Raw genomic sequence first — 89,886 nt, 5'->3', positions numbered from 1 at the left:
GTAAAGGATGTCGGGATTGCCTCTGTCTGTATTAACGGGAAAGACAAGGGAATTGTCTGGACAAAGCCTTTCCGTGTGGATATAACAGACGGTTTGAAGGAAGGAGAAAACGATGTGGTTGTGGAAGTGACCAATTCCTGGTTTAACCGGGTGGCGGGTGATGAGATGGCGGTGTCCCCGACTAAATATACGCAAACGAATATCGTTTTGGGAAATGACTTTAGGGGAAATGCCGTATCCGAGATTGCGTTGGAGCCTTCCGGTCTGTTGGGACCCGTAACGATACAGGTGGCGGTGGAACAGATGTAGGAGGAATGGATATCAGTAATGTAATAGATTCAAAAATAAAGCAGGATATGAATATAAAAAGACTGATTATGCTTCTTTTCCTGTTTGCCTGTTGTGGTGCGGGAATGGCTGGAAGTAACAAGATAGACCGGAAAGCGCTTGTCATGCGTCATAATGTGACGCAGACGCAGATTGACAAATTTTCCCCTCTTTCCGTCGGGAACGGGCGTTTCTGCTATACAGCCGACATAACGGGGATGCAAACCTTTCCGGAATTGTACCGGGAAGGGATCCCTTTGTCGACAATGTCGGAATGGGGCTGGCATCGTTTTCCGAATACGGAAAACTATCAGTTGCCTGATGTCTTCAAATATCTGGATGCTTATGGCAAGAAAGTCCCTTATCCGATCGGCTCTTCTCCCGGTCGTGAATATCTTCGTGCCAATCCCCATCAAACGGGATTGGCTTTGATCGGTTTGCAGAAGGCGGAAGGAAAGACGCTTTCGGAGGAGGAACTGAGCGAACCTTGTCAACAGTTGAATGTCTGGGAAGGAACGTTGGAAAGCCGTTTTAAGCTGTCCGGCTCTCCTGTAGAAGTCACGACACTTTGTCATCCCGATAAGGATGAGTTGGCCTATCGTTTGAAATCACCTCTCTTTTCCGAAAAGAAGTTAGGTGTACGGATCTGTTTCCCTTTTCCCAGTGTTGCATTTGGCAAGGAACCGGCTGTCTGGGATATGGAAGACGGCCATCGGTCTTGGATTGTCCGAAGTGGTGACAACGATTGGCTCATTAAACATCAGACGGATGATTTTGTCTATTATTGCCGTATACGGACATCCGTGAAGGCTGCATTGAGAGAAACGTCCCGTCATAATTATTTTCTGGAAGTACTATCCGGTAAAGATGAATTTACGCTGTTGGTCGATTTTTCGACAGATGAGAATGCGTTGAATACTTCTGATGATTATGCCTCTGCTGTCCGGGCAAACCGACAGGCATGGGAAACTTTCTGGATGAGCGGTTGGAACGCCGGATCGTTCTGTCGCAGTATTTGACCGCTATCCAGTCCCGGCAACAGTATCCGCCTCAGGAGACGGGTTTGACCTGCAATAGCTGGTATGGCAAATTCCATCTGGAGATGCATTGGTGGCATTCTGTTCATTTTGCTTTGTGGGGACGGTCCGCCTACTTGTCGAATACCTTAGGCTGGTACGATGAGATTTTTGAAGTGGCAAAATCCTATGCTGCCACGCAAGGATATAAGGGAGTCCGTTGGCCGAAGATGATCGGTCCGGACGGTATGGAGGCCCCTTCCGGTGTCGGTCCCTTATTGGTCTGGCAGCAACCGCATCCGATTTTTTATGCGGAATTGCTTTATCGGGAAAATCCGACACAAGAGACATTGAACCGGTTTGGTGACCTGATAAATGCGACGGCTGAATTTATGTTCGATTATGCTCATTGGGATGCCTCCCGGAAATGCTATGTTCTGGGACCTCCGATCATCTCCGCCCGTGAAGGAAACAGTGGAACTTTCCGTGAAAATATCAATCCTGCTTTCGAATTGGCATATTGGAGCTGGGGGTTGAAAAAGGCGAATGATTGGAGAGAGAGGATGGGACGGGAACGGAATGCCGATTGGGATCGGATGGCAGATCAGATGGCTCCCTGGCCTGTTGTCAATGGCGTTTATGTCGAGGCTGAATCTGTATTAGAGAAAGACGGAGGACATCCGACTCAATTGGCCGCTTACGGTTTCCTTCCGGCATCGGCTTATTTGGATAAGGAAGTTATGCGTAAAACGTTGCGCCATGTTCTGGACAATTGGGACTGGGCTGATACTTGGGGATGGGATTTCCCTTTGATAGCTATGACTGCCATCCGCTTGAATGAACCGGAGTGGGCGTTGGAAGCCTTGTTGAAGAGTGTACAGAAAAATACTTATCTGCCTAATGGACACAATTTCCAGAATGAAGGACTTCCGCTTTACCTGCCGGGAAATGGCGGCTTGCTTACCGTTGTCGCGATGATGTGTGCCGGTTGGGACGGTTGTACGGAAGGAAATCCCGGATTCCCTAAAAACGGACTGTGGAATGTGAAATGGGAGGGCTTGAAACCGGCCTTTTAAGGGTATAGATAAAAAATAGGCATCAGTAAATAATCCGATGCCCGTCGTTTTTTCATCCGATGGGCATCGGATTATTTTTTACTTTGCTTTCAGTTCTTCTTCTTTTAACTCTTCTTCCTCGACTTCTTTAACCTTGCGGAACAAGTCTGAAGCGAAGATAAAATCGTTCAATGCTTTGTTCTTGGAAGTAATAACCTCTTTGCTGTTCCCCTGCCATTCTTTTACGCCTTCTTTGATGAAGATAATGTTTTCACCGATATTCATGACGGAGTTCATGTCATGTGTGTTGATGATAGTCGTCATTTTGTATTCGGCGGTGATATCGTGGATCAGGTCGTCGATAATCAGCGAAGTCTTGGGGTCCAGGCCGGAGTTCGGTTCGTCACAGAACAGATATTTAGGGTTCAGGGCGATGGCGCGGGCAATAGCGGCACGTTTCATCATACCGCCACTGATCTCAGAAGGATAGAGGTGGCCGGCTTCCGACAGGTTCACACGGTCCAGACAGAACTGGGCACGTTTCAGGCGGTCTTTGTAAGTGTCGTTTGAGAACATATCCAGCGGGAACATGACATTTTCCAACACCGTCATGCTGTCGAATAAGGCCGATCCTTGGAACAGCATACCCATTTCACGGCGCAACATGTTCAATTCGTGCTTATCCATCGATGTCAAGTCACGGCCGTCATATAAAATCTCTCCCGAATCCGGACGCATCAGCCCGATAATATTTTTGATAAGAACCGTTTTCCCGGAGCCGCTTCGCCCGATAATCAGGTTTGTTTTTCCCGTTTCGAAGACGGCGCTGATGTCATTCAAGACAACGCGTCCTTCAAAGGACTTGGTGATATGTTTTACTTCTACCATTTTTTATGTCAGCATTAAGTTGGTTAAGATCACGTCGGCCAGCAGAATCATGATACTGCTCATAACGACTGCGTTCGTACTGGCTTTGCCTACTTCCAGTGCACCGCCTTTCACATTATAACCGAAATAGGCGGCTATGGATGAAATAATAAACGCATACACGACGGATTTAATGATGGAGTACCAGATGTAGAACTCATTGAAATAGAACTGCAAACCATATTCGAAAGAGGCGGGAGTCATACCTGTGCCCGTGGAATGGCTGGCTGCGATACCTCCCAAAATACCGGTGAACATACTGAAGATAACTAATACCGGAATGAAAGTCATCATACCGACCATCTTTGGCAGGATCAGGAAGTTGGCGGAGTTAACTCCCATGATTTCCATTGCGTCGATCTGCTCCGTCACACGCATGGTCCCGATCTCGGAGGCTATGTTACTACCGACTTTGCCTGCCAGGATCAGTGACATGATGGAAGAAGAAAATTCCAACAGGATAATTTCACGCGTTGTATATCCTATCGTAAATTTAGGAATGAGCGGCGAACTGATATTCAGTGAAATCTGGATGGCAATAACCGTACCGATAAAAATGGAAATGATGACAACGATCCAAAGGGAATCGACTCCTAATTTATATATTTCCTTTATCAACTGCTTAAAGAACATGCTCCACCGGTTGGGTACGGAGATGCATTTCCCCATCAACATGACATATTCACCTACTTGATGTAATGCTTTATTCATTATTTTATGTTTCTATTCAATTACAGTCTGCAAATATAACGCAATTCTGGGAACAACTGTTCATTTCAGGCTTGATACTTCTGGTTTGTATTTAATCTAAACTGGGCTGTAAGTCAATAAAAGCGTAGTGAACGATTTGTATAGAAGGAATTAATTCCGTTTCTTTGTAGCAAAGATTTTGGATATGGCAGACGAACAACAAATGGTGCTCCGTACGGAGGATCTCGTTAAAAAATATAAGACACGTACCGTTGTAAATCATGTTTCGATCAATGTGAAGCAGGGAGAGATCGTGGGATTGCTTGGCCCTAATGGGGCTGGGAAAACGACTACTTTCTATATGACGGTAGGGTTGGTGACTCCCAATGAAGGAAAGATATTCTTGAACGATATGGAGATCACGAAGTTTCCGGTGTATAAACGCGCTCGTAATGGTATTGGCTACTTAGCTCAGGAGGCGTCTATTTTCCGTAAAATGACGGTGGAGGATAACATTCGTTCCGTATTGGAAATGACAGAGACAACATCCGAATACCAGAAAGAAAAATTGGAGAGTCTGATTGCCGAATTTGGTCTGAATAAAGTGCGGAAGAATTTGGGCGACCAGTTGTCCGGAGGTGAACGCCGGCGTGCGGAGATCGCTCGCTGTCTGGCTATCGATCCGAAATTTATCATGCTTGACGAACCGTTTGCCGGGGTAGACCCGATTGCCGTACAAGATATCCAGAGTATTGTCGCAAAGCTGAAACATAAGAATATCGGGATTCTGATCACAGATCATAACGTATACGAGACTTTGAGTATCTGTGACCGTGCCTATCTGCTGTTCGAAGGGAAAGTGCTTTTTCAGGGAACTGCCGAGCAGTTGGCCGAAAATGAAATTGTGCGTGAAAAATATCTGGGTAAGGATTTTGTTCTCCGCAAAAAAGACTTTTAAGAATTAAGATTAGACGATCTGATAATTTTCAATTTCCGACAGCAACGGACAAAGAAAAATAACGCAACGATCGCCACGATTGTGTAGGGCAACAAATTCTGTGTGGAAATATCTCCGGTAATGAATTCGTTGTCTTTTAATTTGGCATCCGACATGCTGATGACAGCAATTGCATTATTAACGAAGTGGGCAAATACCGGTATCCAGATGTTCCGGGTCCAATAAAGTAAATATCCGAAATAAGCTCCTAACAGCATACGTGGAAGGAAGCCGAAAAACTGCATGTGGAAGGTACTGAAAATGATGGCTGCACTCCAGATGATGATATGATGATTGTACGTCCATTTCCCGATTATCCGTTGCAAAGCGCCCCTGAAAAGGAATTCTTCCGTAATGCCGGCAGCTACCGCGATAACGATCAGGTTAAAAAACAAAGTTATGATCCCTCTTCCGGCCAGCAATTTCAGAGTCAGTTGTTCGGCCGTTTCCTCTTGCAACCGCATCCAGTTTTCTATGGGTTCCATAAAAGATGGCAGTTCCATCTGCTTATTCAGTATTCCGGTCAGGCTGATGGAAGGAGTGATCAAAAATATGCTGAGAAATGTGAGAAGCAATATGTGTCCTTTAGGCATTTTCCCGATCGACAGATATTCTTTCGGATTGTAGCTGCACAGCCACGCAAGTGCCAATGCAGGAAAGAGGAATGTGCCGAGGGCTGAAATAAGTTGCAACAGGCGCATCATGTCCGAATACTGCGTAATATCGGCGTGCAGACCATAGATCATATAGAAGAATCCCATTGCAATCAGCGATGAGAAAACTGCGCCTGCCAGAATCAGGAGAAGCAGGACGGTCAATTGGAAGATGGCCGGTTTTCCGGCATATATACCTTTTAAGAACATATTTTTGAGCATAAAAAAACTTCTGCTCAAAGTTAAGCAGAAGTTTCTTATTTTTTCCCGGAAAAGTAATTATTTAGGACGAGCCTCTTTTATTACTATCTGGCGGCCTTCATATTCTGCTTCGTTCAACTCGGCGATTGCTTTTTTCGCAGCTTCATCGTCCGGCATTTCAACGAAACCAAAACCTTTTGATTTGCCTGTTTCACGGTCTTTGATGATCTTTACGGATTCAACCGTACCGTATTCTTCCATTACTTGTTTCAAATCATCTTCCCGAACACGATAGTTCAGGTTTCCAACATAGATGTTCATAAAAATAGAAATTAAAAAATAAAATTGTTACTTCAATGAAAGTAGTAAACCGGAATTTCGTAACAGTGAGAGATATTCGACAAGTAACGAGTAAATGAAGAAATAAAAAACAATGTTAGGTCCGTTCAAGGTTAATGCCCTTTCACATCGCAAAGGAATACATTTATTTTAGATAAACAACAATTTATCCTGAAAAAAATAATATTGCTCCTAAATTCATCTCGGTTATAACAATTTAAGCAAACAATTTGCGAGATTAAAAGATTAAGTCTAATTTTGCACCCTAAAATTCGAACAAGACTATTAATTAAATAAATCATTCAGAATGAACGTTTCGCTTAAAAACATTGATGCTACAAAAGGCATTGTGAAATTGGAAATAGTGAAAGCTGACTATGCAGACAAGGTTGAAAAGAGCCTTCGCAGCTTCCGTCAGAAAGCAGAGATGCCGGGTTTCCGTAAAGGGATGGTCCCAATGGGTATGGTAAAGAAAATGTATGGCAAGCATGTGTTGGTTGAAGAAATCAACAAATTGGTTTCTGAAAACTTGTACAACTATATCCGTGAAAACAAACTGAACATTTTGGGCGAACCGCTGCCTAACGAAACTGAACAGAAAGAAATCAACTTCGATACTCAGGAAGACTTCGAATTTTGTTTTGATGTAGCGCTGGCTCCGGAAATCAAGATCGAATTGTCCAAAAATGACAAGGTTCCTTATTACCAGGTGAATATCGACGACGAAATGATCGGCAAACAAGTCGAGGCTTACCAGGCTAATTTCGGAACGTACGACCAGGTTGAGGATGTAGAAGAAAAAGACTTGGTGAAAGGTACGGTAGCCGAACTGGAAAACGGTTCTCCGAAAGAAGGCGGTATCGTTGTTGAAGAGGCTGTTTTGATGCCGATGTACATAAAGGATGAAGCTGAAAAAGCTAAATTCATCGGTGCAAAGAAGAACTCTGTGATCGTATTCAATCCGAATAAGGCCTACGAAGGTGCAGAAGCAGAAATCGCTTCTTTCTTGAAAGTGAATAAGGAAGCCGTCAGTGGTATCACAGGCGATTTTAGCTTTGAAATCACGGAGGTGACTCGTCATAAGAATGCAGAGCTGAACCAGGAATTGTTCGACAAAGTCTTCGGTGAAGGCGTTGTTACCAGCGAAGAAGAATTCAAGAACAAGATCCGCGAAGCTTTGGCTGAGCAGTTCACTCCGCAGAGCGACTTCAAGTTCTTGGTCGATGCCCGTGACCTGCTGGTTCAGAAGGCCGGTGAACTTTCGTTTGCCGAAGACCTGTTAAAGCGTTGGTTGCTGGTTGCCAATGAAAAGAATACGAAAGAAAAGATCGACGAAGAATATCCTCGGATCATAGAAGACTTGAAATATCAGCTGATCAAAGAAAATCTGGTGAAGGAAAACGGATTGAAAGTTGAAGATGCTGATATCGAAGGCTTCGCTAAACGTGTAGCTAAAGCCCAGTTCGCCCAGTATGGAATGCTTTCCGTACCGGAAGACGTATTGGCTAACTATGCTAAAGACATTTTGAAAAACAAGCAGACGCTGCAGAATATCATTGACCGTGCAGTTGAAGAAAAACTGGCAGGCTGGTTGAAAGAACAAGTCGAACTGGATACCAAGGAGGTGACAGCCGACGAATTCAACAAACTTTTTGAAGAATAAGACTACCTGAAAAAGCGGCAGCAGCAGCTTTTTTATCTAAAAAGGGCTTTCTCTCGAAAAAATATCTTACCGGACAGCAAATAAGTTGTTTCTTTCAGAAATTTATTTATAACTTTGTTATTCCGATAAGTAAGAGAGGAATCCCTTTTTTTATGACTTTTCGGTAACACAATAAGACTATAGATTATGGAAGATTTCAGAAAGTATGCAACGAAGCATTTAGGGATGAACAGTAATGCGCTGGACAGTTATATGAATATAACCAGCAGTTACATATCTCCGACGATTATCGAAGAGCGTCAATTGAACGTTGCTCAGATGGACGTTTTTTCACGGTTGATGATGGACCGTATCATTTTTTTAGGTACACAGGTTGACGATTATACGGCAAATGTAATCCAGGCACAGTTGTTGTATCTGGATTCAAGCGATCCGGGCAAGGATATTTCAATTTATATCAATTCTCCGGGTGGCTCTGTTTATGCAGGATATGGTATTTATGACACGATGCAGTTTATCAGTAGTGACGTGTCGACTATCTGTACGGGTATGGCAGCTTCTTTTGCTGCGGTATTGCTGGTCGCCGGAACGAAAGGCAAGCGTATGGCCTTGCCTCATTCCCGCGTGATGATTCACCAGCCGTTAGGCGGTGCGCAGGGACAGGCTTCGGATATTGAGATCACGGCTCGTGAAATCCTGAAAGTAAAGAAGGAACTCTACACAATCATATCAACTCATTCAGGTCAACCTTATGAAAAGGTTGAACACGATAGTGACCGTGACTATTGGATGACGGCAGAGGAAGCTTTGGCTTACGGTATGATCGACAAGGTTCTGGTTCGTAATAAATAATATTAATGTAAGGGGCTGCGTTAAAAGTCCCTTGTCCCTTGTATCGAATGCGGGAACAGGAGCTTTTAACGTACTCTCTTTAAAAAACAAATACGGAATGGCCAAAACAGGCGATAGCTGTACGTTTTGCGGACGCGGTAGCCGGGACGTTAATATGTTGATTAACGGGATTTCCGGTGCTATTTGCGATGAATGTGCACAGCAAGCGTACGAAATAGTAAAAGAACAAATGCCTGGCAAGGGGAGTTCTTTTGGATTAAACCAGAAAGATCTGCCTAAGCCTGAGGATATTAAGACTTTTCTGGACCAATATGTGATAGGTCAGGACGACGCTAAACGTTATCTGTCGGTTGCTGTGTATAACCATTACAAACGTTTGATCCAGAAAGTAACATCGGATGATGTTGAGATCGAGAAATCGAATATTATTATGGTGGGTGCTACGGGGACAGGTAAAACGCTACTTGCCCGTACGATCGCCAAATTGCTCCATGTCCCGTTTGCCATTGTAGATGCGACGGTCTTGACAGAAGCCGGTTATGTAGGGGAGGATATAGAAAGCATTTTGACCCGTCTGTTGCAGGCTGCCGATTATGATGTCGAAGCGGCACAGCGTGGTATCGTATTTATCGATGAAATAGATAAGATCGCCCGTAAGAGCGATAATCCTTCCATTACCCGTGATGTAAGCGGTGAAGGTGTGCAGCAGGGCTTGCTGAAGCTCTTGGAAGGTTCCATCGTGAACGTACCCCCGCAGGGTGGGCGCAAGCATCCGGAGCAGAAAATGATTGCCGTGGATACGAAAAATATCCTGTTTGTATGTGGTGGCGCTTTCGACGGAATAGAGAAGAAAATCGCCCAGCGTTTGAATACACGTGTAGTAGGATACGCCGCAAACGAAAACACGGCGCAGGTGGATCGCAACAATCTGCTGAAATACATTACACCAACCGACTTGAAATCGTTTGGCCTGATTCCGGAAATCATCGGACGTCTGCCTATCTTGACCTATTTGAACCCGTTGGATAGGAGTACGCTTCGTAATATCTTGACGGAACCGAAGAACTCGATCATCAAGCAATATATCAAATTGTTTGCGATGGATGATATTGAACTGACATTTGACGAAGACGTGTTCGAATTTATAGTCGATAAGGCACTTGAGTTTAAGTTGGGAGCACGTGGCTTACGTTCCATTGTGGAGGCTGTGATGATGGATGCCATGTACAGTATGCCGTCTGCAAATGAAAAGACACTCCATGTCACGTTGGAGTATGCGAAGGAAAAGTTTGAAAAATCGGACGTAAACCGTCTGCAGATGACCTGACGGCGGTTTTTAAAATATGAATAGTATGGCGAAGAAGGATAATTTGACAGAAGAGCTCAAAAAACATTTTGGTTTTGATACCTTTAAAGGAAATCAGAGAGCAATCATCGAAAATGTACTGGCAGGAAATGATACATTTGTGTTGATGCCGACCGGAGGAGGAAAATCTTTGTGTTATCAACTGCCTTCTCTTATGATGCAGGGGACGGCCATAGTGATTTCTCCTTTGATAGCCCTGATGAAGAACCAAGTGGATGCCATGCGTAATTTCAGCGAAGAGGACGGGGTTGCCCATTTCATAAACTCTTCCTTGAATAAATCGGCTATCGACCAGGTAAAAGACGATATCCGTAATGGCCGGACGAAATTGCTCTACGTGGCTCCTGAGTCATTGACCAAAGATGAAAATGTGGAGTTTCTGCGCCAAGTCAATATTTCGTTTTATGCAGTGGACGAAGCACATTGTATTTCTGAATGGGGGCATGATTTCCGTCCGGAATATCGTCGTATCCGTCCGATCATAAACGAAATCGGCAAGCGTCCGTTGATTGCTTTGACGGCGACAGCCACTCCGAAAGTGCAGCACGATATTCAGAAAAACTTGGGAATGATTGACGCTTCTGTCTTTAAATCCTCCTTCAACCGTTCTAATTTGTATTATGAGATTCGTCCGAAAACGGCGAATATCGACCGCGAGATCATCAAATATATTAAGTCCAACGAGGGAAAATCCGGTATTATCTATTGTTTGAGCCGTAAGAAGGTGGAAGAATTTGCCGATATTCTGAAAGCAAACGGTATCAAGGCGCTCCCTTATCATGCCGGTATGGATTCGCAGCAGCGTTCGAGCAATCAGGATGCGTTCCTAATGGAAAAAGCAGACGTGATCGTTGCGACCATTGCTTTCGGTATGGGGATCGACAAACCCGACGTACGGTATGTCATCCATTATGATATTCCCAAAAGCCTCGAAGGATATTACCAGGAAACCGGACGAGCCGGCCGTGATGGCGGTGAAGGCCAGTGCATCGCTTTTTATGCCTATAAAGACTTGCAGAAATTGGAAAAATTCATGCAGGGAAAACCGGTGGCGGAACAGGAGATCGGTAAGCAGTTGCTTCTGGAGACTGCTGCTTATGCCGAAACTTCCGTATGTCGACGGAAAGTCTTGTTGCACTATTTCGGTGAAGAATACCTGGAAGAAAATTGTGGAAATTGTGATAATTGTTTGAACCCAAAAAAGAAAGTGGAAGCAAAGGAATTATTAAGCGCCGTACTCGAAGTGGTTGGTACGTTAAAGGAAAAATTCAAGGCAGAATATATTGTCAACATGTTGGTCGGCAACGAGACCTCCGAAATACAATCTTACAAGCACAATGAACTGGAGATTTTCGGTTCCGGTTCGGATGAGGAAGAGAAGACATGGAATGCCGTTATCCGTCAAGCATTGATTGCCGGATATTTGGCCAAGGACATCGAGAACTACGGTCTGTTGAAGATTACAGAAAAAGGAAAAGAGTTTATAAAGAAACCTGTCTCTTTCAAGATTACAGAAGACAACGAATTCGATGAAGAGGAAGAAGAAGTTCCCGTACGCGGTGGAGCCGCTTGTGCGGTCGATCCTGCCCTTTTCTCGATGATGAAGGATTTACGCAAGAAGTTGTCCAAGCGTCTGGAAGTGCCTCCTTTCGTTATTTTCCAGGATCCGTCTCTGGAAGCGATGGCCACTACTTATCCGGTAACGTTGGAAGAATTGCAGAATATTCCGGGTGTCGGAGCCGGTAAGGCAAAAAGATACGGTAAGGAGTTCATTGAGCTGATTAAGCGTCACGTGGAAGAAAACGAGATCGAACGTCCCGAAGATCTTCGGGTTCGTACGGTTGCCAATAAATCCAAATTGAAGGTTTCGATCATCCAGCGTATCGACCGTAAGGTGGCGTTAGACGAAATAGCCATGACGAACGGATTGGAATTTAACGAACTACTCGACGAAATAGAAGCGATCGTTTATTCTGGAACCCGTATCAATATCGACTACTTCTTGAACGATGTGATGGACGAAGATCATATCGATGATATTTATGAATACTTCAAGGATTCGGAAACAGACGATCTGGAAGATGCAATCGAAGAATTAGGTGGTGATTATACGGAAGAAGAGATTCGCCTCGTCCGCATTAAGTTCCTGTCGGAAATGGCAAATTAAATAATTGACAATTGACAATTGACAATGGGCGACAAAAATGTCCATTGTTAATTGTCAATTGTTTTGTAAGTTTGTGTGCAATAATTTTTAAGGCATAAGTTCTATGTCATTTATTGCAGACAGAGTGGTCATGGACGGATTGACGTTTGATGACGTATTATTGATTCCTGCCACTTTCAGGGCAACCGCATCAAAATTTTCCAAGGTTGTGATTTGCATACGAAGTTTTCTGCAAATCCTCTATCACTCTATCACTGCGAAGGTTGTAGCTATTAATATTCAAGCGTCAGAGGCAGTGATACAGGGTGTTTTTCTCTATCACTCCTCTATCACTTCTGAAACAGGGTGCTTTTATCATGTAATTGAAAACCAGTGTATTGCCTTCTTTTGCTTTTGAAAAAGCATATAAAATAATCGAATAAACAAATGTAAAAACGAATATAACAGGTATTAAATTAGCGAAATACGGTTCTTCATTCCACAAAAGCCCTCTCTTTTTTTAGCAGAAGCAAGCAGATAATTCCGTAAACACCCCCATGTTACCATCCTTAACATCCGGGTGTAGAGAGCCGGTACATCCGGGTGTAAGAGGGAGCAACATGGGGGTGTCCGGCAACTAAAGTACCGTGCCGGACAATGAAAACCTCCCGGTTTTACCTATTTTGTAGCCGTTTTTTGCAGAAAATAATCGAGTGATTTGCAGAGGTGGGAATAGCTGTTTCATGAAAAGGCGCCTGTCTTTTGAAAGTGAATGTCGGTTTTTATATTTATAAAAAACACTAATTTAATGGGGTAATGTACTTTTTAAGCTGCATCTCCGTTAGATTAGTGTTATTTTTGTAAACGATATCGTGATATGGTAAAAGAAGGATTAATGAAGAAGTTGCTTGTATTATCTTTGGTATTCGCTTGTATGACAGGAAATGCACAAGTTTCGGCCGATTCGGTAGTGATGACGGTAGCCGGAAAGCAGATCCCGTTGGATGAATTTATTTTTATTGCACAAAAGAATAGCGAAGTTAATTTGTCTGACCGTAAATCCGTGAATGCATACGTGGAGTTGTTTAAGAACTTCAAGCTGAAAGTGGCGGAAGCGGAAGATTTGGGACTGGACAAGACGAAAGCGTTCAAAGATGAATTGGATAGCTATCGGGCTCAATTGACTTCAAGTTATCTGTCGGATAAGGATGGAGAGGAAGCTGCTGTACGTGCCGTATATGACCGGTATGGAGAAGTGCTGGAATTGAGTCATATTCTGTTCCGCTTGCCGCAACGTACATTATCGAAAGATACGGTTCCGGTATATCAGAAAGCGATCGAGGCCTATGAGCGTATTCAAGCGGGAGAGGATTTTGCCGCTGTCGGCAAAGAACTGAAAGATGCCGATAAGGAAAATGTCGGCTATGAATATGTACACTGTTTGCTGCCGATGCAGACGGTTAAAGCCTTTGAGAATGTCGCTTATTCGTTGCCCGTCGGTTCCGTCTCTCTGCCGGTTCGGACGACTATGGGCTTCCATATCATAAAAATACACAGTCGCAGGCGAAATCCGGGGCTGGTACGTGTAGCGCATGTCCTGATCCCGTTTGAGAAAGATTCGGTGAAGTTTGGAGAGGCTGAAACATTGGCTCGTGCGGAAGAAGTTTATCGGAAAGCGAAGGATGGAGCTGACTTTGCCATGTTGGCAAAAGAATACTCGTCTGATGCCGGTTCTGCCAAGCGGGGAGGAGAGTTGCCAGCTTTTGGTGTCGGCGAGATGGTGGAGCCGTTCGAAGTGGCTGCTTTCGCTTTGAACACTCCGGGGGAATTGTCCCGACCGGTGAAAACACGTTTCGGTTATCACATTATAAAGTTGATCGAGAAGAAAGGTATTCCTTCTTTCGATGATAAGAAGAAGGCCTGGTCTCGCCAGATGGCGCAGGGAGAACGGAATTTCGAATATTACGGTGCGTTTGATGAACGAATGAAAAAAGAGTACGGATATTGCTTCTATCCCGAGGCTTATGCCGAACTACAAGCTTTGTGCAACGACTATTTTCCGTCCGATCCTGCTTTCTACGAGAAGGCGAAAGACATGAACAAGACTTTGTTTCATCTGAATGGCACGGATTTTCCCCAGAGTGAGTTCGCTTATTATATCCAGCGCTGTCCGTTCTCTACGAAATCGTATGCGGGAGATTTCATGCAGGAGGTTTACGATCTTTTTATCCGAGATATCGTAACTACTGCCGAACGTAAGAATCTGACTACAAAACATCCTGAGTTCGATCTTCTTATGAAAGAGTATCGGGATGGCATCTTGCTGTTCGACATCAGCAATAAGGAAGTTTGGAACAAGCCGATGGACCAGCAAGCCAAGGCGGAAGCCGAATGGATCGAACAGCTGAACCGGAAATACCCGGTGACGATAAACTGGAAGCTGGTGAAGAAAGTGAGTAAAATGACAAAGAAATAATAAAGAGAAAGTTATATGAGATATTGCTTCATTTTTATAGCATTCGTATCTTTGCTGTGTTCTTGTAAGGGAACGCAGCCTGTGGATGATGCGGATGTGTTGGTAAAAGTGAAGGACCGGACTTTGAGACGTTCGGAGATAAAACAGCAGATCCCGCGCGGATTGTCCTCGGCTGACAGTATGTTGCTTGCCGAAAGTTTGGAAAGGAAGTGGGTGAAAGATGCGTTGGTCTACGATGTGGCCTTGCGCAACTTGGAGGGAGAAGATAAGGCGGAAGTGGATAAGCTGGTGGAGGAATATCGTCATTCGCTGATCCGCTATCGGTATCAGGAACAGTTGATAAAAGAAAGGCTTTCTTCCGAGTTTCAGGAAAGCGACATGCTGAGTTATTACGAAGAAAACCAGAAAAAATTTGTCTTGGACAAGGCTTTGGTGAAAGGTCTCTTCCTGAAGATCCCGGTGGATGCCCCCGGCCTCGTTGATGTAAAGGGATGGTATAGATCGACTTCTGAGGCTTCTTTAGAAAAAATTGAGAAGTATAGTGTACAGAATGCCAGTATTTATGACTACTTTTACGACAAATGGGTGGACTTTGACCAGGTGATGGACAATATTCCGGTGCATGTGTCGAATGCGAACGACTTCTTGAGGGCAAACAAGTTTGTCGAAGTTTCGGATAGTACATATTGCTATCTGTTGAATATTAAGGAATATCTGCCTGCGGGAAGTGTGGCGCCATACGACTATGCCAGTGCGCAGATCGTGGAGATGCTGACAAATCGGCGTAAGGTGGAATTTTTGAAGAAATTTGAAGAAGAATTATATAATGATGCAGTCAGGAGCGGTGACGTCAAGTTTTATACGGAACCGTGATTGGTAGCTTATAGAGAAGTACATGATGAAAAAGATTTTGACAGTATTCATTCTTGCCTGTTTATCTTGTGTGGTGTATGCCCAGGATAATGTGATCGATGAAATCGTGTGGGTGGTGGGAGATGATGCAATTTTGCGTTCGGACATCGAAAGCCAGCGTTTATATCTGCAAAACGAGGGACAGCGTTTTGACGGTGACCCTTATTGCGTGCTCCCCGAACAGATGGCAATACAGAAGCTGTTTCTGAACCAAGCGAAGATCGATAGTGTGGAAGTGAGTGAAAACCAGGTGATCCAGGAGACGGATCGTTGGATCAATTTCGCAATCAACCAGATGGGATCTAAGGAAAAGCTGGAGGAATATTTCGGTAAAAAGATTTCCCAACTGAAGGACGAACGTAAGGAAATGATCATGGAGCAACAGACTGTGGAACAGATGAAGCGCCAACTGATCGGTGAAATCAAGTTGACACCCTCCGAAGTCCGTAAGTATTACAGCCAGTTGTCCAAAGACAGTCTGCCTAATATCCCGACAACTGTCGAGGTGCAGATTATTACGATGGAACCGAAGATCCCGTTTGAAGAGACAGATGCCATCAAGGCTCGTCTTCGCCAGTTTACCGATGATATCAACAGCGGGAAATATGAATTTTCGACATTGGCCCGTCTGTATTCGGAAGATCCGGAATCAGCCAAAAGGGGCGGTGAACTGGGTTTTTTGGGTAAGACAAGTTTGTTGCCCGAATTCGCTAACGTCGCTTTCAACTTGAAGGATCCGAAGAAGATTTCTCAGATCGTGCAGACTGAATATGGCTATCATATTATCCAATTGATCGAAAAGCGTGGCGACCGTATCAACTGCCGCCATATCTTGTTGAAGCCGAAAGTTTCGGACAAGGAGTTGAACGAGTGTATGACACGTATGGATTCGTTGTATAACGACTTAACGGCAAAGAAATTTACATTTGAAGAAGCGGCAACTTTTATCTCTGCTGACAAGGATACAAGAAATAACAAAGGTTTGATGGTGAACCAGAACTTTGAAAGTGACAACCACAGCACTCCGAAATTCGAGATGGCCGAACTGCCACAGGAAATCGGTAAGATGGTTTATACGATGCAGGTGGGAGATATCTCCAAACCTTTCACTATGATCAACGATAAGCAGAAAGAAGTTGTTGCTATTGTAAAACTGAAAGCCAGAGTGGACCAGCATAAGGCAAATATATCGGATGACTATCAGGCTTTGAAGTCGATTGTCGAATCTCGGAAACGCGAAGAGCTGCTGCATGACTGGATCATTAAGAAGCAGAAAAGCACATATGTGCGTATCAGCGACGGCTGGCGTAATTGTGATTTCCAGTATCCCGGCTGGATTAAAGAATGAGGACTGTAAATAAATTTATTTTCACAGGTCTGTTTTTTGTGTTGGCGGTCTGTGCCTTTGCACAGGCCCAAGATAGTATTGTGCATGCAGATACGACTGTTATTACCGCACAAGATGTGACAGTCGCCCCGCCGGACAGCTTGAAGGCAGCCGATAGTTTGCAGGTTATGACGGATACTGTCCCGCCCAAAAAGACGAAGGTATACCTGATCCATTCCAATACGCTATCTTTCGATAAGGCTGTAAAGCCGGATGCGCAGATATTGAACGGCGATGTATGTTTCCGGCATGACAGTTCATATATGTATTGCGACAGCGCTTACTTTTTCGAACAGACCAATTCGCTCGAAGCTTTCAGTAATGTCCGGATGGAGCAGGGAGACACCTTGTTCGTCTACGGAGATTATCTTTTTTATGACGGAAACACGCAGGTGGCTTATCTGCGCGAGAATGTCCGGATGGAGAACGGGCAGGTGACGCTCTTTACGGATAGCCTCAATTATGAACGTATTCCGAATATCGGATACTATTTTGAAGGTGGGCTAATTGTAGATTCTCTGAATCAACTATCTTCTTTTTACGGACAATATTCTCCGGAGACGAAGCTGGCGGTGTTCAATGACAGCGTGCAGGTTGAGAACCCTGACTTCACATTGTATTCCGATACTTTGCATTATGACACAGAATCCAAGGTAGCTACCATCCTGGGGCCGTCTGTCATTGTTTCGGACAGTGGCACGATCCATACTTCAAGAGGATGGTATGATACGGTGAACAACACATCCCTTTTGCTTGATCAGTCCCAGGTTGAATCGGGTGAGAAGATCTTGATCGGTGACTCTATCTTCTATAATCGGGATACGGGTATGGGAGAGGTCTATGGGAATATGAGCCTGATTGATACGGCCCAGCATGTGACGCTGCAAGGCGAATATGGTTATTATAATGAACAGACCGGATATGCTTTTGCAACCGACAGTGCCCGCTTCCTTGAATATTCGCAAGGTGACACCTTGTTTTTGCATGCCGATACGTTGCAGATGGTGACGGTCGACTCCGTCTACCGGGAGATCAAGGCCTATTACGGCGTACGTTTCTATCGGATCGATATGCAAGGCGTATGTGACTCCATGCAGTTCAATACGCGCGATTCTGTATTATATATGTATACGGAACCGGTTCTCTGGAATGAACAATATCAACTGTATGGCGATACGATCGCGATTTATATGAATGATAGTACGATCGAATATGCCCATGTGATCCAGTTTGCTTTTGCGGCACAGCATGTCGACTCGAGTTACTATAACCAGTTGAAGGGGAACGACCTGAAAGCCTATTTTGAGGGACAAGCCGTTCATCAGATCGATGTGGCGGGAAATGCCGAGTCTATTTTTTATCCATTGGAAAAGGATGGGGCGAAGGTCGGGATGAATGAGACCAAGAGTGGGTTCTTGACGATCTGGGTGAAAGACAATAAACTGGATAAATTGAAAATCTGGCCGAGTCCGGTCGGCAGCATGACTCCTATTCCGGATCTGAAACCCGATCAAAAGATGTTGAAAGATTTTTATTGGTTCGACTATCTGCGTCCGAAGAATAGGGATGACATTTACGAGGTGGTGAAAAGAAAAGCGACGGAATCACCCAAGAGAAGCAATAAATTTGTACATTAGCAAAGAATTTTTCAAATAATAAAAGACTATGGCATTATTCTCATTTTATAATGTGCGGAAGCCTCGGCAGTTCGATCATAAGCCAATCTATTGGGATCCTCATAAGGAGGCGATGGAAGATCGCATCCGCAAAGTGAAGCGTGAGATTGGCATGGAAGAAGAATTGTCGATTGATGATTATAAAGCCGAAATCAAAGGTAGCTTTGTCGAAGGCACTTCTCATCTGAAAAAGAGCCGTGATAACGGGCATGATTCCCGGAGTCGGACATATAAGAACATGAAGTTGTTATTGGCCGCTGCTATTTTGGGTGGTATATTTTGGTACTTGTTTATGTAATGAGTGATATAATTCATTTACTTCCTGACAGTATTGCCAATCAGATAGCGGCGGGCGAGGTTATCCAGCGTCCTGCCTCTGTCGTAAAGGAGTTGGTAGAAAATGCGGTGGATGCCGGTGCCGGACACATTCAGGTGAATATAAAGGACGCCGGTCGTACATTGGTCCAAGTGATCGATGATGGAAAAGGTATGTCTGAGACTGACGCCCGCATGGCTTTTGAACGGCATGCAACTTCGAAAATTTCTACTGCAGACGATCTTTTTTCTCTTCATACGATGGGATTTCGTGGCGAGGCGCTTGCTTCGATAGTGGCGGTTTCACAAGTAGAGCTTCGTACCCGCCTGAAAGGAGCCGAACTGGGGACGCATCTTGTATTTTCGGGTTCAGAATTAGAGAGTGTCGAACCGGATGCCTGTACCGAGGGAAGTATTTTTTCAGTGAAGAACCTCTTCTTTAATGTTCCGGCACGTCGAAAGTTTCTGAAATCGAATGAGACGGAGTTCCGGAATATCATCAATGAGTTCGAACGGATTGCCTTGGTCAATTCGCAGGTCGCTTTGTCTCTTTACCATAACGATACGGAGATATTCAACCTGCCTGAGTCCGGTTTGAGGCAACGTATTGTTAATGTATATGGAAAAACGCTGAACCAGAAGCTCCTTTCTGTGGATGCGCAAAGTTCGCTAGTGACGATCTCCGGCTTTGTGGGACGGCCTGATTCGGCAAAGAAGAGGGGGGCTTTGCAGTATTTCTTTGTAAACGGACGTTTTATGAAGCATCCGTATTTTCACAAAGCGGTCATGCAGGCTTACGAACAACTGATCCCGGCAGGTGAGCAGCCGAACTACTTTATCTACTTTACGCTTGATCCGGCAACGATAGATGTCAATATTCATCCGACCAAGACGGAGATCAAGTTTGAAAACGAACAGCCGATCTGGCAAATCCTGATGGCCGCGACTCGTGAAGCGCTGGCCAAGTCCAGTGCGATCCCGACTATTGATTTCGATGTGGAAGACGCTATCGATATTCCTGTGTATAATCCCGTGAAGGAAGCGGCACCTTATAAAGCTCCCCGTGTGCAGGTGAATTCCGGGTATAATCCTTTTGAAACCTCTTCCTATAAGAAACCGGAATTCGACTGGTCCAAGCTTTATAATGATTTCGAGGGTGACCGGAACGCTATACGACAGGGGGCGGAATTAACCGGATCTTTCTTGGCTTCGGATCTTTCCGAGCCAACTATTGAGGCTGACGAAGTGGTTGTTCAGGACACTTCGGGCAGTTTGTTCAACGATGTGTCCAACCCTTGTTATCAGTATAAAGGAAAATATATCATAACTTCTTTGAAGTCAGGTTTGGCTTTGATCGATCAACACCGTGCCCATGTCCGTATCCTGTTCGACCAGTACATTACAAACATCAGGCAGCAGCGAGGTGCTTCTCAGCAAGTCCTTTTCCCTGAGATTGTTGAGTTTACCGCTGGCGAGGCTACGGTCTTGCCGACCTTGCTCGAAGATATGCGTTTTATCGGTTTTGATCTGACGAACCTGGGAAATAACAGCTACGCTATCAATGGACTTCCTGCCGGTGTGGAGAATCTTGATCCGGTATCTTTGATTCGGAATATGGTGGATCGTGTGATCGATACCGGTTGCGAAGTACATGAGGAGATCTGTGACTCGTTGGCACTTTCTCTGGCAAAAGCGGCTGCTATCCGTCCGGGAAAGATCCTGTCTGGTGAAGAGATGGACAACTTGCTCGCTTCTCTTTTCTCCTGCCAGGAGTCGAATCTTACTCCTGATGGAAAAACCATTATTTCGAAGTTGACGGACGAGGAATTGGAGAAACGTTTCAAATAATCGACTGAAGGGGGATCGAAACTCTTCTAACAGTCGTTCATTTTTGATCCGATAAGCATCAAATGTGAATCCAGTGGGCATCGATTCTTTATCCGATACCTACTGGATTTCGTATAAAAGAGGTCGGTTGTTCTGGGTTAACGGAGTTTGTAAGAGAAATAATAGTTAATTATTTATAAATGAATAAAAGCGGCCTCTTGTGAAACGGGAACAAATGCGTACCTTTGCAGCGTTTTAGCGCGAAGTGTGCGAAAAAGAAGGCGCAACTTATTGATAGTCCGAAAAGAATGTGTACCTTTGCAGCTCAAAATTGAAGAAATAGATAATTATAATAATAACACATTCAAAGTTTAAAAAAGAAAAGAAATGCCTACAATTCAGCAATTAGTTAGAAAAGGAAGGGAAACTTTGGTGGAAAAGGGTAAATCACCCGCATTGGATTCATGTCCGCAGAGACGTGGCGTTTGCGTTCGTGTTTATACTACAACTCCGAAGAAGCCTAACTCTGCAATGCGTAAAGTAGCGAGAGTTCGTTTGACAAATGGAAAAGAAGTAAACTCTTACATCCCGGGAGAAGGACACAATCTGCAGGAACACTCAATCGTGTTGGTTCGTGGTGGTCGTGTTAAGGACCTTCCTGGTGTACGTTATCACATTGTACGTGGAACCTTGGATACTGCAGGCGTAAACGGACGTACTCAGAGACGTTCCAAATACGGCGCTAAACGTCCGAAACCGGGGCAGGCAGCAGCTGCAGCTAAAGGAAAGAAGAAGTAATTAGTTACATCCCTTCAAACTGAGAATTTAAATTTAAGTATTAAAGCTGGTTTGAGTTATTTGGATAGGCTATAGGTTGAGTAAATGGTTCAGCGGAACCGTTGAAGACGTATTAAAGGCAACCAAGAAACAAGAACGAAATTTTTGAAAACAAAATGAGAAAAGCAAAACCAAAGAAAAGACAGATCCTCCCGGATCCTGTTTTCGGTGATGTTAAGGTTACGAGATTCGTTAACCATTTGATGTATGATGGCAAGAAGAATACTGCCTTCGAAATTTTCTATTCCGCTTTGGAAACAGTTAAGGCCAAAATGCCTAACGAAGAAAAGTCCGCTCTCGAAATTTGGAAAGCTGCACTCGACAACATTACTCCTCAAGTCGAAGTGAAATCTCGCCGTGTTGGTGGTGCTACTTTCCAAGTACCTACTGAAATTCGCCCCGATCGTAAAGAATCGATTTCAATGAAGAACCTCATCATCTTCGCACGTAAACGTGGTGGTAAGACTATGGCTGATAAGCTGTCTGCAGAGATTGTAGATGCTTTCAATAACCAGGGCGGAGCATTCAAGAGAAAAGAAGATATGCACCGTATGGCCGAAGCTAACCGTGCATTCGCTCACTTCAGATTTTAATTATAAAGGCTAAGAAAGAATATGGCAAACGATAAACAATTAATGTTTACAAGAAACATCGGTATCATGGCTCACATCGATGCTGGTAAAACAACTACTTCTGAACGTATCTTGTTTTACACCGGTCTGACCCATAAGATCGGTGAAACGCATGATGGTACTGCTACGATGGACTGGATGGCCCAGGAGCAGGAACGCGGTATTACAATCACATCTGCTGCAACGACTACTTTCTGGAACTATTTGGGTAACAAATATAAGATCAACTTGATTGATACTCCGGGACACGTGGACTTTACAGTAGAAGTTGAGCGTTCTCTTCGTGTACTGGATGGTGCTGTTGCTACTTTCTGTGCTGTAGGTGGTGTGGAGCCGCAGTCTGAAACTGTATGGCGTCAGGCTGATAAATATAATGTACCTCGTATCGGTTATGTAAACAAGATGGACCGTTCAGGTGCAAACTACTATGAAGTAGTTCGCCAGGTTAAGGAAGTATTGGGCGCTCATCCGTGTCCTATCCAGATTCCTATCGGTGCTGAAGAAACATTCAAAGGTATCGTCGACCTGATCAAGATGAAGGCCATCTATTGGCATGACGAATCGATGGGAGCCGACTATAGCATAGAAGAAATCCCGGCAGATCTTCAGGCTGAAGCTGAAGAATGGCGTGACAAGATGCTTGAAGCTTTGGCAGAATGTGACGACGCGATCATGGAAAAATACTTCGATGATCCTTCGACTATCACAGAAGAAGAAATTCACACGGCTATCCGTAAGGGAACATTGGCTATGCAGATCAACCCGATGACTTGCGGATCTTCATTCAAGAACAAAGGTGTTCAGACGTTATTGGATGCAGTTTGTGCTTATTTGCCGTCTCCTGAAGATACGGAAGCTATTGAAGGTACGGATCCGAGTGATCCTGAAAAAGTCGTTGTCCGCAAGCCGTTGTTTGAGGAACCGATGGCTGCTTTGGCATTCAAGATCGCTACCGACCCATATGTAGGCCGCCTTTGTTTCTTCCGTGTTTATTCAGGTTCGATCAACGCCGGTTCTTATGTCTTAAATACGCGTTCTGGCAAAAAAGAACGTATCTCTCGTTTGTTCCAGATGCACTCTAACAAGCAAAATCCGATGGAAACGATCGGTTGCGGTGATATTGGTGCAGGTGTAGGTTTCAAGGATATCCGTACTGGGGATACGCTGTGTGACGAAAACGCTCCGATCACATTGGAATCTATGGACTTCCCTGATCCGGTTATCGGTATCGCTGTGGAACCGAAGACACAGAAGGATTTGGATAAATTGGGCATGGGCTTGGCTAAGTTGGCCGAAGAAGACCCGACGTTTACGGTTCAGACTAACGAAGAAACAGGACAGACTGTCATCAGCGGTATGGGTGAGCTTCACTTGGATATTATTATTGACCGTCTGAGACGCGAATTCAAAGTCGAATGTAATCAGGGTAAGCCTCAGGTAACTTACAAAGAAGCTATCACCAAATCTGTCGAACTTCGTGAAGTTTACAAGAAGCAGTCTGGTGGTCGTGGTAAGTTTGCCGATATCATTGTCCGTATCGAACCGGCAGATGAAGGCTTTGAAGGAAGTTTGCAGTTCATCGATGAAGTGAAGGGTGGTAACGTTCCCAAGGAATTTATCCCGTCAGTTCAGAAAGGTTTCGAGAAGGCTATGAAGAACGGTGTATTGGCAGGTTATCCGTTGGATCAACTGAAAGTTACTTTGATCGATGGTTCTTTCCACCCGGTTGACTCTGACCAGTTGTCTTTCGAAATCGCAGCTATCCAGGCATTCAAGAACGCTTCTGAAAAGGCAGGCCCTGCTTTGATGGAACCGATCATGCAGATGGAAGTGGTTACTCCGGAAGAAAGTATGGGTGATGTAATCGGCGACTTGAACAAACGTCGTGGACAAGTTGAAGGTATGGAAACAAGTCGTACAGGTGCTCGTATTGTAAAAGCAAAAGTTCCTTTGGCTGAAACATTCGGCTATGTAACAGCTTTGCGTACTATCACTTCAGGTCGTGCAACTTCTTCAATGCAGTTCTCGCACTATGCTCAAGTATCTTCTTCTATTGCTAAGCAGGTATTGACAGAAGTACAGGGTCGTGCTGATTTGATCAAATAATTTAGAAACATATATATAGATATGAGCCAAAAGATCAGAATTAAATTAAAGTCTTACGATTATTCTCTGGTAGACAAGTCTGCCGAGAAGATCGTGAAGACGGTTAAGGCTACCGGTGCAGTTGTTAGCGGCCCGATACCTCTGCCTACGCACAAGCGTATCTTTACTGTGAACCGCTCGACTTTCGTTAACAAAAAGTCTCGTGAGCAGTTCGAACTCTCTTCTTACAAGAGACTAATCGACATCTACAGCTCAACTGCAAAAACGGTTGATGCATTGATGAAACTGGAATTGCCCAGTGGTGTTGAAGTAGAAATGCCAGGATTATTAGGAAAAAAAATCGGAATGACATCCGTTTTCAGTGCCGAGGGAAAAAATCTTCCATGCACTGTTATCGAAGTGGGTCCTTGTGTAGTTACACAGATTAAGACTTTGGAAAAAGATGGCTATGAAGCTGTACAGTTAGGTTTCGAAGAGAAAAAAGAGAAACACACAACACAGCCAGAAATGGGCCACTTCAAAAAGGCAGGTGTAACTCCCAAGAGATACTTGGCCGAGTTCAAAAATTTTGAAACCGAATATAAGCTCGGTGATGTAATCACCGTAGATTATTTGGAAGATGCAGGTTTCGTTGATGTAGTAGGTACATCAAAAGGTAAAGGTTTCCAGGGTGTAGTAAAACGTCATGGTTTCGGTGGTGTAGGTCAGACTACTCACGGTCAGCATAACCGTTTGCGCGCTCCCGGTGGTATCGGTGCCTGTTCTTATCCTGCAAAGGTATTCAAAGGTATGCGTATGGCCGGCCAAATGGGTAATGAACGTGTAACTGTTCAGAACCTGCAAGTGATCAAGGTGATGCCGGAACACAATCTTTTATTAGTAAAAGGATCTGTTCCAGGAGCAAAAGGTTCAATCTTATTAATTGAAAAGTAATGGAACTGAGCGTATTAAATATTAAAGGTGAAGATACCGGAAGAAAGGTAACATTGAACGATGCTATCTTTGGCATTGAACCCAATGATCATGCTATTTACTTGGATGTAAAACAGTATTTGGCTAATCAGCGTCAGGGAACTCATAAATCAAAGGAAAGAAGTGAAGTTTCTGGTAGTACTCGTAAATTGATCCGCCAGAAAGGTGGTGGTGGTGCTCGTCGTGGCGACATCAACTCTCCGGTATTGGTAGGTGGTGGCCGTGTATTCGGTCCGAAACCGAGAGATTATGAGTTTAAATTGAACAAGAAAGTTAAAGGTTTGGCCCGTAAGTCTGCCTTGACTTATAAGGCAAAGAATAACGCAATTGTAGTAGTAGAAGATTTCACTTTGGAAGCTCCTAAGACTAAAGAATTCGTAACAATTGCTAAGAATCTGAAAGTGGCTGATGGAAAGTTACTTTTGGTTTTATCTGAGAAAAATAATTTCGTATATTTGTCGGCCAGAAATTTAGAGAAGGCAAATGTTATAACGGCTTCAGAGTTAAATACATATAGCGTGTTAAATGCTGTTAATTTGGTGTTGACAGAAAGTTCTGTAGCTGTTATTGAAAAACTGTTTAACGCATAAGGAGTAGAAAAATGGGAATTATTATTAAACCTATAGTAACTGAGAAGCAAACAGCGATTACAGAAAAAATGGATAATCGCTATGGTTTTCGTGTTTCTCCTGATGCCAACAAGTTAGAGATTAAAAAAGCCATTGAAGACATGTATAATGTTACAGTAGTTGATGTTAACACCATCAACTACTCAGGCAAGAAGAAAAGCCGCTATACCAAATCAGGTATTATCAATGGCAAACAATCAGCTTTTAAGAAGGCTATCGTAACGTTGAAAGAAGGAGAAACAATTGATTTCTTTAGTAATATCTAAAAAAAGAAATGGGAATACGTAAATTAAAGCCCACAACACCGGGGCAGAGACACAAAGTTATTGGTGCATTTGATAAAATCACTGCAAGTACACCAGAAAAGTCTCTTGTAGTAGGTAAGAAGAGTACAGGTGGTCGTAATAACACTGGTAAGATGACAATGCGTTATCTTGGTGGCGGTCACAAACAGAAGTACAGATTTATCGATTTCAAGAGAAACAAAGATGGCATTCCTGCAACAGTCAAGTCTATCGAGTATGATCCTAACCGTACATCTCGTATCGCACTGTTGTATTACGCAGACGGGGCAAAGAGCTATATCATCGCTCCGAACGGATTGGAAGTTGGCCAAACAGTGGTTTCAGGTAGCGAAGCCGCTCCTGAGGTTGGTAATACTTTGCCGATGGCAAATATTCCCGTTGGTACTATTATTCACAACATTGAGCTTCGTCCGGGACAGGGTGCTAAGTTAGTACGTTCTGCCGGTGCTTTTGCTCAGTTGACTTCGAAAGAAGGCGATTATGCAATTATTAAGATGCCTTCTGGCGAAACCAGAAAGATTCTTGCTGCTTGTAAGGCTACAGTTGGTAGTGTAGGTAATTCAGACCATGGTCTTGAAAAATCAGGTAAAGCCGGTCGTTCTAGATGGTTAGGTCGTCGTCCTCACAACCGTGGTGTTGTAATGAACCCGGTTGATCACCCGATGGGTGGTGGTGAAGGTCGTGCTTCCGGAGGTCATCCTAGATCTCGTAATGGCTTATATGCTAAGGGCTTGAAGACAAGAGCTCCGAAGAAGCATTCTTCAAAATATATTATTGAAAGAAGAAAGAAATAATCTGATTAATTAAGTAAACTATGAGTCGTTCGCTAAAAAAAGGCCCGTATATTAATGTAAAGCTTGAAAAGAAAGTCTTGGCAATGAATGAGTCAGGAAAGAAGGCGGTCGTTAAGACATGGGCAAGAGCTTCAATGATTTCGCCTGACTTTGTAGGTCATACTATTGCAGTTCACAATGGAAATAAATTTATTCCTGTTTTTGTAACCGAGAACATGGTAGGTCATAAACTGGGAGAGTTTTCTCCTACTCGTACGTTCCGTGGTCACGCCGGTAACAAGAAAAAATAATCGGTAGTAACAGGGATTCAGGAATCTGAAAATAAAAAGAATCAATAAAATGGGTGCTAGAAAAAGAATATCAGCTGAAGCAAGAAAAGAAGCTCAGAAGACCATGTACTTCGCAAAGTTGCGGAATGTGCCGACTTCTCCCCGCAAGATGCGTCTCGTTGTAGACATGATCCGTGGAATGGAAGTATTCCGTGCACTTGGTGTTTTGAAGTTTTCTAACAAGGAAGCTGCAGCAAGAGTAGAAAAATTGCTTCGTTCAGCTATTGCCAATTGGGAACAGAAAAATGAACGTAAAGCAGAAGCTGGAGAGTTGTGCGTATCTTCAATCAGCGTAGATTGCGCTACTACATTGAAGAGAATGCGTCCGGCTCCTCAGGGAAGAGGATACAGAATTCGTAAACGTTCGAACCATGTAACTCTGTTTGTTGATACACTTAGTAAAAACGATAGTCAAAATTAATTTGTAGATGGGACAAAAAGTTAATCCGGTTAGTAATCGTTTGGGAATCATCCGCGGTTGGGATTCCAATTGGTATGGCGGCAAAAAATACGGAGACACTTTGCTGGAAGATAGCAAAATCCGTAAATATCTGAATGCTCGTCTTGCTAAGGCTAGTGTATCTCGCGTCGTTATTGAACGTACGCTGAAGTTGATTACAATCACAGTTTGCACATCACGTCCGGGTATCATCATCGGTAAAGGTGGTCAGGAAGTTGATAAGTTGAAAGAAGAGTTGAAGAAAATTACCGACAAAGAAGTTCAGATCAACATCTTTGAGGTAAAAAGACCCGAATTGGACGCTGTTATCGTTGCAAACAATATTGCTCGTCAGCTTGAAGGAAAAATTGCTTACCGTCGTGCTATCAAGATGGCTATCGCTTCTACCATGAGAATGGGGGCCGAAGGTATTAAAGTGCAAGTCTCTGGTCGTTTGAACGGTGCTGAAATGGCTCGTTCAGAAATGTATAAAGAAGGAAGAACTCCGTTACACACATTCAGAGCAGATATTGATTATGCTTTGGCTGAAGCGTTGACGAAGGTTGGTTTGATCGGTGTTAAGGTTTGGATCTGCCGTGGTGAAGTTTATGGTAAGAGAGATCTTGCTCCTTCATTCGCTGCATCAAAAGATTCAGGTCGCAGAAATGAAAATGCCGGCGGCAGCAGAGATAAGAACTTCAAGAGAAAGAAAGCTAATCGTTAAACGTTAGAATTTAAGAAGAGATGTTACAACCAAAGAAAACCAAGTTCAGAAGACAGCAGAAAGGTCGCATGAAGGGCGAAGCTCAGCGTGGCAACCAGCTGGCATTCGGTTCGTTTGGTATAAAAGCGTTAGAAAATAAATGGATTACCGGTCGTCAGATCGAAGCTGCTCGTATCGCGGTAACTCGTTATATGCAACGTCAAGGTCAGGTGTGGGTTCGTATTTTCCCGGACAAACCAATCACAAAGAAGCCTGCTGAAGTACGTATGGGTAAAGGTAAAGGTAATCCTGAAGGATTTGTTGCGCCTGTTACTCCAGGTCGTTTGATTTTCGAAATCGAAGGGGTTCCTTTTGATATTGCTAAGGAAGCTTTGCGCTTGGCTGCACAAAAGCTTCCGGTAACAACAAAGTTTGTTGTGAGACGTGATTATGATATGGCTAATCAAAATGCGTAATTTGTTATGAAGATTGCAGAAATTAGAGAATTGAGCACGAAGGAGTTAGTAGAAAGAATTGATGCTGAAGTGGCTGCTTACGATCAGAAAGTGATCAACCACAGCATTTCTCCGAGTGAAAACCCTGCTCAGATTAAACAACAACGCAGGATGATTGCGCGCATGAAAACAGAATTGCGCCAGAGAGAACTTAACAACAAAAATTGAGCCTGATGGAAACTAGAAATTTAAGAAAAGAAAGAACGGGCGTGGTTACCAGCAACAAGATGGATAAGAGCATCACGGTTGCTATTAAATGGAAGGAAAAGCACCCCATTTATGGAAAGTTCGTTAATAAGACGAAGAAATATCATGCTCATGACGAAAAGAATGAATGCGGTATCGGTGATACTGTAAAAATTATGGAAACTCGTCCTTTGAGCAAAACAAAAAGATGGAGATTAGTTCAAATAATCGAAAGGGCTAAGTAACATGATACAACAAGAATCAAGACTAGTAGTAGCAGATAACAGTGGTGCAAAAGAAGCGTTGTGTATTCGTGTTTTGGGCGGTACAAGAAAACGTTACGCCACTGTCGGGGATGTAATTGTAGTAGCAATCAAGAGTGTAATCCCGTCGAGTGATGTGAAGAAGGGTGCTGTTTCTAAGGCTATCATTGTTCGCACTAAAAAAGAGATTCGCCGCCCGGATGGTTCATACATCCGTTTTGATGATAACGCTTGCGTATTGTTGAATGCCGGTGGTGATATTCGTGGAAGCCGTATCTTTGGTCCGGTTGCCAGAGAACTTCGTGCAACAAACATGAAAATTGTTTCACTTGCACCAGAAGTGCTTTAATTTTGTAAAACTTAAAGTAATGAGCAAATTACATATCAAAAAAGGCGATATAGTTTTTGTTAATGCCGGCGAAGACAAAGGTAAGACAGGTCGTGTTTTAGAAGTTCTTGTAAAAGACAACCGTGCCATTGTAGAAGGTATTAATATGGTATCAAAGCATACCAAGCCTAATGCAAAGAATCCTCAAGGAGGTATTGAAAAGAAGGAAGCTCCTATTCATATTTCTAACCTGAACGTTGTTGATCCGAAATCCGGTAAGCCGACACGTATCGGTCGTAAATTAGACGAAAAAGGTGCTTTAGTGCGTTATTCTAAAAAATCAGGGGAGGAAATTAAGTAATGAGCAATACTGCCAGTCTTAAGAAAGAATATCAGGACAGAATTGTTCCTGCTTTGACGAAAGAGTTCGGTTATAAAACCGTAATGCAGGTTCCCGTACTGAAGAAGATTGTTATCAATCAAGGTTTGGGTATGGCTGCTGCAGATAAGAAGATTATCGATATTGCCATCAGCGAATTGTCTGCAATTACAGGTCAGAAGGCTGTTGCGACGGTTTCAAAGAAGGATATCTCTAACTTCAAGTTGCGTAAGAAAATGCCAATTGGTGTAATGGTAACATTACGTCGTGAACAGATGTATGAATTTCTGGAAAGACTCGTTCGCGTAGCTCTTCCTCGTATTCGTGACTTTAAGGGGATCGAAAGTAAGTTGGACGGAAGAGGTAATTATACCCTCGGAATTCAGGAACAAATCATTTTCCCTGAAATAAATATCGATAATATTACCAAAATATTGGGAATGAATATTACCTTTGTGACCTCTGCGAAAACAGACGAAGAAGGGTATGCTCTCTTGAGAGAATTTGGATTGCCTTTTAAAAATGCAAAAAAAGACTAAGTAGTTATGGCAAAGGAATCAATGAAAGCCCGTGAGGTGAAAAGAGCAAAGCTCGTAGCAAAATATGCTGCTAAAAGAGCAGAATTAAAAGCAGCAGGTGACTACGAAGCTTTACAGGCTTTACCTAAAAATGCTTCTCCTGTACGTTTGCACAATCGTTGCAAAATTACAGGTCGTCCGAAAGGCTATGTACGCCAGTTCGGTATTTCTCGTATTCAACTGCGTGAAATGGCATCTCATGGTTTAATCCCGGGTGTAAAGAAAGCAAGTTGGTAAGAGTTTTTTTAATTTAAATATTGTCCGGGTGGCCGGATCAATTTAATTCATTTATATATGACAGATCCTATTGCAGATTATTTGACAAGATTGCGTAATGCGATCAAAGCGAAGCACAGAGTTGTTGAAGTGCCGGCGTCAAATTTAAAGAAAGAGATCACTAAGATCCTTTTCGACAAGGGCTACATTCTTAATTTTAAGTTTGTAGAAGATGGTCCTCAGGGTACAATTAAGATTGCCTTGAAGTATGACCTGGTAAACAAAGTAAATGCGATCAAGAAACTTGAGAGAGTTTCTACCCCTGGTTTGCGTAAGTACACTGGTTACAAGGAAATGCCAAGAGTATTGAATGGTTTAGGTATTGCCGTTCTTTCTACTTCTAAAGGTGTGATGACAGACAAAGAAGCCCGTGATCTGAAGATCGGTGGTGAAGTATTATGTTATGTTTATTAATTAGGAGGAAAGAAGAATGTCAAGAATAGGAAAATTACCAATTCATGTACCGGCCGGTGTTACGGTTACCATTAAGGATAATGTAGTGACTGTAAAAGGTCCCAAAGGTGAGATGACTCAGGCTGTGAATCCTGATATTAATGTGACTTTGGAAGATGGAATCATTCATCTGACACGTCCGACAGACGAAAAGAACCATCGTGCGCTGCACGGTTTGTATCGTTCGCTGATTAACAATATGGTGGTTGGTTGTTCAGAAGGATACAAAAAGGAATTGGAACTTGTCGGTGTCGGTTACCGTGTGACAAATACAGGTCAGCTGTTAGATCTTTCTTTAGGTTATACTCACAACATCTACATGCAGTTGCCTAAGGAAGTGAAAGTTGAAACAAAGGCAGAGAGAAATAAAAATCCTCTTATTATCCTTGAATCGGCTGATAAACAATTACTGGGACAGATTTGTGCTAAGATTCGTTCATTCAGAATGCCGGAGCCGTATAAAGGTAAAGGTATTAAGTTCGTGGGTGAAGAAATTCGCAGAAAGTCTGGTAAATCAGCAGGTAAGTAATCTACGTAAACTGAAATTATCATGACAACGAAGGAAGAAAGAAGATTAAAGATAAAAGCAGGTGTACGCGGTAAAATTTCAGGGACTCCTGAACGTCCGCGCCTGACTGTGTTTAGAAGCAATAAGCAGATCTATGCACAGGTTATAGATGATACTACAGGTAAGACTTTGGCTGCGGCATCTTCTTTGAAGATGGATGTTAAAGCTCCGAAAAAAGAGATTGCTGCCAAGGTTGGAGAACAGATTGCCAAAGTTGCCCAGGAAGCTGGTGTACAGGCTGTTGTTTTCGACCGTAACGGTTACTTGTATCACGGGAGAATTAAAGAATTAGCAGATGCTGCACGTAACGGCGGCCTTAAATTTTAATGAAGATGGCAGGAGTTAATAATAGAGTTAAGTCGACCAACGACATAGAGTTGAAGGACCGTTTGGTTGCAATCAACCGCGTAACTAAAGTAACCAAGGGTGGACGTACATTCAGTTTTGCTGCTATTGTCGTAGTAGGAAACGAAGACGGTATCGTTGGTTGGGGCTTAGGTAAAGCCGGTGAAGTAACGACAGCGATCGCAAAAGGTGTTGAAGCTGCAAAGAAAAATCTGATTAAAGTTCCTGTTCACAAAGGTACTATTCCTCATGAACAGTTGGCTAAGTTCGGTGGCGCTCAGGTACTGATCAAACCGGCTTCTCATGGTACTGGTGTTAAAGCAGGTGGTGCTATGCGTGCTGTATTGGAAAGTGTGGGTATCACAGACGTTTTGGCTAAGTCAAAGGGTTCTTCTAATCCTCACAACTTGGTGAAGGCAACTATCGCTGCACTGAGTGAGTTAAGAAGCCCGTTGATGGTTGCCCAGAACAGAAATGTTGCAGTTGAAAAAGTATTCAAAGGTTAATTAGGGAGGATAATAAGTTATGGCAACTATTAAAGTTAAGCAGACAAAAAGTAGAATTAAATGCCCGAAAGACCAAAAGAGAACTCTTGACGCGCTGGGTCTGAAGAAAATGAACCAGGTAGTAGAACATGAAGCTACTCCGGCTATTCTGGGTATGGTTGAGAAAGTGAAACATTTGGTTTCAGTAGTAAAGTAATAACGGTTGAAAAATAAATTATACGATATGAATTTATCAAATTTAAAACCTGCTGAAGGATCTACCAAGACCAGAAAAAGAATCGGCCGTGGTCCGGGTTCAGGATTAGGAGGAACTTCAACAAGAGGTCATAAAGGTGCGAAATCAAGATCCGGTTACAAGCAGAAAATTGGTTTCGAAGGTGGTCAGATGCCTATACAGAGACGTTTACCTAAATTTGGTTTCAAGAATATTAACCGCGTTGAATACAAAGCTATCAATCTTTCTACATTACAGGGCATGGCTGAAGCTCAGCAGCTCTCTAAGATTGGCATCAACGAACTGATTGAAGCAGGTTTCATTTCCTCTTCCCAGTTGGTTAAGATTCTTGCTAAAGGCAACTTGACAGCTAAACTTGAAGTGGAAGCTCACGCTTTCTCCAAGAGTGCTGAAGCTGCTATCCAGGCAGTAGGTGGAACTGTTGTTAAACTCTAAGTTATGAGAGCAGTTGAAACAATAAAAAATATCTGGAAGATTGAGGATCTGAGAAATCGGATCCTCACCACTCTTTTATTGGTGGCTATATACCGTTTTGGTACGTACGTCGTTCTTCCGGGTATTGATCCTAAAGCGTTGACCGCTTTGCAGGAACAGACAAGAGGCGGATTGCTGGCGTTGTTGGACATGTTCTCTGGTGGTGCTTTCTCTAATGCTTCTATTTTTGCATTAGGGATTATGCCGTATATCTCCGCTTCCATTGTAATGCAGTTGATGGCAATTGCAGTTCCTTCTTTCCAGAAATTGCAGAGAGAGGGAGAGAGTGGTCGTCGTAAGATCAACCAGTGGACTCGTTATCTGACAGTGGCTATCCTTCTGTTCCAGGGTCCTACTTATCTTGTTAACTTAAGTGTACAACTGAAAGCCGCCGGAGCAGCTCTGCCTGCAGGTATATGGTTTACAATTTCTTCTACAGTTATTTTAGCTGCTGGAAGTATGTTTATCTTATGGCTTGGTGAAAGAATTACAGATAAAGGTGTTGGAAATGGTATTTCATTTATCATTTTAGTTGGTATTATAGCCCGTCTGCCGCATTCGTTGTTTCAGGAATTTGTTTCCCGGACGAGTGAGAAAACCGGTGGTCTGGTTATGTTCTTGTTTGAAATGTTGTTCCTTTTGCTGGTTATCGCAGGTGCGATCCTGTTAGTACAAGGTACTCGTAAAGTGCCCGTACAGTATGCAAAACGGATCATCGGAAATAAACAATATGGTGGTGCGCGCCAGTACATTCCTCTTAAGGTGAATGCTGCAAACGTGATGCCTATCATCTTTGCTCAGGCAATCATGTTTATTCCTATTTCAATCGTCGGTTTCTCAAGCACAGGCGAACAGTCTGGTTTCGTAGCTGCATTTATGGACAATACCGGATTTTGGTACAACTTCGTATTTGCTGTACTGATTATCTTGTTTACATATTTCTATACAGCTATCACGATCAATCCGACTCAGATGTCGGATGATTTGAAGAGAAACAACGGGTTCATTCCGGGTGTTAAGCCTGGAAAGAGTACCAAAGATTATTTGGATACCATCATGGACCGTATTACTTTGCCGGGAGCATTTTTCCTTGCAGTAGTGGCTATCATGCCTGCTTTTGCCCGGATTGCCGGTGTAAGTATGGAGTTCTCGCAGTTCTTTGGCGGAACATCTTTGTTGATCCTGGTTGGTGTGGTGTTGGACACACTGCAGCAAGTAGAAAGTCATTTGCTGATGCGTCATTATGACGGTTTGTTGAAGTCAGGAAGAATTAAAGGTCGCTCAGGCGCAGTTGGTGCTTATTAATTAGAATGATCTATTTAAAAACAGATGAAGAAATTGAGTTGATGCGTGCGGCGAATCAACTGGTGGGTAAGACGCTTGGCGAATTGGCCAAACATATCGCTCCCGGTGTCAATACGCTTCAGCTTGATAAGATTGCCGAGGAATTCATTAGAGATAATGGTGCGGTTCCGGCATTTTTAGGATACGGAGGTTTCCCAAATTCCATATGTGCTTCCGTGAATGAACAGGTTGTACACGGTATTCCTTCTTCGAAGACAATACTGAAAGAAGGGGATGTTATATCTGTCGACTGCGGTACGGTTTTGAATGGTTTTGTCGGTGACTCAGCCTATACGTTTTGTGTGGGCGAAGTCGATCCCAAAGTGAAAGCCTTGTTGAAGACAACAAAGGAATCACTTTACTTGGGAATTCAGCATGCCATTGAAGGCAAACGCCTCGGAGATATCAGCCATGCCGTACAGTTTTATTGTGAATCGAAAGGTTACTCTGTTGTCAGGGAACTAGTCGGTCACGGTATCGGACGAAAGATGCACGAAGAACCTGAAGTCCCCAATTACGGGCGTCCTGGTTGCGGCCCCTTGTTGCGTAGCGGTATGTGCATCTGCATTGAGCCGATGATTAATATGGGAAGTAAGAATGTCGCTTTTGAGAAAGATGGTTGGACGGTCCGTACGAAAGATAGAAAGTGTTCGGCTCATTTCGAGCATTGTATCGCAATCCGTCCCGAAGGTCCCCAGATCTTGTCTTCATTCGAGTTTTTAGAAGAAGTTTTAGGTAATAATGCAATTTAATTTGATTTAATTTTATATGGCTAAACAGTCAGCAATTGAACAAGATGGAGTTATTGTAGAAGCATTGTCGAACGCAATGTTTCGTGTAGAATTAGAGAACGGACATGAAATCACTGCTCATATCTCAGGGAAGATGCGCATGCACTACATAAAGATCCTTCCCGGTGATAAAGTAAGAGTTGAGATGTCTCCGTATGATCTATCGAAAGGTAGAATTGCTTTTAGATATAAATAAAAAAAACAACAAGATATGAAAGTAAGAGCATCTTTAAAGAAGCGTACTCCCGAATGCAAAATCGTTAGAAGAAAGGGACGCTTATACGTAATTAACAAGAAAAATCCTAAGTATAAACAACGTCAAGGATAATTTATTATTTTTGCAAAATAATTTAAGTAAGTAATATGGCTATAAGAATAGTTGGTGTAGACTTGCCACAAAATAAAAGAGGAGAAATTGCCTTGACCTATATTTATGGTATTGGTCGTAGCGCTTCAAAATCCATTTTAGACAAAGCAGGGATCGATCGTGATATCAAAGTAAAAGACTGGACAGACGATCAAGCTGCAAAAGTACGTGAAGTCATTGGCGCTGAATATAAGGTGGAAGGTGACCTTCGTTCAGAAGTTCAGCTGAACATCAAGCGTCTGATGGATATCGGATGTTACAGGGGTGTTCGTCACCGTATTGGTTTGCCTTTGAGAGGCCAGAGCACAAAGAACAATGCTCGTACTCGTAAGGGTAAGAAGAAAACTGTTGCAAATAAGAAAAAAGCTACTAAATAATAAGAATTGATATGGCAAAGAAAACAGTCGCAGCAAAGAAGAGAAACGTAAAAGTTGACGCTTACGGTCAAGCTCATATTCATTCTTCTTTTAACAACATTATTGTATCTCTTGCTAATAGCGAAGGTCAGGTAATCAGTTGGTCTTCTGCTGGTAAGATGGGATTCAGAAGTTCTAAAAAGAACACTCCGTATGCAGCCCAGATGGCAGCTCAGGATTGTGCAAAAGTAGCTTACGATCTTGGTTTGAGAAAAGTAAAAGTATTCGTAAAGGGACCGGGTAACGGACGTGAGTCTGCTATCAGAACTATCCACGGTGCAGGTATTGAAGTAACGGAAATCGTAGACGTTACTCCGCTTCCTCACAATGGTTGTCGTCCTCCGAAAAAGAGAAGAGTATAATTAACTATAGTTTCTTGAACATTGAATCCGGAATTGTGAATAGATTACACAAAGACCTTATCCTCTCTGTAGTCGCGGCTGCACGGTTCCAGATTCAGAACAGAACATTAAAACAATAAAAAAATGGCAAGATATACTGGACCTAAAACAAGAATTGCCCGTAAGTTTGGTGAGGCAATATTCGGACCGGATAAAGTTCTTTCAAAAAAGAACTATCCTCCCGGACAGCACGGAAATGCCCGCAAGAGAAAAACTTCCGAGTACGGAATCCAGCTTCGTGAGAAGCAAAAAGCTAAATACACTTACGGTGTATTGGAAAAACAGTTTAGAAACCTGTTTGAAAAGGCATCACGTTCAAAAGGTATTACCGGTGAAGTGCTGTTGCAGTTACTGGAAAGCCGTTTGGATAACGTAGTATTCCGTTTGGGTATTGCCCCGACGCGTGCTGCTGCCCGTCAGTTGGTTTCTCATCGTCACATTACAGTAGACGGTAAGGTTGTAAACATTCCTTCTTACTCTGTAAAAGCCGGTCAGGTTATTGGTGTTAGAGAAAAATCCAAATCTCTTGAAGTGATTGCCGACGCACTGTCAGGATTCAACCACAGCAAGTATCCTTGGATCGAATGGGATCAGTCTTCTTTAAGCGGAAAATTACTGCATCTGCCGGAAAGAGCTGACATTCCTGAAAACATTAAAGAGCATTAGCATTTCAAAAACCCGATAAAGTATTAATGTTGGAAGCGGACAATTTCTTCGGAAAGTTTGAATTTCGTCCGTTGGAACCCGGCTATGGTATTACTATAGGTAATGCTCTGCGCCGTATTCTCCTGTCGTCACTTGAAGGTTTTGCTATTACATCCATTAAAATCGAAGGGGTTGACCATGAATTTGGTACAATCCCCGGTGTTATCGAGGATGTGACAAACATTATCTTGAATCTGAAACAAGTACGGTTCAAGCATATTGTAGACGACATAGAGAATGAAAAAGTAAGTATTACTGTTTCGGGTTCGGAAGTGTTCAAAGCCGGTGATATTGGTAAACAGCTGACCGGATTCGAGGTATTGAATCCTGAGTTGGTTATTTGTCGTTTGGATCCGAACGCAGGTTTCCAGATCGAGCTGACGATTAACAAAGGTCGCGGATATGTTCCCGCTGATGAAAACAGAGATCCGAATGCAGACATGCACGTGATTGCAATCGACTCTATTTACACACCTATTCGCAACGTTAAGTATTCGATCGAGAACTTCCGTGTTGAGCAAAAGACGGACTACGAAAAGTTGGTTCTTGAAATAGCCACTGATGGTTCTATTCATCCGAAGGAAGCGTTAAAAGAAGCAGCTAAGATTCTGATTCACCATTTCATGTTGTTCTCAGATGAAAAGATTGCTATCGAGACAGTTGACACTGACGGTAATGAGGAATTCGATGAAGAAGTGCTTCACATGCGTCAGTTGCTGAAGAGCAAGCTCTCGGATATGGATCTTTCCGTTCGCGCATTGAATTGCTTGAAGGCCGCAGATGTTGAAACATTAGGTGAACTGGTTAAATTCAACAAGAATGACTTGTTGAAATTCCGTAACTTCGGTAAGAAGTCACTTACAGAACTTGATGAACTGCTTGAGAGTCTGAACCTTTCATTCGGTATGGATATCACTAAATATAAATTAGATAAAGAGTAAGTATAGCGATGAGACACAATAAGAAAATAAATCATTTAGGTCGTACGAACACTCACCGTAACGCAATGCTTTCAAACATGGCATGTTCTCTTATCAAGCATAAGAGAATCTTTACGACTGTTGCTAAAGCTAAAGCGCTCCGTAAGTTCGTAGAACCGCTTATCACTAAGTCTAAAGAGGATACAACTCACTCAAGACGTGTGGTATTCAGCAATTTGCAAGACAAATATGCTGTAACAGAATTGTTCAAGGAAGTATCTCAGAAGATCGGTGACCGTCCGGGTGGTTACACTCGTATCCTGAAGACTGGTAACCGTCTGGGTGATAACGCAGCCATGTGCTTCATTGAACTGGTTGATTACAACGAAAACATGTTGAAGACAGCTACAGCTAAGAAAGCGACTAAGACAAGACGTTCTCGTAAAAAGTCTACAGCTGCTGCTGAAACAGAAGCTCCTGTTGCAGAAGCACCGGTTGCAGAAGAAAAAGCTGCTGAATAAATTCCGGCTTATTCAACAAACAAATAAAAAAAGCCTGTCTGCCTTTCGCAGACGGGCTTTTTGCGTTTTACCAGAGCCTGACCCTAACAGACAGTCTCAAATAGAGGTTCATTCCTCTTCTCAAGATCTTGATAATCAGGTAGAGGAAAACTTTCAGGGCTGATGGGAGGTATTTCATCCGGTACAGGTTTAAAGTGGAACAAAAAATTCAACAAAGCCAAGATAAATTCAAGAACCTTTCTGATCTTCTTCATGATGGATAGTCGTTTAGAGTTTATAATACATTGCACTTGATGCGGGGTCGCAAAAAGACAGACCTTATCAATCAGATTTTTGTAGCGTCGGTTTTGATGCGATCCCGCGTCAAGCGCGGGAACAGGATCGTTTTGACCCCTCCCTACGGGGTGGTTGTTTGGTATGGCATACAGTTGAACCGTTATTCTCCGATTAACGCCATCACCGCCTGTATCGTTTGTGTGATCTGGATGATACTGTGCCGATACGTTTCCCGATTATCGCCGTTCAGTTCGCTGATGTAAGGACTGTAGGCGATCTCCTTTGCATAGGCCTGCGGGTCGTTGCTTACCTGCCAAGCGGAGCGATAATTGTTCCGTATCAAGCGGGCGAAATCGAGGAAGGAATTCTCTCGTGTGTCGTAGCGTCGGAAATTCAATGGATAGGAGGATGCCTTTACGGTAGTTTTCCCGCCATGCCAATAAGCGTTGCTGCATCCATAGGCGGTCAGTCCGAAATAGTTTCGGCACTCCTTTGCCAGATTGCTCGTTCCCCAGCCGCTTTCAAACGCCGCCTGTGCCAGAATGACCAGCGGATTCAGGTTGAAGGCGGCTCCTGCCGACACAGCTGCCGGTAGGCATTCTTTTACGAAGTTGATTTGCGCTGGTTTCATAATTCTCCGGGTCTGTCATCTTCACCACCTGCATTGGACTTATCTGTCTCTTGTCCAATACGTTCAATACTCACTTTGGCGATCATTTCGCGCAGCTTAACTCCCGGAGAATAGATTATTCGCGGCTTCCTGATCAATGATGCGTGAAAATCATCCGCATTTACCACTCCAGAGCTTCCGAGTGAGAGCCGGAAGTTGCCCAATGCACCCAATTGGACCACTTCGCCACGCAACAACGCTTCCTGCATGCAACGGATCAGTCCCAACAAGACGAGAGCCACGTCACCGTCGCTGGCTGTTGAACGGTCTGCCACCACATCGCAGATCGTGTCGAAATCCATCATACCAGTGACATTGGCCGAGGCATAATACCGCTTGGCATCGGTTGCCGCACCTTTGGTCAAGTCTTTTTTTAAAACAAGTTTGTACTTTACTGACATACGATTAATAGATTAAGGGTTAGTGATTTACTACATTACAAAGATACGGTGTCCTGAGGTCTGGCGGGAAAGGTATATACGGTTAGCTGAGGTTTTGGCGGTATTTCTTGTTTTTTTTGTAAAATAATTGTCGGATTCCTTGCATGGTACCAAAAAATGTCGTACATTTATAATGTATTAGAATGTTTAAATCAAAATTATTATGAATGATAAAAAAATAGAGCTTATATCGGCAAAAGGAGCCATGGGTGTTACCGAATTCGCGCTCCTTTATTTCCCGGAATCTCCCCCTGAGACTGCCTATAAAAGGATGTGGGTATGGATACGGACTTCGCGTGGTCTGAAAGAAAAACTTTTGGCTGCGGGATGGGTGAAATTCCAGAAACTTTATACGCCGAAGCAGGTCGCCTGCCTGGTTGAGCACTTGGGGGAACCTTAGAAAGAATAAACAACCGAAAGAGCCGCACGAAGCGTTCCTGCGGGAACTGTAGCCTTTCATTTAATACACAATAGTATGGTAATACAAAAAGAAGTCGAAGGTACTTACTTCGACTCTGCGTTCCAGACAGGGAGCGCCAGTTTGATGACCTTGAATCAGTACATCGGTAAGGTGAAGAGTGGTGAGTATGCGAGACCGATCGCCTATCTGCGTGGGCTTATCAAAGCCGGCAAGAAGGATGAAGCTGATGCTTACAAGAAAAAACTGCCCCTCTATGTCGCCGGCGGCGTGATGGAAGGAGGTCGTAAGTTGGAACACATGGCGCGCTATAGTGCTTGCATAGTGATCGATATAGACGATTCGCCTATACCCGTCCTTGAATTGCTCCGCCGGGCGGCTGAGCTCCCGTATGTGAAAGCCGGTCATGTCAGCCCTTCCGGGACCGGCGTCAAGCTCTTCATAATGGTCGACAGTGATTTGAAAAATCATAACTTGGCCTTTGGAGTCGTCAAACACCGTGTCGAAGTGGATCTTCCAGGCGTGAAGGTGGACGTCAGTGGAAAAGATCCGAACCGTGGCTGTTTCGCCGGCCATGATCCGAACGCTTTTTATAAGGAAGAATCTGAAGCGATCGAAATCCCCGTTGCTGATCCGGAGCCTCAGGCTGCTTCCGGACATTCCTCCGGAAGCGTGTGCTCCGGCACGCGGCTTTCGAACTACATTGACAAGTATGAACAAAGCAATACTTTTGTTGCCGGTAACCGTCATTCCTATCTTGTGAAGCTGTCCTCTGTCTTGAACAATGCCGGCTTTTCTCTCTACGACGCTGTCAGTGAGTGTGTCCGCCGCTACGGTTCGGCCGACTTTCCGGCTGCCGAGGTCGAGACAACAGTAAACGACATCTACCGACGCTACAGTGCCTCGCATGGGAGCTGTGCGTTCCGTCCGGACGGGACCAGTTCCGTCTCGAAGTCTGCCAAATCTGCCAAGTCTGCCACCCCCTTTCCCAAAATGGCACAAAAGGATGCAGAATACGGTGAATGTGATGATATAGAGCTGGATAACACCCTTCTTCCTTGCTTTGACGAGAATATCTACGATCACTTGCCACCTCTTCTCACGGACATATTGAAATGTGCGTACAGTCGTACGGATCGCGACATTTTGCTGATTTCTTCGCTGACGCTTCTGAGCAGCGTGTCTCCTGGTGTCAAAGGTTCGTTGGGCGAACACGATTACACACCTGCCTTTTATTCGATCATAACCGGCGGTTCTGGAAGTGGGAAAGGGCGTATCGCTGCCCTGCAACGGATGCTCGAACCCTGGCAACAGTATATTTATGACAATTCTCGTCACCAGGTTGAAGAATATGAAGAGTTGCAGGAAGCATACGATAACTACAAGATGCATAAACGTCAGAAACAGACCTCCAAACAGCCGCTCGGTCCGGCTCCGTCAAAGCCGAAGGTGGTGAAACAGAGAAACCTTGCGCTGACGGGTAACGTCACGCAGGCCCGGCTCGTGGAACTGCTCGAAGCCAACTATCCTTACACATCCTGCATGGTCGATACAGAGATGGAGACGGTCTTGAGCATGTTCTCGCAGGATTTTGGCAAGTATAACGATGTGCTGAACAAGTCGTATCATCATGAACCTGTAGGCAGCTCGACAAAAAGCAGCGGATCGTTCATGGTCAAACGGCCCAACTTGGCACTACTGCTGAGCGGTACTCCTGCCATGCTTCCCCGCCTGATCCCTTCGACCGAAAACGGTCTCTTCAGCCGTATTCTGATGTACCGCATACCGGGAAGCGGGACCTATCGTCCGTTGACTTCGGCCGACGATAGCCCGGCAGCATCCGAATATTTTGAAAGTTGGGGGCAGCGTGTGCTCGATATCGGAGTTTTTCTCGACAACTCTCCGACCTGGGTCAAATTTAGTGATGCCCAACGTAAACGCCTCGATCGTTTTTTCGAGCGCGAGTACTACAATGTCCGTTCTTTCGGTAACGAAGACATGGAATCGACGGTCCTGCGCTATCGTCTGGCTATTTTTCGCATAGGAATGCAACTGACCGCGTTGCGCAAGGGCGAGAGTGGTTGCTCGGAGCGTGTCTGGACGATCAGCGACGATGATTTCGCCACCGCCTTCCATCTCGGCAAGGTTTGTCTGCAACATGCCTATGTCGTGGCTACATCGTTGCAGAGTGCTTCGTCGGAAGTGCACTTCCGGTTTCCACACCATTTGCGCAACTTGTTTGTCTCCCTTCTTGATTCTTTCAAACGCATTGACGTGGTCAAGGAAGCGAATGTCCGTGAAATTTCAGAATCGACTGTCGATAAATTCCTTCGGAAACTGCAAAAAAATGACTTAATCATCTCAGAAGGAAATGGTTATTACCGGAAGACGGAACGGGGAAAGCAGGTCGTCGAAATTTAAAAAGGCCCCGGCAGACTTGGCGGACTTTGGCAGGTTTTTCACTGAAAATCCGAAAAACTTCAAAAAACAGACCGGTAAGCATCGGGTCAATGACGGACAAGCACCCTTTCGAAACACAGTAGGCATCGGGGTTTTCTCTAAAAAGCACCGATTTTTGAACGAAAGTGGTATTAATGAATTTTTAGAATGCTGTTTTTGTAGATAAATCTCTGTGGATGAGCTATTTGGTGGATGTAAAAATGACGAAAAAAAACGATCGTTTCTTTTCGTCATTTTTACACCACAAAAATACATATACTTTTTAAAACCACAACCCTTTTCCTGAAAAAAAATCTTATCTCTATATCCTTTCTTATCAATCAGATAGCAATTTAAGGACAAAAAAACACCTTTTCAACACGAACTCCAAAAAGAGGCGAAAAAAATGACGAAAAAAACGATCGTTTTTGCTATCAAAATACGAAAGTTAACACGTGTACATTATTAACGCGTGTACATATATATAGGACGAACATTTCAATTATTGTATTATTAATATTAAAGTTTAGATTATGAACAAGAAGATTTCTACTCTTTTGACAGCGGGCTTACTGATGGTAGGTGCGTTGTTTGGTTCTGCAAACGCTGCTCCTACAGCGGAAGCCGCAAAAGGTGATCTGCAGAATGGTGCAAAGTTCTACTTAGGTAACACAAATGGTTTCATCAAAGTAGATCAAACTTACAAAGTAAATGGAACGGCTGTTTCCACTTATAATGCTACAGGTGATCTTGCTATCGAAAATGCTACTTTGTTTGAAATTGCTGATTATGCTTACAATGCAATTGGTGACTTTTCTACGTTTACATTGAAAGCTGATGGAAAACCGTTTTATGTGACGAAAGCAAATGGTAATGCGTTAAGTGGTAATGTGACAGATGTTGCAACTGTTACAAACATCTTTACTGTAGAAGGTAAAGGATTGGATTTTACAAAACTTTCAGTTTTGAATTTGGCTGGTCAATTTGAAGTTAATTCAACTGCCGTTACGACATATGATGTAAGTGCTGCGGGAACAGCAGCTACAGCATGGGTTGCTAAAACAGACCTCACTGTCGATGATTTGAACGCCAACCTTTCCGGTCAAGGCTTCAAGTTTGCATTCCCAAATGCAGTTTCTGATCCGGATGTCAATCCGTTTGCAGATCAGATGATTGCTGTAGATGCATCTACTGTAGATGCTGCATTGACTGTAAGTGTAATTTCTACTCCTGCAACATCTGGTATGTATTTTGTTAAAGCTGACGCTGCCGGTAAGAAACTGTTGGTAACAGGCTTTACAAAAGCACAGGTTGAAGCTGCCACATTTATCGTATTGAATCCGGAAAAGAACTTTGGTATCACAGGCTTGGATGCTGCAACTGGTGAAGGCTACGACTTTACAACTGTAAAAGGTAACAAGTTGGCCGATAACAACGTTAAGAAAGATGGTAAAGTTGCAAGCGTGAACGGTGTTTTTGCTGTTTCAGAAGACGATCCTCAGAATGCAGAAGGTGAATATACGATTACATTGGCTTCTGCTAAAGTTGAAGGTAATGACAACACGGCTGCTTCAAACTTGTTTGTAGGTGCTTACTCTTTGACTACAGGTGGTATCAAGACTTATATCACGACTGTTGGTTTCGGTAACGCCGACAAACTGTCTTTGGCTATGACAACAAGCAACACTTGGGCTGCTGCTGCTGACGTATTGAAAGCAGACGATGCTGCTATCTACAACATCTCTTTCTTGGGAACTAAGCCGGCTAACACTACTGCTGCTGCTGCTTCTTTGTATGGCAAATATTTGATCCCGACTTATGGTGCTGCTGCATTCGGCGCAGCCGTAGCAGCTCCGGAAGATGTAGATGTAAATGCTCCGTTGGCTCAGTGGGTTGTTTCTGCTGTTAGTGGACGTAACTTCGAATTCAAAAACCGTGAAACAAACGTGACTTTCACTGTCAGCATGTATAAGACTGACAAGGCTGGCGAATATGCAATCAGTACTGCTGCATTGAGCACAGGTACTGCTGTTACAGGTATTGTTGCAGGTTCTGTGAACTTGACCGATATTAGTAACTGGAAATATCAGATTGTCAAACTGACTCCGACAACTGAAAGCGAAGGTTTCTTAGCATTGACAGATGCACAGTTGAGCCAGCAGACTGAATTGGTATTCAACGGTACTGGTTCGGTAACGGTTGAAAAGCTGTACATGGCTTACAAAGGTACTAGTCCTTACTTTGTTCCTATCAACAATCCGGCTTATAGCGTTCAGTGGATGTTTGAAAAGGCTGAAAGCGTAAAAAATAAGATGAAATATGCTTATCTGGACGGAACAGATGTAAAACAGAAAGACTCTGTTGTAAACGTTGCGACTTCTTATTTGCTGTACAATTTGAAGAACGATAATTCTAAGCAGTATTTTGGTGGTGTTACTAGTGATTATAAAGCTGCAACTGCTAAAGACGATGCCAAACGTGTATTCTTCAAGAAAAATGTAGATGGAACGTATGCTATGATTGAGTTGGGCAAAACTGATATTACAGCTGGAAATGATGAAGTAAATTACAGTGGTCTGATTAAGTATGATGCTAACAAATGGTCTGTAAATACAACAACTGCTGTTTTTGACGCTGCTTCTGCAACTTTGGATGAACTGAATGCTCCTTATTCAGCTGTAACGGTTGACTTTAACGCTCTTTCTGAATCATTGGAAGCTGTAGCACGTCACGCTACATTCAATAGCGAAGAAGGTGCTGTTGCTGTGAAACAGAACAAGAACGGTATCTTGGAAGGTATTATCGGCGAAGGTATGACATTCTGGTTGGATACAGCTGATATCGACAAGGATTTCCATTCTTTCTATATCTCTAAAGGTAATGGTGAAGAAGAAGCAAGAGACTTCTTGTATTTCGCAACGGATTCTATGCTTCATTGGGATGCTAACAAGGCTGATTATGTATATAATGTAAACTATGCTTTGGAAGGTTCTTATACAGAAGTAGATGGAAGTGATGGCGATTTGAAAGCTATTTTCCGTCCGGCAACATTGGCTGGTCTTGACACAATCTCTACGACTGTAAACGGCGAGACTGTTTTGGTTGCAGAAGAGGAAGAAGAAGATGTATGCTTGGGTGGTGTTGATAACTTCAAGTTCTACATTATGAAAGCTTCTGAAAGCAGCTATGTAATCAGACCGATTTCTGCTCCGAATTATTATTTGTACAACCTGAACGGTAAGTTAGGCTTTACAAATCAGGTGGAAAAAGCTCTGGTTGTTACATTGGGCGAAGGCGATGCAACAGCTAACGAGGACGTGGAAGTTGCAACAGTTAAAGTTGTATCTGGCGAAGGCAACGTAACAATTGCCGGTGCTGCCGGCAAGAAAGTTGTCATCAGCAACATCTTGGGCCAGGTAGTGGCTAACACGGTTGTTTCTTCTGACAACGCTACAATCGCTGCTCCGCAGGGTATCGTAGTTGTAGCTGTTGAAGGTGAAGAAGCTGTAAAGGCTATCGTTAAATAACGGTTGATACTAAAAAACAATACTGTCTATCGTAAGGGCGGTTCACGTACCGCCTTTACAGACATATGACATTTTATAATCAAATAATTCTAAATATCACCGTGCGGTATTTCCCGGACAGCCGGCCTTGCAGCCGTTACTTGGGAGCGACCAATTACCCCGCGAGGGGGAACAAGCGGTGAATATTAATACTAAAGTTAATGAAATTATAAGAAGTTCTTCTGCCCTTCCTTCTGTGAAGACCGGAGGCAGACAAAAAACAAGCCCCTGCAATCGTTTGGTTGCAAGGGCTTCGTTATATGATTACGTTGCAGTTCTTCTTGATCCTTCAAGGCTGTAATTCATTTCAATAGCGCCTCTACCTCTTTTTCCGGCAGTCCCGCAGTTTTGGCGATGGTGGCAAGATCCATGCCTGCTTGCTTCATGTTCAAGATGATTTTGCGCATTCCTTCGGTGATGCCTTTAGCTATTCCTTTTTCCTCCCCCTCCTCAAAACTTGTAGCCATGCAGGCAGCCAGGTCGCGTTCGGCTGCAATGCTTAGTTCGTATGCTAAGCGTTCTTTAGCGCTCATGCGTTGTAGTTCGATAGCGCTTTTGAGTTTTCGCAGGAGTTTGTCGTTTTGTATTGTTTCTTTTGATAACTGTCCCATAATGTCTATGTTGTTCATCGTGTATAAAAATTTTTTGTAAAACGTATCGCATTCCTCAAAGTTCAAGTTGAACTTTGGAAGCTCCAAGTAGATCTCATTCAGTGTTTCGCTGAACGGAATTTTCAGTTCACGGTCCATGCGCACGACATCCCAACGATATTTGTCTGTGTAGCGCGTATCGAGCCGGAAGTCCAAAAAGCAGACTACATACACTTTGTTGATATGATAGTTCCACCGTCTTCTCTCCTCCTCCTTTGCCAACCGGAACTTCTCGCTTTCTATATCAGCCTGCATTTGTATAACAAACGAAGCGTAGTAAAGTACACGGTCGGAGAAGTACTTTTGTCTCTTTTTCTGGATTTCGACAATGAAAAGCTCTCCATCCGATCCTTCACAAAACAAATCGAATACAGCTTTCCTGCTATCAGTATTGTTGCCTTGCATTTCCACGTTGTGGAATATGATATCTTTGATATCCTTGTTAAGCAGGCTGTTCAGGAAGCCGATTGTAAGCTCCTTGTTCGACACAGTGCCGAAAAACCTTTTAAACGCGTAATCCGATTTCGGATCAATAAACATGTCTGATTTCATAGTTTGACAGGTTTTAGGTCGCTATCCAATGCCGGATAGTGTAACAAAGATAATCGTTTATCTGAAAGCCGGAAAGTTTTGTTCGGAAAAAGTAGGGGAGGTGGCATTTCCTTTTGGGATTCGTTATGTATAAACATTCTATCGCATTATGAACGCTTTAGAATGTCGGATCGAATTGTCGATGTCGTTGTAAATGGGGCGATAGACAATATTGATCCCCTTTCCCCAACAAAGCCTCGTCCTCTTTTGTTATATTTATACGAAAGATAAAACTCAAATAGTAAAAGTATGGAAATTGTAAAAGTAGTAGGACGAGAAGTTCTTGATTCACGTGGTAACCCGACTGTTGAAGTAGATGTACATTTGGCTTCCGGCGCTTTTGGCCGTGCAGCTGTTCCCTCTGGTGCCTCTACCGGTGAAAACGAAGCAATCGAGCTTCGTGATGGCGACAAAAAACGCTATGGTGGCAAAGGCGTTCTGAAAGCTGTCGATAATGTAAATAATGTAATTGCTCCCGCTATCCTGGGCATGAGCGCCCTGAACCAGCGTGAGGTCGACCATAAACTGATTGAACTCGACGGTACGAAGACAAAGTCTAATTTAGGCGCCAACGCCATGTTAGGCGTTTCTCTGGCTGTTGCCAAGGCGGCAGCTAACTATTTGGACCTGCCTCTTTACCGTTATATCGGCGGGACGAATGCATATGTATTGCCTGTCCCGATGATGAATATTATCAATGGCGGTTCGCATTCTGATGCCCCGATCGCTTTCCAGGAATTTATGATCCGTCCGGTTGGAGCTTGCTGTTTCCGTGAAGGTTTGCGTATGGGGGCCGAAGTCTTCCATGCTTTGAAGAAGGTGTTGCACGATCGCGGCCTGAGTACGGCTGTCGGTGACGAAGGTGGTTTCGCTCCTGCTTTGGATGGAACGGAAGACGCTTTGAACTCCATCATGGCCGCTATTAAAGCTGCCGGATACGAGCCGGGTAAGGATGTGACGATCGCTATGGACTGTGCTTCTTCCGAATTCTATCATGATGGCGTATACGATTATACGAAATTTGAGGGAGCCAAAGGTGCTAAGCGTACTGCCGAGCAGCAGGTCGCTTATTTGTCCGAATTGGTTGCTAAATACCCGATCGACTCTATCGAGGACGGCATGGACGAAAACGACTGGGCCGGTTGGAAACTGTTGACTGAAGCGTTGGGAAGCAAATGCCAGTTGGTCGGTGACGACCTGTTCGTGACAAACGTAGAATTCCTGAAGAAAGGCATTGAGGAAGGCTGTGCCAATTCTATTCTGATCAAGGTGAACCAGATCGGTACGTTATCCGAAACACTGGATGCAATCGAAATGGCACACCGTAACGGTTATACTTCCGTCACTTCGCATCGTTCGGGTGAGACTGAAGATGCTACGATCGCCGATATCGCTGTTGCTACCAATAGCGGACAGATCAAAACCGGTTCTTTGAGCCGTTCGGACCGTATGGCGAAATACAACCAGTTGCTCCGTATTGAAGAAGAGTTGGGTGACTTGGCTGTTTATGGGTATAAGACTTACAAGAAGTAAGAATCTCTGTTAATGATTTAGATGTAAGTGAAGAGGGTTGCGTCAGTTTTTGGCGCAACCCTCTTTTTTTATTTATTTTCTCCATCTTTCGATTAACCGGCCTATCTCTCCGATCCAGAGAACCAGAGAAGTCGAACCGATAATGGTTCCCCAGTCTTTCCAAGATAACGGGACGACACTGAACATCTCGCCGCCGAACGTGACGATCAGATATTGCCCGGCGATGATAAGCAGGGCCACCGTCAGGAAACTCTTGCTCTCTTTGAGGTTGGCGAATGCCGAGCGGTCTTCCATAAACGCTTTTGCATTGAACATATTCCAGAATTGAAGCATCACGAAGAAACTGAAGAACCAGGATAGGTCGTGCGGCGTCAGTCCATCCTGTGCATGGAAGCGGAGCAATAACCCCATCAAAACGATTACGAATGCGAGACCGACACCGAAAATGTTGTAAGCCATCGGGCGGGTAATGATAAAGTCGCCGTCCTTACCGCTTCGGCGGGGTTTGTCTTTCATCACCCGTTCGTTAGGCGGTAGCGAAGCCAGTGCACCGGCGGCAAATGTATCCATAATCAGGTTTACCCAAAGCATCTGGGTGATCGTGAGCGGAGATTCGGTTCCTAACAGGGAGCCCAATAAGACGATCAGACAGGCCGCCACATTGATTGTCAACTGGAACAACAGGAATTTCTGGATGTTCCGGTACAGGGAACGTCCCCACATCACCGCACGGGTAATGCTACTGAACGAGTTGTCTATGATCGTGATGTCGCTTGCCTCTTTTGCCACGGAGGTTCCGTCTCCCATAGATAGTCCGACCTGTGCGGCTTTCAGGGCCGGGGCGTCGTTGGTACCGTCACCTGTGACGGCCACTACGGCTCCTTTTTGTTGCAACAATTGTACCAGGCGTTGTTTGTCAGTCGGGCGGGCGCGGCACATGATCTTCAAGTCGAGCACGCGATCCAGCGCTTCTTCGTCAGTCAAGGCTTCGAAGCCTGGGCCGGTGATGATGTTGCGTTCGGTGTCTCCGGTCTTCCAGGTTCCGATCTGCCGTCCGATCTCTTTAGCCGTTCCCGGAGTGTCGCCGGTCACGATCTTGATGTCGATGCCGGCATCAAGGCAACTTTGGACAGCAGCCGGAACATCAGCACGGACAGGGTCGGAAATAGCGACGATACCTAAATAAGTAAGGTCCGTCTTGTGCAGTCGTCCGTTCACGAAAAAAGTGGCATCCTGCCCGTCTTCCAGTATCTGATAGGCGAATCCCAACGTACGCATAGCTTGGTTCTGATAGTTCAGCAGTTGCTTTTCGATACCGGCTTTGCATTCTTCTACCGGTTTGTAGGTTCCGTCGATAGCCACCCGATTGCTGTTCGCCAGTACGATTTCCGGGGCACCTTTGACATACAGCACGCGTTTGCCCAATAAGGATGATTGTACGACTGTTGCCATATATTTCCGTTCGGTGGAGAATGTCAGTTGGTCCAGTATCCGATCATTTTCTCTTATTTCCAGATAATTCTGATGTTGGCTGTTCAACCATAGCAGCAAGGCTGCTTCCGTCGGGTTCCCCAATGTTTTTATCTTTTCTTCGGAGAAATCGAGGAAGGCAGTCGAATTGACCGATATTCCTTCTTTGATTAGCACGCTCAGTTCATCGTCTACCAATTTCTGGTCTTTCAGGTTGTAAAAGTTCGTTTGATATACCTGCATCTGGTTTTGCGTAAGTGTCCCGGTCTTATCGGTACAGATAACCGTGGTAGCCCCCATTGTTTCGCAGGCATGCATTTTACGGACTAGATTGTTTGTTTTCAGCATGCGGTTCATGCTGAGTGCAAGGCTGAGTGTCACGCTCATCGGCAAGCCTTCCGGTACGGAAACGACGATTAACGTGACGGCTACCATAAAGATATTCAGGATGTGCGAGATCAAGTCCATGACCGGCATCCCGGATGAGGACAGCAAGACTTTTGTCAGCAGCGCAATGAAAGTGATGGCAGCAATCGCATAGCCGGCTTTACTGATCACCTTTGCCAACCCTGCCAGCTGCATCTGCAACGGTGTGTCGATATTATTTTCTATCTGCGAGCCTTCATACACTTTCCCGTATCCGGTTTCATCGCCGACTTTCTCCACTGCCATTACACCGTGTCCGTCAACGACGGTCGTTCCGCGCATGACTACATTGGACGGGTAGGTCGCTTCTTCGTCGAAGTCGGCTTCATTTGTCGTCTTGCTGATGATCGGTTCGCCGGTCAGTGTCGATTCGTTAATCTGGAGGGAGATTGCTTCCAATAAATGTCCGTCGGCAGGGACTTCTTCTCCCGTTTCAAGTACGACTATATCGCCGACGACAACCTCTTTTCGCGGAATTTGGCAGATATTCCCTTCACGGATCACCTTCACGAAAATATCATCATTGACCGTGTTTAAAACATTGAATGCCCTGTTTGCTTTGACTTCGAAAAAGAAGCCGACACAAGATGCCAACATGATTGCAAAGAATATGCCGATCGGTTCGAGGAAGGCAGTGAAGCCTTTAGCCTCCGGTCCCCAACAATGTACGCCGGCGATAATCATGGATAAGAACCATGCCACCAATAGGATCTTGATAATCGGGTCATTGAATTTTTCAAGAAATTGGCTCCATAGAGAGGCTTTCTCTGGAGGAGTGAGGATATTTTCGCCGTGAAGGCGCCTGCTTTCTTCTACTTCTTGTTTGGTTAATCCTTGATACTGATGTTTTTTCTCCATAAAATTATTAATCTGTTTCAGAAAATTGAAGGGACAAATAAAGCAAAGTTAAGGGACATATACAAATGCAAGTAGTTAATGTTTGAAATCGGATCGTAATCAAGTCTTTGTTTTTAAGGTAATTTAATGATAAACGAATAAACCTTTCAAGGCTTAGAATTGTCTTATATATACATAGGCAAATAATAGTGTTTAGTTATTTAAGGTTATATGAGAAACATTAGGTTATTCTTTTTTGTAGGGATTGTTCTTTTTTTCGGGGGACAATCCCTTTATTCTCAAAGTAAGAAGGAAAGGGAAGAACAGAAAGCAAAAGAAATAAAGGAAATGATAGAAAACGGTCGGTTTACGATCGAGGTAGATCGGGCGTTACCAATGGGAGGACGTACGGTTCATCTGACGACTCCTTATTCTCTTGAAATGCGCGGTGATTCGGCGATTTCTTATCTGCCTTATTTCGGTAGGGCATATTCTTTACCGTATGGTGGAGGTGACGGGATGCGTTTTGAAGAATCAATTACCGATTATCAATCAACCTTCGATAAGAAGGGGACCGCTCGAATTAAATTCGTAGCCCGTACCAAAGAAGATACTTTCCGTTTCGATGTGCAAGTATTTTCAAATGGTTCCGCGATCATAAGCGTTACGCCGACTAATAGGCAGAATATCACATACCAGGGAGAACTGGCTCCGAAGAAGGAGGATTGAGCAGACGCCCCTGCCGCGCATTTCGTTCTGAAATACGTTTATTTACCTTGGCTGTAAATTCAAAATTCTTAAGCCCCCAATCTGGTGCAATCAGCAACTCTTTAGGGGATTGTGATACGAACCTCTCTACGACAATAGAGGGGTTTAATCGTTCTATGAAGTCAATGACCAAGTCGATGTATTCATCGGCGGTATAGAGATGAAACTGTTCGGGGTGTTCCGCCTGTTCCCTAGCCATGCGCGTGCCTCGGATAAGTTGCAACTGGTGAAGCTTCAGTGTTGTGAGCGGAAGGGCGGACAGAATGTCGGCATGGTGTAATATCTCTTCCCTGCTTTCTCCCGGAAGGCCTAAGATCAAGTGGGCTCCCGTGTATATGTTCCGGGCCGCTGTGCGGCGGATGGCCTCTTCCGATTCGGCATGTGTATGTCCCCGGTTGATACGGGTTAAAGTACGGTCCAGCGTGCTCTCCAGGCCATATTCGATCATCACGAACTTCTTTTGGGATAAAGTGGAGAAATAATCCAATAGTGCGTCCGGCATGCAATCCGGCCGTGTTCCGACGATCAGTCCGACGACACCCGGACAGGCGAGTGCTTCTTCATATTTAGAAGTCAACGAATCCAGTTCGTCATACGTGTTTGTATAGGCTTGGAAATAGGCTAGATATTTCATCTCCGGATATTTGCGGGAGAAAAAGCGAACGCCTGCTTCCAGTTGTTCCGTTACACTTTTTTCTGTATGGCAATATTCCGGGCTGAACGTCTGATTGTTGCAGTAGGTACAACCGCCGAAACCTTTCGTCCCGTCGCGGTTCGGACAGGTAAAGCCGGCATTGATTGATATCTTTTGCACTTTATAAGGAAATACTTCCCGCAGGAAATCTCCGAATTCACGATATGGTTTGCTGTTTTCCATAAGGGCAAAGATAATAAATCCGCAAGAATGTAGTAACTTTGCAATCCGTTCTAACTGAAATATTAAGATAAAAATAGAATCATACATGAAACGATTAGGTTTTGGTGCTTTACTTTCGTTCTTGCTGGTTGGGAGCCTGGCAGCCCAGAATGGGAGCAAACGTGTCGATTTAAAAGAAATTACAGACGGTCAGTTCCGCCAGGTTACTAATATTGGAGAAATGCGTTCTATGCCTGATGGCGAGCATTATACGGCGATGAATGATGCTCGCAACATGATTATAAAGTATTCTTATCGTACTGGAAATCCGGTCGATACTTTATTCAATACAGAGAAAGCGCGTGAGTGTACGTTTGACAAGTTCGACGGATACACGATTAGCAGTACCGGACACCATATTCTTGTATGGCGCGATACGGAACCGATCTATCGCCGTTCATTCAAGGCGAATGTGTATGACTACGATGTGCGCCGTAATTATGTGAAACCGATTTCAGATTCGAAAGGCAAGCAGATGATTCCGACATTCTCGCCGGACGGGAGGATGGTCGCTTATGTAAGTGACAATAATATATGGATTCGTAAATTCGATTATGATACAGAGGTCCAGGTGACGAAAGACGGTGAAATGAATAAAATCCTGAATGGCATTACCGATTGGGTCTATGAAGAAGAGTTTGCCGTAACGAACCTGATGGCTTGGTCTCCGAACAGCGAGCAGCTGGCTTTTGTGCGTTTCGACGAATCGGAAGTTCCCGAATATTCGATGCAGATGTTCGGAGAGGGATTATATCCCGGCTATTATAATTATAAATATCCGAAGGCTGGTGAGAAGAATTCGAAAGTTACGTTGCATTCTTATGACGTGACGACGAAGGATACAAAAGAATTGAAAGTTCCGGTAGAAGCGGACAGCTATATTCCGCGGATTGTTTTTACGAATAATGACGATCAGTTGGCTGTGATGACCTTGAACCGTCATCAGAATGTTTTCAATATGTATTATGCGAATCCGAAAAGCGGTGTTTTTCGTTTGATCCTGCGTGATGAAAATAAGGCTTATGTCGATTCGGAATGGTTGAACTCCATCCATTTCTATGCGAACAGTTTCTCATATGTAAACGAACAGGATGGTTATGCGCATATTTATCTGTATTCTCCTACGGGTGTCATGCAGCGCCAGGTGACGAAGGGCAATTGGGATGTGACTGCGTTTCTGGGTTATGATGAAGCGACAAAGACGGTCTATTATGAATCGGCCGAAGAAAGTCCGATCCGGCGTGCTATATATAAAATCGATGCGAAAGGAGTAAAGACGAAACTTTCCACACAGGAAGGAACGAATAATGCCACATTCAGCGATAACTTCGCTTATTATGTAAATCAATATTCAAATGCAAATACGCCGGTTAAAATCACCGTAAACGAGACGAAGTCGAATAAAGTCCTGCGTGTCCTGCAGGATAATGCCCGTTTAGTCGATAAGCTGGCTGGCTATTCATATGCCGAGAAAGAGTTTATCAAAGTGCGTACAGCTTCCGATTATGAATTGAATGCATGGATCGTGAAGCCGGTCGATTTCGACGAGTCGAAAAAATATCCGGTTCTGATGTTCCAGTACAGTGGCCCGAACTCCCAGCAGGTATTGGATAAATATAGCTTTGACTGGGAACAATATCTGGCGGCTAACGGGATCATTACGGTTTGTGTGGACGGACGTGGTACAGGAGCCCGCGGAGAAGCCTTCCGTAAATGTACCTATCTGCGGATGGGGGAACTGGAATCCAAGGACCAGGTGGAAGCGGCACAGGCTTTAGGTAAATTGCCGTTTGTCGACAAGAGCCGCATGGCTATCTGGGGATGGAGCTTCGGCGGTTACAATACGCTGATGGCCATGAGTGTTGGCAATGGAACTTTCAAAGCCGGTATTGCTGTTGCACCTCCTACCGATTGGAAATATTACGATTCTGTCTATACGGAACGTTTCATGCGTACGCCAAAAGAAAATTTTGAAGGGTATGCCGCTACTTCACCGATCCGTCTGGCGAAGGATTTGCAGGGGAAGTTGTTGTTGATTCATGGCACAGCCGACGATAATGTGCATTTCCAGCAGACAATGGATTATGCTGAGAGCTTGGTACAAGCCGGTAAACAGTTTGAAATGCAGGTTTACAAAGACCGTAATCATAGTATTTACGGTGGAAACACCCGCTATCATCTGTATACCAGAATGTCTAACTTTTTATTTGATAATTTGTAACTTATAATGTCAGAACATTTGAGAAAGCCGGATTGGTTAAAAATCCGGCTGGGTGGGAACGAACAGTTCACACGAACAAAAAGCATCGTTGAATCCCACTGCCTGCATACGATCTGCACCAGCGGGAAATGTCCGAATATGGGAGAGTGCTGGAGCAGAGGGACGGCTACCTTTATGATTGCGGGAGATATCTGTACGCGTTCTTGCCGTTTCTGCAATACGTTGACTGGCAAGCCGCTCCCGTTGGACCCGAAGGAGCCTGCGAATGTGGCGGAAAGCATCCGACTGATGAATTTGAAACATGCGGTGATTACTTCTGTCGACCGGGATGATTTGCCTGATTTGGGTGCGCAGCATTGGGTGGATACGATCCGTACGATAAAAGCGGTTAATCCTGAAACGACAGTAGAGGTCTTAATCCCCGACTTTCAGGGACGGTTGGAACTGGTGGATAAAGTGGTGGCAGCCGCTCCCGAAATAATATCCCATAATATGGAAACCGTTCGCCGTATCAGTCCCGAAGTGCGTAGTGCCGCGAAGTACGAAGTGAGCCTCTCCGTGCTTGCGCGTATAGCTGCACAAGGCGTTGTTGCCAAGACCGGTATAATGGTAGGCCTAGGTGAAACAGTCGAGGAAGTTTGCGAATTGATGGATGACGTGCGGGCTGCCGGTGTCTCCGTCTTGACAATCGGGCAATACTTGCAGCCAAGCCGGAAAAATATTCCGGTAAAAGAATACGTTACGCCCGAACAGTTTGAGTCTTATAAATCAATTGCTTTACAAAAAGGGTTCAAAAAGGTGGAAAGCGCTCCACTGGTCCGTTCCTCTTATCACGCTGAAAAACACGTATGATGGCGAAAACATTTCTCTGTACAGTTTGTTATGTTATAAAGGGAAAAAAGGTGGAAAGGGTATGAACAAAGTGAAGAGGAGCCTGGATAATCAGGCTATAGGCTTAGTGCCACTGTTGCTGTTTATGTTTTTGGATAATTATTTTTCATATTTGTTATCCTTCATAATCGGCGTTACCTTTTGTTTCGTTTGTATTTTTTTGTTTCAGATACTGAGTAAGGATAAGGTTTATCAATTTTTGTTATTACCGGCTGCGACAACATTAGTTCTTTATTCGATTTTTCTTTGCCTTCGGCTTGAGCCGGTGTTGTTTATTTATTCTCCGTTGATAACAGAAGTCTTGTTGGTAGTGGTATTGGCGTTTTTAGGGTTTGCCAAGCGAACAATATTGCGGCGAATCCGGACGTCTCAGCATCCGACCTACAAGCGGACATTGATGCGTACTACGTTAAATGAATTCTTTTTTGTCGCCCAGCTGATCCAGAACCTTTATACATTGCATCTGTTTATTATTTTGGTATACAGTATTCTGCCCGAAACGATGCAGAGCGTGCGTATGGAGCGTTTTTTATACAGGGAGCTTGGGATCGTTATCGGAGTCTTTTTGATTCTATATGAACAGATAAGGATTTCGATGATGCAAGGTAGCCTTCGGAAAGAAATGTGGTTACCTGTTCTGAACGACGGTGGAAAGGTGATAGGTTGCATAGCTCGATCCGTAAGTCGTTCGTTACCAAAAAAGTATTATCATCCTGTCGTACGTGTGGCTGTTATTTATCAGGGAATGCTTTATCTGGTAAACAGAGGGAAGAAGTCTTTTGTATCTCCGGATACGATCGACTATCCGTTCTACAGCTATGTTTTGTTCCGTCATAGTATAGAAAGTACGGTACGTGAAACAATGGGTGGCTTGGGTGAAAAAGAAGATGTCATGCCCCGCTTCCTGATTCGGTACACATTTGAGAACGAAAAGGTGAAACATCTGGTGAACTTGTATGTGATGTGTGTGCGTTCAGAAAAGGTCATGGATCAGATCAAACAACCGAACGGAAAGCTCTGGACTTCCAAACAGATTGAAGAAAATCTGGGTTCGGGTGTTTTCAGCGAATATTTTGAACAGGAGTTTGCTTATTTGCAAAACACGGTCCTGCTGGCAGAAAATTTCTGTTGTGCTGGTTGTTAGAATCGATAAGGAGGTATGTCAGAACAAATTACTGTTTACTGAAAGATCGTGATGAAGATGTTTTGACACCTTCTTATCGGTTCCCCAATTCAATAACTTCCAAATCCTTGATCTGTTTCCCGTCTATAACGAAACGTACCAGAGTCCTTACCTGATGAAACCCGCTTTTACCGGCTGCTCCCGGATTTATATACAAACAATTCAAACTTCTGTCGAAAGCGACTTTCAGGATATGCGAATGTCCGGCAATGAAAAGATTAGGGCGGGTGTCGTACAGTTCTTTCCGGATAAGCGGGTTATAACGTCCGGGATAGCCTCCTATATGTGTCATCATCACGTTTACTTCTTCAACTTTGAAATGAGCGACCTGCGGATATTGCAGCCGAAGCGATTGCCCGTCGATGTTGCCATATACGGCACGAAGCGGTTTCAAGGCAGCCAGGCGTGCCGCCAGTGTGTCCGAACCGATATCTCCAGCATGCCAGATCTCGTCACATTCCGAGAAATATTCCATGTACTTGTCGTCCCACCAGGCGTGGGTATCTGAAAGAAGTCCTATTTTAAGCATAACAATTTCTTTTATCCCACAAAAGTATTTATATTTACCGACCGAAGATAATAATACGATGGAGAATTCACATAAATACTTTAAACGTGATATTAGCTGGTTGTCCTTCAACTATCGCGTTTTGCTGGAAGCGGAGGATGAAACGCTCCCTATCTATGAGCGTATCAAGTTCCTGTCGATCTATTCGTCCAATCTCGAAGAGTTTTACGAAATAAGGGTTGCCGAGCACCGGGGAGTAATCATGAAAAAGAACTTCACCGAAGAAAGCGGGGCGGAAGCCGAAGAGACGCTTGCCGAAATCACGGAAGAGGTGAACCGACAGCAGCGCGAATACTATCGCATATTCTCCAAAGTATTGCAGGAATTGAACCGGCAGGATATCTACCTGTATCAGGACAGCCGGCCGGAACCGTTTCATGAAGAATTCGTGCATAACTTTTTCAATGAAGAGGTGTTCCCTTTTCTCTCGCCGGTCATGATACAAGCGGGGGATATCCGTACGTTCATACGCGACCGTCGTCTTTATCTGGTGATCCGGATGGTGAAAAAGAGCAAGCGGATGGCGGAGCCGGATTATGTGCCGGACTATTATTATGCCCTGATGAAAATCCCGTATGCGAAAGTACCTCGTTTTATCGAATTGCCTACGCATGAAGGAAAACACTATATCATGTTTATCGACGATATTATCCGGGCCAATTTGTCCAGTATCTTCCCCGGCTATGTGGTGGAGAGTTGTTATAGTATCAAGATTTCACGGGATGCCGATATTTACCTGGATGACGAGAAAGGCGGGAATATCGTGGAAAACATTCGTAAGAAAGTGAAAAAGCGCAAGATCGGTGCCTTAAGCCGGTTTATGTATGACAGCAATATGCCCGATGATTTCTTGGCGTTTATATGCAATGCTTTTGGTATTACCACAGACGATCTGGTATTGGGAGGACGGTATAACAATTTGCAGGATCTGATCAAACTGCCGAATCCAAGAGGAAAAGAACTGGAGCAGCTGGTCCCGTCTCCCATGCGTGTGCCTTTTCTGGACGAGATGGGCTCTGTCTTCCGGGCGGTGAAAAAACGGGATATCCTGTTGCATTTCCCCTATCAGTCTTTCGACTACCTGATCCGCTTCTTGATGGAGGCGGCTTTTGATCCGAAAGTAGATGAGATCAAAATCACGCAATACCGGGTGGCGGAGAATTCGGCTGTTATCAACACGTTGATCAGCGCTGCTCAGAACGGGAAGAAGGTGACGGTCTTTGTGGAGTTGAAAGCCCGTTTCGACGAAGAAAACAATATGAGTACGGCCGAACGGATGGAGCAGGCGGGTATTCGCATCATCTATAGCATTCCCGGTCTGAAAGTACATGCAAAAGTGGCGGTTATTCTGCGGAAAGATACGGAAGACGGCTGCAAACGGCGGGATTTTGCCTATTTGAGTACCGGCAATTTCAATGAAAAAACGGCACGCATCTATTCCGATATGGCGTTGCTGACTTCGAATGCGGAATTGATAACCGATATAAACAAAGTGTTTGCGGTGCTGGAAGGGAAGCTGGCCGGACCGACATTCCGCCATCTGCTGGTCGCCCGCTTCAATATGGTGCCGGAACTGACTCGCATGATCCATCGGGAGATTGAGCACGTGAAGGCCGGACGTAAAGGACGCATCGTGTTGAAGATGAACGGACTGCATGACCAGAATATGATCAATGAATTGTATAACGCAAGCGAGAACGGGGTGGAAATCGATCTGATTGTCCGGGGAATTTGTTGCTTGGTTCCGAACCGTCCGTTCAGTGCGAATATCCGGGTGACCCGTATAGTGGATATGTTTCTGGAACATTCCCGCATCTGGTACTTCTATAATGACGGCGAGGAAGATTTGTTCCTGACTTCCGCCGATTGGATGCGCCGGAACTTGAATCGCCGTATAGAGACGGCTTTTCCGATTCTGAATGCGGAAATCAAGCAATGCATTATAGATATTCTGAAAATACAGTTGCAAGATAATGTGAAAGCCTGTCTGATCGACGAACATTTGCATAACAACTTCAAACGGGATGATAACCCGGTGAAAGTCCGGGCACAGTTGGCTATTTATGAATATCTGAAAAATAAAATGTAGCTGTTATGGATCTTCCTTCTCCGATCTTGAGTAAGGATAATTATGGCAAAAGTCGGTGGACACCTACGGCAACCGTAGCCGCTCGCCTATGGTAGGAGTAGATGCCCACCTATGGCAGCCATAGATGAGCACCTACGGCTACCATAGGAAAATATCTGTTGAAAGCCGTTAGAGTTCTCCCGGTCTTTCATCTTCGCCACTGCCACCGCTACTTGGAACCTTGCCGATGTAAAGGGGTGTATATATCAATGTACGGGGAGATTTCAGAAATGTGTTGTTGTTGCTGTAATACGTTTCGATCTCCAGCCGGTATGTCCCATCCGTAAGGCTGGCTGGGACGACCAGTATGACACGCCCCGGATCGTTGATCGTCAGCGAAGCGATCGTTGCCGCCACCGCGTCTGTTTCGACATTGACGAACTTGATGCTTCCGATGCCCGACCCGTCGGCGTTGAGGCTGCGGATCTTCTTGCCCGTGATGTCGATCGTGTTGCCCGGTGTCATGAATCCGTCCGTGCGTCCGGTGGCCGAGTCGGTCACCAGTCCGATGTATGCGCCGCCTGAGTCGAGCACGTTGCCTGAAAAGACGGGCAGTACCGTTTCCAGTTCCTTGCGGAAGCCAGTCGAGGGGTTGATGTTCACATACGGTTTGTGCTTGGTGCGGTCCACCACGCCGTCCGTCCCGATGAACGAGCCGGGCAGGGCCGGTGCGTAGAGCGTCGAGCCGGTGTTGACGGTGTTGCCCTGGCAGACCGATTCGATGATTTTCTTGTCATACAGGGTGATGACGCCGATGACTGTCTCGCGATTGTAGGCCGTTTCCTTCACGATGTCATCGGCGAGGTTGTCGACCGTCTTCGGAAGGAGGGTTTTCACTGTGGCGATGTAGTCGTTCGTCACGTCTTTTGTCAGAAGGTTTTCGGTGAGGTCGAAGAACCATTTGTAGCTTTTTGTAGCCATATTGTTTGTATTTATGTTGAAGGCAAACTTACCTTTTTATATTGGATTATGGCTTTGAATATCAATATATTTATTATGTTGTTCAACACGTAAGCGAAGTGGGAGGCGGTTGATAGGCGTGACATGTGGTCGGGCAGAGAGGCGTGACTGCTCCGTCCGGCCGGAATCCCCTGGAAAGTGTCTAATATATTTACACCGCTGTCAAATAATTAGACACTTCTGATGGCCTTGCATTGTTGCAAGGTGTTGTATATTATATAATTATGCGTATTGGCATGTTTTTTGCCCTTGTTTCAAGAGTCGTAACTTTAATTAGATGGTATCATGCTTGCACTTTATCTGAAAATCGCTTTCCGCAATATGTGGAAATACAAGACGCAGTCGCTGACCGGTATTTTCGGATTGGCCTTCGGACTTGCCTGTTTCGTCCCGGCGCTCTATTGGTTGCGTTATGAGACGTCGTATGATGGTTTCTATCCTGATGCTGATCGCATTTATCGTGTTTACTCGTTTGACAAACAGGCAGGCAAGACAAACGATATGGTGTCGGGCATTCTGGACCGGAAACTGCATGACCGGTTTCCTGCCATGCAGACCTCTACCGTCTTTTTTATCGATCAAAATGACTGCAAGACCGAAGGGACGCCCTACGTCCGATTGCTTACGCTTTTTACGGACAGCGCTTTTTTAGATGTTTTTCCGCAGACAATCGTGAGTGGCGACGCCTGGCATCCGTTGCAAGTCGCCAATAATATGATCCTGACGGAAACGGTTGCCGTACGTTTGTTCGGGGACGTGGAAAAGGCTATCGGACAGTCTGTAAAAAGTACAGGCTTGACTCAATATGATCCGCCTTATACCGTTACGGCAGTCATTAAAGATCCCCCAAGCAACACTAATTTGTCGTTTGAGGCTATTCTTTCCCATGAGCAGATAAAGATGCATAAGACCTTTGTGGATGAATCCGGGAAGGCGATATGGAATTTTGCCTCTTTGCAGATGTATGCGAAGTTGCCTCCTTATACGGATGTCGGTCGCCTTGCCGGTCAATTGCGTGATTATCCTTCGCGGTCACTGGCGAACGAGAATGTCGAAATACGGATGTTGCCGATAGGAGACGTACGCTACCGGCTGAAGGATGAGGCTCCGTTTACACTGAATTTCATACGTTTGTTCGTTGTCGCCGGAATGTTGTTGCTTTTCAGCGCCTTGTTTAACTTCCTGAATCTGCATCTTGATCTTTTTCGTCAACGCATGCGCGAGTTGCGTCTGAGGGCTGTGAATGGAGCGTCGGGCGGACAGCTTATCGGGCAAATGTTGTTTGAATTGACTTGTGCCATTCTTTTGGCTTTGCTTCCGGCCTGCTATTTGGTGGTGGCTGTCAATCCGGTCTTTTCCGGATTGCTGGGGATTTCGATGGAGATGCCGCGGGTATTAGGGCTTTTTGCCCTCTGCGGAGTAGGAGTGATGCTATTGGTACTCCTTGTCGGTTCTGTCCTTTTTTGGCGGTTAAGCCGGTTGGCTGTCCGGCCGCGGGCGGAAAGGAAGACGACCGGGCAATTGGGCTTGCAACGTGTTGCCGTTACCTTGCAATTGGCTGTCAGTATTCTATTTATTGTCGCTGCGTGGGTGGTGATGTTGCAAATGCGTTTCGTCAATCACAAGGATCTGGGGTTCGACCGCAATGGGATTGTCTATTTGTCCGGCATACAGCTTTTTATTAATGAGGATGTGCGGGTGGCCTTATTGAAGGAGTTGGCTTCGATCCCGCAAGTCGGGAATGTGACGGATACCTATTTTACGCCGAAGCACAGTGCGACTCCTTCTGACATAAAAACGGATATCGAGTGGCCGGGGAAGACGCAATCCGAAAAATCGGCATTCTGTGTCGTGCCGACCGACAGCCGGTTTGCCGAAACCTTCAAGGTCAACATGCTTCAAGGGGAGTGGTTGGGTGAAGGCGGAGAGCGTAAAGTCGTGCTCAACGAGGAAGCTGTCCGGGCGATGGGGCTTGAGGAGCCGGTGGGTACCATTATCCGCATGACATTGAATGAGCCGGAAGAATACCGGGTGGTCGGTGTTGTGAAGGATTTCCATCTCTTTTCGCTTCGTAGCCGCATTCTTCCAACGATCTTCTTCCCATCGGTTTATCCGACAAACAGTCTGTATGTCCGTGCTGTGCCGGGGCAGGAGCAAGAGGCGATCCGGCGGATAAACGCAGTGTTGCCCGAGATAGATGCTTCTTTTGTAGATGTTCATCCGGTACGGTTAAGCGAGATGTATGACCGTCTGAATTATTCGGAGCAAGCCGGCTTGAAGATGTTTTCCGTCCTGGCGATCGTTTGCCTGCTGATCTCGTTGTTCGGCATTTATGCCGTAGCCTCAGCCTCCACGCAGCGCCGGCGCAAGGAGGTTGCTGTCCGTAAGGTGGTGGGGGCCAGAGTGGGCGATATCATCCGCATGTTCTTCCGCGAATATACGGTGCAGGTGATGCTTGCCGGCGCGGTCGCGCTCCCGTTGGCTTACATCGTCATGAGCCGTTGGCTGCAAGGGTATGCCTACCGTACGGACATCCCCTGGTGGTTGTTGGCCGGCGTGATAACGGGAGTGGTCGCGGTGGTGCTCCTTACCGTGCTGGGGCAAGTGTTGAGGGCGGCCAACAGTAATCCGGCGGAGGTGGTGAAAAGCGAATAGTGTCTATCACAAGCGGCCGTCACGTCCCTAAACCTTCATTTCGAATGTCTTCACCTTCTCCGGCACATACCCTGTGCGGATGCGCCATTCCTGCGGGTAGAGGTTGTTGGCACGGTTGCCGAGATGTTTGGCGAAGCCGAGCGGGAAACCTTTATGACAGACCAGGACATAGCCTTTTTCGGTGCTGTCGGGGAGGAGAAGGGCTTCTTTTTTCAGATACCGGATGGCGTCCTCCCAATCGAGGTCGACCGTAGGAAAAGCCTCCCGGCGCAGGGCCGTGCTGAGTGCCAGCTCTTCGGCGGGGATGAAGTCCTTTCCTTTGGCTTCGCCCATGCAGATCCCGGCCGAAAGAATGCGCAGGTGCTCGCGGAGCAGGGGATACACGTCTCGGACGGGTTCGGGGAGCATCCAGAGGGTACTTCCGCTCCATTCGGGTGTGAAGGAGGTGGTGTCCAACAGATAGGCTCTGGCTGCTTCCGGGACGGCAGGAACTGTTTTTCCCTTTTCTTTTTTATTCTTGTTTTTGAACCGGATCTCCTCCGTCTCGCCGTCCGCTTTGCGCAGGGCGGCGAGGAAGAAACCTTCGCCCTTGGTCTTGTGCGGGAAAAAACGGTAGACCGGATGGTCGTATTTGAGCGGGCCGGTGATCTGCCATTCGTCCTTCACGGGGATGGGCAGTGCTTCGGCTCCCAATTCTTCCGTTATATAATGGATATTCTCTTCATCCTCCTCCATGTTGTAGGTGCAGGTACTGTAGATCAGCAGACCACCGGGCTTCAGTGCGTTCCAGACATCGTGGATGATGCGGCGTCCGCGTCCGGCACAGAGTTCGACGTTCGCGATACTCCATTCGCCTGTACTATCGGTATCTTTGCGGAACATGCCTTCGCCGGAACAGGGTACGTCGGCGACGATCACATCAAAGAAATGCGTAAGGCAGCCGATCTCTTTCGGATCATTGTTTGTCACGATGCAATTCGGATTTCCCCACTTGGCGATATTTTCCGCAAGTATATGACTCCGGCTACGGATCACTTCATTGCTGACCAGCAGGCTCCCTTCCGGCAGGCACGCCGCCAGATGGGTCGATTTACCTCCCGGAGCGGCACATAGGTCGAGACATCGGACAGGCGTTTTCACATGACTGCGGATCGCCTGTTCGAGAAACATGGACGACGCTTCCTGTACGTAGTAGGCGCCGGCATGGAAGAGCGGATCGAAGGTGAACGAAAGCCTTTCGGGCAGGTAATAGCCTGTCTCGCACCAGGCCACCCGTTCGCACGGCGCACCGGTCGTCGACGGAGCAGGAGTGCCTTTCTTCTCGTTGATACGGATACTGACAGGGACATCGGCCTGCAACGCCGCTTCGAAACTGTCGAACTCATTTCCCAGCAATGCGCGGGTACGTGTGATAAAATCTATCGGAAGTGCCATCTCTTTTCGCTTGTTTTCGGCAAAAATACTACTTTTGCGTAAGATTTAAGATTTATGATTTATGATTTATGGCCATGTCGCCTTTTTTATCATGGTCATAAATCATAAATCATAAATCATAAATCATAAATTCATGTCCGCTCTCTATCTCATCCCTGTCACGCTTGGCGACGTCGAACATCGCCGGGTCCTTCCCGAATACAACCGGGAGGTTATCCTTTCCATCCGTCATTTCATTGTCGAAAATGTACGTACGGCACGCCGTTTCCTGAAAAAGACAGAGCCTTCGATCGTGATTGACGATCTTGTCTTTTATGAATTGAACAAGCATACGTCGGCCGAAGCCGTTGCCGCTTATCTGGCTCCTTTGGCGGAAGGCGAGTCGGTCGGTGTGATCTCGGAGGCCGGCTGCCCGGCGGTTGCCGATCCGGGGGCAGATGTGGTGGCTATTGCACAGCGTAAAGGTTACAAGGTGGTTCCGCTGGTCGGCCCTTCTTCGATCCTGATGTCGGTGATGGGTTCCGGTTTTAACGGGCAGAGCTTTGCTTTTCATGGCTATCTGCCGATCGATGCTTCACAGCGTACGAATGCGATCAAGAAGCTGGAAGGGCGCATTTATTCGGAGAACCAGACGCAGTTGTTCATCGAAACGCCTTACCGCAATAATAAATTGGCGGAGGAGTTGATCCGCACGTGCCGTCCTTCGACCAAATTGTGTATTGCTTCGAATATCACTTGCGAAGATGAATATATCCATACGCGTCCTGTTAAAGAATGGGCCGGAAAGGTTCCTGATTTGAGCAAGAAACCGACAATCTTCTTAATATATAAGTAAATGGAAACTTATAAGGCACATGAAACAGCCGTTATCGATCCCGGATGCACAATTGGAGACGGCACACACATCTGGCATTTTTCCCATATTATGCCGGGGTGCACAATCGGTCGGAATTGTAATATCGGGCAGAATGTCGTGATCTCTCCTCTGGTGGTTTTAGGGAATAATGTGAAGGTACAAAACAATGTCTCCGTCTATACCGGCGTGACTTGTGGGGATGATGTTTTTTTAGGACCCAGCTGCGTTTTTACAAATGTGGTCAATCCCCGCAGTGCCGTTTCCCGTAAAGACCAATATTTGAAGACGTATGTCGGCAAAGGTGCTTCTATCGGTGCGAACGCAACGATCGTTTGCGGGCATACGATCGGCGAATATGCCATGATCGGCGCAGGGGCCGTGGTCACCAAAGATATTCCGCCATACGCTTTGGTTGTCGGCAATCCTTCCCGTCAGATCGGTTGGGTGAGCGAATACGGGCATCGCCTCTCCTTCAATGAAAAAGGTATCGCCACATGCCCGGAAAGCAATCAGCAATACCTGTTAGAGGGGGGCGTCGTGACGCGTATTTCGTAGAGACGAGATCCGCCCGCCTTAATGTCTTTAGCAAGCCTTAAAGCTCATATCCAGCCCCTTGACAGAGTGTGTCAGGGCTCCGACTGAGATATAATCCACACCGCATTCGGCATAATCGCGAAGCGTGGCGAATGTGATGCCACCTGAAGATTCCAGCTCGTAACGTCCGGCAACCATTTCGACGGCTTTCTTCGTATTCTCGATATTGAAGTTGTCCAGCATGATACGGTCGATACCGCCGACACGCATTGCTTCCTGTAACTCGTCGAAGTTACGAACCTCGATTTCAATCTTCAAATCCTTGTTTTTCTCTTTCAGTGGCCGCTTCGATACCGCCGGCAAAGTCCACATGGTTGTCCTTCAGCAAAATCATATCGAACAACCCGATACGATGGTTGACACCTCCACCGATTTTAACTGCTTCTTTTTCGACCATGCGCAGGCCCGGAGTCGTCTTACGCGTATCCAGTACGCGTGTTTTCGTTCCTTCCAATGCTTTGACATATTTGCGTGTCGTGGTTGCAATACCACTCATGCGTTGCATGACATTGAGCATCAGGCGTTCCGTTTGCAACAAAGACTGTACCTTCCCTTCGACAACGAAAGCGATATCGCCTTTCTTCACTTCGGCTCCGTCATGGATGAATGTCGTCATTTTCAGCTCCGGATCGAATGTGTGGAAAATACGTTCAGCCATTTCGACACCGGCCAATACGCCGTCTTCTTTCACGATCAGCTGGCTCTTCCCCATTTCCGTAGCCGGAATGCAACATAAAGTCGTATGGTCGCCATCTCCTATATCTTCTGCGAATGCCAGGCGGATCAGTTCCGCAATCAGTTGTTCTTTTGTCTCTTGTACGTTCATGTTACTGTTGATTTATGATTTATGATTTATGATTTATATGCGACAAGGTATAAATCATAAGATCTTGTTATTCAATTCTGATAGACTGTATAATCGCTTTGTTTCCTTCTGCACGGTATGTCACGTTTACGCGATATTCACCGGATGAAGTAGGTAGTTTACCGACAAAGAAACCAGTCTCTTTTTTATCAGCATGGTGAACGACTGTGAATCCTGTCGGCTTGTTCCCTCCGAAGAAGGCATTCAGCATTGAAACAGCGTCGTTTGCGTTGCACTTTTTGGATGAACCCGGTAGGGCCATGTCGACTTCCTTGTCCATTGATCCACTGAGCGACGAGACGTTGCCTCTTTTAAAAGCGTTCGATATAGGAACTATGTCGGCAGCCATTACACTCAGAACCGAGAGAACCAATGCCAACGTCAAAAATAATCGTTTCATAAGCTTTCTCCTCTTTTTGTGAGTATTATCGTACAAAGGTATGTATTTTTTCCTGTAATTTAGCACCCTCAATCTCTAAAATGTAAACGAATGAAAATTGCGCTGATTGTGATCGGCAAGACGGATGCCGGCTATTTTGTGGAAGCGATCAATGAGTATAAGAACCGCCTGGTCCATTATATCCCTTTTGAAATAGAAGTGATCCCTGATATTAAGAACGTCAAAAATCTTTCCGAATCCCAACAAAAAGAGAAGGAAGGAGATTTGATTCTGAAAGCATTACAGCCGGGTGACTATTTGGTTTTGTTGGATGAAAAAGGAAAAGAATTTACATCGGTGCAGTTTTCCACCTATATAGAAAGAAAGACGCATACAGTCCCGAAGCGCCTGGTTTTTGTTGTCGGTGGTCCGTATGGTTTCAGCGATGCTGTTTATAAAGCCGCCGCCGAGAAAATATCCTTAAGCAAAATGACTTTCTCCCACCAGATGATCCGCCTGATCTTTATCGAGCAGCTCTATAGGGCGATGACAATTCTGAATAATGAACCCTATCACCATGAATAATTGGCAATTGACAATTAAAAATACAATCTGATAATTGTCTGATACATTTAATTGTCAATTGTCAATTCTCAATTTCGGATTTTCTGCATAAGCAGAAAATCCAACAGTGTCATTGCTGCCATTGATTCGACGATAGGGACAGCTCGAGGTAAAACACACGGATCATGGCGTCCGCGGGCTTTCAGGATCGTGTCTTCACCTTCCATATTGACGGTTTCCTGTTCCATCAGGATGGTGGCGACCGATTTGAAGGCAACACGGAAATAAATATCCTGCCCGTTCGAGATACCTCCCTGTATGCCACCGGAATGATTCGTACGGGTGTTGATGTGTCCGTTGTCGTTGAAGAAACGGTCGTTCCGTTCCGAGCCACGATATAAGGCCGCTTCGAAACCGTCACCGTATTCGAACCCTTTTACGGCATTGATTGTCAACATCGCATGTCCCAATGCCGCATGCAACTTTCCGAATACCGGTTCGCCCAGACCAATGGGAACTCCCTGTGCTACGCAGGTGATGACGCCGCCGATCGTATCTCCTTTGGATTTCACTTCGGCGATCAAAGCCTCCATTTTTTCGGCGGTCGCCGGGTCCGGACAACGTACGGCCGTATCTTCCGCCTTGTCCAAGTCGTAATCCGTGTATGAACCGTTAAGTTTGATGTTCCCGACCTGTGAGGTAAATGCTTGTATCCGGATACCTTTCTGGCGAAGAACCAGTTTGGCAATTGCTCCGGCTACGCAACGGGCGATCGTTTCACGTGCAGACGAACGTCCACCTCCGCGCGGGTCGCGGATTCCGTATTTGGTCTGGTAGGTGTAATCTGCATGGGAAGGACGATAAACATTCTTCATATTATCGTAGTCCGCCGAGTGCTGGTTCTTGTTCCAGATGATGAAACCGATCGGAGTCCCTGTCGTTTTTCCTTCGTAAATACCGGAAAGGAACTGTACTTCGTCGTCTTCCTTGCGTGGGGTTGTGATTTTGGACTGTCCCGGTTTACGGCGGTTCAGTTCACTTTGGATAAATGCCGTATCTAGTTCGATACCAGCAGGGCATCCGTCTATTACGCCTCCGATTCCGGGACCGTGCGACTCTCCGAAAGAGGTCAGCCTGTATATGTTTCCAAATGTATTCACCCTTGCTAAAATTGTCAATTGTCAATTCTTTAATGGCATCCGCCACATCCGCATCCACCTTCGTGGTTATGGTCGCCACAACCGCTTCCGCAGTCGTCACATCCACAACCGCATCCACCAGCCGGAGCTGTGAGGGCTGCGATTTCTTCAGCTGTCGGTTCGTGTACATCAATAACTTCACCATTGAAATGCAATGTTTCGCCAGCCAACGGATGGTTGAAGTCCATAACGACAACATCTTCTTTTACTTCCAAGACAGAACCGTTCATGCGGTTGCCGTTCGAATCCATCATCGGTACCGTGTTGCCTTCTTTGATCATTTCTGAGTCGAACTTGCCGTCTACCTCGAAAATATTCTTCGGAAGATCCAGTACGTGTTCCTCCACATATTCGCCGTATGCATCAGCCGGAGTTATGGAAAAATTAAATTTGTCGCCTACTTCCAGTCCTTTCAGAGCGTCTTCAAAAGCGGGGAGCATAGCGCCTGTACCAAAGATGAATTTCAGAGGTGTTTCAGCTGTTGCTCTTTCCATCAATTCGCGTTCTTCGCCTTCGCCTACATTCAGATCGTAAGTAACTGCAACGAACTTATTTGCTGTAATTTTCATTTGTAATTGTATTTGTGATAAATAAAATGGTGACAAATTTACGTATAATTTCCGACTTGTCTGCCCAATCTCTGGATAATTAAATAGGCAAACGGCTTTATTTCTTATCTATCGCTTTTTTCAAAGCATCCAGTGCGGAAGACAGGACGGAACGCGGACAGCCGATATTCAAACGCATATGCCCTTCACCTCCGGGACCGAACATGCTTCCGTCGTTCAGCAACAGGCCGGCTTTATCTTGGAACAAGCTTACCAGTTCAGGCTGGCTTAGTTTCAGGTCACGGCAATCCAACCATACAAGGAAAGAGGCCTGGGGGGGATAGACTTTGATCTTCGGGAGTTTGGATTTGCAATATTCATCTACGAAGCGGACATTCTCAGTGATATACATCCGCATCTGTTGCAACCATTCGGCTCCGTATGTATAAGCCGCTTCTGTTGCCGTATAGGCAAAGATCGTCCCGGCATTGAATTCTCCTGCTTCCATGAAGGAATAGAATTTTTCTCGTATTTCCGCATTGGGAATGATCGAGTAGGAGGTGACGATTCCGGCAATGTTGAAAGTCTTGCTCGGAGCCATGAAAGTAATGCTGCAATTGGCGGCTGTCTCCGAAACCGTTGCAAACGGATGATGCGTATATTGCGGATAAGCCATCTCTGCATGTATTTCATCGGAGATAACGAGTATATTGTGTTTGGCACAAACCTCGGCCAACTTGACCAGTGTGTCTTTTTTCCAGACGACACCGCCTGGATTATGAGGGTTGCAAAGGATCAGGACTTTGCAATGCTCATCGATGACCGATTCAAGATTCTCGAAATCCATCTCGTAAATGTCGTCTACTGTTTTGAGCGGGTTGTAGACAACCTCACGGTGCATGTTTTCCGGAACGATGCGGAAAGGATGGTAGACCGGTGGCTGGATAATTACTTTGTCACCAGGTTTGGTGAAGCATTGCAAAACGAAGCCGATTCCCTTTACGATGCCGGGAATATAACTAAGCCATTCGCGTTGGATTTTCCAGTTATGTTTATAATGTACCCACTCGATGATACTGTTATAATAGGAATCCGAGTCGAATGTGTACCCGAAAATCTCATGCTCCAGACGCTTCTTGATTGCGTTGACAATAAAGTCTGGTGTCCGGAAATCCATGTCGGCTACCCAAAGTGGAACAAGGTTCTCGTTACCGAAGTCTTTCTTTAGAAGATCGTACTTGACACAATTGGTTCCACGACGTTCGATGATCTCGTCAAAGTTGTATTGTTTCATTATCTCTATAAGTTCAGTCTGTTGATCGGGGTCAAAGATACGAATTATATTTAGAAACTGTTTCGATTCCGACATTTGGGTAGTTACACAACCGGACTTTTAATTTTGTCTCGTCCTGAAATAGATTGACTGTGTATTAAAAATCCTGTTATAGGTGTCTATAAATGTAAATAACTGACACTTGTAAATGAGTCGGGTACGAAAAGTATCATAGAGTGGCAACTGCCATACTTTTATTGTCAGGCTATAAAGCCATAGAGTTTTTGACCTACGTCGAATATCTTTTTGCCCAAGGTCGAAAAGGCTTTTGCCATTAGGCAAAAAGGCTTTCGGCCTTGGGCAAAAACGTAAGAAGTTATAATTAAATCTGTACGAGACAGGGTGAAAGCAGATCTTTAAGGTGAAGCCAGTCCGAATGCCTTCCTTCACCTTAAAGATCTGCTTTTATTTTAATATATAGCAAGACGATGGTGAAGCCTACTCGCATATTCTTTCATATGAAAAGTTAGGCGGAAACAATCCAGACAGGTATTTCGGATTTGATAATGGAAGATTGGAAGGATGTGTTAAACTGCAAGCCTATCTTGTTTCTTTGCTTGAGAAATGTAAGATAAATTGATATTTTTCTTTTAATTTCTTTGGTGGTATGAATTATTGTTCTACATTTGCAGCGTCAAACAATAATAAAGATGTAAGAAAAGATGATGAACAATGTATTGCATATTATTCTCGTGGTGGTCCTTCTAGTCATTAGCAGGTAAGGAGAAAGGTGTGCAAGAAATTGTGAAGTCATATAAAGATATTTCTTAAGCCTTTCTCCATACAGAGAAGGGCTTTTTTAATATAATAATATTTAGGATAAGAAAATAGGGGCGGTTCGTGAGCCGTTCGAAAACAACAAATAATATGATGAAGAATCCGTTAAGAAGTTCATACAGCACAGAGGGCAGACGCATGGCCGGGGCTCGCGCTTTGTGGCGTGCCAACGGTCTGAAAGAAGAGCAGTTCGGTAAACCGATTATAGCCATTGTGAATTCATTTACCCAGTTTGTACCCGGCCATGTCCATCTGCACGAGATCGGGCAGCAGGTAAAAGCGGAGATTGAAAAGTTGGGTTGCTTTGCTGCCGAATTCAATACGATTGCCATTGACGATGGTATCGCTATGGGACACGACGGAATGCTCTATTCGCTTCCTTCACGTGATATTATTGCGGACAGCGTCGAGTATATGGTGAATGCCCACAAAGCCGATGCAATGGTTTGCATTAGCAATTGCGACAAGATCACTCCGGGGATGCTAATGGCATCCATGCGGCTCAATATTCCGACTATCTTTGTCTCCGGCGGTCCGATGGAAGCCGGTGAGCTGGATAACCGCCATCTGGATTTGATCGATGCCATGATTGAATCGGCCGACACTTCGGTCAGCGATGAACGGATCGCACAGGTGGAACGGAATGCCTGTCCGGGATGCGGTTGTTGTTCCGGTATGTTTACGGCCAACTCGATGAACTGCCTGAACGAAGCGATCGGCCTGGCTCTTCCGGGCAACGGTACGATTGTCGCTACGCATGTGGGCCGTACACAGCTGTTCCGCGATGCTGCCCGGCAGATTGTAGAAAATGCCTATAAATACTATCGTGACGGTGATGAGTCTGTTCTTCCCCGCAGTATCGCCACCCGTCAGGCTTTCCTGAATGCCATGTCATTGGATATTGCAATGGGTGGTTCCACCAATACGGTTCTCCACTTGCTCGCCATCGCGCAGGAAGCTGAGGCGGACTTCACGATGGACGATATCGATATGCTCTCCCGCAAGACTCCTTGCCTCTGCAAGATTGCTCCCAACACGCACACCTACCACGTCCAGGATGTGAACCGTGCCGGTGGTATCATGGGAATCATGAACGAGCTGCTGAAAAACGGCTTGGTAGACGGGAATGTGAAGCGTGTGGACGGAATGACGCTTGCCGAAGCCGTGGATAAATTTGCTATCACCTCGCCGAATGTGACGGACGAGGCTGTCAAGAAATACAAGAGTGCTCCCGCCCATCGTTTCAGCATTCGGATGGGATCGCAGGAAACCTATTATAAGGAACTGGATACCGATCGTGCCGCCGGATGTATCCGTGATATCGAGCATGCTTATTCCAAAGATGGCGGCCTGGCTGTCCTGAAAGGAAATATCGCGCTGGACGGTTGTGTGGTCAAGACGGCCGGTGTGGATGAAAGCATCTGGAAGTTTGCCGGTCCGGCGAAAGTGTTCGATTCGCAGGATGCGGCTTGCGAAGGCATCCTCGGTGGAAAAGTCGTCTCGGGCGATGTGGTGGTGATCACACACGAAGGACCGAAGGGTGGTCCGGGTATGCAGGAAATGCTTTATCCTACTTCTTATATAAAAAGCCGTCATTTAGGCAAGGAGTGCGCGCTGATCACAGACGGTCGTTTCAGTGGCGGTACTTCCGGTCTTTCTATCGGTCATATTTCTCCCGAAGCTGCGGCAGGAGGAGCGATTGGACTGGTGAAAGACGGCGATATAATCGAGATTGATATCCCTGAACGTACGATTAATGTGAAGGTAAGCGATGAAGAGTTGGCAGAACGCCGTAAAGCGGAAGAAGCCCGCGGCACAAAAGCCTTTACGCCGCCTCATCGCCAGCGTGTCGTCTCAAAAGCCTTGAGAGCTTACGGTAAGATGGTCAGTTCGGCCGATAAGGGTGGAGTGAGAGTAGTAGAAGATTAAACACAAGACTAAAATAAAGAGATATGGAGAAACAGAAGATAACCGGTTCGGAAGCTTTGCTGAAGTCACTGATAGCTGAAGGAGTAGATACGATTTTCGGTTATCCCGGCGGGCAAGCGATTCCTATTTACGATAGTTTGTACGATTACAGGGATAAATTGAAGCATGTATTGGTGCGTCATGAACAAGGGGCGACGCATGCTGCACAAGGGTATGCCCGTGTATCCGGTAAAGTAGGGGTGACGTTGGTTACTTCAGGACCCGGCGCAACAAATACCATCACCGGCATTGCCGATGCACTGATGGACAGCACTCCTATGGTGGTCATAGCCGGACAGGTCCCTTCTCCATTGCTTGGAACAGATGCTTTCCAGGAAGTCGATGTGATCGGCATTACGCAACCGATCACCAAATGGGCGTACCAGATTCGCAAGCCGGAAGAGATAGCGTGGGCTGTTTCACGTGCTTTTTATATCGCTTCTACCGGACGGCCGGGGCCTGTTGTACTCGATTTGGCAAAGGATGCTCAGGTTGGATTTGTGGATTATGAATATAAGAAAGTAGACTATATCCGCAGCTATCAGCCGGAACCGGATATCAACCAGGATCGGATTAAAGCGGCTGCCGCGTTGATCAATAAAGCGGAGAAACCGTTCTGCCTGGTCGGACAGGGGGTTTTGTTGGGAGGTGCTGAAGAGGAGCTGAAAGCATTCCTGCTGAAGAATGACATTCCTGCCGGTTCGACTGTTCTCGGTCTATCGGCGTTGCCTTCCGATTTTCCTTTGAATAAGGGTATGTTGGGTATGCACGGCAATGTCGGTCCGAACAGGAAGACCAATGAATGTGACGTGTTGATCGCCATCGGTATGCGTTTCGACGATCGTGTTACTGGCGATTTGAAGACATACGCCAAGCAGGCGAAAGTGATCCATTTGGATATCGACAACTCGGAGATCGGGAAGAATGTACCGGTCGATGTGAAGGTTCTCGGAAATGCCAAACATACCATTCCGATGATAACTGCGTTGTTGGAAGAACGGAAACGTCCGGAGTGGAATGCTGAGTTTGAGCCTGATGCACAGGAAGAGTATGAAAAGGTGATCGAGAAGGAGTTGTATCCGATGAACGGATCTTTGAAAATGGGTGAAGTCGTTCGAAAAGTGTCCGAGGCGACTGGAAACGATGCTGTTTTAGTTACGGATGTCGGACAGAACCAGATGATGGGTGTCCGCTATTTCAAATATAAACGCACTCGTAGCGTGGTTACTTCAGGTGGTCTGGGGACGATGGGCTTTGGCCTTCCCGCTGCTATGGGAGCCAAGTTCGGTGCACCTGACCGTACGGTCTGCTTCTTTACCGGTGACGGTGGGATGCAGATGACGATTCAGGAGTTGGGAACCATTATGCAGGAAAAACTGGATGTGAAAATCATTATCCTCAATAATAATTTCTTAGGAATGGTACGTCAGTGGCAGGAGTTGTTCTTCCACGAACGTTATTCGAATACGATCATGGAGAACCCGGATTTCGTGGCGATCGCGAAAGCGTACGGTATCGCTGGCCGCACCGTTGAAAAACGGGAGGAACTGGATGAGGCTATTGCCGAGATGTTGAACCATAACGGAGCGTTTGTGTTGGTCGCCAATGTGGAAACGTGTGGTATGGTATATCCGATGGTGCCTGCCGGAGGAAGCGTAACGAACATGATATTAGGAGATAAGTAAGGAGGTGAAGCTATGACAACAAAAAAATTATATACCGTTATTATCTTTTCAGAGAATACAGTAGGTCTTCTGAACCAGATTACGATTATCTTTACACGTCGGCAGTTGAACATCGAGACGCTTTCCGTTTCACCTTCCGCCATACAGGGTATACATAAATTTACGATCACGACATTTGCTGATGAAGATATGATCGACAAGGTTGTGAAGCAGATCGACAAACGGGTGGATATCTTGAAGGCTTACTATAATACGGATGAAGATCTAGTTTTCCAGGAGATCGCCCTTTATAAGCTGAGCACCGAGTTGTTTATCAAGATGGGGACGGTCGAGAATCTGATTCGCAAATATAACGCCCGTATTCTGGAAATGAACGAAACGTGTGTCGTTCTCGAAAAGAGTGGTCATTACGATGAGACGCAAGCCCTTTTCAGGGAGTTGAGCGAAACGATCGGTGTCTTGCAGTTCATCCGTTCCGGTCGCGTTGCGATCACAAAAAGCCGTGTCGAGCGTTTAAGCGATATGTTGGCCGAAATGGAACGTAAGTTGCAGGAAAAAAAATAACGTACGGGTGGTTTGCGAACTGCCCCAACAGAAAAGAATCATGGATAAAGATAAAAGCAAAATAGGGGAATTTCATTTCGTCACGGAACCGTACCTGTTGGATTTTCGTGGACGTGTAACGATACCGATGATCGGAAACTATCTGATACATGTCGCATCCAGCCATGCTGCTGAACGCGGATTCGGTTTCAACGATATGTCAGAACGGCATACGGCTTGGGTTCTTTCCCGTCTGGCGATCGAAATGATCGAATATCCAGCCATGTCCGAACCTATAACTCTTTATACCTGGGTGGATGAAGTCGGCCGTCTCTTTACCAGCCGTTGTTTCGAGCTGGTGGATGGCAACGGTAAGACATTCGGTTACGCTCGTTCTATTTGGGCGGCTATCGATGTGGAAACACGCCGGCCGACCTTGTTGGATATCGCCAGGTTGAGCGCTTATGTCACGGATCGCCCCTGCCCGATAGAAAAGCCGGGAAAGATTGCGGCTGTGGAGAATGAGACGGAAGGGGTTCCTTATTTCATTAAGTACAGCGACCTTGATATCAACGGCCACCTGAACAGTATCAAGTATATGGAACATCTTCTAGACCTGTTTGATCTTGACCTGTTCAAGACAAAAGATATCAAACGTTTCGAAATCGCCTACCAGTCTGAAGGCAAATATGGGATGAAACTCATGTTGTACAAGAGGGAGGCTGATAACGGAAAATATGATATGGCGATCTGTAATGAAGGCAAAGCGATTTGCCGTGCTGCTGTTATGTGGCATTGAACAAACATGGTACGGGCGGATGGTTTGCGAACTGTCCTGACAAAAGAATTATTTTATTAACACATTACATTTAATAGTAGAAAAAATGGCAGTAATGAATTTTGGCGGTGTTGACGAAAACGTAGTAACCCGCGAAGAATTTCCGTTGGAAAAGGCAAGAGAAGTATTGAAAGATGAAGTGATTGCAGTTATCGGTTACGGTGTTCAAGGTCCTGGACAGAGCTTGAACTTGCGTGATAATGGTTTCAACGTTATCGTAGGACAGCGCCCTGGTAAAACCTATGACAAAGCTGTTGCCGACGGCTGGGTACCGGGTGAAACACTGTTCGGTATTGAAGAAGCTTGCGAAAGAGCAACTATCATACAGGTGTTGCTTTCCGACGCCGCTCAGATCGAATGCTGGCCGCGTATCAAAAAATATCTGACTCCGGGAAAAGCGCTGTATTTCTCTCATGGTTTTGCTATCACTTACAAGGAACGTACCAATATTATCCCTCCTGCTGATGTTGACGTGATTCTAGTCGCACCGAAAGGTTCTGGTACTTCTTTGCGTCGTATGTTCCTGCAGGGACGTGGCTTGAATTCAAGCTATGCAATTTTCCAGGATGCAACCGGTAGAGCATGGGATCGTGTGATCGCTTTGGGTATCGGCGTTGGTTCAGGCTATCTGTTCGAAACGACATTCAAGAAGGAAGTTTATTCCGATCTGACTGGTGAACGTGGAACTTTGATGGGGGCTATCCAAGGTTTATTGTTGGCTCAATACGAAACATTGCGTGAAAACGGCCACGAACCTTCCGAAGCATTCAACGAAACAGTCGAAGAACTGACTCAGTCTTTGATGCCGCTGTTTGCTGAAAACGGAATGGACTGGATGTATGCAAACTGTTCGACTACTGCACAGCGTGGCGCTTTAGACTGGATGGGGCCGTTCCACGATGCCGTTAAGCCTGTATTTGAAAAATTATACCGGGAGGTCGCCTGCGGTAACGAAGCGCAGCGTTCTATCGATACGAACAGTAAGCCGGATTATCGTGAAGGTTTGGAAAAAGAACTGGCAGCATTGCGCGAAAGCGAAATGTGGCGTGCAGGTGCAGTCGTTCGTAAATTGCGCCCGGAAAACAATTGATAGACATCGCATTTTTTATTTGAGTGCATAAAGAAAGTGGCAATTCGGTATGAATTGTCACTTTTTTTAATGAAAATGTATCATTTTGATAAGAAATTTTTGAATAGTAATCGATATCTTCGTAGCTATAAATTCGAATTTAATTGCTTAAATATTATATCATGAAGAAATTCCAAATTTTAGTAATGTTATTGTGGCTGTCTGTTTGCCTAGCAGGAGCAGTAGAGTCGAAGATTCGGTTGGTGCATGGTCCTTATTTGCAGAATCTAGGGCCTGATGAGGTGACGATCGTGTGGTTGTCGGATAAACCTTCTGTCGGTTGGGTGGAGCTGGCGCCGGATGACGATACGAACTTTTATGCTACCGAACGTCCCAAATATTATGATGCCCGTAACGGAGTAAAAAATACATCTACGATCCATACCGTGAAGATCAAAGGGCTTAAACCGGGTACGAACTACCGTTATCGTGTCTTCGTACAGGAAGTACTGAGCCATGTCGGACATAAGATCATCTATGGGAACTATGCCTCGACTGATATTTACTCCAAAAAGCCGTTGGTGTTCAAGACGAGCGATCCTGCGGATAATTCCGTCTCATTTGCGATGGTGAACGATATACATGGCAAAAATGACCTGTTGACGAACCTAGTTTCCAAGTGTGATTTGAAAAAGACGGACTTTTTTCTTTTTAACGGTGATATGGTGTCAGTCTTCAATGAGGAAAATCATATCTTTGACGGTTTTATGGATACGGCGACCAAGCTGTTTGCCTCTGAGATTCCGATGTATTATACAAGAGGCAACCACGAAACACGTGGCGCTTTTGCAACCGAGTTCCAACGTTATTTCTCTCCAAAAGAAGAGAATATCTACTATACATTCCGGCAAGGTCCGATCTGTTTTGTCGTTTTGGATACGGGAGAGGACAAGCCGGATTCCGATATTGAATATGCCGGTATAACAGTCTACGACGAATACCGGACAGAACAGGCCGAATGGTTGCGCCGAGTATTGGATAGCAAAGAATATAAGGACGCGCCGTTTAAAATTATTGTAGCCCATATCCCACCGATCGGCGGATGGCATGGAAACTTGGAAGTGGAGCAGAAGTTCATGCCTTTGCTACGCGATGCCAAGCCGGACGTTATGTTGTGTGGTCACCTCCACCGTTTCATCCATCAGGATGCAACGGATCGTACACCGTTCCCGATTATCGTCAATTCCAATACGGCTATTTTGAAAGCGGCTGCCGATCCGAAAGAACTAAAAATACAGGTCGTAGATGTGGACGGGAAAGTGGTGGATCAATTCTCCATAAAGAAGCCTTGAAAAATGATAAGTAGATTGTTGGTTATGAATTGAAGAATTTAGATGTATTTGTCTTTTATTTTATAAGAAAATAGTGATAAAAACTTTAAATTATATTTGGATGTTTGGAAAAAGACCGTATCTTTGCAGCGTTCAAACAAAAACGGTTGAAAAGACAATATGAAACAGGTAATGCTAAATAGTCTCATTATTTCTCTAAACATTATTCTACTCTGGGAACGGAATAGGAAGTGAGACTGTGTATGCTTTACAGGGCATTAAGATATGAAAAAGCCTTTCTCGCTTCCTTGTGAGAGAGGCTTTTTTCATTCAGAAAAGATATTAACAAATTTAAGACGATAAGAACTATGTCAGACAGATTATTTATTTTCGACACGACATTGCGTGACGGTGAACAAGTGCCGGGTTGCCAGTTAAATAGTATTGAAAAGATTCAGGTAGCCAAAGCTCTGGAAGAACTGGGAGTAGACGTGATAGAAGCCGGTTTTCCCGTATCGAGTCCGGGAGATTTCAATAGCGTTGTTGAAATATCGAAAGCCGTAACGTGGCCTACAATCTGTGCGCTTACCCGTGCGGTAGAAAAAGATATTGATGTGGCTGCCGAAGCACTGAAATATGCAAAGCACGGACGTATTCATACAGGTATTGGAACGTCCGATTATCATATCAGGTATAAGTTCAATTCGAATCAGGAAGATATTTTGGAACGGGCTGTCGCTGCTGCCAAATATGCCAAGAGATATGTGGAAGACGTCGAATTTTATTGCGAAGATGCCGGACGTACTGACAACGAATATCTGGCACGTGTGGTAGAAGCGGTCATCAAAGCTGGCGCGACAGTTGTCAATATCCCTGATACGACCGGTTATTGCCTGCCGGACGAATATGGGGCGAAAATCAAATATCTGATGGATCATGTAGACGGTATCGAGAATGCTATCATTTCTACCCACTGTCATAATGATTTGGGGATGGCTACCGCCAATACTGTGCAGGGTGTCTTGAATGGTGCACGTCAGGTGGAAGTCACCATGAACGGTATAGGTGAACGTGCCGGTAATACATCCTTGGAAGAAATCGCGATGATTTTCAAGAGTCACAAAGAACGTGGCATTATTACCAATATCAATACGACAAAGATTTACGGAGTCAGCCGTATGGTGTCCAGCCTGATGAACATGCCTATCCAGCCGAATAAGGCGATCGTCGGACGTAACGCGTTCGCTCATTCTTCCGGCATCCATCAGGATGGCGTTTTAAAGAATCGTGAAAGTTATGAAATCATCGATCCGAAAGATGTAGGAATCGACGATAATGCAATCGTGCTGACTGCCCGTAGCGGACGTGCGGCATTGAAACACCGTTTACAGGTATTGGGCGTCGAATTGTCTCAGGAAAAACTAGATAAGGTTTATGAAGAATTCTTGAAACTGGCTGACCGTAAGAAAGATATCAACGACGACGATATCTTGATGCTTGCTGGCAAAGACCGTACGGCCATGCATCGTATCAAGTTGGAATATTTACAGGTGACCTCCGGTGTCGGTTTGCAGTCTGTGGCCAGCGTCTGCCTGAATATAGCTGGTGAGAGGTTTGAGGCCGCCGCTTCCGGCAACGGTCCTGTTGATGCTGCTATCAAGGCGGTGAAATCTATTATCCACCGTACGATGACGATTCAGGAGTTTTTGATTCAAGCGATTAATAAAGGCAGTGACGATATGGGGAAAGTACATATGCAGGTTGAGTACGAAGGAAACCGTTATTATGGTTTTGCTGCCAATACCGATATTATAGCTGCTTCTGTAGAGGCATTTATTGATGCAATTAATAAATTTGTGAAGTGAATTGATAATTATGAATACATTATTTGACAAGATTTGGGATTCCCACGTAGTGACGATGATCGAAGAGGGGCCCACACAACTTTACATCGACAGGTTGTACTGTCATGAAGTGACTAGTCCACAGGCTTTTGCCAGTATGCGTCGACGTGGTTTGAAGCCGTTTCGTCCGGAACGTATCTATTGTATGCCGGATCATAACACGCCGACACACGATCAGGATAAACCGATCGAAGATCCTGTTTCGAAGAATCAAGTCGATACGCTGGCAAAGAATGCGGCCGAATTTGGTTTGACTCATTATGGAATGATGGATGAGAGGAATGGCATTATCCATGTGGTAGGCCCGGAACGTGGACTGACCTTGCCGGGGATGACGATCGTTTGCGGTGATTCGCATACTTCTACTCATGGAGCAGTCGGTGCGGTCGCTTTCGGTATCGGAACCAGTGAAGTGGAAATGGTTATGGCTTCTCAGTGCATTTTGCAGGCAAAGCCGAAAACCATGCGTATCTGTGTGGAAGGTAATCTAGGGAAAGGGGTGACAGCAAAGGATGTCGCCCTTTATATCATGTCGAAAGTGACGACCAGCGGTGCAACCGGATATTTCATCGAGTATGCTGGTGCGGCGATCCGTAGTTTGACGATGGAGGGGCGTTTGACTTTGTGCAACCTGTCTATTGAAATGGGAGCGCGTGGTGGTATGATCGCTCCTGACGAAACGACATTCGCTTATCTTAAGGGACGTGAAAATGCTCCTGCCGGCGAAGAATGGGATAAGGCGGTTGCTTATTGGAAGACTTTGAAAAGTGGCGATGATGCTGTGTTTGACAAAGAGATTCTGTTTGATGCTGCCGATATCGAACCGATAGTGACGTATGGTACCAATCCGGGTATGGGAATGGGAGTCACCGAACATATCCCGACTGTCGAGGGTATGAACGATGTGGAGAAAGCTTCTTTTATGAAATCGATGGAGTATATGGGGTTCGAACCGGGTGAATCCTTGTTGGGCAAGAAGATCGACTATGTGTTCTTAGGCTCTTGTACCAATGGTCGTATCGAGGACTTTCGTGCTTTTGCTTCCATTGTTAAGGGACGGAAGAAAGCCGACCATGTAGTCGCCTGGCTGGTTCCCGGCTCCTGGCTGGTAGATGCGCAGATCCGTGAAGAAGGGTTAGACAAGATATTCGAAGAAGCCGGTTTCCAGTTACGTCAACCGGGATGCTCGGCTTGTCTGGCAATGAACGACGATAAGATCCCGGCAGGAAAATATGCAGTTTCGACAAGCAACCGTAACTTTGAAGGACGTCAGGGACCGGGGGCCCGTACGATTCTGGCTGGACCGCTAGTAGCTGCGGCGGCAGCCGTGACTGGGGAAATTACCGATCCGAGAACGTTTTTCTGAAATCATAAATCATAAATTTTACATTCATGAAACAGAAATTCAATATCATTACATCAACCTGTGTTCCCCTTCCTTTAGAGAATGTGGACACGGACCAGATCATTCCTGCCCGTTTCCTGAAAGCAACCGACAAAAAAGGGTTTGGTGAAAACTTGTTCCGCGACTGGCGGTACGACAAGCAGGGAAATAAAATAGAATCGTTTGTCTTGAATGATCCGACCTACGGCGGACAGATACTGGTGGCGGGGAAAAACTTCGGTTCGGGTTCCAGTCGCGAACATGCAGCTTGGGCGATTGCCGATTATGGGTTTCGTGTAGTTGTGTCCAGTTTTTTTGCGGATATCCACAAAAACAATGAACTGAATAACTTTGTTCTCCCTGTGGTGGTTAGCGAACCTTTTCTGGCCGAGCTTTTCGACTCGATTTTTGCCGATCCGAAAACAGAAGTCGAAGTCAACCTGCCTGCCCAAACCATCACCAATAAGGCTACGGGTAAGAGCGAGCACTTCGATATCAACGCCTACAAAAAAGACTGCCTTGTGAATGGCCTCGATGACATCGATTATTTGCTTTCCAATAAGGAAAAGATTGAAGCATTTGAAAGGAGACGTTAGTTTGTTGCTTTTGGATCAAGCTAAAAGTAGCGTTATATATGAACAATTATGATAGAAATAATGGATACCACCCTGCGTGACGGGGAACAGACATCGGGAGTTTCTTTTGCGGCGCATGAGAAGTTGAGCATTGCACAGGCATTGCTTGATCTGGGTGTGAACCGTCTGGAGATCGCATCTGCACGTGTCTCGGACGGTGAGTTTGAAGCCGTGAAGCGCGTCGCTTCCTGGGCGGAACGTACCGGAAACATCCAGAAGCTCGAAGTGCTCGGCTTTGTGGATGGTGATGTTTCGTTAAACTGGATCGAAGCGGCTGGTTGCCGTGTGGTAAACTTGCTTTGCAAGGGCTCTTATAAGCACGTGACGGAACAGCTTCGTAAGACTCCCGAACAGCATTTTGCCGATATACGTTCCGTCATCAACCAGGCAATCGAACGGGGGATTGCCGTGAACATCTATCTGGAAGATTGGTCGAACGGTATTAAAAACTCTCCTGAATATGTCTTTCAAGCAGTCGATTCGCTTCGTGACTTGCCGATCCGGCGTTTCATGTTGCCTGATACGCTTGGCATCCTGAACCCTGGAAATACTTACGAATATTGTAAGGAAATGGTTACACGCTATCCGGACTTGAAGTTCGATTTTCATGCTCATAACGACTATGATCTGGCGGTAGCGAATGTCTACTCTGCTGTCCGTGCCGGTATAAAAGGACTTCATACTACATTGAACGGATTGGGAGAGCGTGCCGGGAATGCTCCGCTTAGCAGTGTGCTTGCCGTGTTAAAAGATCAGTTGGGAGTGGATACGACACTTCGGGAAGAACGGATCAATTATGCCAGCCGATTGGTGGAAACTTTTTCTGGTGTTCATATTCCGCCTAACAAACCGATTATCGGGGAACATGTCTTTACGCAATGTGCCGGTGTCCATGCTGATGGTGACAGCAAAAACAATCTGTATTGCAATGACCTGCTGCCCGAACGTTTCGGCCGTGTCCGCGAATATGCTCTTGGCAAGACTTCCGGTAAGGCGAATATCCGTAAGAACCTTGAAGCACTGGGGATCGATATCGACGAGAACTCTATGCGCAAGGTTACCGAGCGGATTATCGAACTGGGTGATAAAAAAGAAATGGTTACGACGGAGGACCTTCCGTATATCATCGGCGATGTGCTCCATCACGATACGATGGCGGACCAGCGCATCCGTATTCTGAACTATTCGCTGTCTTTGGCACAGGGACTGAAACCGGTTGCCACCCTGAAGATAGAGATTAACGGCGAAGCCTACCAGGAGTCGGCTTCCGGTGATGGACAGTACGATGCTTTCGTTCGTGCCCTGCGGAAGATATATACCGATCTGGGCCGTCCTTTCCCGATGCTGACTAATTATTCCGTTTCTATACCACCCGGCGGACGGACCGATGCCTTTGTGCAGACTATCATTAGTTGGAATTATGCAGGAGTGGACTTTAAAACACGTGGTCTTGATGCAGACCAGACGGAGGCTGCTATCAAGGCGACATTGAAGATGCTGAACAAGATAGAACAATAATGATGTGTCGATGTGCCAATGAAAGAGAATTGCGATGTAGGCTATCGGCATATTAGTACATTGGCAAATTATCACATTGATAAATTATTAATTATTGAAGTTATGAAGAAGTTAACAATCGCGCTTGTTGCGCACGACAACCGGAAGGCTGACATGGTAGAATGGGCTATTCACAATGCTGAATTTCTGTCCCATCATCATATCGTATGTACTGGGACAACCGGAAATCTGGTTCGGAAGGCGATGGAAGAAAAAGGTGTTACGGCAGATATCGCCTGTATGCATTCCGGTCCGCTGGGTGGAGATGCCGAAATTGCAGCAATGGTAGTACGAAAGGAAATAGATCTTGCCGTGTTCTTGATCGACGACTTGAACCCACAGCCGCACGAGGCCGATATCCAGATGTTGCTTCGCCAGTGCCGTGTCCATAACGTGCCTATCGCTTGTAACCGGTATAGTGCCGACTTGATGATCACAAGTACATTGTGGGATGATGAAAGCTATGTCCCGACAGAACCCAAATACGTCTATTTTAAGAGAGAATAGGAAAATTTGCCAACTAATAAATCATTTATGATATGAAATTGAATATAGCTGTACTTCCCGGTGACGGGATCGGTCCTGAAATTGCTGCACAAGGTGTGGAGGTGATGAGTGCCGTTTGTAAGAAATTCGGACATGAAGTCCGTTATGAATATGCTCTTTGCGGGGCCGATGCTATCGACAAGGTGGGAGATCCTTTTCCGGAAGAAACATATGAGATTTGTAAAGGAGCGGATGCCGTTCTTTTCTCTGCTGTAGGTGATCCGAAGTTCGACAACGATCCGACAGCTAAAGTGCGTCCTGAACAGGGATTGCTGGCTATGCGTAAGAAATTGGGCTTGTTTGCGAATATCCGGCCCGTACAAACTTTTAAGTGCCTGTTGCATAAATCACCGCTTCGTGCTGACTTGGTGGATGGTGCGGATTTCTTGTGTATCCGTGAATTGACGGGAGGCATGTATTTCGGGGAGAAATATCAGGATAACGATAAGGCCTACGATACCAATATGTACACACGCCCTGAGATCGAGCGCATCTTGAAAGTCGGTTTCGAATATGCCATGAAACGGAAAAAACATCTGACGGTGGTCGATAAGGCAAATGTCTTGGCTTCTTCGCGTTTGTGGCGCCAGATTGCACAAGAGATGGCCCCTTCTTATCCGGAGGTTCAGACCGACTATATGTATGTCGATAATGCGGCCATGCGTATGATCCAGGAACCCAAATTCTTTGATGTTATGGTAACGGAGAATACGTTTGGTGATATCCTTACTGATGAAGGTTCTTGTATCAGCGGTTCTATGGGCTTGCTCCCTTCTGCTTCGACGGGCGAAAGCACTCCTGTATTTGAACCGATCCACGGTTCGTGGCCGCAGGCTAAAGGATTGAATATCGCCAACCCGTTGGCACAGATTCTTTCGGTAGCTATGCTGTTCGAGTATTTCGGTTGTAAGGCGGAAGGAGCCTTGATCCGCGAGGCTGTGGATGCTTCTCTGGACGCTAATGTTCGTACTCCTGAAATCCAGATGGAAGGCGGTGCGAAGTATGGCACGAAAGAGGTAGGGACATGGATTGTCAATTACATTAACAATTGACAATTACATTAGCAGTTGACAATTGACAATTATTTTGGTTTTCAGCCGATTTTGGTAACGCGAAGCCTAATTGTCAATTGTTCATTGTCAATTTAAGAAGTTCCTTGATAACTTCTTTATTGTATCCCATTGATTCTGCTTTCTTGAAATCGAGGGCTGCCCGCTCCTTTTCGTATTGTGCCAGCTTGATCTTGCCTCTCAACACATAGAGGTTGGCTGTCGGTTCGCTTTCGGTAAAGACTTTTTCTATATCTGCCATTGCCCGTGCATTTTTTCCCATCATAAAATACAAATCCGCCCGTCCTTCGTAGAGGATCCAGTCGCGGGGCATCTCGCTAATCAGGTAATTGAATATCCGTTCGCTCTCGTCGTAGTTCCCACGCATCTTTTCCAAGATGGCATGGCCGAGGCGAGCACGAACCGATTTCTCGTTTACTTCCAGAATTTTGTCGAAATCCTGTTCTGCCCACATATAATTTTGTAACTGTATATAGAGCAGCCCTCGGCAATAAAGCGCCTCCTGATGTTCCGGATTTTCTATTAACAAGGTGTTGTAATCGTTCAAAGCTTTTTCTGTTTCTCCCAATTCTGTATAAAGGGAAGCCCGGTTTTCGAGAATGGTGATGTTCTTTGTATGCCCGCTTAGTGCGGAAGTGTAGGAGATGAGGGCCTCTTGCAGCTTCCCCTGTCGGCGCTGTATGGTTCCGAGGTTCGTAAGCAAGGCATAGTTCAACGGGTTAGCCGGTTCTTTGCGCATGGCCGCTTTCAGGCTCTCTTCCGCGGACACCAAATCGCCTTTATCTACGAAGTCGTAGCTTTTCTCTATTAATTCTTCGTATGATTGTGCAAAGCTGTTTCCTATAAACAGGAACAAACCTATAATAATCAAGAAAGTCCTCATTTTCTATTGTTTATATCTGTTTTCTGAACGTTTGCAAAACTACATAATAAAATCGGTTCTTTATTCGAATAAAAAAACTTTATACCTTTGCTACAATTTCTAATACTTTTGGAATGAATGATTGTTATGTAATTAGTATGAATTTCCATAAATATAAATAATTATGATTGTAACAGCAATTGACCTTTCACATGGTCTGGAAGGTATTTTGAATTCCCTGATGACGCAAGGGGCGGCGTTGGGATGGACACTTATCAAGGCGTTTTTGGTTTTTATAGTCGGGCGTCTCCTGATTAATTTGGTGAATAAACTGATAAAACGGGTTTTATTGAAACGTGATATCGATCCTTCAGTCAAAACTTTTGTCGGAAGTTTGGTAAATGTTGTCCTGACTATTTTATTGATCATCTCGGTTGTCGGTGCTTTGGGTGTACAAACGACTTCGTTTGCTGCTCTTCTTGCTTCTGCAGGTGTTGCTGTCGGTATGGCTTTGAGCGGTAATCTGGCAAATTTTGCGGGTGGATTGATTATTCTTTTGTTCAAGCCATTCAAAGTCGGTGACTATATCGAAGCGCAAGGTACGGGCGGTACGGTGAAGGAAATCCAGATTTTTCATACGATCTTGGCAACACCTGATAATAAAATGGTGTATATACCGAACGGTTCGCTCAGCAGTGGTGCGGTTACGAACTTTAGCCGGCAGGCTACCCGCCGAGTAGATTGGACATTCGGTGTCGATTATGGTGAGGATTATGATAAAGTAAAGGCGGTGATCGAAACGATTATTGCCCGTGACTCTCGTATTCTGACTGATCCGGCTCCTTTCATTGCCTTGCATGCGTTGGCAGACAGCAGTGTGAATATTGTTGTCCGTGTATGGGTGGAAAGTCCGAATTATTGGGAAGTTTATTTTGGCATCAATCAAGCGGTTTATGCAACATTTAATGAAAAAGGCATCAACTTCCCGTTCCCGCAACTTACTGTGCATCGGGCTGATAACTGATTTGTCCTAAAAAGAAATGGGTTCGTTCAATAATCGCCCGGTTTTGTAAGGAGTCCTTTTGAAGGATAGGACTTTGGTAATCGTCTCCGCGATGCTACCTTTGCCATTTATGGGGGAGTAAATTTCTTATAGTCTCGTGATCTGTATTGGGATTTATATCAATGAGCTTAGTA

Annotated in this window: 89 protein-coding genes and 4 pseudogenes; 74 read left to right on the top strand and 19 right to left on the bottom strand. The window is 45.1% G+C overall.

The genetic code is table 11. The features are described 5' to 3' along the window. The 3 genes from BHV83_RS20100 to BHV83_RS20090 form a co-directional block, all read left to right on the top strand. Positions 1-309: glycosylhydrolase-like jelly roll fold domain-containing protein (locus tag BHV83_RS20100; RefSeq protein ID WP_353743784.1), on the top strand; the 309-nt coding region annotated here is incomplete at its 5' end. Between the two features lie 47 nt (positions 310-356). Next, entirely contained in the window at positions 357-1,346 is a 990-nt protein-coding gene (locus BHV83_RS20095; RefSeq protein WP_286757940.1) for a hypothetical protein, read from the top strand. Further along, positions 1,289-2,419: a hypothetical protein gene (locus tag BHV83_RS20090; protein ID WP_286757939.1), complete on the top strand. Its 1,131-nt coding sequence runs from the start codon at positions 1,289-1,291 to the stop codon at positions 2,417-2,419. Before BHV83_RS20095 ends, BHV83_RS20090 begins: the two co-directional genes overlap by 58 nt. 78 nt (positions 2,420-2,497) lie before the next feature. On the opposite strand, the gene BHV83_RS20085 is transcribed toward BHV83_RS20090, so the two are convergent. Together BHV83_RS20085 and BHV83_RS20080 are read right to left on the bottom strand one after the other, a co-directional pair. Then, entirely contained in the window at positions 2,498-3,286 is a 789-nt protein-coding gene (locus BHV83_RS20085; RefSeq protein ID WP_005634683.1) for an ABC transporter ATP-binding protein, read from the bottom strand. 3 nt (positions 3,287-3,289) lie between these two features. Next, on the bottom strand, positions 3,290-4,036 hold the full coding sequence (locus BHV83_RS20080) for an MlaE family ABC transporter permease (protein ID WP_005634684.1): 747 nt from the start codon (positions 4,034-4,036) through the stop codon (positions 3,290-3,292). 184 nt (positions 4,037-4,220) lie between these two features. On the opposite strand from BHV83_RS20080, the gene lptB reads away from it, so the two are divergent. Beyond that, positions 4,221-4,973 carry an LPS export ABC transporter ATP-binding protein gene (gene lptB / locus BHV83_RS20075; protein WP_036724763.1) on the top strand — a complete coding sequence of 251 codons (753 nt, stop codon included), beginning with the start codon at positions 4,221-4,223 and terminating at the stop codon, positions 4,971-4,973. On the opposite strand, the gene BHV83_RS20070 is transcribed toward lptB, so the two are convergent. Beyond that, the gene (locus BHV83_RS20070) at positions 4,970-5,875 is read right to left on the bottom strand and encodes a CPBP family intramembrane glutamic endopeptidase (RefSeq protein WP_039849740.1); all 906 of its coding nucleotides are present in this window, start codon (positions 5,873-5,875) and stop codon (positions 4,970-4,972) included. The two genes, lptB and BHV83_RS20070, sit on opposite strands and share 4 nt — an antisense overlap. A gap of 69 nt (positions 5,876-5,944) precedes the next feature. Beyond that, on the bottom strand, positions 5,945-6,187 hold the full coding sequence (rbp, locus tag BHV83_RS20065) for an RNA-binding regulator (RefSeq protein ID WP_005634688.1): 243 nt from the start codon (positions 6,185-6,187) through the stop codon (positions 5,945-5,947). 325 nt (positions 6,188-6,512) lie between these two features. On the opposite strand from rbp, the gene tig reads away from it, so the two are divergent. The 44 genes and pseudogenes from tig to rplQ all read left to right on the top strand — a co-directional run bounded on the left by tig (position 6,513) and on the right by rplQ (position 39,142). Continuing rightward, positions 6,513-7,868: a trigger factor gene (tig, locus tag BHV83_RS20060; RefSeq protein ID WP_005634690.1), complete on the top strand. Its 1,356-nt coding sequence runs from the start codon at positions 6,513-6,515 to the stop codon at positions 7,866-7,868. Between the two features lie 186 nt (positions 7,869-8,054). After that, on the top strand, positions 8,055-8,720 hold the full coding sequence (gene clpP / locus BHV83_RS20055) for an ATP-dependent Clp endopeptidase proteolytic subunit ClpP (protein ID WP_005634693.1): 666 nt from the start codon (positions 8,055-8,057) through the stop codon (positions 8,718-8,720). Between the two features lie 97 nt (positions 8,721-8,817). Continuing rightward, entirely contained in the window at positions 8,818-10,047 is a 1,230-nt protein-coding gene (gene clpX, locus BHV83_RS20050) for an ATP-dependent Clp protease ATP-binding subunit ClpX (RefSeq protein ID WP_005645733.1), read from the top strand. A gap of 25 nt (positions 10,048-10,072) precedes the next feature. Continuing rightward, on the top strand, positions 10,073-12,253 hold the full coding sequence (gene recQ, locus BHV83_RS20045; protein ID WP_005651351.1) for a DNA helicase RecQ: 2,181 nt from the start codon (positions 10,073-10,075) through the stop codon (positions 12,251-12,253). Between the two features lie 103 nt (positions 12,254-12,356). Then, positions 12,357-12,429, top strand: a pseudogene (locus BHV83_RS21860) (inosine-5-monophosphate dehydrogenase); the annotation flags it as partial. Between the two features lie 680 nt (positions 12,430-13,109). Further along, on the top strand, positions 13,110-14,708 hold the full coding sequence (locus BHV83_RS20040) for a peptidylprolyl isomerase (protein WP_005651349.1): 1,599 nt from the start codon (positions 13,110-13,112) through the stop codon (positions 14,706-14,708). A gap of 15 nt (positions 14,709-14,723) precedes the next feature. Then, entirely contained in the window at positions 14,724-15,581 is an 858-nt protein-coding gene (locus BHV83_RS20035) for a hypothetical protein (protein ID WP_005645741.1), read from the top strand. Between the two features lie 22 nt (positions 15,582-15,603). Then, on the top strand, positions 15,604-16,968 hold the full coding sequence (locus BHV83_RS20030) for a peptidylprolyl isomerase (protein ID WP_005634711.1): 1,365 nt from the start codon (positions 15,604-15,606) through the stop codon (positions 16,966-16,968). Continuing rightward, positions 16,965-18,644, top strand: coding sequence for an OstA-like protein (locus tag BHV83_RS20025; protein WP_122205329.1), 1,680 nt, complete (start codon positions 16,965-16,967; stop codon positions 18,642-18,644). Before BHV83_RS20030 ends, BHV83_RS20025 begins: the two co-directional genes overlap by 4 nt. A 28-nt stretch (positions 18,645-18,672) precedes the next feature. Then, on the top strand, positions 18,673-18,981 hold the full coding sequence (locus BHV83_RS20020) for a hypothetical protein (protein WP_005634715.1): 309 nt from the start codon (positions 18,673-18,675) through the stop codon (positions 18,979-18,981). Beyond that, complete coding sequence (gene mutL, locus BHV83_RS20015; RefSeq protein ID WP_122205330.1) at positions 18,981-20,846, top strand: DNA mismatch repair endonuclease MutL; 1,866 nt, start codon at positions 18,981-18,983, stop codon at positions 20,844-20,846. Before BHV83_RS20020 ends, mutL begins: the two co-directional genes overlap by 1 nt. Before the next feature lie 366 nt (positions 20,847-21,212). Then, positions 21,213-21,623: a 30S ribosomal protein S12 gene (gene rpsL, locus BHV83_RS20010; RefSeq protein ID WP_005634721.1), complete on the top strand. Its 411-nt coding sequence runs from the start codon at positions 21,213-21,215 to the stop codon at positions 21,621-21,623. A 155-nt stretch (positions 21,624-21,778) separates the two neighbouring features. Continuing rightward, a complete protein-coding gene (gene rpsG, locus BHV83_RS20005) occupies positions 21,779-22,255 on the top strand; it encodes a 30S ribosomal protein S7 (RefSeq protein WP_005645752.1) in 477 nt (158 codons plus the stop codon). Positions 22,256-22,276: 21 nt separating this feature from the next. Next, a complete protein-coding gene (gene fusA, locus BHV83_RS20000; RefSeq protein ID WP_005634724.1) occupies positions 22,277-24,400 on the top strand; it encodes an elongation factor G in 2,124 nt (707 codons plus the stop codon). A 21-nt stretch (positions 24,401-24,421) separates the two neighbouring features. Next, positions 24,422-24,718, top strand: a pseudogene (rpsJ, locus tag BHV83_RS19995) (30S ribosomal protein S10); the annotation flags it as partial. Further along, positions 24,716-25,333 (top strand): 50S ribosomal protein L3, encoded by a 618-nt coding sequence (gene rplC, locus BHV83_RS19990; protein ID WP_005634730.1) that lies wholly within the window; start codon positions 24,716-24,718, stop codon positions 25,331-25,333. The pseudogene rpsJ and the gene rplC, both read left to right, overlap by 3 nt. Next, a complete protein-coding gene (gene rplD / locus BHV83_RS19985; RefSeq protein ID WP_005634732.1) occupies positions 25,333-25,962 on the top strand; it encodes a 50S ribosomal protein L4 in 630 nt (209 codons plus the stop codon). The genes rplC and rplD overlap by 1 nt, the downstream gene beginning before the upstream one ends. A gap of 11 nt (positions 25,963-25,973) precedes the next feature. Then, a complete protein-coding gene (rplW, locus tag BHV83_RS19980; RefSeq protein ID WP_005634733.1) occupies positions 25,974-26,267 on the top strand; it encodes a 50S ribosomal protein L23 in 294 nt (97 codons plus the stop codon). A gap of 8 nt (positions 26,268-26,275) precedes the next feature. Further along, on the top strand, positions 26,276-27,100 hold the full coding sequence (gene rplB / locus BHV83_RS19975; RefSeq protein WP_005634735.1) for a 50S ribosomal protein L2: 825 nt from the start codon (positions 26,276-26,278) through the stop codon (positions 27,098-27,100). 20 nt (positions 27,101-27,120) lie between these two features. After that, positions 27,121-27,390: a 30S ribosomal protein S19 gene (gene rpsS / locus BHV83_RS19970; protein ID WP_005634738.1), complete on the top strand. Its 270-nt coding sequence runs from the start codon at positions 27,121-27,123 to the stop codon at positions 27,388-27,390. A 49-nt stretch (positions 27,391-27,439) separates the two neighbouring features. After that, entirely contained in the window at positions 27,440-27,850 is a 411-nt protein-coding gene (rplV, locus tag BHV83_RS19965; protein ID WP_005634739.1) for a 50S ribosomal protein L22, read from the top strand. Positions 27,851-27,857: 7 nt separating this feature from the next. Next, complete coding sequence (gene rpsC, locus BHV83_RS19960) at positions 27,858-28,592, top strand: 30S ribosomal protein S3 (protein ID WP_005634741.1); 735 nt, start codon at positions 27,858-27,860, stop codon at positions 28,590-28,592. A gap of 20 nt (positions 28,593-28,612) precedes the next feature. After that, entirely contained in the window at positions 28,613-29,047 is a 435-nt protein-coding gene (gene rplP / locus BHV83_RS19955; protein WP_005634742.1) for a 50S ribosomal protein L16, read from the top strand. A 6-nt stretch (positions 29,048-29,053) separates the two neighbouring features. Continuing rightward, positions 29,054-29,254 (top strand): 50S ribosomal protein L29, encoded by a 201-nt coding sequence (gene rpmC, locus BHV83_RS19950; RefSeq protein ID WP_005634744.1) that lies wholly within the window; start codon positions 29,054-29,056, stop codon positions 29,252-29,254. A gap of 5 nt (positions 29,255-29,259) precedes the next feature. Next, positions 29,260-29,517: a 30S ribosomal protein S17 gene (rpsQ, locus tag BHV83_RS19945; RefSeq protein WP_005634746.1), complete on the top strand. Its 258-nt coding sequence runs from the start codon at positions 29,260-29,262 to the stop codon at positions 29,515-29,517. A 1-nt stretch (position 29,518) separates the two neighbouring features. Continuing rightward, positions 29,519-29,884, top strand: a complete 366-nt coding sequence (gene rplN / locus BHV83_RS19940; protein WP_005634749.1) for a 50S ribosomal protein L14 — start codon at positions 29,519-29,521, stop codon at positions 29,882-29,884. Positions 29,885-29,903: 19 nt separating this feature from the next. Continuing rightward, a complete protein-coding gene (gene rplX, locus BHV83_RS19935; RefSeq protein WP_005634752.1) occupies positions 29,904-30,224 on the top strand; it encodes a 50S ribosomal protein L24 in 321 nt (106 codons plus the stop codon). Further along, complete coding sequence (gene rplE, locus BHV83_RS19930; RefSeq protein WP_005634754.1) at positions 30,224-30,781, top strand: 50S ribosomal protein L5; 558 nt, start codon at positions 30,224-30,226, stop codon at positions 30,779-30,781. The genes rplX and rplE overlap by 1 nt, the downstream gene beginning before the upstream one ends. Positions 30,782-30,787: 6 nt before the next feature. Further along, a complete protein-coding gene (gene rpsN / locus BHV83_RS19925; protein WP_005634756.1) occupies positions 30,788-31,057 on the top strand; it encodes a 30S ribosomal protein S14 in 270 nt (89 codons plus the stop codon). A gap of 57 nt (positions 31,058-31,114) precedes the next feature. Continuing rightward, positions 31,115-31,510: a 30S ribosomal protein S8 gene (gene rpsH / locus BHV83_RS19920; protein ID WP_005634758.1), complete on the top strand. Its 396-nt coding sequence runs from the start codon at positions 31,115-31,117 to the stop codon at positions 31,508-31,510. 16 nt (positions 31,511-31,526) lie between these two features. Next, positions 31,527-32,078, top strand: a complete 552-nt coding sequence (gene rplF / locus BHV83_RS19915; protein ID WP_005634760.1) for a 50S ribosomal protein L6 — start codon at positions 31,527-31,529, stop codon at positions 32,076-32,078. A 21-nt stretch (positions 32,079-32,099) separates the two neighbouring features. After that, positions 32,100-32,444 carry a 50S ribosomal protein L18 gene (gene rplR, locus BHV83_RS19910; RefSeq protein ID WP_005634763.1) on the top strand — a complete coding sequence of 115 codons (345 nt, stop codon included), beginning with the start codon at positions 32,100-32,102 and terminating at the stop codon, positions 32,442-32,444. 5 nt (positions 32,445-32,449) lie between these two features. Further along, entirely contained in the window at positions 32,450-32,968 is a 519-nt protein-coding gene (gene rpsE / locus BHV83_RS19905) for a 30S ribosomal protein S5 (protein WP_005651343.1), read from the top strand. 19 nt (positions 32,969-32,987) lie between these two features. After that, positions 32,988-33,164 (top strand): 50S ribosomal protein L30, encoded by a 177-nt coding sequence (rpmD, locus tag BHV83_RS19900; RefSeq protein WP_005651341.1) that lies wholly within the window; start codon positions 32,988-32,990, stop codon positions 33,162-33,164. Positions 33,165-33,191: 27 nt separating this feature from the next. Then, on the top strand, positions 33,192-33,638 hold the full coding sequence (rplO, locus tag BHV83_RS19895) for a 50S ribosomal protein L15 (RefSeq protein ID WP_005634769.1): 447 nt from the start codon (positions 33,192-33,194) through the stop codon (positions 33,636-33,638). 3 nt (positions 33,639-33,641) lie between these two features. Continuing rightward, complete coding sequence (gene secY, locus BHV83_RS19890; protein WP_005634771.1) at positions 33,642-34,982, top strand: preprotein translocase subunit SecY; 1,341 nt, start codon at positions 33,642-33,644, stop codon at positions 34,980-34,982. A gap of 5 nt (positions 34,983-34,987) precedes the next feature. Next, the gene (gene map / locus BHV83_RS19885; protein ID WP_046451666.1) at positions 34,988-35,773 is read left to right on the top strand and encodes a type I methionyl aminopeptidase; all 786 of its coding nucleotides are present in this window, start codon (positions 34,988-34,990) and stop codon (positions 35,771-35,773) included. A 16-nt stretch (positions 35,774-35,789) separates the two neighbouring features. Continuing rightward, on the top strand, positions 35,790-36,008 hold the full coding sequence (gene infA, locus BHV83_RS19880; protein ID WP_005634776.1) for a translation initiation factor IF-1: 219 nt from the start codon (positions 35,790-35,792) through the stop codon (positions 36,006-36,008). Between the two features lie 15 nt (positions 36,009-36,023). Continuing rightward, positions 36,024-36,140, top strand: coding sequence for a type B 50S ribosomal protein L36 (ykgO, locus tag BHV83_RS19875; RefSeq protein ID WP_005645768.1), 117 nt, complete (start codon positions 36,024-36,026; stop codon positions 36,138-36,140). A 35-nt stretch (positions 36,141-36,175) separates the two neighbouring features. Further along, positions 36,176-36,556 carry a 30S ribosomal protein S13 gene (gene rpsM, locus BHV83_RS19870; RefSeq protein WP_005634778.1) on the top strand — a complete coding sequence of 127 codons (381 nt, stop codon included), beginning with the start codon at positions 36,176-36,178 and terminating at the stop codon, positions 36,554-36,556. Between the two features lie 11 nt (positions 36,557-36,567). Beyond that, entirely contained in the window at positions 36,568-36,957 is a 390-nt protein-coding gene (gene rpsK, locus BHV83_RS19865; protein ID WP_005634781.1) for a 30S ribosomal protein S11, read from the top strand. Between the two features lie 123 nt (positions 36,958-37,080). Next, positions 37,081-37,662 (top strand): 30S ribosomal protein S4, encoded by a 582-nt coding sequence (rpsD, locus tag BHV83_RS19860; protein WP_286757936.1) that lies wholly within the window; start codon positions 37,081-37,083, stop codon positions 37,660-37,662. Then, positions 37,659-38,642 (top strand): annotated as a pseudogene (locus BHV83_RS19855) (DNA-directed RNA polymerase subunit alpha); the annotation flags it as partial. The gene rpsD and the pseudogene BHV83_RS19855, both read left to right, overlap by 4 nt. Before the next feature lie 8 nt (positions 38,643-38,650). Beyond that, positions 38,651-39,142, top strand: a complete 492-nt coding sequence (gene rplQ / locus BHV83_RS19850; protein ID WP_005634787.1) for a 50S ribosomal protein L17 — start codon at positions 38,651-38,653, stop codon at positions 39,140-39,142. Between the two features lie 83 nt (positions 39,143-39,225). Here the strand turns inward: rplQ and BHV83_RS19845 are convergent, their stop codons facing one another. From BHV83_RS19845 to BHV83_RS19835, 3 genes are all read right to left on the bottom strand, one after another. Then, positions 39,226-39,396 (bottom strand): hypothetical protein, encoded by a 171-nt coding sequence (locus BHV83_RS19845; protein WP_286757935.1) that lies wholly within the window; start codon positions 39,394-39,396, stop codon positions 39,226-39,228. 182 nt (positions 39,397-39,578) lie between these two features. Further along, on the bottom strand, positions 39,579-40,049 hold the full coding sequence (locus BHV83_RS19840) for a glucosaminidase domain-containing protein (RefSeq protein WP_005651335.1): 471 nt from the start codon (positions 40,047-40,049) through the stop codon (positions 39,579-39,581). Beyond that, positions 40,046-40,489: an HU family DNA-binding protein gene (locus BHV83_RS19835; protein WP_022322663.1), complete on the bottom strand. Its 444-nt coding sequence runs from the start codon at positions 40,487-40,489 to the stop codon at positions 40,046-40,048. The genes BHV83_RS19840 and BHV83_RS19835 overlap by 4 nt, the downstream gene beginning before the upstream one ends. A 202-nt stretch (positions 40,490-40,691) precedes the next feature. Between BHV83_RS19835 and BHV83_RS19830 the strand changes: the two genes are divergently transcribed. The 3 genes from BHV83_RS19830 (at position 40,692) to BHV83_RS19820 (ending at position 46,912) form a co-directional block, all read left to right on the top strand. After that, on the top strand, positions 40,692-40,928 hold the full coding sequence (locus BHV83_RS19830) for a DUF4248 domain-containing protein (protein WP_005634795.1): 237 nt from the start codon (positions 40,692-40,694) through the stop codon (positions 40,926-40,928). 75 nt (positions 40,929-41,003) lie between these two features. Next, on the top strand, positions 41,004-43,367 hold the full coding sequence (locus BHV83_RS19825) for a DUF3987 domain-containing protein (RefSeq protein WP_286757934.1): 2,364 nt from the start codon (positions 41,004-41,006) through the stop codon (positions 43,365-43,367). A gap of 551 nt (positions 43,368-43,918) precedes the next feature. Next, positions 43,919-46,912: a DUF6383 domain-containing protein gene (locus BHV83_RS19820; protein ID WP_286757933.1), complete on the top strand. Its 2,994-nt coding sequence runs from the start codon at positions 43,919-43,921 to the stop codon at positions 46,910-46,912. 341 nt (positions 46,913-47,253) lie between these two features. Here the strand turns inward: BHV83_RS19820 and BHV83_RS19815 are convergent, their stop codons facing one another. Beyond that, positions 47,254-48,153: an Rpn family recombination-promoting nuclease/putative transposase gene (locus tag BHV83_RS19815; RefSeq protein ID WP_005634804.1), complete on the bottom strand. Its 900-nt coding sequence runs from the start codon at positions 48,151-48,153 to the stop codon at positions 47,254-47,256. A gap of 288 nt (positions 48,154-48,441) precedes the next feature. Here BHV83_RS19815 and eno point away from each other — a divergent pair, with 288 nt between their 5' ends. Further along, a complete protein-coding gene (gene eno / locus BHV83_RS19810) occupies positions 48,442-49,725 on the top strand; it encodes a phosphopyruvate hydratase (protein ID WP_005634808.1) in 1,284 nt (427 codons plus the stop codon). 72 nt (positions 49,726-49,797) lie between these two features. On the opposite strand, the gene BHV83_RS19805 is transcribed toward eno, so the two are convergent. Beyond that, positions 49,798-52,479: a calcium-translocating P-type ATPase, PMCA-type gene (locus BHV83_RS19805; protein WP_286757932.1), complete on the bottom strand. Its 2,682-nt coding sequence runs from the start codon at positions 52,477-52,479 to the stop codon at positions 49,798-49,800. Between the two features lie 210 nt (positions 52,480-52,689). Between BHV83_RS19805 and BHV83_RS19800 the strand changes: the two genes are divergently transcribed. After that, a complete protein-coding gene (locus BHV83_RS19800; protein WP_005634812.1) occupies positions 52,690-53,187 on the top strand; it encodes a DUF4251 domain-containing protein in 498 nt (165 codons plus the stop codon). Here the strand turns inward: BHV83_RS19800 and mnmL are convergent. After that, positions 53,147-54,103 carry a tRNA modification radical SAM protein MnmL/YtqA gene (mnmL, locus tag BHV83_RS19795; protein ID WP_005645788.1) on the bottom strand — a complete coding sequence of 319 codons (957 nt, stop codon included), beginning with the start codon at positions 54,101-54,103 and terminating at the stop codon, positions 53,147-53,149. The two genes, BHV83_RS19800 and mnmL, sit on opposite strands and share 41 nt — an antisense overlap. An 85-nt stretch (positions 54,104-54,188) precedes the next feature. On the opposite strand from mnmL, the gene BHV83_RS19790 reads away from it, so the two are divergent. From BHV83_RS19790 to BHV83_RS19780, 3 genes are all read left to right on the top strand, one after another. Next, complete coding sequence (locus BHV83_RS19790) at positions 54,189-56,363, top strand: S9 family peptidase (RefSeq protein WP_046451671.1); 2,175 nt, start codon at positions 54,189-54,191, stop codon at positions 56,361-56,363. A 6-nt stretch (positions 56,364-56,369) separates the two neighbouring features. Beyond that, a complete protein-coding gene (gene lipA / locus BHV83_RS19785; RefSeq protein WP_005634818.1) occupies positions 56,370-57,215 on the top strand; it encodes a lipoyl synthase in 846 nt (281 codons plus the stop codon). Positions 57,216-57,276: 61 nt separating this feature from the next. Continuing rightward, on the top strand, positions 57,277-58,398 hold the full coding sequence (locus tag BHV83_RS19780; protein ID WP_022321461.1) for a hypothetical protein: 1,122 nt from the start codon (positions 57,277-57,279) through the stop codon (positions 58,396-58,398). Positions 58,399-58,471: 73 nt separating this feature from the next. Here BHV83_RS19780 and BHV83_RS19775 read toward each other — a convergent pair whose 3' ends face one another. Further along, the gene (locus BHV83_RS19775) at positions 58,472-58,966 is read right to left on the bottom strand and encodes a metallophosphoesterase family protein (RefSeq protein ID WP_122116031.1); all 495 of its coding nucleotides are present in this window, start codon (positions 58,964-58,966) and stop codon (positions 58,472-58,474) included. 58 nt (positions 58,967-59,024) lie between these two features. Between BHV83_RS19775 and BHV83_RS19770 the strand changes: the two genes are divergently transcribed. Then, positions 59,025-61,094 carry an RNA degradosome polyphosphate kinase gene (locus BHV83_RS19770; protein ID WP_122203815.1) on the top strand — a complete coding sequence of 690 codons (2,070 nt, stop codon included), beginning with the start codon at positions 59,025-59,027 and terminating at the stop codon, positions 61,092-61,094. Between the two features lie 168 nt (positions 61,095-61,262). On the opposite strand, the gene BHV83_RS19765 is transcribed toward BHV83_RS19770, so the two are convergent. Continuing rightward, positions 61,263-62,054 carry a DNA-binding domain-containing protein gene (locus BHV83_RS19765; protein ID WP_122205335.1) on the bottom strand — a complete coding sequence of 264 codons (792 nt, stop codon included), beginning with the start codon at positions 62,052-62,054 and terminating at the stop codon, positions 61,263-61,265. A gap of 324 nt (positions 62,055-62,378) precedes the next feature. On the opposite strand from BHV83_RS19765, the gene BHV83_RS19760 reads away from it, so the two are divergent. Further along, entirely contained in the window at positions 62,379-64,748 is a 2,370-nt protein-coding gene (locus BHV83_RS19760; protein WP_122205336.1) for an ABC transporter permease, read from the top strand. A gap of 27 nt (positions 64,749-64,775) precedes the next feature. On the opposite strand, the gene BHV83_RS19755 is transcribed toward BHV83_RS19760, so the two are convergent. Further along, the gene (locus tag BHV83_RS19755) at positions 64,776-66,182 is read right to left on the bottom strand and encodes a methyltransferase RsmF C-terminal domain-like protein (protein ID WP_122205337.1); all 1,407 of its coding nucleotides are present in this window, start codon (positions 66,180-66,182) and stop codon (positions 64,776-64,778) included. Between the two features lie 133 nt (positions 66,183-66,315). Between BHV83_RS19755 and BHV83_RS19750 the strand changes: the two genes are divergently transcribed. Together BHV83_RS19750 and BHV83_RS19745 are read left to right on the top strand one after the other, a co-directional pair. After that, positions 66,316-67,017, top strand: coding sequence for an SAM-dependent methyltransferase (locus BHV83_RS19750; protein ID WP_046451673.1), 702 nt, complete (start codon positions 66,316-66,318; stop codon positions 67,015-67,017). Continuing rightward, on the top strand, positions 67,018-67,593 hold the full coding sequence (locus BHV83_RS19745; protein ID WP_122205338.1) for an acyltransferase: 576 nt from the start codon (positions 67,018-67,020) through the stop codon (positions 67,591-67,593). It abuts the gene before it with no gap. A 27-nt stretch (positions 67,594-67,620) separates the two neighbouring features. On the opposite strand, the pseudogene nadC reads toward BHV83_RS19745, so the two are convergent. Both nadC and BHV83_RS19735 read right to left on the bottom strand, forming a co-directional pair. Next, positions 67,621-68,458 (bottom strand): annotated as a pseudogene (nadC, locus tag BHV83_RS19740) (carboxylating nicotinate-nucleotide diphosphorylase). A 67-nt stretch (positions 68,459-68,525) separates the two neighbouring features. Then, positions 68,526-68,897 (bottom strand): DUF4783 domain-containing protein, encoded by a 372-nt coding sequence (locus tag BHV83_RS19735; protein ID WP_005651328.1) that lies wholly within the window; start codon positions 68,895-68,897, stop codon positions 68,526-68,528. Between the two features lie 90 nt (positions 68,898-68,987). Here BHV83_RS19735 and rlmH point away from each other — a divergent pair, with 90 nt between their 5' ends. Continuing rightward, on the top strand, positions 68,988-69,461 hold the full coding sequence (rlmH, locus tag BHV83_RS19730) for a 23S rRNA (pseudouridine(1915)-N(3))-methyltransferase RlmH (protein WP_122205339.1): 474 nt from the start codon (positions 68,988-68,990) through the stop codon (positions 69,459-69,461). 68 nt (positions 69,462-69,529) lie between these two features. On the opposite strand, the gene aroC is transcribed toward rlmH, so the two are convergent. From aroC to BHV83_RS19715, 3 genes are all read right to left on the bottom strand, one after another. Continuing rightward, positions 69,530-70,600 (bottom strand): chorismate synthase, encoded by a 1,071-nt coding sequence (gene aroC / locus BHV83_RS19725; protein ID WP_122205340.1) that lies wholly within the window; start codon positions 70,598-70,600, stop codon positions 69,530-69,532. 29 nt (positions 70,601-70,629) lie between these two features. Beyond that, the gene (locus BHV83_RS19720; protein ID WP_022321315.1) at positions 70,630-71,208 is read right to left on the bottom strand and encodes an FKBP-type peptidyl-prolyl cis-trans isomerase; all 579 of its coding nucleotides are present in this window, start codon (positions 71,206-71,208) and stop codon (positions 70,630-70,632) included. Positions 71,209-71,305: 97 nt separating this feature from the next. Continuing rightward, positions 71,306-72,481 carry a MalY/PatB family protein gene (locus BHV83_RS19715; RefSeq protein WP_036658535.1) on the bottom strand — a complete coding sequence of 392 codons (1,176 nt, stop codon included), beginning with the start codon at positions 72,479-72,481 and terminating at the stop codon, positions 71,306-71,308. Positions 72,482-73,390: 909 nt separating this feature from the next. Here BHV83_RS19715 and ilvD point away from each other — a divergent pair. The 12 genes from ilvD to leuB all read left to right on the top strand — a co-directional run bounded on the left by ilvD (position 73,391) and on the right by leuB (position 87,809). After that, complete coding sequence (gene ilvD, locus BHV83_RS19710) at positions 73,391-75,226, top strand: dihydroxy-acid dehydratase (protein WP_122205386.1); 1,836 nt, start codon at positions 73,391-73,393, stop codon at positions 75,224-75,226. Positions 75,227-75,249: 23 nt separating this feature from the next. Next, positions 75,250-76,950 carry a biosynthetic-type acetolactate synthase large subunit gene (ilvB, locus tag BHV83_RS19705; RefSeq protein WP_122205341.1) on the top strand — a complete coding sequence of 567 codons (1,701 nt, stop codon included), beginning with the start codon at positions 75,250-75,252 and terminating at the stop codon, positions 76,948-76,950. Between the two features lie 12 nt (positions 76,951-76,962). Then, complete coding sequence (gene ilvN, locus BHV83_RS19700) at positions 76,963-77,514, top strand: acetolactate synthase small subunit (RefSeq protein ID WP_122205342.1); 552 nt, start codon at positions 76,963-76,965, stop codon at positions 77,512-77,514. A 40-nt stretch (positions 77,515-77,554) separates the two neighbouring features. After that, positions 77,555-78,292, top strand: a complete 738-nt coding sequence (locus BHV83_RS19695; protein WP_005634869.1) for an acyl-[acyl-carrier-protein] thioesterase — start codon at positions 77,555-77,557, stop codon at positions 78,290-78,292. A gap of 85 nt (positions 78,293-78,377) precedes the next feature. Next, positions 78,378-79,421 (top strand): ketol-acid reductoisomerase, encoded by a 1,044-nt coding sequence (gene ilvC, locus BHV83_RS19690; RefSeq protein ID WP_005634871.1) that lies wholly within the window; start codon positions 78,378-78,380, stop codon positions 79,419-79,421. Between the two features lie 161 nt (positions 79,422-79,582). Beyond that, positions 79,583-80,752, top strand: coding sequence for a purple acid phosphatase family protein (locus BHV83_RS19685; RefSeq protein WP_286757931.1), 1,170 nt, complete (start codon positions 79,583-79,585; stop codon positions 80,750-80,752). Positions 80,753-81,099: 347 nt separating this feature from the next. Next, positions 81,100-82,596, top strand: coding sequence for a 2-isopropylmalate synthase (locus tag BHV83_RS19680; RefSeq protein WP_122203820.1), 1,497 nt, complete (start codon positions 81,100-81,102; stop codon positions 82,594-82,596). Positions 82,597-82,606: 10 nt separating this feature from the next. After that, positions 82,607-84,001, top strand: a complete 1,395-nt coding sequence (leuC, locus tag BHV83_RS19675) for a 3-isopropylmalate dehydratase large subunit (RefSeq protein WP_122205344.1) — start codon at positions 82,607-82,609, stop codon at positions 83,999-84,001. A 26-nt stretch (positions 84,002-84,027) separates the two neighbouring features. Continuing rightward, entirely contained in the window at positions 84,028-84,615 is a 588-nt protein-coding gene (gene leuD, locus BHV83_RS19670) for a 3-isopropylmalate dehydratase small subunit (protein WP_005634883.1), read from the top strand. 48 nt (positions 84,616-84,663) lie between these two features. Next, on the top strand, positions 84,664-86,172 hold the full coding sequence (locus BHV83_RS19665) for a hydroxymethylglutaryl-CoA lyase-like TIM-barrel protein (protein WP_286757930.1): 1,509 nt from the start codon (positions 84,664-84,666) through the stop codon (positions 86,170-86,172). 102 nt (positions 86,173-86,274) lie between these two features. Continuing rightward, on the top strand, positions 86,275-86,718 hold the full coding sequence (locus BHV83_RS19660; protein WP_005651320.1) for a methylglyoxal synthase: 444 nt from the start codon (positions 86,275-86,277) through the stop codon (positions 86,716-86,718). Positions 86,719-86,750: 32 nt separating this feature from the next. Further along, positions 86,751-87,809: a 3-isopropylmalate dehydrogenase gene (gene leuB, locus BHV83_RS19655; protein ID WP_005645830.1), complete on the top strand. Its 1,059-nt coding sequence runs from the start codon at positions 86,751-86,753 to the stop codon at positions 87,807-87,809. Between the two features lie 73 nt (positions 87,810-87,882). On the opposite strand, the gene BHV83_RS19650 is transcribed toward leuB, so the two are convergent. Beyond that, a complete protein-coding gene (locus BHV83_RS19650) occupies positions 87,883-88,710 on the bottom strand; it encodes a tetratricopeptide repeat protein (protein WP_005634890.1) in 828 nt (275 codons plus the stop codon). Between the two features lie 220 nt (positions 88,711-88,930). On the opposite strand from BHV83_RS19650, the gene BHV83_RS19645 reads away from it, so the two are divergent. Then, positions 88,931-89,713: a mechanosensitive ion channel family protein gene (locus BHV83_RS19645; protein WP_224204860.1), complete on the top strand. Its 783-nt coding sequence runs from the start codon at positions 88,931-88,933 to the stop codon at positions 89,711-89,713. The last annotated feature ends 173 nt before the right edge of the window (positions 89,714-89,886 follow it).

The organism is Parabacteroides sp. merdae-related_45_40 (assembly GCF_001915675.1).
The sequence above is the reverse complement of the archived record's forward strand: the minus strand, read 5'-3'. Positions and strand labels throughout refer to the sequence as shown.

What these genes read in the sequence shown, in the direction of transcription:
- BHV83_RS20095 (WP_286757940.1), top strand. Translation starts at nt 357, where the DNA reads ATGAATATAAAAAGACTGATTATGCTTCTTTTCCTGTTTGCCTGTTGT.
- BHV83_RS20090 (WP_286757939.1), top strand. Translation starts at nt 1,289, where the DNA reads ATGGGAAACTTTCTGGATGAGCGGTTGGAACGCCGGATCGTTCTGTCG.
- BHV83_RS20085 (WP_005634683.1), bottom strand. Translation starts at nt 3,286, where the DNA reads ATGGTAGAAGTAAAACATATCACCAAGTCCTTTGAAGGACGCGTTGTC.
- BHV83_RS20080 (WP_005634684.1), bottom strand. Translation starts at nt 4,036, where the DNA reads ATGAATAAAGCATTACATCAAGTAGGTGAATATGTCATGTTGATGGGG.
- lptB (WP_036724763.1), top strand. Translation starts at nt 4,221, where the DNA reads ATGGCAGACGAACAACAAATGGTGCTCCGTACGGAGGATCTCGTTAAA.
- BHV83_RS20070 (WP_039849740.1), bottom strand. Translation starts at nt 5,875, where the DNA reads ATGTTCTTAAAAGGTATATATGCCGGAAAACCGGCCATCTTCCAATTG.
- rbp (WP_005634688.1), bottom strand. Translation starts at nt 6,187, where the DNA reads ATGAACATCTATGTTGGAAACCTGAACTATCGTGTTCGGGAAGATGAT.
- tig (WP_005634690.1), top strand. Translation starts at nt 6,513, where the DNA reads ATGAACGTTTCGCTTAAAAACATTGATGCTACAAAAGGCATTGTGAAA.
- clpP (WP_005634693.1), top strand. Translation starts at nt 8,055, where the DNA reads ATGGAAGATTTCAGAAAGTATGCAACGAAGCATTTAGGGATGAACAGT.
- clpX (WP_005645733.1), top strand. Translation starts at nt 8,818, where the DNA reads ATGGCCAAAACAGGCGATAGCTGTACGTTTTGCGGACGCGGTAGCCGG.
- recQ (WP_005651351.1), top strand. Translation starts at nt 10,073, where the DNA reads ATGGCGAAGAAGGATAATTTGACAGAAGAGCTCAAAAAACATTTTGGT.
- BHV83_RS20040 (WP_005651349.1), top strand. Translation starts at nt 13,110, where the DNA reads ATGGTAAAAGAAGGATTAATGAAGAAGTTGCTTGTATTATCTTTGGTA.
- BHV83_RS20035 (WP_005645741.1), top strand. Translation starts at nt 14,724, where the DNA reads ATGAGATATTGCTTCATTTTTATAGCATTCGTATCTTTGCTGTGTTCT.
- BHV83_RS20030 (WP_005634711.1), top strand. Translation starts at nt 15,604, where the DNA reads ATGATGAAAAAGATTTTGACAGTATTCATTCTTGCCTGTTTATCTTGT.
- BHV83_RS20025 (WP_122205329.1), top strand. Translation starts at nt 16,965, where the DNA reads ATGAGGACTGTAAATAAATTTATTTTCACAGGTCTGTTTTTTGTGTTG.
- BHV83_RS20020 (WP_005634715.1), top strand. Translation starts at nt 18,673, where the DNA reads ATGGCATTATTCTCATTTTATAATGTGCGGAAGCCTCGGCAGTTCGAT.
- mutL (WP_122205330.1), top strand. Translation starts at nt 18,981, where the DNA reads ATGAGTGATATAATTCATTTACTTCCTGACAGTATTGCCAATCAGATA.
- rpsL (WP_005634721.1), top strand. Translation starts at nt 21,213, where the DNA reads ATGCCTACAATTCAGCAATTAGTTAGAAAAGGAAGGGAAACTTTGGTG.
- rpsG (WP_005645752.1), top strand. Translation starts at nt 21,779, where the DNA reads ATGAGAAAAGCAAAACCAAAGAAAAGACAGATCCTCCCGGATCCTGTT.
- fusA (WP_005634724.1), top strand. Translation starts at nt 22,277, where the DNA reads ATGGCAAACGATAAACAATTAATGTTTACAAGAAACATCGGTATCATG.
- rplC (WP_005634730.1), top strand. Translation starts at nt 24,716, where the DNA reads ATGCCAGGATTATTAGGAAAAAAAATCGGAATGACATCCGTTTTCAGT.
- rplD (WP_005634732.1), top strand. Translation starts at nt 25,333, where the DNA reads ATGGAACTGAGCGTATTAAATATTAAAGGTGAAGATACCGGAAGAAAG.
- rplW (WP_005634733.1), top strand. Translation starts at nt 25,974, where the DNA reads ATGGGAATTATTATTAAACCTATAGTAACTGAGAAGCAAACAGCGATT.
- rplB (WP_005634735.1), top strand. Translation starts at nt 26,276, where the DNA reads ATGGGAATACGTAAATTAAAGCCCACAACACCGGGGCAGAGACACAAA.
- rpsS (WP_005634738.1), top strand. Translation starts at nt 27,121, where the DNA reads ATGAGTCGTTCGCTAAAAAAAGGCCCGTATATTAATGTAAAGCTTGAA.
- rplV (WP_005634739.1), top strand. Translation starts at nt 27,440, where the DNA reads ATGGGTGCTAGAAAAAGAATATCAGCTGAAGCAAGAAAAGAAGCTCAG.
- rpsC (WP_005634741.1), top strand. Translation starts at nt 27,858, where the DNA reads ATGGGACAAAAAGTTAATCCGGTTAGTAATCGTTTGGGAATCATCCGC.
- rplP (WP_005634742.1), top strand. Translation starts at nt 28,613, where the DNA reads ATGTTACAACCAAAGAAAACCAAGTTCAGAAGACAGCAGAAAGGTCGC.
- rpmC (WP_005634744.1), top strand. Translation starts at nt 29,054, where the DNA reads ATGAAGATTGCAGAAATTAGAGAATTGAGCACGAAGGAGTTAGTAGAA.
- rpsQ (WP_005634746.1), top strand. Translation starts at nt 29,260, where the DNA reads ATGGAAACTAGAAATTTAAGAAAAGAAAGAACGGGCGTGGTTACCAGC.
- rplN (WP_005634749.1), top strand. Translation starts at nt 29,519, where the DNA reads ATGATACAACAAGAATCAAGACTAGTAGTAGCAGATAACAGTGGTGCA.
- rplX (WP_005634752.1), top strand. Translation starts at nt 29,904, where the DNA reads ATGAGCAAATTACATATCAAAAAAGGCGATATAGTTTTTGTTAATGCC.
- rplE (WP_005634754.1), top strand. Translation starts at nt 30,224, where the DNA reads ATGAGCAATACTGCCAGTCTTAAGAAAGAATATCAGGACAGAATTGTT.
- rpsN (WP_005634756.1), top strand. Translation starts at nt 30,788, where the DNA reads ATGGCAAAGGAATCAATGAAAGCCCGTGAGGTGAAAAGAGCAAAGCTC.
- rpsH (WP_005634758.1), top strand. Translation starts at nt 31,115, where the DNA reads ATGACAGATCCTATTGCAGATTATTTGACAAGATTGCGTAATGCGATC.
- rplF (WP_005634760.1), top strand. Translation starts at nt 31,527, where the DNA reads ATGTCAAGAATAGGAAAATTACCAATTCATGTACCGGCCGGTGTTACG.
- rplR (WP_005634763.1), top strand. Translation starts at nt 32,100, where the DNA reads ATGACAACGAAGGAAGAAAGAAGATTAAAGATAAAAGCAGGTGTACGC.
- rpsE (WP_005651343.1), top strand. Translation starts at nt 32,450, where the DNA reads ATGGCAGGAGTTAATAATAGAGTTAAGTCGACCAACGACATAGAGTTG.
- rpmD (WP_005651341.1), top strand. Translation starts at nt 32,988, where the DNA reads ATGGCAACTATTAAAGTTAAGCAGACAAAAAGTAGAATTAAATGCCCG.
- rplO (WP_005634769.1), top strand. Translation starts at nt 33,192, where the DNA reads ATGAATTTATCAAATTTAAAACCTGCTGAAGGATCTACCAAGACCAGA.
- secY (WP_005634771.1), top strand. Translation starts at nt 33,642, where the DNA reads ATGAGAGCAGTTGAAACAATAAAAAATATCTGGAAGATTGAGGATCTG.
- map (WP_046451666.1), top strand. Translation starts at nt 34,988, where the DNA reads ATGATCTATTTAAAAACAGATGAAGAAATTGAGTTGATGCGTGCGGCG.
- infA (WP_005634776.1), top strand. Translation starts at nt 35,790, where the DNA reads ATGGCTAAACAGTCAGCAATTGAACAAGATGGAGTTATTGTAGAAGCA.
- ykgO (WP_005645768.1), top strand. Translation starts at nt 36,024, where the DNA reads ATGAAAGTAAGAGCATCTTTAAAGAAGCGTACTCCCGAATGCAAAATC.
- rpsM (WP_005634778.1), top strand. Translation starts at nt 36,176, where the DNA reads ATGGCTATAAGAATAGTTGGTGTAGACTTGCCACAAAATAAAAGAGGA.
- rpsK (WP_005634781.1), top strand. Translation starts at nt 36,568, where the DNA reads ATGGCAAAGAAAACAGTCGCAGCAAAGAAGAGAAACGTAAAAGTTGAC.
- rpsD (WP_286757936.1), top strand. Translation starts at nt 37,081, where the DNA reads ATGGCAAGATATACTGGACCTAAAACAAGAATTGCCCGTAAGTTTGGT.
- rplQ (WP_005634787.1), top strand. Translation starts at nt 38,651, where the DNA reads ATGAGACACAATAAGAAAATAAATCATTTAGGTCGTACGAACACTCAC.
- BHV83_RS19845 (WP_286757935.1), bottom strand. Translation starts at nt 39,396, where the DNA reads ATGAAGAAGATCAGAAAGGTTCTTGAATTTATCTTGGCTTTGTTGAAT.
- BHV83_RS19840 (WP_005651335.1), bottom strand. Translation starts at nt 40,049, where the DNA reads ATGAAACCAGCGCAAATCAACTTCGTAAAAGAATGCCTACCGGCAGCT.
- BHV83_RS19835 (WP_022322663.1), bottom strand. Translation starts at nt 40,489, where the DNA reads ATGTCAGTAAAGTACAAACTTGTTTTAAAAAAAGACTTGACCAAAGGT.
- BHV83_RS19830 (WP_005634795.1), top strand. Translation starts at nt 40,692, where the DNA reads ATGAATGATAAAAAAATAGAGCTTATATCGGCAAAAGGAGCCATGGGT.
- BHV83_RS19825 (WP_286757934.1), top strand. Translation starts at nt 41,004, where the DNA reads ATGGTAATACAAAAAGAAGTCGAAGGTACTTACTTCGACTCTGCGTTC.
- BHV83_RS19820 (WP_286757933.1), top strand. Translation starts at nt 43,919, where the DNA reads ATGAACAAGAAGATTTCTACTCTTTTGACAGCGGGCTTACTGATGGTA.
- BHV83_RS19815 (WP_005634804.1), bottom strand. Translation starts at nt 48,153, where the DNA reads ATGAAATCAGACATGTTTATTGATCCGAAATCGGATTACGCGTTTAAA.
- eno (WP_005634808.1), top strand. Translation starts at nt 48,442, where the DNA reads ATGGAAATTGTAAAAGTAGTAGGACGAGAAGTTCTTGATTCACGTGGT.
- BHV83_RS19805 (WP_286757932.1), bottom strand. Translation starts at nt 52,479, where the DNA reads ATGGAGAAAAAACATCAGTATCAAGGATTAACCAAACAAGAAGTAGAA.
- BHV83_RS19800 (WP_005634812.1), top strand. Translation starts at nt 52,690, where the DNA reads ATGAGAAACATTAGGTTATTCTTTTTTGTAGGGATTGTTCTTTTTTTC.
- mnmL (WP_005645788.1), bottom strand. Translation starts at nt 54,103, where the DNA reads ATGGAAAACAGCAAACCATATCGTGAATTCGGAGATTTCCTGCGGGAA.
- BHV83_RS19790 (WP_046451671.1), top strand. Translation starts at nt 54,189, where the DNA reads ATGAAACGATTAGGTTTTGGTGCTTTACTTTCGTTCTTGCTGGTTGGG.
- lipA (WP_005634818.1), top strand. Translation starts at nt 56,370, where the DNA reads ATGTCAGAACATTTGAGAAAGCCGGATTGGTTAAAAATCCGGCTGGGT.
- BHV83_RS19780 (WP_022321461.1), top strand. Translation starts at nt 57,277, where the DNA reads ATGAACAAAGTGAAGAGGAGCCTGGATAATCAGGCTATAGGCTTAGTG.
- BHV83_RS19775 (WP_122116031.1), bottom strand. Translation starts at nt 58,966, where the DNA reads ATGCTTAAAATAGGACTTCTTTCAGATACCCACGCCTGGTGGGACGAC.
- BHV83_RS19770 (WP_122203815.1), top strand. Translation starts at nt 59,025, where the DNA reads ATGGAGAATTCACATAAATACTTTAAACGTGATATTAGCTGGTTGTCC.
- BHV83_RS19765 (WP_122205335.1), bottom strand. Translation starts at nt 62,054, where the DNA reads ATGGCTACAAAAAGCTACAAATGGTTCTTCGACCTCACCGAAAACCTT.
- BHV83_RS19760 (WP_122205336.1), top strand. Translation starts at nt 62,379, where the DNA reads ATGCTTGCACTTTATCTGAAAATCGCTTTCCGCAATATGTGGAAATAC.
- BHV83_RS19755 (WP_122205337.1), bottom strand. Translation starts at nt 66,182, where the DNA reads ATGGCACTTCCGATAGATTTTATCACACGTACCCGCGCATTGCTGGGA.
- BHV83_RS19750 (WP_046451673.1), top strand. Translation starts at nt 66,316, where the DNA reads ATGTCCGCTCTCTATCTCATCCCTGTCACGCTTGGCGACGTCGAACAT.
- BHV83_RS19745 (WP_122205338.1), top strand. Translation starts at nt 67,018, where the DNA reads ATGGAAACTTATAAGGCACATGAAACAGCCGTTATCGATCCCGGATGC.
- BHV83_RS19735 (WP_005651328.1), bottom strand. Translation starts at nt 68,897, where the DNA reads ATGAAACGATTATTTTTGACGTTGGCATTGGTTCTCTCGGTTCTGAGT.
- rlmH (WP_122205339.1), top strand. Translation starts at nt 68,988, where the DNA reads ATGAAAATTGCGCTGATTGTGATCGGCAAGACGGATGCCGGCTATTTT.
- BHV83_RS19720 (WP_022321315.1), bottom strand. Translation starts at nt 71,208, where the DNA reads ATGAAAATTACAGCAAATAAGTTCGTTGCAGTTACTTACGATCTGAAT.
- BHV83_RS19715 (WP_036658535.1), bottom strand. Translation starts at nt 72,481, where the DNA reads ATGAAACAATACAACTTTGACGAGATCATCGAACGTCGTGGAACCAAT.
- ilvD (WP_122205386.1), top strand. Translation starts at nt 73,391, where the DNA reads ATGAAGAATCCGTTAAGAAGTTCATACAGCACAGAGGGCAGACGCATG.
- ilvB (WP_122205341.1), top strand. Translation starts at nt 75,250, where the DNA reads ATGGAGAAACAGAAGATAACCGGTTCGGAAGCTTTGCTGAAGTCACTG.
- ilvN (WP_122205342.1), top strand. Translation starts at nt 76,963, where the DNA reads ATGACAACAAAAAAATTATATACCGTTATTATCTTTTCAGAGAATACA.
- BHV83_RS19695 (WP_005634869.1), top strand. Translation starts at nt 77,555, where the DNA reads ATGGATAAAGATAAAAGCAAAATAGGGGAATTTCATTTCGTCACGGAA.
- ilvC (WP_005634871.1), top strand. Translation starts at nt 78,378, where the DNA reads ATGGCAGTAATGAATTTTGGCGGTGTTGACGAAAACGTAGTAACCCGC.
- BHV83_RS19685 (WP_286757931.1), top strand. Translation starts at nt 79,583, where the DNA reads ATGAAGAAATTCCAAATTTTAGTAATGTTATTGTGGCTGTCTGTTTGC.
- BHV83_RS19680 (WP_122203820.1), top strand. Translation starts at nt 81,100, where the DNA reads ATGTCAGACAGATTATTTATTTTCGACACGACATTGCGTGACGGTGAA.
- leuC (WP_122205344.1), top strand. Translation starts at nt 82,607, where the DNA reads ATGAATACATTATTTGACAAGATTTGGGATTCCCACGTAGTGACGATG.
- leuD (WP_005634883.1), top strand. Translation starts at nt 84,028, where the DNA reads ATGAAACAGAAATTCAATATCATTACATCAACCTGTGTTCCCCTTCCT.
- BHV83_RS19665 (WP_286757930.1), top strand. Translation starts at nt 84,664, where the DNA reads ATGATAGAAATAATGGATACCACCCTGCGTGACGGGGAACAGACATCG.
- BHV83_RS19660 (WP_005651320.1), top strand. Translation starts at nt 86,275, where the DNA reads ATGAAGAAGTTAACAATCGCGCTTGTTGCGCACGACAACCGGAAGGCT.
- leuB (WP_005645830.1), top strand. Translation starts at nt 86,751, where the DNA reads ATGAAATTGAATATAGCTGTACTTCCCGGTGACGGGATCGGTCCTGAA.
- BHV83_RS19650 (WP_005634890.1), bottom strand. Translation starts at nt 88,710, where the DNA reads ATGAGGACTTTCTTGATTATTATAGGTTTGTTCCTGTTTATAGGAAAC.
- BHV83_RS19645 (WP_224204860.1), top strand. Translation starts at nt 88,931, where the DNA reads ATGACGCAAGGGGCGGCGTTGGGATGGACACTTATCAAGGCGTTTTTG.